93 protein-coding genes and 4 tRNA genes are annotated in these 115343 nt (G+C 64.7%); 24 read left to right on the top strand and 73 right to left on the bottom strand.

Annotated elements, in window-relative coordinates:
- Nucleotides 1–50: 50 nt before the first annotated feature.
- Nucleotides 51–1160, top strand: coding sequence for a PA0069 family radical SAM protein (locus AC3WQY_RS01415; protein ID WP_492705176.1), 1110 nt, complete (start codon nucleotides 51–53; stop codon nucleotides 1158–1160).
- A gap of 308 nt (nucleotides 1161–1468) precedes the next feature.
- Here AC3WQY_RS01415 and AC3WQY_RS01410 read toward each other — a convergent pair whose 3' ends face one another.
- From AC3WQY_RS01410 to ppsA, 12 genes are all read right to left on the bottom strand, one after another.
- Nucleotides 1469–1975 carry a hypothetical protein gene (locus tag AC3WQY_RS01410; protein ID WP_492705174.1) on the bottom strand — a complete coding sequence of 169 codons (507 nt, stop codon included), beginning with the start codon at nucleotides 1973–1975 and terminating at the stop codon, nucleotides 1469–1471.
- The gene (locus AC3WQY_RS01405; RefSeq protein WP_492705172.1) at nucleotides 1972–4158 is read right to left on the bottom strand and encodes a hypothetical protein; all 2187 of its coding nucleotides are present in this window, start codon (nucleotides 4156–4158) and stop codon (nucleotides 1972–1974) included. The genes AC3WQY_RS01410 and AC3WQY_RS01405 overlap by 4 nt, the downstream gene beginning before the upstream one ends.
- Nucleotides 4155–5909 carry a hypothetical protein gene (locus tag AC3WQY_RS01400; RefSeq protein WP_492705170.1) on the bottom strand — a complete coding sequence of 585 codons (1755 nt, stop codon included), beginning with the start codon at nucleotides 5907–5909 and terminating at the stop codon, nucleotides 4155–4157. Before AC3WQY_RS01400 ends, AC3WQY_RS01405 begins: the two co-directional genes overlap by 4 nt.
- 101 nt (nucleotides 5910–6010) lie before the next feature.
- Nucleotides 6011–7330 carry a tyrosine-type recombinase/integrase gene (locus tag AC3WQY_RS01395; RefSeq protein WP_492705168.1) on the bottom strand — a complete coding sequence of 440 codons (1320 nt, stop codon included), beginning with the start codon at nucleotides 7328–7330 and terminating at the stop codon, nucleotides 6011–6013.
- A gap of 237 nt (nucleotides 7331–7567) precedes the next feature.
- Nucleotides 7568–7831 carry a hypothetical protein gene (locus AC3WQY_RS01390; RefSeq protein ID WP_492705166.1) on the bottom strand — a complete coding sequence of 88 codons (264 nt, stop codon included), beginning with the start codon at nucleotides 7829–7831 and terminating at the stop codon, nucleotides 7568–7570.
- Nucleotides 7832–7878: 47 nt separating this feature from the next.
- Nucleotides 7879–9300: a replicative DNA helicase gene (gene dnaB, locus AC3WQY_RS01385; protein ID WP_285232878.1), complete on the bottom strand. Its 1422-nt coding sequence runs from the start codon at nucleotides 9298–9300 to the stop codon at nucleotides 7879–7881.
- A 166-nt stretch (nucleotides 9301–9466) separates the two neighbouring features.
- On the bottom strand, nucleotides 9467–9919 hold the full coding sequence (gene rplI / locus AC3WQY_RS01380; RefSeq protein WP_285232879.1) for a 50S ribosomal protein L9: 453 nt from the start codon (nucleotides 9917–9919) through the stop codon (nucleotides 9467–9469).
- A gap of 13 nt (nucleotides 9920–9932) precedes the next feature.
- A complete protein-coding gene (gene rpsR, locus AC3WQY_RS01375) occupies nucleotides 9933–10223 on the bottom strand; it encodes a 30S ribosomal protein S18 (protein WP_285232880.1) in 291 nt (96 codons plus the stop codon).
- Nucleotides 10224–10234: 11 nt separating this feature from the next.
- The gene (priB, locus tag AC3WQY_RS01370; RefSeq protein WP_492705163.1) at nucleotides 10235–10567 is read right to left on the bottom strand and encodes a primosomal replication protein N; all 333 of its coding nucleotides are present in this window, start codon (nucleotides 10565–10567) and stop codon (nucleotides 10235–10237) included.
- Between the two features lie 42 nt (nucleotides 10568–10609).
- On the bottom strand, nucleotides 10610–10972 hold the full coding sequence (gene rpsF / locus AC3WQY_RS01365) for a 30S ribosomal protein S6 (protein WP_285235683.1): 363 nt from the start codon (nucleotides 10970–10972) through the stop codon (nucleotides 10610–10612).
- A gap of 168 nt (nucleotides 10973–11140) precedes the next feature.
- Nucleotides 11141–13222, bottom strand: a complete 2082-nt coding sequence (locus tag AC3WQY_RS01360; RefSeq protein ID WP_492705161.1) for a sodium:solute symporter family protein — start codon at nucleotides 13220–13222, stop codon at nucleotides 11141–11143.
- Between the two features lie 117 nt (nucleotides 13223–13339).
- Nucleotides 13340–15736 (bottom strand): phosphoenolpyruvate synthase, encoded by a 2397-nt coding sequence (gene ppsA / locus AC3WQY_RS01355; protein ID WP_285232883.1) that lies wholly within the window; start codon nucleotides 15734–15736, stop codon nucleotides 13340–13342.
- A 184-nt stretch (nucleotides 15737–15920) separates the two neighbouring features.
- On the opposite strand from ppsA, the gene ppsR reads away from it, so the two are divergent.
- A complete protein-coding gene (gene ppsR, locus AC3WQY_RS01350) occupies nucleotides 15921–16742 on the top strand; it encodes a posphoenolpyruvate synthetase regulatory kinase/phosphorylase PpsR (protein ID WP_285232884.1) in 822 nt (273 codons plus the stop codon).
- A 60-nt stretch (nucleotides 16743–16802) separates the two neighbouring features.
- Here the strand turns inward: ppsR and AC3WQY_RS01345 are convergent, their stop codons facing one another.
- The 16 genes from AC3WQY_RS01345 to rpsB form a co-directional block, all read right to left on the bottom strand.
- Nucleotides 16803–17597, bottom strand: a complete 795-nt coding sequence (locus AC3WQY_RS01345) for a TrmH family RNA methyltransferase (RefSeq protein ID WP_492705158.1) — start codon at nucleotides 17595–17597, stop codon at nucleotides 16803–16805.
- Nucleotides 17594–18223, bottom strand: coding sequence for a ribonuclease HII (gene rnhB, locus AC3WQY_RS01340; protein ID WP_285232886.1), 630 nt, complete (start codon nucleotides 18221–18223; stop codon nucleotides 17594–17596). Before rnhB ends, AC3WQY_RS01345 begins: the two co-directional genes overlap by 4 nt.
- The gene (gene lpxB / locus AC3WQY_RS01335) at nucleotides 18195–19340 is read right to left on the bottom strand and encodes a lipid-A-disaccharide synthase (protein WP_492705156.1); all 1146 of its coding nucleotides are present in this window, start codon (nucleotides 19338–19340) and stop codon (nucleotides 18195–18197) included. Before lpxB ends, rnhB begins: the two co-directional genes overlap by 29 nt.
- A 2-nt stretch (nucleotides 19341–19342) precedes the next feature.
- Nucleotides 19343–20134, bottom strand: a complete 792-nt coding sequence (gene lpxA, locus AC3WQY_RS01330; RefSeq protein ID WP_492705154.1) for an acyl-ACP--UDP-N-acetylglucosamine O-acyltransferase — start codon at nucleotides 20132–20134, stop codon at nucleotides 19343–19345.
- A 13-nt stretch (nucleotides 20135–20147) separates the two neighbouring features.
- Complete coding sequence (gene fabZ / locus AC3WQY_RS01325) at nucleotides 20148–20615, bottom strand: 3-hydroxyacyl-ACP dehydratase FabZ (RefSeq protein ID WP_285232890.1); 468 nt, start codon at nucleotides 20613–20615, stop codon at nucleotides 20148–20150.
- The gene (lpxD, locus tag AC3WQY_RS01320; protein ID WP_492705152.1) at nucleotides 20612–21670 is read right to left on the bottom strand and encodes a UDP-3-O-(3-hydroxymyristoyl)glucosamine N-acyltransferase; all 1059 of its coding nucleotides are present in this window, start codon (nucleotides 21668–21670) and stop codon (nucleotides 20612–20614) included. Before lpxD ends, fabZ begins: the two co-directional genes overlap by 4 nt.
- Before the next feature lie 4 nt (nucleotides 21671–21674).
- Nucleotides 21675–22184 (bottom strand): OmpH/Skp family outer membrane protein, encoded by a 510-nt coding sequence (locus tag AC3WQY_RS01315; RefSeq protein ID WP_492705150.1) that lies wholly within the window; start codon nucleotides 22182–22184, stop codon nucleotides 21675–21677.
- Complete coding sequence (gene bamA / locus AC3WQY_RS01310) at nucleotides 22184–24460, bottom strand: outer membrane protein assembly factor BamA (protein ID WP_285232893.1); 2277 nt, start codon at nucleotides 24458–24460, stop codon at nucleotides 22184–22186. The genes AC3WQY_RS01315 and bamA overlap by 1 nt, the downstream gene beginning before the upstream one ends.
- 42 nt (nucleotides 24461–24502) lie before the next feature.
- Nucleotides 24503–25873, bottom strand: coding sequence for an RIP metalloprotease RseP (gene rseP, locus AC3WQY_RS01305; protein ID WP_492705148.1), 1371 nt, complete (start codon nucleotides 25871–25873; stop codon nucleotides 24503–24505).
- Nucleotides 25870–27078 carry a 1-deoxy-D-xylulose-5-phosphate reductoisomerase gene (ispC, locus tag AC3WQY_RS01300; RefSeq protein ID WP_492705147.1) on the bottom strand — a complete coding sequence of 403 codons (1209 nt, stop codon included), beginning with the start codon at nucleotides 27076–27078 and terminating at the stop codon, nucleotides 25870–25872. Before ispC ends, rseP begins: the two co-directional genes overlap by 4 nt.
- The gene (locus tag AC3WQY_RS01295) at nucleotides 27075–27923 is read right to left on the bottom strand and encodes a phosphatidate cytidylyltransferase (protein ID WP_492705145.1); all 849 of its coding nucleotides are present in this window, start codon (nucleotides 27921–27923) and stop codon (nucleotides 27075–27077) included. Before AC3WQY_RS01295 ends, ispC begins: the two co-directional genes overlap by 4 nt.
- A 1-nt stretch (nucleotide 27924) precedes the next feature.
- Entirely contained in the window at nucleotides 27925–28602 is a 678-nt protein-coding gene (gene uppS / locus AC3WQY_RS01290) for a polyprenyl diphosphate synthase (RefSeq protein WP_492705379.1), read from the bottom strand.
- A 52-nt stretch (nucleotides 28603–28654) separates the two neighbouring features.
- On the bottom strand, nucleotides 28655–29215 hold the full coding sequence (gene frr / locus AC3WQY_RS01285) for a ribosome recycling factor (protein WP_285232898.1): 561 nt from the start codon (nucleotides 29213–29215) through the stop codon (nucleotides 28655–28657).
- Nucleotides 29216–29263: 48 nt separating this feature from the next.
- On the bottom strand, nucleotides 29264–29974 hold the full coding sequence (gene pyrH / locus AC3WQY_RS01280) for a UMP kinase (protein ID WP_285232899.1): 711 nt from the start codon (nucleotides 29972–29974) through the stop codon (nucleotides 29264–29266).
- Between the two features lie 105 nt (nucleotides 29975–30079).
- Nucleotides 30080–30976, bottom strand: coding sequence for a translation elongation factor Ts (gene tsf, locus AC3WQY_RS01275; protein WP_285232900.1), 897 nt, complete (start codon nucleotides 30974–30976; stop codon nucleotides 30080–30082).
- Between the two features lie 117 nt (nucleotides 30977–31093).
- Nucleotides 31094–31840: a 30S ribosomal protein S2 gene (rpsB, locus tag AC3WQY_RS01270; RefSeq protein ID WP_285232901.1), complete on the bottom strand. Its 747-nt coding sequence runs from the start codon at nucleotides 31838–31840 to the stop codon at nucleotides 31094–31096.
- A 182-nt stretch (nucleotides 31841–32022) separates the two neighbouring features.
- Between rpsB and AC3WQY_RS01265 the strand changes: the two genes are divergently transcribed.
- The 3 genes from AC3WQY_RS01265 to AC3WQY_RS01255 are packed head-to-tail and all read left to right on the top strand — an operon-like array spanning nucleotide 32023 to nucleotide 36194.
- Nucleotides 32023–33384: an amidase gene (locus tag AC3WQY_RS01265; protein ID WP_492705142.1), complete on the top strand. Its 1362-nt coding sequence runs from the start codon at nucleotides 32023–32025 to the stop codon at nucleotides 33382–33384.
- 1 nt (nucleotide 33385) lies between these two features.
- On the top strand, nucleotides 33386–34669 hold the full coding sequence (locus AC3WQY_RS01260) for an FAD-dependent oxidoreductase (protein WP_492705140.1): 1284 nt from the start codon (nucleotides 33386–33388) through the stop codon (nucleotides 34667–34669).
- A 10-nt stretch (nucleotides 34670–34679) separates the two neighbouring features.
- Nucleotides 34680–36194 carry an NAD(P)H-hydrate dehydratase gene (locus AC3WQY_RS01255; protein ID WP_492705138.1) on the top strand — a complete coding sequence of 505 codons (1515 nt, stop codon included), beginning with the start codon at nucleotides 34680–34682 and terminating at the stop codon, nucleotides 36192–36194.
- Here the strand turns inward: AC3WQY_RS01255 and rnr are convergent, their stop codons facing one another.
- The gene (rnr, locus tag AC3WQY_RS01250) at nucleotides 36195–38468 is read right to left on the bottom strand and encodes a ribonuclease R (RefSeq protein ID WP_285232905.1); all 2274 of its coding nucleotides are present in this window, start codon (nucleotides 38466–38468) and stop codon (nucleotides 36195–36197) included.
- A 118-nt stretch (nucleotides 38469–38586) separates the two neighbouring features.
- Between rnr and AC3WQY_RS01245 the strand changes: the two genes are divergently transcribed.
- Nucleotides 38587–38671: transfer RNA gene (locus AC3WQY_RS01245), tRNA-Leu, on the top strand.
- A gap of 195 nt (nucleotides 38672–38866) precedes the next feature.
- On the opposite strand, the gene AC3WQY_RS01240 is transcribed toward AC3WQY_RS01245, so the two are convergent.
- The 20 genes from AC3WQY_RS01240 to AC3WQY_RS01145 all read right to left on the bottom strand — a co-directional run bounded on the left by AC3WQY_RS01240 (nucleotide 38867) and on the right by AC3WQY_RS01145 (nucleotide 59596).
- A complete protein-coding gene (locus AC3WQY_RS01240) occupies nucleotides 38867–39388 on the bottom strand; it encodes a phosphoribosyltransferase (protein WP_285232906.1) in 522 nt (173 codons plus the stop codon).
- Between the two features lie 70 nt (nucleotides 39389–39458).
- The gene (locus AC3WQY_RS01235; protein WP_285232907.1) at nucleotides 39459–40796 is read right to left on the bottom strand and encodes an adenylosuccinate synthase; all 1338 of its coding nucleotides are present in this window, start codon (nucleotides 40794–40796) and stop codon (nucleotides 39459–39461) included.
- A gap of 54 nt (nucleotides 40797–40850) precedes the next feature.
- Entirely contained in the window at nucleotides 40851–42014 is a 1164-nt protein-coding gene (locus tag AC3WQY_RS01230; RefSeq protein WP_492705134.1) for an ATP phosphoribosyltransferase regulatory subunit, read from the bottom strand.
- 102 nt (nucleotides 42015–42116) lie between these two features.
- Complete coding sequence (locus tag AC3WQY_RS01225; RefSeq protein WP_285232909.1) at nucleotides 42117–42305, bottom strand: DUF2065 domain-containing protein; 189 nt, start codon at nucleotides 42303–42305, stop codon at nucleotides 42117–42119.
- A gap of 24 nt (nucleotides 42306–42329) precedes the next feature.
- Nucleotides 42330–43232 carry a protease modulator HflC gene (hflC, locus tag AC3WQY_RS01220; RefSeq protein ID WP_285232910.1) on the bottom strand — a complete coding sequence of 301 codons (903 nt, stop codon included), beginning with the start codon at nucleotides 43230–43232 and terminating at the stop codon, nucleotides 42330–42332.
- 18 nt (nucleotides 43233–43250) lie between these two features.
- Entirely contained in the window at nucleotides 43251–44546 is a 1296-nt protein-coding gene (gene hflK / locus AC3WQY_RS01215) for an FtsH protease activity modulator HflK (RefSeq protein WP_285232911.1), read from the bottom strand.
- Between the two features lie 2 nt (nucleotides 44547–44548).
- Nucleotides 44549–45844, bottom strand: coding sequence for a GTPase HflX (gene hflX, locus AC3WQY_RS01210; RefSeq protein ID WP_492705130.1), 1296 nt, complete (start codon nucleotides 45842–45844; stop codon nucleotides 44549–44551).
- A gap of 48 nt (nucleotides 45845–45892) precedes the next feature.
- Nucleotides 45893–46138: an RNA chaperone Hfq gene (gene hfq / locus AC3WQY_RS01205; protein WP_285232912.1), complete on the bottom strand. Its 246-nt coding sequence runs from the start codon at nucleotides 46136–46138 to the stop codon at nucleotides 45893–45895.
- 76 nt (nucleotides 46139–46214) lie between these two features.
- Nucleotides 46215–47552 carry a ribosome biogenesis GTPase Der gene (gene der / locus AC3WQY_RS01200; RefSeq protein ID WP_492705127.1) on the bottom strand — a complete coding sequence of 446 codons (1338 nt, stop codon included), beginning with the start codon at nucleotides 47550–47552 and terminating at the stop codon, nucleotides 46215–46217.
- 48 nt (nucleotides 47553–47600) lie between these two features.
- Nucleotides 47601–48737: an outer membrane protein assembly factor BamB gene (bamB, locus tag AC3WQY_RS01195; RefSeq protein WP_492705125.1), complete on the bottom strand. Its 1137-nt coding sequence runs from the start codon at nucleotides 48735–48737 to the stop codon at nucleotides 47601–47603.
- Complete coding sequence (locus AC3WQY_RS01190; RefSeq protein ID WP_285232915.1) at nucleotides 48734–49405, bottom strand: YfgM family protein; 672 nt, start codon at nucleotides 49403–49405, stop codon at nucleotides 48734–48736. Before AC3WQY_RS01190 ends, bamB begins: the two co-directional genes overlap by 4 nt.
- 54 nt (nucleotides 49406–49459) lie before the next feature.
- Entirely contained in the window at nucleotides 49460–50770 is a 1311-nt protein-coding gene (hisS, locus tag AC3WQY_RS01185; RefSeq protein ID WP_492705122.1) for a histidine--tRNA ligase, read from the bottom strand.
- 2 nt (nucleotides 50771–50772) lie between these two features.
- Nucleotides 50773–52056 (bottom strand): flavodoxin-dependent (E)-4-hydroxy-3-methylbut-2-enyl-diphosphate synthase, encoded by a 1284-nt coding sequence (ispG, locus tag AC3WQY_RS01180; RefSeq protein ID WP_492705120.1) that lies wholly within the window; start codon nucleotides 52054–52056, stop codon nucleotides 50773–50775.
- Between the two features lie 39 nt (nucleotides 52057–52095).
- Nucleotides 52096–53061: a RodZ domain-containing protein gene (locus AC3WQY_RS01175; RefSeq protein ID WP_492705118.1), complete on the bottom strand. Its 966-nt coding sequence runs from the start codon at nucleotides 53059–53061 to the stop codon at nucleotides 52096–52098.
- Nucleotides 53062–53071: 10 nt separating this feature from the next.
- A complete protein-coding gene (gene pilW / locus AC3WQY_RS01170) occupies nucleotides 53072–53893 on the bottom strand; it encodes a type IV pilus biogenesis/stability protein PilW (protein WP_285232919.1) in 822 nt (273 codons plus the stop codon).
- Between the two features lie 23 nt (nucleotides 53894–53916).
- The gene (gene rlmN / locus AC3WQY_RS01165) at nucleotides 53917–55038 is read right to left on the bottom strand and encodes a dual-specificity RNA methyltransferase RlmN (protein WP_285232920.1); all 1122 of its coding nucleotides are present in this window, start codon (nucleotides 55036–55038) and stop codon (nucleotides 53917–53919) included.
- Between the two features lie 64 nt (nucleotides 55039–55102).
- Nucleotides 55103–55528 (bottom strand): nucleoside-diphosphate kinase, encoded by a 426-nt coding sequence (gene ndk / locus AC3WQY_RS01160; RefSeq protein WP_285232921.1) that lies wholly within the window; start codon nucleotides 55526–55528, stop codon nucleotides 55103–55105.
- A gap of 103 nt (nucleotides 55529–55631) precedes the next feature.
- Complete coding sequence (locus AC3WQY_RS01155) at nucleotides 55632–57677, bottom strand: pseudouridine synthase (RefSeq protein WP_492705115.1); 2046 nt, start codon at nucleotides 57675–57677, stop codon at nucleotides 55632–55634.
- On the bottom strand, nucleotides 57674–58408 hold the full coding sequence (gene scpB / locus AC3WQY_RS01150; RefSeq protein ID WP_492705113.1) for an SMC-Scp complex subunit ScpB: 735 nt from the start codon (nucleotides 58406–58408) through the stop codon (nucleotides 57674–57676). Before scpB ends, AC3WQY_RS01155 begins: the two co-directional genes overlap by 4 nt.
- Before the next feature lie 246 nt (nucleotides 58409–58654).
- The gene (locus AC3WQY_RS01145; protein WP_492705111.1) at nucleotides 58655–59596 is read right to left on the bottom strand and encodes an RluA family pseudouridine synthase; all 942 of its coding nucleotides are present in this window, start codon (nucleotides 59594–59596) and stop codon (nucleotides 58655–58657) included.
- A 103-nt stretch (nucleotides 59597–59699) separates the two neighbouring features.
- Between AC3WQY_RS01145 and AC3WQY_RS01140 the strand changes: the two genes are divergently transcribed.
- Nucleotides 59700–60557 (top strand): outer membrane protein assembly factor BamD, encoded by an 858-nt coding sequence (locus AC3WQY_RS01140; protein WP_285232925.1) that lies wholly within the window; start codon nucleotides 59700–59702, stop codon nucleotides 60555–60557.
- 61 nt (nucleotides 60558–60618) lie between these two features.
- On the opposite strand, the gene yoaA is transcribed toward AC3WQY_RS01140, so the two are convergent.
- The gene (gene yoaA / locus AC3WQY_RS01135) at nucleotides 60619–62631 is read right to left on the bottom strand and encodes a DNA repair helicase YoaA (protein ID WP_483414194.1); all 2013 of its coding nucleotides are present in this window, start codon (nucleotides 62629–62631) and stop codon (nucleotides 60619–60621) included.
- Nucleotides 62632–62634: 3 nt separating this feature from the next.
- Nucleotides 62635–62838 carry a YdcH family protein gene (locus AC3WQY_RS01130; RefSeq protein WP_285232926.1) on the bottom strand — a complete coding sequence of 68 codons (204 nt, stop codon included), beginning with the start codon at nucleotides 62836–62838 and terminating at the stop codon, nucleotides 62635–62637.
- Between the two features lie 50 nt (nucleotides 62839–62888).
- Between AC3WQY_RS01130 and AC3WQY_RS01125 the strand changes: the two genes are divergently transcribed.
- Nucleotides 62889–63656, top strand: a complete 768-nt coding sequence (locus tag AC3WQY_RS01125; RefSeq protein ID WP_285232927.1) for a PP2C family protein-serine/threonine phosphatase — start codon at nucleotides 62889–62891, stop codon at nucleotides 63654–63656.
- Nucleotides 63657–63662: 6 nt separating this feature from the next.
- Here AC3WQY_RS01125 and AC3WQY_RS01120 read toward each other — a convergent pair whose 3' ends face one another.
- From AC3WQY_RS01120 to AC3WQY_RS01100, 5 genes are all read right to left on the bottom strand, one after another.
- Complete coding sequence (locus AC3WQY_RS01120; protein ID WP_492705107.1) at nucleotides 63663–64271, bottom strand: hypothetical protein; 609 nt, start codon at nucleotides 64269–64271, stop codon at nucleotides 63663–63665.
- Nucleotides 64268–65368 carry a cell division protein ZapE gene (gene zapE / locus AC3WQY_RS01115; RefSeq protein WP_285232929.1) on the bottom strand — a complete coding sequence of 367 codons (1101 nt, stop codon included), beginning with the start codon at nucleotides 65366–65368 and terminating at the stop codon, nucleotides 64268–64270. The genes AC3WQY_RS01120 and zapE overlap by 4 nt, the downstream gene beginning before the upstream one ends.
- A 70-nt stretch (nucleotides 65369–65438) precedes the next feature.
- On the bottom strand, nucleotides 65439–66860 hold the full coding sequence (gene lpdA, locus AC3WQY_RS01110; protein ID WP_285232930.1) for a dihydrolipoyl dehydrogenase: 1422 nt from the start codon (nucleotides 66858–66860) through the stop codon (nucleotides 65439–65441).
- A 19-nt stretch (nucleotides 66861–66879) separates the two neighbouring features.
- A complete protein-coding gene (odhB, locus tag AC3WQY_RS01105) occupies nucleotides 66880–68127 on the bottom strand; it encodes a 2-oxoglutarate dehydrogenase complex dihydrolipoyllysine-residue succinyltransferase (protein ID WP_285232931.1) in 1248 nt (415 codons plus the stop codon).
- Nucleotides 68128–68200: 73 nt separating this feature from the next.
- On the bottom strand, nucleotides 68201–71059 hold the full coding sequence (locus AC3WQY_RS01100) for a 2-oxoglutarate dehydrogenase E1 component (protein ID WP_492705104.1): 2859 nt from the start codon (nucleotides 71057–71059) through the stop codon (nucleotides 68201–68203).
- A gap of 327 nt (nucleotides 71060–71386) precedes the next feature.
- Between AC3WQY_RS01100 and AC3WQY_RS01095 the strand changes: the two genes are divergently transcribed.
- Genes AC3WQY_RS01095 through AC3WQY_RS01085 form a run of 3 tightly spaced genes read left to right on the top strand, consistent with a single transcriptional unit; the run spans nucleotide 71387 to nucleotide 74246 of the window.
- Nucleotides 71387–72229: an isopenicillin N synthase family dioxygenase gene (locus AC3WQY_RS01095; RefSeq protein ID WP_492705102.1), complete on the top strand. Its 843-nt coding sequence runs from the start codon at nucleotides 71387–71389 to the stop codon at nucleotides 72227–72229.
- 11 nt (nucleotides 72230–72240) lie between these two features.
- Nucleotides 72241–72609 (top strand): hypothetical protein, encoded by a 369-nt coding sequence (locus AC3WQY_RS01090; RefSeq protein WP_492705100.1) that lies wholly within the window; start codon nucleotides 72241–72243, stop codon nucleotides 72607–72609.
- A gap of 59 nt (nucleotides 72610–72668) precedes the next feature.
- Nucleotides 72669–74246 (top strand): ABC transporter substrate-binding protein, encoded by a 1578-nt coding sequence (locus AC3WQY_RS01085; protein ID WP_492705098.1) that lies wholly within the window; start codon nucleotides 72669–72671, stop codon nucleotides 74244–74246.
- Here the strand turns inward: AC3WQY_RS01085 and AC3WQY_RS01080 are convergent.
- From AC3WQY_RS01080 to AC3WQY_RS01065, 4 genes are all read right to left on the bottom strand, one after another.
- The gene (locus AC3WQY_RS01080) at nucleotides 74239–75192 is read right to left on the bottom strand and encodes an NAD(P)H-dependent flavin oxidoreductase (protein WP_285232935.1); all 954 of its coding nucleotides are present in this window, start codon (nucleotides 75190–75192) and stop codon (nucleotides 74239–74241) included. The genes AC3WQY_RS01085 and AC3WQY_RS01080 overlap by 8 nt on opposite strands.
- A 16-nt stretch (nucleotides 75193–75208) precedes the next feature.
- Complete coding sequence (locus AC3WQY_RS01075) at nucleotides 75209–76999, bottom strand: acyl-CoA dehydrogenase (protein WP_492705096.1); 1791 nt, start codon at nucleotides 76997–76999, stop codon at nucleotides 75209–75211.
- 76 nt (nucleotides 77000–77075) lie between these two features.
- Nucleotides 77076–78008, bottom strand: coding sequence for an electron transfer flavoprotein subunit alpha/FixB family protein (locus AC3WQY_RS01070; protein WP_492705094.1), 933 nt, complete (start codon nucleotides 78006–78008; stop codon nucleotides 77076–77078).
- A 1-nt stretch (nucleotide 78009) separates the two neighbouring features.
- A complete protein-coding gene (locus tag AC3WQY_RS01065) occupies nucleotides 78010–78759 on the bottom strand; it encodes an electron transfer flavoprotein subunit beta/FixA family protein (RefSeq protein ID WP_285232938.1) in 750 nt (249 codons plus the stop codon).
- A gap of 167 nt (nucleotides 78760–78926) precedes the next feature.
- On the opposite strand from AC3WQY_RS01065, the gene murI reads away from it, so the two are divergent.
- Nucleotides 78927–79727, top strand: a complete 801-nt coding sequence (murI, locus tag AC3WQY_RS01060) for a glutamate racemase (RefSeq protein ID WP_492705092.1) — start codon at nucleotides 78927–78929, stop codon at nucleotides 79725–79727.
- Nucleotides 79728–79735: 8 nt separating this feature from the next.
- Here murI and AC3WQY_RS01055 read toward each other — a convergent pair.
- Nucleotides 79736–79818: transfer RNA gene (locus tag AC3WQY_RS01055), tRNA-Leu, on the bottom strand.
- 189 nt (nucleotides 79819–80007) lie between these two features.
- Here AC3WQY_RS01055 and AC3WQY_RS01050 point away from each other — a divergent pair.
- Nucleotides 80008–81345 carry a tyrosine-type recombinase/integrase gene (locus AC3WQY_RS01050; RefSeq protein WP_492705090.1) on the top strand — a complete coding sequence of 446 codons (1338 nt, stop codon included), beginning with the start codon at nucleotides 80008–80010 and terminating at the stop codon, nucleotides 81343–81345.
- 180 nt (nucleotides 81346–81525) lie between these two features.
- Here the strand turns inward: AC3WQY_RS01050 and AC3WQY_RS01045 are convergent, their stop codons facing one another.
- Complete coding sequence (locus tag AC3WQY_RS01045) at nucleotides 81526–82209, bottom strand: hypothetical protein (protein WP_492705088.1); 684 nt, start codon at nucleotides 82207–82209, stop codon at nucleotides 81526–81528.
- Nucleotides 82210–82391: 182 nt separating this feature from the next.
- Between AC3WQY_RS01045 and AC3WQY_RS01040 the strand changes: the two genes are divergently transcribed.
- Nucleotides 82392–82976, top strand: a complete 585-nt coding sequence (locus AC3WQY_RS01040) for a hypothetical protein (protein ID WP_492705086.1) — start codon at nucleotides 82392–82394, stop codon at nucleotides 82974–82976.
- Nucleotides 82977–83072: 96 nt separating this feature from the next.
- Here the strand turns inward: AC3WQY_RS01040 and AC3WQY_RS01035 are convergent, their stop codons facing one another.
- On the bottom strand, nucleotides 83073–84281 hold the full coding sequence (locus tag AC3WQY_RS01035) for a hypothetical protein (protein WP_492705084.1): 1209 nt from the start codon (nucleotides 84279–84281) through the stop codon (nucleotides 83073–83075).
- The gene (locus tag AC3WQY_RS01030) at nucleotides 84274–85398 is read right to left on the bottom strand and encodes a hypothetical protein (RefSeq protein ID WP_492705082.1); all 1125 of its coding nucleotides are present in this window, start codon (nucleotides 85396–85398) and stop codon (nucleotides 84274–84276) included. Before AC3WQY_RS01030 ends, AC3WQY_RS01035 begins: the two co-directional genes overlap by 8 nt.
- 575 nt (nucleotides 85399–85973) lie before the next feature.
- Between AC3WQY_RS01030 and AC3WQY_RS01025 the strand changes: the two genes are divergently transcribed.
- Nucleotides 85974–86840: a hypothetical protein gene (locus tag AC3WQY_RS01025; RefSeq protein WP_492705080.1), complete on the top strand. Its 867-nt coding sequence runs from the start codon at nucleotides 85974–85976 to the stop codon at nucleotides 86838–86840.
- Nucleotides 86841–87094: 254 nt separating this feature from the next.
- On the opposite strand, the gene AC3WQY_RS01020 is transcribed toward AC3WQY_RS01025, so the two are convergent.
- The 7 genes from AC3WQY_RS01020 to AC3WQY_RS00990 all read right to left on the bottom strand — a co-directional run bounded on the left by AC3WQY_RS01020 (nucleotide 87095) and on the right by AC3WQY_RS00990 (nucleotide 92674).
- Nucleotides 87095–87493, bottom strand: a complete 399-nt coding sequence (locus tag AC3WQY_RS01020; RefSeq protein ID WP_492705078.1) for a hypothetical protein — start codon at nucleotides 87491–87493, stop codon at nucleotides 87095–87097.
- Between the two features lie 657 nt (nucleotides 87494–88150).
- A complete protein-coding gene (locus AC3WQY_RS01015; protein ID WP_492705076.1) occupies nucleotides 88151–88672 on the bottom strand; it encodes an aspartate carbamoyltransferase in 522 nt (173 codons plus the stop codon).
- A 29-nt stretch (nucleotides 88673–88701) separates the two neighbouring features.
- Nucleotides 88702–89982, bottom strand: a complete 1281-nt coding sequence (locus tag AC3WQY_RS01010) for an MFS transporter (protein ID WP_492705074.1) — start codon at nucleotides 89980–89982, stop codon at nucleotides 88702–88704.
- Between the two features lie 4 nt (nucleotides 89983–89986).
- Nucleotides 89987–90742: an MBL fold metallo-hydrolase gene (locus AC3WQY_RS01005; protein WP_492705073.1), complete on the bottom strand. Its 756-nt coding sequence runs from the start codon at nucleotides 90740–90742 to the stop codon at nucleotides 89987–89989.
- Between the two features lie 14 nt (nucleotides 90743–90756).
- Nucleotides 90757–91107, bottom strand: coding sequence for a DsrE/DsrF/TusD sulfur relay family protein (locus tag AC3WQY_RS01000; RefSeq protein WP_492705072.1), 351 nt, complete (start codon nucleotides 91105–91107; stop codon nucleotides 90757–90759).
- An 11-nt stretch (nucleotides 91108–91118) separates the two neighbouring features.
- On the bottom strand, nucleotides 91119–91772 hold the full coding sequence (locus tag AC3WQY_RS00995; RefSeq protein WP_492705071.1) for an ArsR/SmtB family transcription factor: 654 nt from the start codon (nucleotides 91770–91772) through the stop codon (nucleotides 91119–91121).
- A gap of 257 nt (nucleotides 91773–92029) precedes the next feature.
- Nucleotides 92030–92674 carry a hypothetical protein gene (locus AC3WQY_RS00990; RefSeq protein ID WP_492705070.1) on the bottom strand — a complete coding sequence of 215 codons (645 nt, stop codon included), beginning with the start codon at nucleotides 92672–92674 and terminating at the stop codon, nucleotides 92030–92032.
- A gap of 157 nt (nucleotides 92675–92831) precedes the next feature.
- Here AC3WQY_RS00990 and trfA point away from each other — a divergent pair, with 157 nt between their 5' ends.
- The 9 genes from trfA to AC3WQY_RS00945 all read left to right on the top strand — a co-directional run bounded on the left by trfA (nucleotide 92832) and on the right by AC3WQY_RS00945 (nucleotide 114880).
- Nucleotides 92832–94103 carry a plasmid replication initiator TrfA gene (gene trfA / locus AC3WQY_RS00985; protein WP_492705069.1) on the top strand — a complete coding sequence of 424 codons (1272 nt, stop codon included), beginning with the start codon at nucleotides 92832–92834 and terminating at the stop codon, nucleotides 94101–94103.
- Between the two features lie 536 nt (nucleotides 94104–94639).
- Nucleotides 94640–94831: a type II toxin-antitoxin system antitoxin gene (locus AC3WQY_RS00980; protein ID WP_492705067.1), complete on the top strand. Its 192-nt coding sequence runs from the start codon at nucleotides 94640–94642 to the stop codon at nucleotides 94829–94831.
- A gap of 12 nt (nucleotides 94832–94843) precedes the next feature.
- A complete protein-coding gene (locus AC3WQY_RS00975; RefSeq protein WP_492705065.1) occupies nucleotides 94844–100177 on the top strand; it encodes a DEAD/DEAH box helicase in 5334 nt (1777 codons plus the stop codon).
- A 6-nt stretch (nucleotides 100178–100183) separates the two neighbouring features.
- Nucleotides 100184–103036, top strand: a complete 2853-nt coding sequence (locus tag AC3WQY_RS00970; protein WP_492705063.1) for a DUF8741 domain-containing protein — start codon at nucleotides 100184–100186, stop codon at nucleotides 103034–103036.
- A gap of 4 nt (nucleotides 103037–103040) precedes the next feature.
- A complete protein-coding gene (locus tag AC3WQY_RS00965; RefSeq protein WP_492705061.1) occupies nucleotides 103041–108014 on the top strand; it encodes an Eco57I restriction-modification methylase domain-containing protein in 4974 nt (1657 codons plus the stop codon).
- Nucleotides 108015–108023: 9 nt separating this feature from the next.
- On the top strand, nucleotides 108024–110006 hold the full coding sequence (locus AC3WQY_RS00960; protein ID WP_492705059.1) for a hypothetical protein: 1983 nt from the start codon (nucleotides 108024–108026) through the stop codon (nucleotides 110004–110006).
- On the top strand, nucleotides 110003–110890 hold the full coding sequence (locus AC3WQY_RS00955) for a Hachiman antiphage defense system protein HamA (protein ID WP_492705057.1): 888 nt from the start codon (nucleotides 110003–110005) through the stop codon (nucleotides 110888–110890). Before AC3WQY_RS00960 ends, AC3WQY_RS00955 begins: the two co-directional genes overlap by 4 nt.
- Entirely contained in the window at nucleotides 110880–114017 is a 3138-nt protein-coding gene (locus tag AC3WQY_RS00950; protein ID WP_492705055.1) for a DEAD/DEAH box helicase, read from the top strand. The genes AC3WQY_RS00955 and AC3WQY_RS00950 overlap by 11 nt, the downstream gene beginning before the upstream one ends.
- A gap of 140 nt (nucleotides 114018–114157) precedes the next feature.
- Nucleotides 114158–114880, top strand: coding sequence for an HNH endonuclease (locus tag AC3WQY_RS00945; RefSeq protein ID WP_492705053.1), 723 nt, complete (start codon nucleotides 114158–114160; stop codon nucleotides 114878–114880).
- Nucleotides 114881–114915: 35 nt separating this feature from the next.
- Here AC3WQY_RS00945 and AC3WQY_RS00940 read toward each other — a convergent pair.
- Nucleotides 114916–115002 (bottom strand) — tRNA-Leu (locus AC3WQY_RS00940).
- A 259-nt stretch (nucleotides 115003–115261) separates the two neighbouring features.
- A tRNA-Gly gene (locus AC3WQY_RS00935) sits at nucleotides 115262–115337 on the bottom strand.
- Nucleotides 115338–115343: the final 6 nt, after the last annotated feature.

The following is a 115343-nucleotide window of genomic DNA, read 5'->3' as shown; positions in this document are numbered from 1 at the left end:
AGTCATCAAGCAATCGGTGCATAGGCGACATCGACCGATGTTGGACCAATATGGACGAAGAACTCATCCCCGAGGTGCCCGTCACCTTCCACAAAGGGAGAGGTGCAGGCAGCAACGCGAGGTCGCGTTTCGAGCATTGGACGCGAGAGGTCGACAACTCGCATCGACCTGAAGGATTAGACGAATCCGAAGATGAGCCTCTTCCAATCAGAACGGAAGTTTTCCATAGCCGCGCGAAGAAAGTCATCAGCAGGAACAACTCGCCGGACATCCCATTCGAGCAGTCCATCAACCCATTTCAGGGGTGCGAGCACGGTTGCGTTTACTGCTATGCCCGACCGACTCACGCATACGTTGGACTTTCCCCGGGCATCGACTTTGAGACCAAGGTCTTCGCCAAGATGAACGCCGCAGAGCTACTCGAGAAGGAACTCGATAGCTCGACCTATGAACCCGCGTTGATTGCGCTCGGCGCGAACACAGACCCGTACCAGCCCATCGAGCGCAAGCTGGAAATCACGCGCGCGATAGTTGAAGTTCTGACGCGGCGCCGTGTTCCGTTCAGTGTTACGACGAAGAATGCCCTTGTCACGCGAGACATCGACTTGCTCGCACCTGCCGCTGAAAGAGGTCTCTGCAGAGTCAATGTTTCACTTGCCACTCTAGAGCCGAGCCTTGCACGCATCATGGACCCAAGGGCAAGCAGTCCAGAGAGTCGTTTGAGAGCAATAGGGAAGATGTCGAGGGCAGGCATCCCGGTGTCTGTGTTTGCTTCACCGATGATTCCAACAATCAACGACGTGGAGCTGGAACGCATCCTGAAAGCCTCTGCAGAGGCTGGGGCGACCTACGCAAGCATGATTCTGTTGCGATTGCCGAGGGAGGTACTAGACCTCTTTGTACAGTGGCTAGAGGGCCACTTCCCGCTCCGCGCCAAGCACGTCATGAGCCTGATTTCCCAGGCTCGAGGTGGCAAAGACTACGACTCCAACTTCTTCACGCGCATGAAGGGGTCGGGACCTTACGCCCAACTGCTATCGCAAAGGTTTTCGCGCGCGTGCTCGAAATACGGTCTGAAGCGCTCCGCTACAGCACCTGTTGATACGAGCCAGTTCGTAAGGCCTTCGCGACTCGAAGACTCGCAGCAGTCGTTGTTCTAACGCTTCCCTGAGGCTGGCTACTGCCCCAAAGACTTCAGTCGCATTGCACCCGGCCGCCCCCTTCATATTTCAGGCACAAAGGGATTGCCGTAGGGCGCAACGCAAGGTCGACTCCACGGACATGCAAATCGACCATGGTTGGCAGCAGCAACCCATCCAATAGCATTATTTTGGTAACGAATACTCCACTAGGTGTATAGATTTCTAAAAGCAATTCCGGGCCTCGCGCTCTTTTAATAAAAGCATCGGCGTATCCCATCTTCAAAATCTAAGCTTCAAGAGCGCAAAGCCTAAAAGCGAAAATTTATCTACTCGCGTTGCCTGCCTGCAACAGAAATGACGCCCATGGGCAAAATATCAGCACCAGACATCATTTGTTCTGGTGTCGCGGAGCCCTTCTTGGGCGTCGCCTTTGCGGAACTTGCTGAGCTAACAACGCCCCCTAGCTTCAAGACGAGACCAGCGGTTTCCGCCACGTGATAATCAACCAGCCGCTGCAACCGACTGTTCTCCGACATTAAATACAAGCATCGGATTTCAAGATTATGGTCGGCAAGGACCTTCCACACGGTGACTATCAACGCCCGGGCACCTGGAAGTTCGCACTTCTCGCTGTTAATTAGATTCCGCGACAACTCGGCCTTCCGCGCGACCTCCGCAATAGTAATTTTCGGACCTTCGACAAGCTTCGCGCTTTCGGTGTAGCTCATCGCATCAACAAGCTTTCGAAGTTCGGCAGCCACCCGCTCCTCCCGCTCATCGCTGGGCGTAAACAGGTCGATGAGAGACTTCGCGTCGTCGAGAGGATTGCTCATATTCTTTCGATAGCCTTGACAATAATCTTGCTGGTTTCGAATCGGATAACTGCGACTCGATTTGTGGGGTCTTGCGCCGCAGCCTCGTAGCTTGCCATTCGATTCCGCCAATAAGGCAAATGGGCACTGTCAGCCGCGAAGCAACCGCAGCCGGTACACATTGAGACGTTTTGACTAATATAGTCAGGAGCCTGGAACCACCAAGACGCACCACCCGATGCTTCCCTGCATCTAGATTCCATCGGTCGGACTGATATCAAGCAATTGCCATGAGCTCCGAAGAAAATACGAATGCCGTGCGCTACCACAATGTCCGCAACTTTGGCACGAAGCACTTCAAGGTCCTTAATACCGGTCAAACCATGCTCCTTATAAAAGGCTTGTACCGCACTAGCAATGTTACCGAAGTAAGAACGGCCATCCGCACCAGCGACAAAATAGTTGATAGTCGCCTGAAGCCGCATATTCTCAACGTCAGACTTTTGACGCTGCAAGGGCTCGAAGTAGCCACGAAATAGAATTACCTTATTAAGATGACCATAATGACTGGTCAGAGCCTCCGCGGCAGACTCCCGGGCTTGAAGGATATATTCGGCAAAAGTTTTCCTACCTTGATGTCCGCGAATACACTGACCTCGCGATGTGCGGTAACGGCGAAGGTCGTTGCCATGCACATCGAAATCGGGAAGGTTTGACAAGTCCACCCAGCACCGTACAAAGCGACGGATACCTCGCTGCAAAGTCGGGCCCTTGGCGGCCACAACCCCATCTGCGTCTCGTGGCATGCTATGAGGATTCGAGAAATGCAAGAAAAGCGGGTTTCCTTTTGCCTCCGCGTATAGCGGGGACCAAATGGTATGCAGGTGCGCAAGTGCCTGCGCACAAATAGGCAACTTTTTGGAGCCTCGAGGCACCGCACCTATTACCCAGTCCCTCGGGAACGGTGTTCGGTTGTCCTTATATATTTGCCCCTCGAAGAAAAATAAGTCGAAGAGTCCATCGGGAGTTTCCCGTTTATGGATGCACGATGGCAGCCCCTTATTCTTCAGGCGTTCGGCAGTTGCGGAGCACACCTCCGAAATTCGCAGGCCGACGAGATATTGGAGGGCTAGTACGCACGCATCACGGAACATCAGCGCAGAAAGCCTGACCCGGTGCGCGTCAGGGACGTCCTGCCACTGGGCATCGCCTCGTTCTCCCCAAGGTATTTTGCTCAGGCTCCCGTTGTCAAAGCCCGCCGCGCAGATTTCCTTGATTGCTTTGCGTTTCAGCCGCATGTCTCCGTGCGCGCATGCTGCGTGATAGCTCTGGTGGGCAGCGGCAAGTATGGGCCCCTTGTTCTCAATCCAATCGACCACGGTATTCAGCAGTGGGATTGCCACGAACTCTGGGAGTGCTGGAATGCGGTTAATGACGTGAGGAACAACCTTCGCCGTTACTTCGCCGTAAGTTTGGTCGCCAAATGGTCGACGATGAAAGGTCCTAATCCGCCGGCTTTCCAATAATGACCGCTGAGCGTGCAGAAAATACAGTGTGCGGACGCGATTGCTCAGCTGACCGTAGGTGTAACCATCGTCTTCTGCAGCCTCTTCGGACAGTTCTGAATTTTGACCAGACTCCACTCCATCAACATCTTCTTCGCTTAAGTACTCATCGTCCCCTGATTCCCCTGTGGTTAATGAATCCGTCGTTTGCTCCTCGGTATGAAAGCCCCAGCCGTAGCCCTCTGCTTCGTACCCTGGATAGAAAGCCTGTCTGTCGGTAAGAATATCCTGCAGAGCGGATAGATAGTCATCCTGCACAGCAGGAGTCAATTCAGAAAAACACGACCGGCGCGTCCAGACCATCCAACGGAACAGCTCTCGATTGCCCACCATGATTGGGCCCAAGGAATGAACGTGCAGCGATTTTCCGAAGAGTTCATTAGTAACCATCCCCCAAGTCATGGTCTTGAAACCCTCCAGCAGTGAAATATGCTGAACGTCGGTGGAAAAACTTCCATCGGGGAGTGAAAAGCACCAATCGAGAATGATGTCTCTACTAGCAGGATTTGGAGAACGGAATCGCCAGCGCTTGTTGCCCCAGAACGAATACGTCCGGTCTGCTAAGTCAATAGGATTTGACTCGTCGAAATTCTCGGGGACAAAAGCCTCTACAGCATTTGCTTTCAGTTGCATATTCATTCCAGTATTCCAATCGGCGGAAGATGCATCTTCTCGGCTTCAACCCAAATGTCGTCGCCATATAAGAGCAGCCATTTCTTTACCACTGCCTCAACATTGAAATAGACACCGTTCCAACGCTCAATTGACAAATACACCTTCGCTTTCTGCAACTCGTCGCGAAGCTGAAGCATCCTTGCCAGGGAATAAGGTAAGCGCAGATTTGGCGACCCATGAGGGCATCCTGGACAGCGACCAAACGCCACACACAGTTCGTCCTTCCGCTGCCCTGGAATAGGTGAGTCCATCGGGTCAACACAAATGCATCCAGGAGTCGCCGCACCTCGGTCCTCGTCCTTCGGCGCACGTCTATGAGTGGACTTTCCACCAGTGCGCGCCTCGCGAATCCTCCCGTTCTGCAGTAGCCCAATCGTGTACTGCCCACGCACCTTCATGAGGTCGCTCTGATAGTGGAGGCGCGCAACCACCTCGGACTTTCCGCCCTTCAAAGCAAGCATCTCTCGAATATCGTCGTCGGAGATTTGCCAGCCAAAGTCAATAGAAGTTTGGCGCAGCTCCGAAACTGTGAACAGGGGTAATCCATTGCGCGACGCGAATTCTTTAAGATGGTGACTCCATGTCGAGTCAGAAGAATTCCCAACGTCCTCCGCCGTATTAAACGGTTTGATTTCTCCATCCTTAGTCGGAAAAATGAACAGATGGTCCTTGAAAGGTCCTGCTTGCTTTCTAATCATTGACGTCCATTCGGACATCAATTTAACAATTGAACTGGGCGACGCTGGGTCCGTGGCATCAACGGCGAAGCTCCTGCTATATGGCCCCGCGCGATTCTTGTCAAAACGGAGTGCCATCCTTGCGGTCTTGAGCAAGTCAAAGCTTTCAATATTCTTGATTTTGAGCGCCCTCAATGGTTCAGTGTTTGCGTGCGCATATATGTAGAGCAACAACAATGGCGGAATCAATGCTTCCGCCGTGGGCTGGAAATACAACGAAACATTGCGCCATCCCCCGTGCTTTCCGGAAATTGCATCGGATAGGGTTTTGTCGAATTTCTGGATTTCAGCAAAGAGCGGCATGCCACTCTTTCCAAACTTCAGGTGTAAGGCCCAAATTACAGCCCCCAATGTCGGCCACCTCTTGCTCCCTTTTGCTCCGTCGAGAGGAAGCATCGGGGCTCCTGACAATAGTTCATTCGCATATGCACGCTTGCGGCTGAGTTCAATAAATTCAGACCTGGCCGCGATTAGCACCTTCAAAAGGAAGGAGAGCCCAAGCGCTTGCGTCGTTTTTGTTGCCTTTTCTGCACCCGAGTACGCATTAGGGAATGCATCAAAATCAGGCAATTTGCTCTTTTGTGCTGCGCCATTTGAAATGGCCGCGAGCAAACTAGGGACAATGTGATAATACTTTCTGGCAGTATTGGGGTGATATGGCGAATCGCCCACATTTGGGGTGGTATCGAGCCAACGTCGAAATTGCTCGCCCAAATCGACCGGCCACTTTTCAAGAGGAAGCTTATCCAGTCCCTTGGTCACTGCAAATTTGATAATCCCACTAGCCAGCTTTGTATAGACCGTACCGAACGCCCTTTTGGTGTGACATGAGTTGCACAAGCCAACGAATCCATCGGAGAGCGCATCCTTGGCAACAAATCCAGCCACTAGCATTTCAAAGTTTCCGAGTGCCTTAAGAAAGTATTCCTTTAAATGTTGCTTTCCTTTAAACGCACGAAAGCGCGCATCCAAAATCACGTTCGCACGAGGGCTCGCAATTTGCTTTCGTTCGGCATCCGTCAGTTGCGCATAGCGCGTCGCCTTCGGATTCCGATAATCCCGGCTAGACCTATATCCAGTCATTGAATTCGAGCCTCCGCGCTGCCAACCCTGGCCATTGCATTCAGGCTCGAAACGAACTTGTCGCTGACGTAGGATTCAAACGTTCTACAACACTGCAGATACGTCTTAATGGTTGTCAGAACATCTTCATGACCGAGCTGGTCCGCAATCCCCTTCCATGGCTCTTCGATTCCGGCGCTACGCATCGCGTAATATGCCCAAACTGCAAATGTGTGCCGAAGGTCGTGAAAGCTGAATCGAGCCATTTCCGACATTTCCACGCGGCACTTTGTCCAATCACCATTCGTTGGATGAGTTTTTCGCACAGCGATAACCAATCCAGCGTTCATACAAGCTTTGGTGAATCTCCGTTGGACGTTTCTCCGACTGACTGGCCTACCCTCGCTAGTTGCTCCACTCTGGTTAACGAGTAGGTATCCATGTTCGGACTGCCCCTTCATCACCGATGCCCGCTCCTTTTGCATGTAGGCAAGAATCTTCGATACCAGTACTCCATGAAAATGCAGCAGCTTTGTTCTACCGCCCTTTCGTTTCACGTGCATTGGGTACATTTCCAGTGGATGAATCGTCGCACCAATGAATTTCTGAAACTGCATCACCTTGAGACCCACCACCTCGAATAGTCGCAAACCGGACTGATGCGATATATAGGTGGCCAAGCGAAATACAGATGTCGCAGTGCCCTTCTCGCAATCAAAAACCTCGGAATCCGTGCCGAGTTGCGCATACAGGGAATCCATTTCCGCTCGTTGCAATACCCTCGGAATGCGTACATTTTCAGCCGCATCACCTCTCACTTCCACCGGCTTGCTTTCACGCCTGCGCTTCTGATTCTCCGTGTACACCTTTTCAATGGCCCTAGGCAGGAAAAGACTCCCAGGGGGTAGCGCTTCCATCTCAATCGACAAATTTCGTGAGGCCCATTTGTACAACCCCAATATTGGCACCAACCTACGAGTGACAGTTCCCTCACTGTATGGCTCCCTTCTTACCGGAGAAACATTTCCTTCCATAATTCCCACGTAGTCGTCTAGATTCTCCCAAGTCGCAGCCAACCAATCGAGATTAACTTCACGACAAAATCGCACGTAGTCGAGGATGTCATCACTATAGGAACCCACTGTATTAACCACATATCGTCCACTCTTCGACAAATAGCAATCAGCCAGAAATAACAAAGCCGGCTGAAATACCTTTCCTGATAACCTATCGTAAATAATTGGAAAGTCTTCAGGAATGAATCCGTAAGTTGTTTTCGTCGCCTTTCCTTTAATCCATTCTGGAAATTCGACAGACCCTTGTTCAAGCTCACTCATTTTCGTGTCACCCACCTTGTGAACTTTTATACATCTCGACATGTGATGGATGCAACAGCACGAACAACCTACGTTTAGCTTTTAGGTCTGAATCAGTATTTGTTTTATTACATGCTGTAAAAAGAAAAAGAGACCGCATGGGTCTCTTTTTGTACAGCTCAGCGCAGACCCAGTTCTAGGTCTTGTGGTTGCAGGAACCAGTGGCACTAGGAGCTCCGTCTAATGCAGATATCTCCGTCACATAACATGCTCGCAACCGCGGTAGGGGTTGATCGAGAGGTCGAAGCTGATGTCGGGCGACTGGTTGCTCGAGATGATGCTCTTGGCATGCTCCTCGATGATCTGCGTGCTGGGCGGCAGCTGCTCTTCGGCGGCCTCCTGCTCAAGCGTGCCCCAGCCGTCGTCAAAGCATTCACGGGCCTGGCGCTCAAAGCGATGCGCGATGGCCCAGTCGCTGCCGCGCCCCTTGAGGGGAATGGGAGGCTTGATGGTGGAAGGCATACTGTATTTTCATACAGTATTCCATTCATTGCCAGCGCCAGGGCTATTCAGTACTCGTCGCCGCCGCCGCTGTAGCCGGGTGCCAGGTTCTCGAACTTGGTGTGCATGCGCTGGAAGGCCAGCTTCACCGTGCCCACCGGGCCGTTACGCTGCTTGGCGATGATGATCTCGGCCACGCCCGGCTCCTTGCACTCGTCCTTGGTGTAGTACTCGTCGCGGTAGATGAACATGATGATGTCGGCATCCTGCTCGATGGCGCCGGATTCGCGCAGGTCGGACATCATGGGGCGCTTGTCGGGCCGCGTTTCCACCGAACGGTTGAGCTGCGAGAGCGCGATCACCGGGCATTGCAGCTCCTTGGCCAGGGCCTTGAGTCCGCGCGAGATTTCGCCGATCACGGTGGCACGGTTTTCCTCGTTGCCACCGTTGCCGCTCATCAGCTGCAAATAGTCGATCACGATCAGGCCCAGCTTGCCGCAGATGCGGGCCTGGCGGCGCGCACGCGCGCGCACCTCGCTGGGCGAGAGGCCGGGGCTCTCGTCGATGAAGATGCTGGACTTGCCGAGCTTGTCCACCGCCTCGGAGAGCCGGCTCCATTCATCATCGGCCAGGCGGCCGGTGCGCAGATGGCCCTGGTCGATGCGGCCGATCGAGCCCACCATACGCAGTGCCAGCTGGGCCGCGCCCATTTCCATCGAGTAGATGACCACCGGCAGGCCTTCGTTGATGGCCACGTTCTCGGCGATATTGACGGCGAACGCCGTCTTGCCCATCGAGGGGCGCGCCGCCAGCACGATCAGGTCGCCGGGCTGCAGGCCGGCGGTCATGCGGTCCAGGTCGAAGAAGCCGGTGCGCACGCCGGTCACGTCCTCGGCGCCGTTCTCGGCCAGTTCGTTGACGCGATCGATCAGCTGCACCACCAGGTTGTCCATGCTCTGGAAGCCCTGGCGGCTGCGCGAGCCCTCTTCGCCGATGCGGAAGATCTTACCCTCGGCCTCGTCGAGGATCTGGGTCACCGCGCGGCCCTGCGGCGCGAGCGCCGCGGTGGCGATCTCGTCGCTGGCGCTGACCAGCTTGCGCAGGATGGCGCGCTCGCGCACGATCTCGGCATAACGGCGCAGGTTCGCGGCACTTGGCACGCTCTGTGCCAGATCGTTGAGGTATTTGAGGCCGCCGCAATCGGCCGCCTTGCCCAGCGAGGTCAGCTCCTCGAACACCGTCACCACGTCGGCGGGCTTGCCGGCGTTGATGAGCTTGCCCACCGCGGCAAAGATCTGCTTGTGCTCGAAGCGGTAGAAATCGCTGTCGGACAGCAGATCGCCGGCCCGATCCCAGGCGCTGTTGTCGATCAGCAGGCCGCCCAGCACGCTTTGCTCGGCTTCCACCGAGTGCGGCGGCACGCGCAGGCGCGACACCTCGTCATCGCTGCGATCGGGGGATCCGGGATTGGGGGAAATGATCGCTGACATGGTCTCGAGTTCCAAACGCCGCTGTGGACAAGTCTGTGGAGAATCTGTTCAGGGCCTGGGGGTGGAGCTGTATAACTCGTCCCCCAGAAGGCAAAAAAGCCGAGGGCTTGGCAGCCTCCGGCTTTTTCTGATTGCAGCCCTTCGGGGCCGCAAACACTATCGGTACTTACTCGACGTCGGCGACGACCTGAACGGAGATCTCTACCACCACATCGGTGTGTGCAGCCACGCTCACGGCGAACTCGCCCACGGCCTTCAGCGGACCATTCGGCAGACGGATCTGCGACTTGGCCACGGCGAAGCCCATCTTGGTCAGGCCTTCGGCGATGTCGGCGTTGGTCACCGAACCGAACAGACGGCCGTCCACGCCAGCCTTCTGGCTGATGCGCACGGTCTTGCCGGACAGGCTGTCGCCCAGGGCTTGAGCGGCGGCCAGCTTTTCAGCGGCAGCCTTCTCGAGCTCGGCGCGCTTGGCTTCGAATTCCTTGATCGCGGCGGCCGTGGCACGGCGTGCCTGGCGGGTCGGGATCAGGAAGTTGCGTGCGTAGCCGTCCTTGACCTTGACGACGTCGCCCAGGTTGCCGAGGTTCGCGACCTTTTCAAGCAGGATGATTTGCATGTTGGGTTACTCCTCAGACCTTGTGCTGGTCGCTGTAGGGCAGCATGGCCAGGAAACGGGCGCGCTTGATGGCAACCGTCAGCTGACGCTGGAAGAAGGCGCGCGTGCCGGTCAGGCGAGCGGGCGTGATCTTGCCGTTTTCGCTGATGAAATCGCGCAGCGTGTCGATGTCCTTGTAGTCGATCTGCTCGACACCGGTGACGGTGAAGCGGCAGAAACGCTTGCGGCGGAACAGCAGCGACTGTTGATTGCGCTTGGGCTTGCGGTCCTTGGAGAACCGACCTTTACCACGTGCTGGGGGCATAGTGTGACCTCTTAACTTTTCAATCCGGATACAGATTCAGGTGCGCGAGTTGCTACCTCTTGCGCTGTCAGTTCGGTGATGTGGAAGATGATTCCACGACCGTTGCGTTGGGCTGCCAGAAAGCCGCCGAAGCGGGCATGTCCACCAACACCAAGCGCCTGAACGCGTTTGGCCGTCTCTCCGATTGCCACCGTCTTGAGCTCCATGGAGACCTTGCGGGGGCCGCCTGCTTCTTGCACCGTGGAATCATGCTTGAGCACGATGTCCAGGGCCGGCAATCCGGCGGGCGTGTATCTGAGTAGACCGAGTTCCTGTATCTGCGCGAGCAATAGAAGCTGATTCACAGCCGTACGCGCTTCACAAGAACACTCGCTTGATCACCCAACTTAGGCAGTAGCTTCCTGAGGAGCCTTGCGAGCTTCCTCACGCTCCACAGCCTTCATCATCACGGAAGGCGTGGTCTCGGCCTTGGGCTTGACCACCGTCAGGTGGCGCAGCACGGCGTCGTTGAAGCGGAAGCCGGTCTCGAGCTCAGCCAGGACTTCCTTGCTGCACTCGATGTTCAGGCACAGGTAGTGAGCCTTGGCCAGCTTCTGGATCAGGTAAGCCAGTTGACGGCGGCCCCAATCTTCAACACGGTGGACCACACCACCGCCAGCGGTGATCAGGCCCTTGTAGCGCTCCAGCATGGCCGGAACTTGTTCGCTTTGATCCGGATGGATCAGCAGAACGATCTCATAGTGACGCATAAACACTCCTTGTGGATTCCAGCCCAGGATGATTCCTGCACTGTGGAAGCCGGACCCCAGCGTCAAACTCATGGGTACGGCAAGGGAAAGCCCGCGATTGTAGCGCGAAATGCCGGAAGGCCCAAATGGGCGCTGACTGGCGTGCCGCTCAGCGCGGTTCAGCGCGTTTCAACGCGGATCTGGCGCACGCAAACGGGCCAACAGGGCCCTCGCCGACGCCGGTGGTGCGGGCGTCAGCAGGCTCACCAGCACCAGGGCTACCGTGCCCGCCGGTATGCCGAACAGGCCGGCCGAGATCGGATGGATGCCCCACCACAACTCGACGGCGCCGGGAATGCCCAGGCTGCGCCGCAGGCCCGGATCGGCGCTGACCATGTAGTAGGCGCACACCGCCAGCCCGGTCAGCATGCCGGCCAGCGCGCCCTGCTTGTTGGCCCGCTGCCAGAAGATGCCCAGCACCAGCACCGGCACAAAGGTCGAGCCGGCGAGCGAGAACGCCGCCGAGACCAGCAGCACGATATCGGCCGGCCGCTGCGCCGCCACCGCGGCCGCGCTCAACGCCGTGGCCAGCAGCAGCGCCTTGGACAGCGTGACACGGCGGGTGCTGCTGGCGCCGGGGTTGACGATGCGGTAATAGATGTCGTGCGAGAGCGAGGCCGAGATCGTCAGCAGCAGGCCATCTGCGGTCGATAGCGCCGCGGCCAGGCCACCCGCCGCCACCATGCCCGAGACCACATAGGGCAGCCCGGCCAGCTCGGGCGCCAGCAGCATGATGATGTCGCTGCCCAGGTGCAGCTCGCCCAGTTGCAGGATGCCGTCGCCGTTCACGTCGTTGATCGACAGCAGGCCCGCGTCCACCCGCATCCACTGCCCCACCCAGGCGGGCAGATCGGCGATGGGCGTGCCCACCAGGCCGTTGAAGACCTCGAACTTGAGCATCACCGCCAGCGCCGGCGCGGTGATGTAGAGCAGGCCGATGAAACCCAGCGACCAGGCCACCGAGGCGCGCGCCTCGCCCACCGAGGGCGTGGTGTAGTAGCGCACCAGGATGTGCGGCAGGCCCGCCGTGCCGAGCATCAGGCAGAACACCAGGGCCAGGAAGTTGCGGCGCGAGACGTCGAAGCTTTCCTGCTGGCCGGCGTCGCCCTCCGGGTCGCCCGCAAACGGCTGGGTATGGGCCGGCATGCCCGAGAGCGGCCGCGCGCGTTGCTCGTCCTGGGCCTTGGCGCGGCGCCACTGGCTTTCGGCCTCGGCCACCGTCTTGGGCAGGGCCGCGCGGCGCTTTTCGGCAGCCTGGATCTCGGCCAGCGGCGCATCGCCGGCCTTGAGCTTGGCGATATGACGCGACGCCTGGGTGCGCTCCGCCGCCAAGGCGGTGGGCACGTCCTGCAGTTTCTGCCCGTACTCGATGGCGCGCTGGGCATAGAACTGCCGCACCTGCAACTCGGCCGGGTCCTTGATCAACTCCTGCTCGCGCGCGCTGATCTTCTGCACCTGGTAGCCGTACACGGCCTGCGGCACCGGCACGCCGGTCTGCTTGATCGAGAGCCACACCACCGGCACCAGGTAGGCGGCAATCAGGATGATGTATTGCGCCACCTGGGTCCAGGTGACGGCGCGCATGCCGCCCAGAAAAGAGCACACCAGCACCCCGCCCAGACCAACGAACACGCCGATCTCGAAAGTCAGGCCGGTGAGCCGGGTGGTGATCAGGCCGATGCCATAGATCTGCGCCACCACATAGATGAAGGAGATCAGGATGGCGGCCAGTGCGCCCAGCAGGCGCAGCGTCTGGCTGTCATAGCGTTCGGCCAGGAAATCGGGGATGGTGAAGCGGCCGAAGCGGCGCAGATAGGGCGTCAGCAGCAGGGCCACCAGGCAGAAGCCGCCGGTCCAGCCCAGCACGAAGGCCAGCCCGCCATAGCCGGCCAGATACAGGGTGCCCGCCAGGCCGATGAAGGAGGCGGCGCTCATCCAGTCGGCGCCGGCGGCCATGCCGTTGTAGAAGGCCGGCACGCGGCGGCCGGCCACGTAGTACTCGTCGGGGTCGGTGGTGCGCGTGAAGATGCCGATGCCGGCATACACGCCCACCGTCACGGCCAGGAAGCAAAAGCCTATCCAGGTCTTGGGCATGCCCCAATGCTCGAGCACGGCCAGCACCAGCACCAGCATGCAGAAGCCCAGGGTGTAGGCGCCATAGATGCGCCCGAGCCTGCGCTTGAATGCTGCCGCCATGTCCACGATTGCCATGCGGCGATGATGCTTGAGGCCCGCCCCGCCGCGCATCCCCGACTACCCGCATCACGCCACAGTTCGCGCACAAAAAAAGGCGGCCCGCGGGCCGCCTTCTTGCCGGGCAGGCAGTACTCAGCGCTTGGCCAGGCGCTGCCAGGTCTCGATCACCGTGTCGGGGTTGAGCGAGATCGAGACGATGCCTTCCGAGGCCAGCCAGTCGGCGAAGTCCGGATGGTCGCTGGGGCCCTGGCCGCAGATGCCGATGTACTTGCCGGTGGCGCGGCAGGCGGTGATGGCGCGCGAGATCAGCGCCTTGACGGCCGAGTCACGCTCGTCGAAATCGCCCGCCAGCTGCTCCAGGCCGGAGTCGCGGTCCAGGCCCAGGGTCAGCTGGGTCAGGTCATTGGAGCCGATCGACATGCCGTCGAAATGCTCCAGGAAGGCCTCGGCCAGGATGGCGTTGCTGGGCACCTCGCACATCATGATGACGCGCAGGCCATCCACGCCGCGCTTGAGGCCACGCTCGGCCAGCATGTCCACCACGCGCTCGGCCTGGCGCACCGTGCGCACGAATGGCACCATGATCTCGATGTTCGAGAGCCCCATGTCGTTGCGCACGCGCTTGAGCGCCTCGCACTCCATCGCGAAGGCATCCGAGAACTCGCCGCTGATGTAGCGCGAGGCACCGCGGAAGCCCAGCATCGGGTTCTCTTCGTCCGGCTCGTAACGCGAACCGCCGATCAGCTTGCGGTACTCGTTGCTCTTGAAGTCGGAGAGCCGCACGATCACCGGGCGCGGGAAGAAGGCCGCGGCGATGGTGGCGATGCCCTCGGCCAGCTTGTCCACATAGAAGGCACGCGGCGAGGCGTGGCCGCGCGCCACCGACTCGACGGCCTTCTTCAGGTCGGCGTCGATGTTGGGATAGTCGAGGATGGCCTTGGGGTGGACGCCGATGTTGTTGTTGATGATGAACTCGAGGCGGGCCAGGCCCACGCCGGCGCTGGGCATCTGCGCAAAGTTGAAGGCCAGCTGCGGGTTGCCGACGTTCATCATGATCTTGATCGGGCAGTACGGCAGCTCGCCGCGATGCACCTCGCTGATCTCGGTCTCGAGCAGGCCGTCGTAGATGTAGCCGGTGTCGCCCTCGGAGCAGGCGACCGTCACCAGCTGACCGTCCTTGAGCTTCTCGGTCGCATCACCGCAGCCCACCACCGCCGGAATGCCCAGCTCGCGCGCGATGATGGCGGCGTGGCAGGTGCGGCCACCGCGGTTGGTGACGATGGCCGAGGCGCGCTTCATCACCGGCTCCCAGTTCGGGTCGGTCATGTCGGTCACCAGGACGTCGCCCGGCTGCACGCGCTCCATCTCGGCGATGTTGTGCACCAATCGCACCGGGCCGGTGCCGATCTTCTGGCCGATGGCACGGCCCTCGGCCAGCACCGCGCTGTGGCCCTTGAGCTTGTAGCGATGCTCGACCTGGCCCTCGGCCTGGCTCTTCACCGTCTCGGGGCGGGCCTGCAGGATGTAGAGCTTGCCGTCCACGCCATCGCGGCCCCACTCGATGTCCATCGGGCGCTGGTAATGCTGCTCGATGATCATGGCGTACTGCGCCAGTTCCACCACCTCGGCATCGGCCAGCGAGTAGCGGTTGCGCTGCTCGGGGGCGGTATCCACCGTCTTCACCAGCTTGCCGCTGGCGGCCTTCTCTTCCGGCGTAGCGAACTCCATGCGGATCAGCTTGGAGCCCAGGTTGCGGCGGATGATGGGCAGCTTGCCGCGCTGCAGCGCGGGCTTGTGCACATAGAACTCGTCGGGGTTGACGGCACCCTGCACCACCGTCTCGCCCAGGCCGTAGCTGGAGGTGATGAAGACCACGTCCTTGAAGCCCGACTCGGTGTCGATGGTGAACATCACGCCGGCCGAACCAAGGTCGGAGCGCACCATGCGCTGCACACCGGCGGACAGGGCCACGTCGGCATGGGCGAAGCCCTTGTGCACGCGGTAGCTGATGGCGCGGTCGTTGTAGAGGGAGGCGAACACCTCCTTCATCTTGTGCAGCACCTCTTCGATGCCCACCACGTTCAGGAAGGTCTCCTGCTGGCCGGCGAAGGAGGCGTCGGGCAGGTCTTCCGCGGTGGCGGACGAGCGCACGGCAAAGGACACGCCGGGGTTGTCGGCGGTCAGCTTGGCAAAGGAGCTGCGGATCTGTGCTTCCAGATCGGCCGGAAAGGGCTGCGCCTCCAGCCAGCCGCGGATCTCCGCGCCGGCCTCGGCCAGCGCGCGCACGTCGTCGGTATTGAGCGTGGCCAAGCGCGCCTCGATGCGCTTGTCCAGGCCCTCATGCTTGAGGAACTCGCGGAAGGCATGGGCCGTGGTGGCAAAGCCGCCGGGCACACGCACGCCCGAGGCGGCCAGTTGCGAGATCATTTCGCCGAGGCTGGCGTTCTTGCCGCCAACGACCTCGACGTCGCTCATTCTCAGATTCTCAAAGGGAACGACCAGGGCGGTCGCATCAAAGCGAGAAGACATGGGGAAACTCCGTGATGTTGTGAAACCGGGGCTCCCGCGCACGCACCCACCCCACCATTTCTGGATTCTTCTAGGAGGTAGAGGGGGTTCATGAGGCCGTGCATCGCTCAAGCGGGATATTGCGGCCGATTCTACGGTGATGTGCTTCTATGATGGAAACCCGCACATCAAAGCCCCCAGCGCCATGCCCAATCGCACCGTGTACTTTGTCTCGGACGGCACCGGGATCACTGCCGAGACCTTCGGCAACTCCATCCTGGCCCAGTTCCCCGGCAAGCCCCGCCATGTGCGCCGCCCCTTTGTCGACAGCGCCGAGAAGGCGCACCAGGTGGTGCGCGAGATCAACAACCTGGGTGAGCAGGAGGGCCAGCGCGCCATCGTGTTCGCCACCCTGGTGAACCGCGAGGTGCTGCAGATCGTGCGCGAGCATTGCAAGGGCCTGGTGATGGACATGTTCAACACCTTCATCGAGCCCTTGGAAGAGGAGTTCCAGGTAAAGTCCAACCACCGCGTCGGGCGCTTCTCCGACGTGGCGCGCAGCCAGGAGTACCACGACCGCATCGAGGCGATCAACTTCTCGCTGGCGCATGACGATGGCCAGTCCGCCAAGAACCTGGAATCGGCCGACGTGATCCTGGTGGGCGTGTCGCGCAGCGGCAAGACGCCGACCTCGCTCTACCTGGCCATGCAGCATGGCATCAAGGCGGCCAACTACCCGCTCATCCCCGAGGACTTCGAGCGCAACAAGATCCCCTCGATGCTAGAGCCGCACAAGAAAAAGTGCTTCGGCCTCACCATCGACCCCGAGCGCCTCTCGCAGATCCGCAACGAGCGCCGCCCCGGCAGCAAGTATGCCGATCTGATGAACTGCCGCTACGAGATCAACGAAGCGGAAGCGATGATGAAGCGCAATGGCATCTCCTGGCTCTCGTCCACGCACAAGTCGATCGAGGAGATCGCCACCACCATCCTGCGGGACATCCGCCCGGACCGCTTGATCTACTGAGCCCGGGCAAAGATGAGCCCTCTGCGGGCTCATCGCCGCCGGGCGAAGGATGGCGGCTTGCTAGCCGCCAGGCTGAGTGAGTCGCTGGCGTGCCGATTCGTAGAGGCAGATCGCCGCGGCACTGCCCACATTGAGCGACTCCTCGCCGCCCGGCTGCGGAATGCCCACGGTCAGCGCACAGCGCTGCATCAGCGCCGGCTGAACGCCCTGCCCTTCGTGGCCCATCACCCAGGCGCAGGGCTCGGGCAGGCGCAGCTGGTGCAGTTGCTGCTGCGCATGCGAGCTGGTGGCCACCAGGGGCACGCCCAGCCGATCCAGATCCTCGGGCAGCAGCCCCTCGACCAGGCGCAGGCCGAAATGCGCGCCCATGCCGGCACGCAGCACCTTGGGCGACCACAGCGCGGCCGTGCCCTTGAGCGCGAGGATCTGCTTGAAGCCCAGCGCACCGGCATTGCGCAGGATGGTGCCGACGTTGCCGGCATCCTGCAGCCGGTCCAGCACCACCGAATCCAGCCCAGGGGTCAGGTCTTGCCCTGCCTGGTAAGGCACTTCGAAGCCGATGCGCGCCGGCGACTCCAGCCCGCTGATGGTCTTGAACAAGGCCTCGGGCACCACCAGCACGCGCGGCGCGGCGTCGGCCAGATCGCGCAGCGGCGCCTCGGCGTAGGCGCTTTCGGTGACCACGGCGAGGCTGAGCGGGTAGGCGCGCGCCAGCGCGGCGCGGGCCAGGTGATCGCCCTCCAGCCAGATGCTGCCCAGCTTGCGGTAGGCGTTGGCGTCCGAGGCCAGCTTGCGCAGACGCTGCAGTACCGGGTTGTCGCGCGAGGTGATGTGGAGAACGTTGGGGCTCGTCATTTCGTCAAAACCTCGCGCACCGGCGCAAAACTCGTGCGATGCCAGGCCGTGGCGCCATGCTCGCGCAGCGCGGCCATGTGGTCGGCGGTGGGATAGCCCTTGTGGGTGGCAAAGCCGTACTCGGGATGCTGCTCGTGCATCAGCACGCAGAGGCGGTCGCGGTGCACCTTGGCCAGGATCGAGGCGGCCGAGATCGCCTTGACCTTGGCATCGCCCTTGACGATCGCCTCGGCCGGAATCTTCAGCACCGGCAGGCGGTTGCCATCCACCAGCACCTTGGCCGGCTTGAGGCGCAGGCCCTCCACCGCGCGGCGCATCGCCAGCATGGTGGCCTGCAGGATGTTGAGCTCATCGATCTCGGCCACGCTGGCCTCGGCGATGCAGCAGCACAAAGCCTTGGCGCGGATCTCGTCGAACAGGCGCTCGCGCTTCTTCTCGGTCAGCACCTTGGAGTCGGCCAGGCCGGCAATCGGCTGCTGGTCGTCCAGGATCACCGCGGCGGCCACCACCGGCCCGGCCAGCGGGCCGCGGCCGGCCTCGTCCACGCCAGCCATCAGGCCAGGCACGTCCCAGACCAGCCCCAGCTGGGTCGGCAGCTCAGGCGCCGAGGACTTGCGCGATCGCATCGCTGGCCACCCGCGCCGTATCGCGGCGCAACAGCAGGTGTTGTTCGTGAAAGCGCGCCTGCACGCGTGCATAGCGCTCGGCATCGTCGAGCCAGGCCAGGCCTTCGCGCGCCAGCGCCTTGGGCGTGCATTCCTCCTGCAGCAGCTCGGGCACCAGGAATTCGCGCGCCAGCACATTGGGCAGGCTGACCCAGGGCAGGTAGTTCTTGCCGCGCATGCGCCAGGCGTTCAGCGCGTGCATGCGGTAGGCCACCACCATCGGGCGCTTGAACAGCGCCGCCTCCAGCGTCGCGGTGCCGCTGGCCACCAGGGTGATGTCGCAGGCCGCCAGGGCCTCGTGCGAGCGGCCGTCCAGCAACGTCAGGTTCAGGCCCTGGCCGAGGCGGTCCACCATGGGCTGCAGCAGCTCGCGCAGGCCCGGCGCCACCGGCAGGATGAATTTCAGCTCGGGCCGCGCCTGGCGCATCAGCTGGGCCGCATGCAGCATCGGCTCGGCGATATAGCCGATCTCGCTGCGGCGGCTGCCGGGCAGCAGCGCCACCACGGTGTCGCCCTCGGCCAGGCCCATGGCCGAGCGGGCCTCGGCCCGGGGCGGCTGCAACGCGATCGCATCGGCCAGCGGATGGCCGACATAGGTGGCGGCCACGCCGGCCTTGTGCAGGATCTCGGGCTCGAAGGGGAACAGGCACAGCACATGGTCCGCCGCCTTGGCGATCTTGTGCACGCGCTCGCCGCGCCAGGCCCAGATCGAGGGGCAGACGAAATGGATGGTCTTGATGCCGGCCTCGCGCAGCCGCGTTTCCAGGCCGAAATTGAAGTCGGGCGCATCCACGCCGATGAAGGCGCGCGGCCGCTCGGCCAGCAGGCGATTGCCCAGCTGGCGGCGGATGCTCAGCAACTCGCGGATATTCAGCAGCGCATCGACATAGCCGAAGATGGACAGCTTGCTGGACGGCCACCAGGCCTCGAAGCCCTGGGCCTGCATGCGCGGCCCGCCGATGCCCTGGGTGCGCAGCGCGGGCCAGCGCTGGCGCAGGCCCTGGATCAGCAAGCTGGCCAGCAGGTCGCCGGAAGCCTCGCCGGCCACCAGCCCGAGGCGCGGCGCTTGTTCAGACATCGCTAGCGCACCAGGCCGCGTGTGGAGCCGGCAATGAAGTCCAGCATCAGCTGCACATCGGCCACTGAATCGCCACCCTGCTCGGCCAGCAGCGCCTGGATTTGTGCGCTCGATTGCTCCAGCGTCAGGCTGCTGCGAAAGATCAGCTTGTGCAGCTGCCGTATCACCGCGATGCGCTCATTGCTGAAGCCGCGCCGGCGCAGGCCGGTGAGATTCACCGCGCGCACCGCCAGCGGGTTGCCGTCCACCGTCATATAGGGCGCCACATCCTGGGCCACATGACCCTGGAAGCCGATCATCGCGTGCGCGCCGATCTTGACGTACTGATGCACGCCCGTCAGGCCACCGATGGTGGCCCAGTCGCCCACGCGCACATGGCCCGCCAGGGTGGCGTTGTTGGCCAGCACGCAATGGCTGCCCAGTTGCACGTCATGGGCCAGGTGCACATAGGCCATGATCCAGTTGTCGGAGCCGACCCGGGTGACGCCCTCTTCCTTGAAGGTGCCAGTGTTGAAGGTGCAGAACTCGCGCACCGTGTTGCGGTCGCCGATCACCAGCTCGGTCACCTCGCCGCCATGGCTCATGTCCTGCGGCATCGCGCCGATCGAGCTGAACTGGTAGAAGTGATTGTCGCGGCCGATGCGGGTGCGGCCCTCGATGACGCAATGCGGGCCCACGCGGGTACCGGCAGCTATCGAGACCTCGGGCCCGATCAGCGCGTAGGCGCCAACTTCCACGTCCTCGGCCAGCTGGGCCTTGGGATCAACAATGGCGGTGGGATGGATGCGAGCCATATGCGCCCGGACCTCAGTCTTCGATACGGCGCATGGTGCACATCAGTTCGGCCTCGCAGGCCAGCTCGTCGCCCACAAAGGCCTTGCCGGTGAACTTGAACAGCGAGGCCTTGGCGCGCTCCAGCGTGACCTCGAACACCAGCTGATCGCCGGGCTCCACCGGGCGCTTGAAACGTGCGCCGTCGATGCCCGCGAAATAGCAGATGGTCTTGTCGTCGATCTGGCGGTCCAGGCTCACCACCGCCAGCAGCGTCGCCACCTGGGCCATCGCCTCGAGCTGCAGCACCCCCGGCATCACCGGACGCACCGGGAAATGCCCCGGGAAGAAGGGCTCGTTGATGGTGACGTTCTTGATCGCGCGGATGCGCTTGCCCTTCTCCACCTCCAGCACCCGGTCCACCAACAGGAAGGGGAAGCGATGCGGCAGCATCTTGATGATCTGGTGGATGTCGAAGCCGGTGTTGTCGGTATTGCTGGTCATGATTTTTTCTCGAGTGCGCGCAAGCGATCGCGCATGGCGTGCAACTGCCTGAGCGTTGCAGCGTTCTTTTCCCAGTTCGCATTCTCGTCCATCGGGAACACGCCGGTGTACTGGCCCGGCTTGCTGATGGAACGCGAGACAAAAGTGCAGGCCGACACGAACACGTGGTCGACAATGGTGATGTGGCCAACGATATTGGCCGAGCCGCCGATCATGCAGTGCTTGCCGATGCGCGTGCTGCCGGCCACGCCAGAGCAAGCCGCCATGGCCGTATGCGCACCGATGTGCACGTTGTGGGCGATCTGGATCAGGTTGTCGAGCTTGACGCCGTCCTCGATCACCGTGTTGCCCAGCGCGCCGCGATCGATGCAGGTCTGCGCGCCGATCTCCACGTCGTTGCCGATCACCGCCGCGCCCAGCTGCTCGATCTTCTCCCACTGGCCCTGGTTGGGCGCGAAGCCGAAGCCGTCGGCGCCGATCACGGCGCCGCTATGGATGATGCAGCGCGCGCCGATGCTGCAGCCGTGGCAGACCGTCACATGCGGCGCCAGCCGGGTGCCCGCGCCCACGCTGGCAGCACGCTCGACCACGCAGTGCGGCCCGATCACCGCGCCGGCACCGATCACCGCGCCCGCCTCGATGACCGCAAACGGGCCGACGCTGACGCCCTCACCCAGCCGCGCCGAGGGGTCGACAAAGGCGCTGGGGTGGATGCTCGCGACGCTGCCGCTGCGGCCGCGCGCGGCCCACCACTGCGTCAGGCGGGCAAAGTACAGATAGGGGTCGGGCGTGACCAGCGTGGCAGCGCCCGCCGCTGGTGCCGAACGTGCGACCGCGGCCTCGGCCATCGCCGGGGCCACGATCACGCAGCCCGCCTGGGTACTGGCCAGTTGCGCCGCGTAGCGCGGATTGGCGAGGAAGGCGATGGACTCGGCGTCGGCGTCTTCCAGCGTGGCGATGCGGGCTATGCGCGTCGCCGCAAGCGATTCGGCCGCACCAAGAAGATCGCCGCCCAAGGCGGCGATCAGTTCGGGCAGCGTGAGGACTGCGGCCACCGATTTACTTCTGCGCGTTGAGCGCGTCGATCACCTTCTTGGTGATGTCCACGCGGGCGCTGGCGTGCAGGGCGTCTTGCACGATCAGGTCGTATTTCTCGGCGTCGAAGATCTGCTTGATGACGCGGTTGGCGCGTTCCACCACCGCACCCAGCTCTTCGTTCTTGCGCTGGGTCAGGTCTTCCTGCCACTCGCGGCGCTTGCGCTGCAGGTCGCGGTCGGCTTCCACCAGATCGCGCTGACGGCGATTGCGCTCGGCCTCGGCCAGGGTCGGGGCGTCCTTCTCAAGCTTCTCGGCGGCACCGCGCAGCTTGTTCTCGGCGTCCTTCAGATCCTTCTCGCGCTTGCCGAACTCGGTTTCCAGCTTCAGCTGGGCGGCCTTGGCCAGATTGGCTTCCTTGAGCACGCGCTCGCTATTGATGTAGCCGATCTTCAGGTCTTGCGCTTGCAGGCCGAAGGCCGACAGCGACATCAGGGCGGCCGCGGCCACCGTCTTCAACAGCTTGCTGTTCATCAGAATGCAGTCCCGATCTGGAATTGGAATTTCTCGATTCTATCTGTGGGTTTCTTGCGCAATGGCACGCCATAGCTCAAACGCAGCGGGCCCATGGGGGAGAGCCAGCTGATACCCACACCTGCCGAGGAGCGCACGCTGGCCAAATCCAGCTTCTCATGCGATCCCCAAACGTTACCCGCGTCCATGAATGCGAACAAGCGGAAACTCTTGTCATTGCCCGAACCCGGCACCGGCACATAGAACTCGGCGTTCAGGTTGAACTTGCGATTGCCACCGGTGTAGGAGCCGGTCACGTCGACCGGGCCCAACGAGCCGGGCTCGAACACGCGCACCGAACCCAGGCCACCGCCGTAGAAGTTCTTGAAGATGGGATAGGGTCGGCCACCCAGACCGCCGCCCCAGCCCAGCTCGCCGTTGATGCCCAGCGAGAACTTGTGCGTCAGGTTGAAGTACTGCTGATGCTGCAGATTGGCGCGCCAGAAATGCGAGTCGCCCAGGGCGCTGAGCTCGACGTTGACGCGCTGGTAGCGACCCGCCGTGGGCGAGATCACGCTGTCGCGGCTGTCGTTGGCCCAACCGATGGTGAAGGGCACGGCCGTGCTGCTGGGGCCGAACTGGTTGCGGAACAGGAAGTAGTTGTTCGGCAGACCAGCCGAAGCCGTGATGCGCGTGAGTTCGTAGCCGATGCCGAAGAACACGGTGTCCAGCTCGGAGAAGGGCACGCCGAACTTCACCGAGCCGCCGTACGAGGCCAGCTCGTATTCCTCACCCAGGGTGTTGAGCGGCTTGGTGGTGCGGTAGAACATGTCGAAGGCGCGCGACACGCCATCCACCGTGAAATAGGGGTCGACGGTGGAGACCACCAGGGCGCGGCCGGTCTTGGCGGTATTGACCTCCAGCGCCAGGTAGTTGCCCGAACCGAACACATTCTCCTGGCGGATCGAGCCGGTCAGCGAAAGCTTCTGCGCGCTGGAATAGCCCGCACCGACCATGATGTTGCCGGTGGGCTTCTCGGTCAGCGTGAGCGTCACGTCCACCTGGTCGGGCGAGCCCGGCACCTCGGTGGTGTCGACGTTGACGTCCTTGAAATAGCCCAGGCGCTCGACGCGGTCGCGCGAATTCTTGATGCGCTGGCCGTCGTACCAGGACGACTCGAACTGGCGGAACTCGCGGCGGATGACTTCGTCACGCGTGCGCGTGTTGCCCGAGATGATGACGCGGCGCACATAGACGCGGCGCTGCGGCTCGGCGCTGAAGGTCACCACCACCTGGCCGGTGGCGCGGTCGATCTCGGGCCGGCTCTCGACGCGCGCAAAGGCATAGCCGAAGGTGCCGTACAGATCCTGGAAGGCGCGCGTGGTCTGGGCCACCGCTTCACCGCGGTAGGCCTCACCGGGCTTGAGCGCGATCAGGCGCTTGAACTCTTCCTCGCGGCCCAGGAAGTCGCCCTCGATCTTGACGGCGCTGACGGTATAGGGCTGGCCTTCGCTGACGGTGATGGCCACGCCGATGCTCTGCTTGTCGGGCGAGATCGTCACCTGGGTGGACTCGACCGCAAACTCCAGATAGCCGCGATTCAGGTAGTAGGAGCGCAGCGTCTCGAGGTCGGCGTTGAGCTTGGTGCGCGAGTAGCGGTCGGTCTTGGTGTACCAGGTCAGCCAACCCGAGGTGGTCTGCTCCAGCAGGCCCAGCAGCGTGCTCTCGGAGAACACCTTGCTGCCCTGGATGCGGATCTCGCCGATCTTGGCAGGCTCGCCCTCGGCCACCGTGAAGGCGACGTTGACGCGGTTGCGCTCCAGCGGCGTGATGGTGGTGGTGACCTCGGCGCCGTACAGGCTGCGCGTCAGGTACTGGCGCTTGAGCTCCTGCTCGGCGCGGTCGGCCAGGGCCTTGTCGAAGGGTTTGCCCTCGCCGATACCCACGTCCTTGAGCGACTTGGAGAGCGCCTCGGTATCGAACTCCTTCAGACCGACGAAGCTCACGTTGGCGATGATGGGGCGCTCTTCGATGACGACGACGACCGAGCTGCCATCGATATTGATGCGCACGTCCTTGAACAGGCCGGTGGCGAACAGCGCGCGCAGGGCGGCGGCACCCTTGTCGTCGTTGTAGTTGTCGCCGATGCGAAAGGGCAGGCTGGCGAACACGGTACCGGGGTCGGTACGCTGCAGGCCCTCGACGCGGATGTCCTTCAGCACGAAAGGATCAACGGCCCAGGCAGCACCCGATTGCAGCGTGGCGGCCAGCGCCAGGGACAACAAAGAGGGGCGCATAGGCGAACGCTTAGACAGAGATAGGGACATGCGTTGGAAGCTTCAATGCAGACCCAGCAAGCGGGTCACGTCGTTGGAAAGGGCCAGAGTCATCATCAGCAGCATCACGAACACGCCCACGCGTTGGAGCTGCGCTAGCCACCACTCGGAGACGGGGCGGCCGCTCAAACCCTCGAAAAGATAATACATCAGGTGTCCGCCATCGAGCATCGGCAGCGGCAGCAGGTTCAGCACGCCGAGGCTCACGCTCACCAGCGCGAGAAAGCTCAGGAAGGGCGTGATGCCCAGCTGCGCCGACTGCCCCGCATAGTCGGCAATCGTCAGCGGCCCGCTGAGGTTCTTCAGCGAGGCCTCGCCGATCAGCATGCGGCCCAGCGTCGTGAGCGTCATGCTGGCGACCTCCCAGGTGCGCTCGGCGCCCTTCATCAAGCCTTCAGCAAAGCCATAGCTGACCTTCACGAACTGCGGCGCGGCGCCCACCATGGCCTCGATGCGGCCGATGGTCTTGCCGGCGTCGTCCGCCAGGCGCGGCGTGACCTCGATGCTGAGCAGCTCGCCGGCGCGGCGCAGCTGCCACTGCATGGTGCGCGGCCGGCCATCCTGCACGGCCGCACGGATGCGCTCGCGCAGGCTGGCGGCATCCAGCACCGGCACGCCATCGACGCTCAGCACCTGGTCGCCCTGGCGCAGGCCGGCGGCGGCACCGGCACCGCTGGGCACCAGCGCGCCCAGCACCGGCTCGCTATAGGCGCCGCCCAGGCCCAGCTTGCGCAGCAGCGCGGCGTCGAGATCGCGGCCCTCCAGCGCATCGGTGTCCAGCAGCACGGCGCGGCGGCCGTGGCCGTCCTTGTCGCTCAGATTCAGGTACAGCTTGGCGCGTGCGCCCACCGCCTGCGTGAGCTGCCAGCGCAGCTCGGGCAGCGAGCGCAGCTCCTGCCAATCCTGGCCGTCGCGCGACACCGCCTGCACCCAGTCGCCCGCACGCATGCCGGCGCGCTCGGCCAGGCTGCCCGCCAGCGGCGCGCCCAGCACGGCCTTGGGCTCGTCCTGGCCGATCCAGTTCACCGCCGCCAGCAGCAGCACCGCCAGCAGCAGATTCGCGATCGGGCCGGCGGCCACGATGGCGGTGCGCTGCAGCAGCGGCCGGTTGTTGAAGGCCTGGGCGCGCTCCTCCGGCGCCACCGGCCCTTCGCGCTCGTCCAGCATGCGCACATAGCCGCCCAGGGGCAAGGCGCTGAGCGTGAACTCGGTGGCCTCGGGATGCTTGCGGTAGCGCCAGATGACGCGACCGAAGCCGACCGAGAAGCGCAGCACCTTGACGCCGCAGGCGCGCGCCACGCGGTAATGGCCGTACTCGTGCACCACGATCAGCACGCCCAGCGTGAGCACAAAGGCCAGCAGGGAGGTGATCATGATGCGCGCAAGGCCTTGATCAGGCCCTGGGCATGGCGGCGCGCGCGCGCGTCCAGCGCCAGCAGGCCGGCCACGCTGGCGCATTCATCGGCGGCGGGCAGCAGCTGCGCCAGCGCTTCGGCGTTCACGCGGTGGATATGGTCGAAGCGCAGGCCGCCGTCGAGGAAGGCCGCCACCGCCTCTTCGTTCGCAGCATTCAGCACGGCCGTCGAACCCTCGCGCGCGCGCAGCGCGGCCCAGGACAGGTGCAGGCCCGGGAAGCGGCGTGCGTCGGCCTCCTCGAAGCTCAGGCCCGGCGTGCTGAGCAGATCGAGCCGGCTGGCACCCGACTCGACGCGCTCGGGGAAGGCGAGCCCATAGGCGATCGGCACGCGCATGTCCGGCGTGCCCAGCTGGGCCAGCACCGAGTTGTCGCGACACACCACCATCGAATGGATGATGCTTTGCGGATGGATGATGACCTTGATCTGCTCGGGCGTCAGGTTGAACAGCCAGCGCGCCTCGATCACCTCGAGCGCCTTGTTCATCATGGTGGCCGAGTCGACCGAGATCTTGCGGCCCATCACCCAGTTCGGGTGTGCGCAGGCCTGCTCCGGCGTGACTTCGGCCAGGGTGCCGGGCTCACGGGTGCGGAACGGGCCGCCCGAGGCGGTCAGCACGATGTGATCGATGCGCTGGTGCCAGGTCTTGCGGTCCTCGGGCAGGCATTGAAAGATCGCCGAATGCTCGGAATCGATCGGCAGCAGCGTGGCACCGCCCTGCTCCACCGCCTGCATGAAGAGCGCGCCGCCCACCACGATGGCCTCCTTGTTGGCCAGCAGCAGGCGCTTGCCGGCGCGGGCGGCGGCCAGGCAGGGTGCCAGCCCGGCGGCGCCGACGATGGCCGCCATCACCGCATCCACCTCGGGGTGGGCAGCGATCTCGCTCAAGGCATCGGGCCCGTCCAGCACCTCGGTGCGCGCGCCCTGCTCGCGCAGCTTGCCGCGCAGTTCGGCGGCCAGGGCCTGGTCGGGCAGCACGGCATAGCGCGGCCGGTGCTGCAGGCATTGCGCCAGCAGTGCATCGACCCGGCTCATCGCGCTGAGGGCAAACACCTCGTAGCGCTCCGGATGACGCACCAGCACATCCAGGGTGTTGACGCCGATCGAGCCGGTGGAACCCAGCACGCTGACGCGTTGCCGGCGGTTCATGGAGGGTGCGCTCATATCAGCTTGGGAAGGGAACTCAGGGCCAGGGCCAGGGGGAACACGGGCAACAAGGCATCGACGCGATCGAGCACGCCGCCATGGCCGGGCAGCAGTTGGCTGCTGTCCTTGGCACCGACCGCGCGCTTGATGAGGGACTCGAACAGATCTCCCACCACGCTCATGGCCGCGAGGAAGAACAGCGCCAGCAGCGATACCGGGCCCAGGCCATGCGCCAGCAGGCTGAACAGGCTCGGCGCATCGACGTGGAAACGCGCGTCGATCACATGCACCCAGATCACGCCCAGCAGCAGCACGCCCAGCATGCCGCTCCACACGCCCTCCCAGCTCTTGCCGGGGCTGATGGCGGGCGCCAGCTTGCGGCGGCCGAAGGCCTTGCCGCCGAAGTAGGCGGCGATGTCGGCCATCCACACCAGGCAGAAGATCGACAACAGAAAGTTGATGCCCTGGGCCTTGGCCTGTGCCATCGCCAGCCAGGCCGCCCACAGCGCCAGGCCGCCCAGCACCAGGCGCAGCGCGCGCGAGACCTTGGGCCAGGCCGCCGGGCCGCCGCGCAGGGCCAGCGTGCCGCCCAGCACCCAGATGCCACCCGCCAGCCACCAGCACCAGCTGGGCGGCGCCTGCAGCTGCAGCGCCCACAGCGTGGCACCGCAAGCCGCGGCGATGACGGCACCGAAGCCCCAGGCGCCGGCACCCGGCAGGCCGTTCAGCCGCGCCCACTCCCAGGCGGCCGCGCCGATCATCGCCAGGGTCAGCAGGGCAAAGGGCCAGGGCGACGCGGCGAACAGCGCCGGCAGCAGGATGGCCAGCAGGACGATGGCGGTGATGACACGCTGTTTCAGCACTTCAGGCCTCTTGGGGTGAGAGCTTGACCCCACCGAAGCGCCGGTCGCGCTCGCGGAAGGCCTGGATGGCGGCGTCGAGCTGGGCTTCGCCAAACTCGGGCCAGAGGCAGTCGGAGAACACGAACTCGGTGTAGGCCACCTGCCAGAGCATGAAGTTGCTGATGCGCACCTCGCCGCCGGTGCGGATGAAGAGATCCGGGTCCGGCGCATAGCTCATCGCCATGAACTCCGACAGCTTGGCCTCGGTGATCTGCTCGGCCGGCACGCCCGCCTTGATGGCCGCCTTGGCGGCCTGCACGATGTCCCAGCGGCCGCCGTAGTTGAAGGCCACATTGAGCGTCAGCTTGGTGTTGTGGCGGGTCGCGTTCTCGGCCTCGTTCCAGGCATTGCGCAGCTTCTCGGAGACCGCCTCGCGGTCGCCGACGATGCGGATGCGCACGCCCATCGAGCCCATGCGCGCCAGGTAGCGCGACACCGCCGCCAGCACCAGCCCCATCAGGCCCGAGACCTCGTCGCTGGGGCGCTTCCAGTTCTCGCTGGAGAAGGCAAACACCGTCAGGTATTCGATCTCGCGATCGATGCAGGCCTGCACGATCTTCACCAGCGCATCCACGCCCTGCTTGTGACCGAAGAAGCGCGGCAGAAAGCGCTTCTTGGCCCAGCGCCCATTGCCATCCATGACGATGGCGACATGGCGGGGAACCGCCTTGCTTTCGCTAGTCACGGGCTGGTCAGACGGCGAGGATCTCGGCTTCCTTGCCCGAGGTCAGCTTGTCGATCTCGACGATCACGCGATCGGTGAGCTTCTGCACCTCGTCGAGGCTGCGGCGCTCGTCGTCCTCGCCGATCTCCTTGTCCTTCAGCAGCTTCTTGGCCTGCTCGTTGGCGTCGCGGCGCAGATTGCGCACCGCCACCTTGGCATCCTCGCCGGCATTGCGCACCACCTTGGTCAGGTCGCGACGGCGCTCTTCGGACAGCGGGGGCATCGGCACGCGGATCAGGTCGCCCTGCGATGCGGGGTTCAGGCCCAGATCGGACTCGCGAATCGCCTTCTCGATCTTGGCGCCCATGCCTTTTTCCCAGGGCTGCACGCTGATGGTGCGGGCGTCCAGCAGGCTCACATTGGCCACCTGCGAAATCGGCACCATCGAGCCGTAGTAGTCCACATGCACCTGGTCCAGGATGCCCGGGTGGGCACGGCCGGTGCGAATCTTGTGCAACTCGTTCTTGAAGGCCTCGACGGACTTGGCCATCTTGGCTTCGGCGTTCTTCTTGATGTCTGCAATGCTCATGATCTCAACCTCAGTAAAGCCCAGTGCCATCTCAACGGCTTGCGCCGCTCAGACGTGCACCAGCGTGCCCTCATCCTCGCCCATCACCACGCGCTTGAGCGCGCCCGGCTTGAAGATGCTGAAGACCTTGATGGGCAGCTTCTGGTCGCGGCAGAGTGCGAACGCGGTCGCGTCCAGCACCTGCAGATTCTTGGTGATGGCCTCGTCGAAGCTGATGCGCGCATAGCGCGTCGCGGACGGGTCCTTCTTGGGATCGGCGGTGTAAACGCCGTCCACCTTGGTGGCTTTCAGCACGATCTCGGCACCGATCTCGGCGCCGCGCAAGGCGGCGGCGGTATCGGTGGTGAAGAAGGGGTTGCCGGTACCGGCGGCGAACACGACGATCTTGCCCTCTTCGAGGTACTGCAAGGCCTTGGGGCGCACATAGGGCTCGACCACCTGCTCGATGGCGATGGCCGACATCACGCGCGCCGTCATGCCTTCCTGGCGCATCGTGTCGGCCAGGGCCAGCGAATTCATCACGGTGGCCAGCATGCCCATGTAGTCGGCGGTGGCGCGGTCCATGCCCACCGAACCGCCGGCCACGCCGCGGAAGATATTGCCACCGCCGATCACGACGGCCACTTCCACACCCAGCTTGGTGACCTCCTGGATCTCACGCACCATGCGCACGATGGTGGCGCGGTTGATGCCATAGGCGTCGTCGCCCATCAGGGCCTCGCCGGAGAGTTTGAGCAGGATGCGTTTGTGCGCGGGCATTCGTACCTCGTCTAAGCGTTGGGGTTGCCGCGTGTCCAGGCCTCGTGAACCCAGCCGCAGGCACAAGTGTAAAGGGCGCCTAGTGGCGCCCTTTTCTGGGGAGGCTTACTGCCCCTTGGCAGCAGCCACCTGGGCGGCCACTTCGGCCGCGAAGTCGTCCACCTTCTTCTCAATGCCTTCGCCCACCACATACAGGGTGAAGCTCTTCACATTGGTGGCCTTCTCCTTGAGCATGGCAGCCACGGTCTGCTTGCCGTCGGCGGCCTTCACGAAGACCTGGTCCAGCAGCGAGACTTCCTTCAGGAACTTCTGCACCGAGCCCTCGACCATCTTGGCGACGATCTCGGCGGGCTTGCCGGACTCGGCAGCCTTCTCGGCAGCGATCTTGCGCTCCTTCTCCACCAACTCGGCCGGCACATCGGCCGACGACAGGGCAGCCGGCTTCATCGCGGCGACGTGCATGGCGACGTCCTTGGCGGCGACATCGTCACCCTCGAACTCGACCATCACGCCGATGCGGGTGCCGTGCAGATAGGAGGCCAGCTTGTTGCCGGCGGCATAGCGCTGGAAGCGGCGGATCGTCATGTTCTCGCCGATCTTGCCGATCAGGCCCTTGCGCACGTCTTCCACCGTCGGGCCGAAGCCTTCTTGCGACAGCGGCAGCGCCGACAGGGCGGCCACATCGGCGGGCGCCTCGGTAGCGATCAGGCCGGCGATGGCGTTAACGAAGGCCAGGAAGGCGTCGTTCTTCGACACGAAGTCGGTTTCGCAGTTCACTTCCACCAATGCGCCGGTCGCGCCCACCACGGCCGAGGCGACCACGCCTTCGGCGGTCACGCGCGAAGCGGCCTTGCCGGCCTTGTTGCCCAGCTTGACGCGCAGGATCTCCTCTGCGCGGCCCAGGTCACCCTCGGCTTCGGTCAGGGCCTTCTTGCACTCCATCATGGGTGCATCGGTACGGGCGCGCAGTTCGGCGACCATGCTTGCGGTAATAGCAGCCATCATCAATCTCCATCGAGCGCAGGGTAGGCAAGACCTGACCCCACGATTAAACCAATTCAGTACCCGGCTTGCGAAAAAGGGGCTGAATCAGCCCCTTTGCCTGGGTGCGATTGCGCTTTAGGCGCCTTCGCTGACTTCCACGAACTCGTCACCGGCGGGTGCCACGGCTTGCAGCACTTCGTTGGTGGCATTGGCGCGGCCTTCCAGCACGGCGTCGGCGACGGCGCGGGCGTACAGCGCCACGGCCTTGGCCGAGTCATCGTTGCCGGGGATCACGTAGTCGATGCCTTCGGGCGAGTGGTTGGTATCGACGATACCGATCACGGGGATGCCCAGCTTCTTGGCTTCGGCCACGGCGATCTTGTGGTAACCCACGTCGATCACGAACATGGCGTCAGGCAGGGCAGCCATGTCTTGGATGCCGCCGATGTTCTTTTCCAGCTTGGCCAGATCGCGTTGGAACAGCAGGGCTTCCTTCTTGATGGCGGGCTGGGTGCCGGCATCAACCTGGGCTTGCATGTCCTTCAGGTTCTTCAGCGAACCCTTGACGGTCTTGAAGTTGGTCATCATGCCGCCGAGCCAGCGCTGGTCGACGTAGGGCATGCCGGCGCGCTGGGCTTCCAGGGCGATCACTTCGCGTGCTTGACGCTTGGTGCCGATCATCAGGATGGTGCCGCGCTTGGCCGACAGCTGGCGCACGAACTTCATTGCTTCCTCGAACGCGGGCAGCGTCTTCTCGAGGTTGATGATGTGAATCTTGTTGCGATGGCCGTAGATATACGGGGCCATCTTGGGGTTCCAGAAGCGGGTTTGGTGACCAAAGTGGACGCCGGCTTCCAGCATCTCGCGCATCGTAACGGACATGTAAATACTCCGAAGGTTGGTTCTAAAATCCGGCTCGAATCGTTGCCCGGTGCGCCCTCAACTGAGAGCCTGACCGAAGCAGCGACACCTTTCGAATGCCGGGTTTGCGATTAGTTTTGCTGAACTGACGCACCGAAAAATTCGAGCGCCATCCGGCAAAACCCAAAGAGTATACACGATCCATGCCCCTGGACCTAAGCGGCGCCCTGCAGCGCCTGCGCGATGGCCGCAGCACCTCCCTCGAATTGATGCGCGAGAGCCTGGCGGCAGCGCGTTCCGACGCCTGCCAGCAGGTGTTTGTGCGCGAGTTCTTCGACACCGCCCTGGCGAGTGCCGAGGCCGCCGACCTGCTGCGCCGCAGCGGCCAGCCGGGCAACCCGCTGCAAGGCCTGGCGATCAGCGTCAAGGACCTGTTCGACGTGGCCGGCCAGCCCACCAGCGGCGGCTCGGCGTCGCTGCTGGATGCACCTATTGCGGCCGCGGATGCCGCCTGCGTGGCGCGGCTGCGCCGGGCCGGTGCAGCCTTCATCGGCCACAGCAACCTGAGCGAATTCGCTTTTTCCGGCGTGGGCATCAACCCCCACCATGGCACGCCCCTGAACCCGGTGACGCGCGCCCTCGACGGCAAGGCGCGCGTCCCTGGCGGCTCGACCTCGGGCGGCGCCGTCAGCGTGGCCTGCGGCGCGGCCTGGGCGGCGCTGGGCTCGGACACCGGCGGCTCGATCCGCATCCCCGCCGCCCTGCAAGGCCTGGTCGGTTTCAAGAACACCGCACGCCTCACGCCCAACGAGGGCTGCATGCCGCTCTCGACCAGCCTGGACACCAGCTGTGCCATCACGCGCTCGGTGCGCGACGCAGCCCTGCTGCACGAGCTGCTGTCGGGCCAGGTCTTGCCTCAGGCCGCCCGCCCGCTCGCGCGCTGGCGCCTGGGCGTGGTGCGCGAGCTGATGCAGGACGCGCTGGAACCGGCGGTGGCGCGCGCCTTCGAGCGCGCCCTGCAACGCCTGCGCGCAGCCGGAGCACAGATCGAGGAGCTGAGCCTGGCGCCGCTGCAGGAGCTGCCGGCCTTGCAGGCCCAGGGCGGCTTGCCGGCCGCCGAGAGCTGGGCCTGGCATCGCCAGCGCCTGCAGACGCGCGAGGCCGCGTACGACCCGCGCGTCGCGCTGCGCATCAAGCGTGGCGCGGCCATCTCGGCCGCCGACTACATCGATCTGCTGCAGGCGCGCAGGCGTTGGATCGCTGCGATGCAGGCCGCGCTGCAGGGCGTCGACGCCCTGCTCAGCCCGACCGTGCCGATGACCGCGCCGGAACTGGCGCCCTTGCTGGCCAGCGACGACGCGTTCTTCGCAACCAACGCCCTGCTACTGCGCAATACCTCGGTGGTGAATCTGCTCGATGGCTGCGCGCTGAGCCTGCCTTGCCACGAGGCCGGCGAGCTGCCGGTGGGTCTGATGCTGTGGAACAGCGCCCTGCGCGACGCCGATCTGCTGGCCATTGCCGCGCAGATCGAGCCCCTGGTATCGCCCTCGATCGGAGGGCATTGAGATGCGCATTGCCATCATCGGCGCCGGCATTGTCGGCGTCACCAGTGCCTACGAGCTGGCCGCGCAAGGCCATGAAGTCACCGTGTTCGAGCGCCATGGCAGCGTGGCCTCCGACGCCAGCTTTGCCCATGGCGGCCTGCTGCACCCGGGCTGGCCAAGCGCGCTGCAAGCCACAGGCAGCAAGCTGGCCCAGCCGGCCTGGCACTGGTCGGCCTGGCGCGCGCGCAGGCACAAGGCCCATGCCGAGCACCAGCTGCAGGCGCAGCGCCTGGCCTTGCTGAGCCAGGCCCGCTTGCAGCATTGGCGCCAGGAGCTGCGGTTGGACTATGAGCGCGCCGACGGCGTGCTGCTGCTGCTGCGCACGGCCCGCGAGCTGAAGGCGACGCAGGCCGATGCCCCGGCGCTGGAGGCCCTGGGCATCAAGCACGAATGGCTGGACGGGTCGCAATGCCTGCGCGTCGAGCCGGGGCTGTGCCCCGATACCGCGCTGCAGGGCGGCCTGTATCTGCCGCAGGCCGAGGTCGGCAACGGCCGGCAGTTTGCGCATCTGCTGAAGGCCGAGGCGCAGCGCCTGGGCGTGCGCTTTCGCTTCCACACCACGGTGCGCCGCATCGACGCCGGCGGCGCGCCCGGCCTGCTGCACGAGTACACGCCGCCCGCCCAGGGCACGAGCGCGATCGCGCGCGCCGACGAAGCCCGCGCCGACAGCGGCCCCGACACCGTGCCGATGCCCATGGAGCCGCAGCAGGAGCGCTTTGATGCCATCGTGGTGTGCGCCGCCATGGGTGCCGACGCGCTGCTGCGGCCGCTGGGGCTGAAGCTGCCGATGGCCACCCTGCACGGCCATTCCATCACCGCCTCGCTGCGCCAGTTCGAGGCCCATCCCGACCTCGGGCCGCGCGCCGGCCTGCTGGATCTGGCGCAGCGCACCAGCCTGAGCCGGCAGGGCCTGCGTGTGCGCGTGGCCGGCGCGATGGCGATGGGCGCAGCCCCGGCGCGGGCGCCGGCCAACGCCATGGCCGATCTGCACAAGGTCTTGCACGACTGGTTCCCCGGCGCCGCCCACCTGGCCTCGGTGCAGGCCTGGAGCGGCAGCGTCCCGCTGCTGCCGGATGGCCTGCCCCTGCTGGGCGAAAGCGGCCAGGCCGGCATCTGGCTCAACCTCGGCCATGGCACCAGCGGCTGGACCCTGGCCTGCGGCAGTGCGCAGGCCCTGGCCGAGCGCATCGCCGGGCGCGCCGCGCCCACGGAAATCAGCGGCCTGGGCCTGCTCAGGCTCGGCTAGAGTCGGCACCATGATCAAGGTCCTGCCCGCCAGCACGGCATTGGCACTGCACGGCCAAGCCAGCTGCCGCGCGCTGGAGGCCGCCGCGCAGGCCGGGCTGCCGGCGCACCGCCTGATGGAGCGCGCCGGCCTGGCCGTGGCCAAACTGGCGCGGGCGGTCGCGCCGCTGGCGCGCAGCGTCTGGGTGCTTTGCGGCCCCGGCAACAACGGCGGCGACGGCCTGGTGGCCGGCCGCCTGCTCGCCGTCGCGGGGCTGCGGGTGCATCTGACCCTGCTCAACGAGGGCAAGCCCCTGCCCGCCGATGCCGCGGCCGCACTGCACGCCGCACAGGCGGCCGGGCTGGCGATACATGGCCAGTTGGCGGACGCTCCCGCCGCGCCGGACCTCGTCATCGATGCCTTGCTGGGCCTGGGGCTCAGCCGCGCGCCCAGCGCGCCGCTGGCCGAGGCCATCGCCCTCATCAACCGGCAGTCATGCCCGGTGCTGGCGGTGGACCTGCCCAGCGGCCTGCAGTCCGACAGCGGCGCGCTCGCCGGCGCCGAGGCGGTGCGCGCGCAGCACACGCTGGCGCTGCTGAGCCTGAAGCCCGGCCTGTTCACCGCCCAGGGCCGCGCCCACGCGGGCGAGATCTGGTTCGATGATCTGGGCGCCACACCAACCCAGGCCGCGGATGCCTGGCTGAACTCCAGCGCGGACCTGCGCGACTGGCAGACGCCCGGCTCGCACAGCAGCCACAAGGGCAGCCAGGGCGATCTGCTGGTGATAGGCGGCCAGCCAGGCATGCGCGGCGCCGCCTGGCTGGCCGGCAGCGCCGGCTTGGGCGCGGGCGCCGGCCGGGTCTATGTCTGCCTGCTGGAAGACAGCGAGAAAGAAGCCCCCTGGCCGCCACGCCCCGAGCTGATGCGCTGGCCCGAGGCGCGTCTGGCCTCGCCCGAACACTGGCAAGACCTGACCCTGGTGTGCGGCTGCGGTGGCGGCGCGGCCGTGCGCGGCGTGCTGCCCGCCCTGCTGGCGCGTGCCACCCGCCTGGTGCTGGATGCCGACGCGCTCAACGCCATCGCCGCCGATCCATCCTTGCAAGCCCTGCTGCGCCTGCGCGCGGCGCAGGGCCTGGCCAGCATCCTGACCCCGCACCCGCTGGAGGCCGCACGGCTGCTTGGCCGCAGCGCGGCCGAGGTACAGGCCGATCGGCTCGGTGCCGCCACCGCGCTCGGCGAGCAGTTGCAGTGCACCGTGATCCTGAAGGGCTCGGGCAGCATCATCGCCAGCCCGGGCGAGTTACCCGCCGTCAACAGCAGCGGCAATGCCGCGCTGGCCACGCCCGGCAGCGGCGACGTGCTGGCCGGCTGGCTGGGGGGGCTGTGGGCGCGCCGCCCTCAAGCGCAAACACCGGCACATGCACAGGCACTCGCGCGCAGCGCCGCCTACTGGCATGGCGCGGCCGCCCAGGGCCTGCATGGCCCCTTGCGCGCCGCCGACCTGATCGAGCGCATGCATGCCCTGCATGCGCCCGGCCCCGCCTGATCAGCGCCGCTTGCTGCGCGGCCGCGGCTCGGCCGCGCCACGCGCCGTCTTGCGCGCCGCCTTGATCGGATGCGCCGGTGCCGCGCCCTTGCCGCCGGCACCGCCGCGAGCCGCCGGCTTGCCGCCCTTGCGTTCGGCCTTCAGCTCGCGATCGCTGCGCTTGACCTGTTCCAGCGCCTCGACCGCCGTGACCGGCGCAGCCACAGCCGCCGCATGGCCATGCTTGTCGCGCTGGGCGCGCGCCACGATGCGCGCTTCCTCGCTGTCGCGCACGAGACGGAAGTCGATCTTGCGGCCATCCAGGTCAACGCGGCTGACCTGCACCTGCACGCGCGCGCCGGTGGCGTAGCGGATGCCGGTGCGCTCGCCGCGCAGCTCCTGCCGCACCTCGTCAAAGCGGAAATACTCGCCGCCCAGCTCGGTGATGTGGATCAGGCCCTCCACATAGAGCGCCTCGAGCTGCACGAACAGGCCGAAGCTCGTCACCGCACTGACCGTGCCGGCGAACTCCTCGCCCAGATGCTCGCGCATATAACGGCACTTGAGCCAGGCCTCGACGTCGCGCGAGGCTTCGTCGGCACGCCGCTCGTTGGCGCTGCAATGCGCACCCGCGACTTCCCAGCGCTCCAACTCGGTGGAGGCCAGCGCCGGATCCAGGGGCTTGGCGCGCCCCGGCCGCTTGGGCGGCATCGGCACCTTCATCTTGCTGGCATCCAGCAAGTAGCGCTTGCCCATCAACATGGCCTTGATGACGCGATGCACCAGCAGATCGGGATAACGCCGAATCGGGCTGGTGAAGTGCGTGTAGGCCGCATAGGCCAGGCCGAAGTGGCCGGCATTGGCCGAAGTGTAGTTGGCCTGCTGCATCGAGCGCAGCAGCATGCTGTGGATCTGGGTCGAGTCGGGCCTGTCCTTGGTGGCCTGGGCAATCGCCTGGTACTCGCCGGGCGTAGGGTCATCGCTCAGGCCCAGCCCCAGCCCCAGCGCACGCAGATAGGCCTGCAAGGCCATGCGCTTCTCGGGCGTGGGGCCCTCGTGCACGCGGAACAGGGCATGGTGCTTGGCATCGGTGATGAAATCCGCGGCGCAGACGTTGGCGGCCAGCATGGCCTCCTCGATCAGGCGATGCGCCTCGTTGCGCACGCGCGGCATGATCTTCTCGATACGGCCGTTGTCATCGCAGACGATCTGCGTCTCCACCGTGTCGAAGTCCACCGCGCCGCGCTTCTGGCGATCCGACAGCAGCGCGCGGTAGACCTCGTGCAGATGCAGCAGATGCGGCACCAGTTCGCTGCGCTTGGCCGCTTCGGGGCCATGCGTGTTGCCCAGCACCGCCGCCACTTCCGTGTAGGTCAGGCGTGCCTGCGAGCAGATCACCGCGGGATAGAACTGGTAGGCGTGGGTGGCGCCCTCCTCGGTGATCAGCATGTCGCAGACCATGGCCAGGCGATCCTGCTGCGGATTCAGCGAGCACAGGCCATTGGAGAGCTTCTCCGGCAGCATCGGGATGACGCGGCGCGGGAAGTAGACCGAGGTGGCGCGCTCGTAGGCGTCCAGGTCCAGCGGCTCGCCGGGCTTGACGTAATGGCTGACGTCGGCGATCGCCACCAGCAGGCGCCAACCCTTGAAGGCGCTCTTGCCGCGACCCTGCTTGTGCGGCTCGCAATAGACCGCATCGTCGAAGTCGCGCGCATCCTCGCCGTCGATGGTGACCAGGGCCACGTCGCGCAGGTCGATGCGCTGCTTGAGGTCGGCAGCGCGCAGGCGATCCGGCAGCTTGCCGGCCTGGGTGAGCGTCTCGGCGCTGAAGGCATGCGGCACCTCGTATTTGCGCACCGCGATCTCGATCTCCATGCCGGGGTCGTCGATCTCGCCCAGCACCTCGACCACGCGCCCCACCGGCTGCGAATACAGCGAGGGCGGTTCGGTCAGCTCAACCGAGACGATCTGGCCCGCCGCCGCATTGGCGATCGCGTTCTTGGGGATCAGGATGTCCTGGCCAAAGCGCTTGTCTTCCGGCGCCACCAGCCAGATGCCGCTCTCCAGCAGCAGGCGGCCGATGATGGGTTTCTTCTTGCGCTCGAGGATTTCCAGCACGCGCCCCTCGGGGCGGCCGCGCTTGTCAAAGCGCACCACACGCACGCGCAACCGGTCGCCATGCATCACCGCGTGCATTTCCTGCTGGGACAGGTAGATGTCGGTCTGACCCTCGTCCGGAATCAGGAAACCGTGGCCGTCACGATGACCTTGCAGCGTGCCCTCGACCTCGCTCAACAGCGCGCCCTGGCTCGGGCTTGCGGACTTGAAATTTTTGATGATAGAATCCTTCTCTTTCCTGAAACGCCGGAACCTAGAACGACTTCAACAGTCACTTCAAAGTTCTCTGGACCTTGCCCAGGTGGCGGAATTGGTAGACGCACTAGTTTCAGGTACTAGCGGGTAACTCCGTGGAGGTTCGAGTCCTCTCCTGGGCACCACGATTCACATGGATCGTCGGGTTGTAAGTTGGAAGATCGAATGGCTGCATGTTGCAAAGCATGTGGCCATTTTGCTTTGTGGCGCGGGGAATTGCTGCACCCTCGCCCTCTTGCCGGCAACGAAACTGGCGATGAAACAACAAAACCAGCGCAACGGCTGGTTTTGTTGTTGGGGCCATGTGCTGCGCCAGGGGCTCAGACCACGAATTTCTTGGCCAGCGCGTCCGGGCGCATATCGTCGTATTCCTCGAAGGGCTGGTGGATCCAGGGGCTGGTATCCAGCATCTCGACGTAATAGTCGGGCGTGTAGCTGGACACGCCTTTGGTCCAGATCACCGCCGAGCGCAGCTCGCTGATCGAGGGCATGCCGCGCAGGCGCTCGACCACGGCCTTCAGCGTCACGCCCGAATCGGCCAGATCATCGACCAGCAGCACACGGCCGGCCAGTTCGCCCTTGGGCATGGTGATGTACTTGGCGATGTCCAGGCGGCCCTGGATGGTGCCGGCCTCGGCGCGGTAGGAGCTGGTGGACATGATGCCCAGCGGCTTGTCGAACACGCGCGAGAGCACGTCGCCGGGGCGCATGCCGCCACGCGCCAGGCACAGGATCTGGTCGAACTGCCAGCCCGAGGCATGCACCTTGAGCGCCAGGCGCTCGATCAGCATGTGGTATTCGTCCCAGGACACGTACAGGTGCTTGCCGTCGTCGGTCAACATAGAAAAGGTCTCCTGCTTGGATTCTTGATGATGCTGTGCGGGGTCAGGTCTTGCTCAAACTGGCAGGCCCTCAGGCCTTGTAGGGATGGCGCAAGAGGATGGTGTGCTCGCGGTCGGGGCCGGTGGACACCATGTCGATGGGCGCACCGATCACCGCCTGCACGCGCTCCAGATAGCGGCGCGCGTTCAGCGGCAGCTTGTCCCACTCGGTCACGCCGAAGGTCGACTCGGTCCAGCCCGGGAAGGTCTCATAGACCGGCTGGCAGGCCGCGATCTCGTCGCCGTCCAGCGGCAGGATGTCGAGCGTGCGGCCGTCGAGCTCGTAGCCCACGCACATCTTGATCTCGGCCAGGCCATCGAGCACGTCGAGCTTGGTCAGGCACAGGCCGGTGATGCCGTTGATGATGATGGAACGCTTCAGCGCGGCCGCATCCAGCCAGCCGCAGCGGCGCGCGCGGCCGGTCACGGTGCCCTTCTCCTGGCCCACGGTGCTGAGGTGATAACCCACCGTGCCTTCCTTCTCCCACTCCAGCTCGGTCGGGAACGGGCCCGAACCCACGCGCGTGGTGTAGGCCTTGGTGATGCCCAGCATGTAGTGCAGCATCTGCGGGCCCACGCCGGCGCCGGCGGCGGCATTGCCGGCCACGCAGTTGCTGGAGGTCACGTAGGGGTAGGTGCCGTGGTCGATGTCCAGCAGCGTGCCCTGGGCGCCCTCGAACAGGATGTTGGCGCCGGCCAGGTGGGCCTTGTGCAGCATATAGCCCACGTCGGCCATCATGGGCTTGAGCACCTCGGCCATCTTCATGGCCTGGTCGTAGATGGGCTGGAATTCCAGCGCCTTGCCGTTCAGGTAACCGGTCAGGGCGAAGTTGTGCAGCTCCAGCAATTCCTTGAGCTTCTTGGCGAAACGCTCGGGATGCTTGAGGTCCTGCACGCGCAGGGCACGGCGCGCCACCTTGTCCTCATAGGCCGGGCCGATGCCCTTGCCGGTGGTGCCGATCTTGCCGCTGCCGCTGCTCTCGCGCAGTGCCTCGCGCGCCTTGTCCACTTCCACATGGAAGGGCAGGATCAGCGGGCAGGACTCACTGATGTAGAGGCGCGAGCGCACTTCCACGCCGGCCTTCTCCAGGCGCTCGATCTCGGACAGCAGATGGGTGGGATCCACCACCACGCCATTGCCGATATAGCAGGCCACGCCGTCGCGCATGATGCCCGAGGGGATCAGCTGCAGCGCCGTCTTCACGCCCTTGATGACCAGCGTATGGCCGGCATTGTGGCCGCCCTGGAAACGCACCACGCCGTCGGCGTGATCGGTCATCCAGTCCACCACCTTACCCTTGCCCTCGTCGCCCCACTGGGTGCCCACGACGACCACGTTGCGGCCACGCGCGATTTCACTGCTGCTCATTTTCTTGCTCGTCCAATGCTGTGTTGTTACCGGCGGAGGGGCTGGATCAGGCGATCACAGCGCGCGCACCACCCACTGACCGTCAACGCTGACCAGTTCGCGGTCGCAATCGAATTCGTCATTCTCGTGTTCGTGCCCCGGCAGCACGCAGACCACCGTGGCGCCCTCGGCGCGCAGGCGGCGGATCGCCGCACGCAGGCCGGCATCCTCACCCCAGGGGGCGCGCACCGCGGCGCTGAGCGCCGTCTCGGGGCACAGGCCCACCAGGGTCTTGAGGTCCAGGCTGAAGCCCACCGCCGGGCGGCGGCGGCCAAACACCGCGCCCACTTCGTCGTAGCGGCCGCCGCGCAGCACCGCATGACTGCAGCCTGGCACATAGAGCGCAAAGCGCATGCCGCTGTAATAGGCGTAGCCGGTCAGATCGGAAAGATCGAAGCCCAGGTGCAGCTCGGGATGGGTCTGGCGCACATGGCTGGACAGCCACTCCAGATCGCCCAGCGCCGCGCTGATGAGCGGATGCGCGGGCAATTGGGCGCGCGCCTGTGCCAGCACCTCGACGCCGCCATACAGCGACAGCAGGGTCTGCAGGCCCGCCGCCACCGGCGCGGGCAGGTCCGAGCTCAGCGCCTTGAGCGCGGCCGCATCCTTGCTCGCCAGCGCCGTCACCACGGCGTCCAGCAGATCGGCGGAAAGCTTCACATCGCCCAGCACGCCGCGCACCAGGCGCGCGTCGCCCAGATCCAGGGTCACCTCGCGCAGGCCGGCGCGCTGCAGCGCATCGATCGCCAGTTCCTGCACCTCCAGATCGGCCTCCAGGCCGGCATGGCCGTAGATCTCGACGCCGAATTGCAGCGGCTCGCGCGTCGCATGCAGGCCATCGGGCCGGGTGTGCACCACCGGGCCGCAGTAGCACAGGCGTGTCACGCCGGCACGGTTGAGCAGATGCGCATCGATGCGCGCCACCTGCGGCGTGGTGTCGGCGCGCAGACCCAGGCTGCGACCCGAGAGCTGGTCGACGAGCTTGAAGGTCTTGAGATCCAGTTCGCGACCGGTGCCGGATAGCAGCGACTCCAGATGCTCCAGCAGCGGGGGCATCACCAGTTCGCAACCGTAGGTCCGCGCCATGTCCAGCAATTCGCGGCGCAACTCTTCGATGCGGCGGGCTTGGGACGGCAGGACGTCAGCAATGTGCTCGGGCAGCAGCCAAGCTGAGGACATGGACGTATTGGGGGGGATTAAAAACGGCATTGTACCGGCAGGCCACGGCCTGCCCGGCAATAGCCCGCCATCGCGGTCTGCGATGGCGCCACAACAACAGGCTCAGCTGTAGAGCACGTAGAGCAGCAGCAGGCCCATCAGCATGCTGGAGAGCCCGACGAAGCGGATCTGCCCGTCGGTCATCGCCAGCACGCGCAGGAACACCTGCCGCCACAGCGTCGGATTGAGAAACGGCAGCAGGCCTTCGATCACCAGCATCAGCGCCAAGGCGCCCAGCAGCAGATCCGACATGGGCTGGAAGCGGCTGCGGCTGGCTTACTTGCGCGGCGGCGTGGCAGCGGCGGCTCCACCCGGCCCGCCGTTGCGCATGGCCTTGAAGAACTCGCTGCTCGGATCCACCACCATCACGTCCGACTTGTTGCGGAAGCTCGAGCGGTAGGCTTCCAGCGAGCGATAGAACTGTGCGAACTGCGGGTCGCGGCCGAAGGCTTCGGCATACAGGGCCGAGGCCTTGGCATCGCCCTCGCCCTTGATCTTCTGCGCGTCGCGATAGGCCTCGGCCACGATCACTTCGCGCTGGCGGTCGGCGTCGGCGCGGATCTTCTCGCCATCGGCACCACCGGTGGAGCGCAGTTCATTGGCCACGCGGGCGCGCTCCGACTTCATGCGGTTGTAGACCGACTCGGTGATGTTGGCCGAGAAGTCCACGCGCTTGACGCGCACATCGACGATCTCGATGCCGAACTGCTTGGCCTCGTCGGAGAGCCGCTTCTGCACGTCGTTCATGACCTTCTCGCGCTCGGTGGCGAGCACCGCGCGCACGGTGCGCTTGGTCACTTCCTCGTTGAGCGCCGCCTGCACGATGGGGCTGAGGCGGTTCTCCAGATTGCGCATGTCGGCGCCGCTGTTGCGGATGAACTGACGCGGATCGGAAACGCGCCACTTCACCAGCCAGTCGATCACCAGGCTCTTCTTCTCGGCGGTGAAGATGGGGCGCGACTCGGGGCTGTCCAGGGTCTGCATGCGGCGATCCAGGAACACCACGTTCTGGAAGGGCGGCGGCAGCTTCCACTTCAGGCCCGGTTCGGTGACCACTTCCTTGATTTCGCCCAGGGCGTAGATGACGGCGAACTGGCGCTGGTCCACGATGAAGAGCGTGGAGCTCAGCAACAGAAAGGCGACGAGCGCGCCGGCAACGATGGAGGCAATGCGGTTCATGTTCTTGTTTCCTCCCGATCAACGACCGTCGCGGTCACGGCTGCGCAGGCCATCGCGCGAGCGCACATCGCTGGTCTGTGCGGGTGCACTGCCATCGGTAATCGGCGCCGGCAGCGGCGTGCTGCTCGTCACCGTGCCGCCGGACTGCTGGATCAGCTTGTCGAGCGGCAGATAAAGCAGGTTGGAACCCGAGCGGCTGTCCACCATCACCTTGCTGACGTTGGAATAGACCTGCTGCATGGTGTCGATGTAGATGCGGTCACGCGTCACCGCCGGGGCCTTCTGGTACTCGGCCAGCACGCTCTTGAAGCGCTGCGCGTCGCCCTCGGCCTGCGCCACCACGCGCGCCTTGTAGCCCTCGGCCTGCTCGCGCAACTTGGCGGCCTCGCCCTGCGCCTTGGGGATCACGTCGTTGGCGTAGGCCTCGCCCTCGTTCTTCAGGCGCTCGCGGTCGGCGCCGGCCTTGAAGGCATCGTCGAAGGCCGATTGCACCTGCTCGGGGGCCTGCACGTTCTGCACGTTTACATTCACCACCAGGATGCCGGCCTTGAGGCGGTCCAGCTGGGTCTGCACCGACTTCACCAGGTCGGCGGCGATGGCGTCGCGCTGCTCGTACAGCACCGAATCCATATTGCTCTTGCCGACGATCTCGCGCACCGCCGATTCGGCCGCCTGCACCACCGCCTCGTCGGGGCGGAAGTTCTCGAACAGGTACTCGCGCGCATCCTTGAGGCGGTACTGCACGGTGAAGCGGATGTCGACGATGTTCTCGTCCTGCGTCAGCATCGACGAGTCGCGCAGGCCGGTGGCCTGCACCACCGCATTGCGCCCCACCTCCACCGAACGAAGCTGCGTCACCGGCACCACCTCGTTGGCCTGGAAGGGGTAAGGCAGGCGGTACTGGATGCCGGCATCCACCGTCTTGCTGTACTTGCCGAAGGAGGTGATCACCGCCTGCTGGCCTTCCTGCACGATGAACACGCCACTGGCCAGCCAGCCCAGCGCCACCACGCCGGCAATCAGGCCCATGCCGATGCCGGCGCTCTTGATGTCGGGCTGGAAGTTGTTGTTGCCGCCACCGCCGTTATCGGGGCCGCTGCCCTTGCCGCCGCGGCCGCCGAACATGCCCGAGAGCTTGCGGTTGAAATCGCGCCAGAGCTCATCCAGGTCCGGCGGGCCGTCGTTGCGGCCATTGTTCAGATGGCGCCCGGCGCGCCAGCCGGCCGGCGTCAGCAGCCGCGCCAGCAGGGCACGCGCCGCCTGTGCCGTCGCGGTGAAGGGCGTCTTGGAGCGCGCGCTCGCGGAGTGATTCATGCTCATGCCTGTGTAGGGAATGCGGCCGAGTCGTCATTCTCGGGCCAAATGGAGGGGTCTCCGGACGGCAAACCTTGCTCATCTGGGGCCGCGGCCGGCGAGTTCAAGTCCGCCGGGGTCACATCTTGCCCCGCCGGGAGCTCGGCCATACTGCTCATCGCGGCCACGATCTGCTGGCGCAGCACATCCAGGCCCTCGCCGGTCAGGGCGCTGACGAAGACACGCGAGACGCGTTCGCCGCCGTCACGCTCGATCCAGTCCTGCGGGCTGCGCGGGCGCTGGTTGTCCTCGAGCTTGTCGAGCTTGTTGTAGACCAGGATCTGCGGAATGTCGCCGGCGCCAATCTCGGCCAGCACGCGCTCCACCTCCACCATCTGCTCATCCAGCACCGGCGAGGCGGCATCCACCACATGCAGCAACAGGTCGGCATCCGCCGCCTCCTGCAGCGTGGCCTGGAAGGCCTCCACCAGCTTGTGCGGCAGGTCGCGGATGAAGCCCACGGTATCGGACAGCGAGACGCTGGCGCCGGCGGCCTCGAGGTAGAGCGAGCGCGTGGTGGTGTCCAGCGTCGCGAACAGCTGGTCGGCCGCATAGGTGCGGGCCTTCACCAGCGCATTGAAGAGCGTGGACTTGCCGGCATTGGTATAGCCCACCAGCGAGACCTTGAACACGCCGTTGCGGCTGCGCGCGCGGCGCTGCGTGCTGCGCTGGCGCTGCACCTTCTTGAGCCGTTCCTTGATGGTCTTGATGCGCTCGTCGATCATGCGGCGATCAAGCTCGATCTGCGCCTCGCCCGGGCCACCGCGCATGCCGATGCCGCCGCTCTGGCGCTCCAGGTGGCTCCAGCGCCGCACCAGGCGCGTGGCCAGGTATTGCAGGCGCGCCAGCTCCACCTGCAGCTTGCCCTCGTGGCTCTTGGCACGGGCGGCGAAGATCTCCAGGATCAGCGCGGTGCGGTCGGCCACCGGCACGCCCAGCACGCGTTCCAGGTTGCGCTGCTGGGCCGGCGAGATCGCCTGGTCGAACAGCACGGTATGGGCCTGGTGGGCGTCCACCAGCAGCTTGATCTCGTCGGCCTTGCCGGAGCCGACGAACAGCGCGGCATCGGGCGCCTGGCGGCGCGCCACCACGCGCGCAACGGCGGTATCGCCGGCGGATTCAGCCAGCAGGGCCAGCTCGTCCAGGGTGGGGTCGAAGGCGCCGGCGTGATGGCCGCTACGGCCGAAATCAACGCCCACAAGAATGGCGCGCGCCCCCGCGAGGGGCGGCGGCGACTGCGGAGATGTGGAAGAACTCAAGGTGTTGAGTGATCGCGCTCACGCCTTGTGGGCGCGAGACTAGCGGCCTCAGGTAGTGGCTTCGGGGCTGTCGCTGGCGTGGAAGTTCACGGCACGGCCGGGCACCACGGTGGAGATGGCGTGCTTGTAGACCATTTGCGTCACGGTATTGCGCAGCAGCACCACGTACTGGTCAAAGGACTCGATATGCCCTTGCAGCTTGATGCCGTTGACCAGGTAGATGGACACCGGCACATGCTCCTTGCGCAGCAGGTTCAGGAAGGGATCTTGCAGGAGTTGTCCTTTGTTGCTCACGATATGCTCCGTGTTGTGAGAGAGGGTTGGAGAGCCGCCACCTTAACACAGGCGCGGGTTTCCCCGCGCTTGCGGCTCAGCTGTCTTTTTCGTCAAACGGATTCTTGGACGAGCGCAGCTCGATCTTCAGCGGCGTGCCGGTGAGCTTGTAATGGGCGCGGATGCGCCCTTCCAGGTAGCGCTTGTAGACCTCGGTGACATGGTCCAGCGAATTGCCGTGGATCACCACGATGGGCGGGTTCATGCCGCCCTGGTGCGCATAGCGCATCTTGGGCCTGAAATGGCCCACCTTCTTCGGCGTCTGATGCTGCACCGCCTCCTGCACCAGGCGGGTCAGCACCGGCGTGGTCATCTTCTTGTAGGCCGAGGCATAGGCGTCGGCCATGGCGTTCCACAGCGGGGCCAGGCCTTGCCGCTTGAGCGCCGAGATATGCAGGATGGTGGCGAACTTCAGGAAGCCCAGGCGCGTCTCGATCGAGCGCATCAGGGTCTCGCGCTGGTAGCTGTCCACCGCATCCCATTTGTTGATGGCCACCACCACGGCGCGGCCGCTGTCGAGGATGTAGCCGGCGATGTGCGCGTCCTGGTCGGTCACGCCCTGGGTGGCGTCGATCAGCAGCAGCACCACATTGGCGTCGGCAATCGCCTGCAGGGTCTTGACCACCGAGAACTTCTCGATCGCCTCGAACACCTTGCCCTTGCGGCGCAGGCCGGCGGTGTCGATGAGCTGGAACTTCTGGCCGTTGCGCTCGAAGGGCACGCTGATGGCATCGCGCGTGGTGCCCGGCATGTCGAAGGCCACCAGGCGCTCCTCGCCCAGCCAGGTGTTGATGAGGGTGCTCTTGCCCACATTCGGGCGGCCCGCCACGGCGATGCGGATGGTGGTCTCGTCCTCGGGGCCGGCACCGAACTCCTCGGCGCCATCGAAGCCCTCCAGCACCGCGTCCAGCAGGCTGCGGATGCCCTGGCCATGGGCGGCCGAGATCGGGTGCGGCTCGCCCAGGCCGAGCTCATGGAACTCGGCCAGCAGGGGCGAGTCGCTCATGCCCTCGGCCTTGTTGACGGCCAGGAAGATGCGCTTGTTGGCCTGGCGCAGATAACGCGCGATGTCCTGGTCCTGCCCGGACAGGCCGGTGCGGACATCCACCACGAACACCACCGCATCCGCCTCGGCCACGGCCTGGCGGGTCTGCTTGGCCATCTCCTTGACGATGCCGGTGGTGCTGTCGGGCTCGAAGCCGCCCGTGTCGATGCAGATGAACTCGCGGTCACCCAGGCGGCCATCGCCATAGTGCCGGTCGCGCGTGAGGCCGGCAAAGTCGGCCACGATGGCGTCCCGGCTCTTGGTGAGCCGGTTGAAGAGGGTGGACTTGCCCACATTGGGGCGGCCCACCAGGGCGATCACGGGTTTCATCTTGTTCTTCTTTTCAGCTAAGGGTACTGCTCAAGCGCTGACGGACGCTCACTCGGGCCGGAAGGCAAACAAGCCGCCGTTGCGCGTGGCCACCAGCAGCGTGGTGCCGGCCAGCACCGGCGCGCCGACGATGGGCGAACCATCGGTGGGCAGGCGCAGCTGGGTCTTGCCGGTCTCGCGCGAGATGAAGTGCAGCTGGCCTTCAAAGTCGCCGAACACGATCGTCGGCCCCTGCACCAGCGGGGTACTGAGCTTGCGGTTAAGGAACTGCTCGGCCGTCCACTGCACGTCGCCGTTACGGGTGTTCCAGGCGGTGATACGGTCCGAGGCATCGGCCGCCACCACCAGCTGGGCGTCGCCGCCCACGCCCTGGCTGCCGCCGACATTGCGGCTCCACAGCGTGGTGCCGCGGTCGGCATTGATGCAGGCCACGGCCGACTGGAAGGCGCGCGCGCAAATCAGCTCGCCGGTACGCACCGCGGGCGCGATCAGGTCGGCCAGGCGTTCCACCTCATTGGTGCCGCGCGGATTGGCCACGCTGGCCTCCCATTGCAGCGAGCCCTTGAGCGGGTCCACGCCGGCCATGCGGGCGCCCTGCCCCACCACCAGGGTGTCCTTGTAGCTGGTGATGACACCGGCCTGCGCCAGCGTCAAGGCGTCGCCGGGGCGGCGCAGCTCCCACAGGCGGCGGCCGTCCAGCGCGTCGAAGGCGTGCACCACGCGGTCCACCGTCAGCACGAAGACGCGCTCGCCCGCCACCAGCGGGGCGGTCGTCACCGGGGTCTTGAGCGCCTTGCGCCACAACACCTTGCCGGCATCCAGCAGCACCACCTCGTTGCCACGCGTCACCACCGCGGCAAAGCGGCCATCGCTGCCAACCCCGGCGCTGAGGCGCTCGCCCACTTCGGCACGCCACAGCAGCTGGCCGCTGCTGGCCTGCAAGGCCATCACCGCGCCGTCGGAACCGGCGACGAAGAATTGCTCGTTACGCGCCGTGATGGCGAGCGGGAACTGCACGCTGCCCACGCTGCTGGCCCAGACCTGGCGGCCGGCAATCTGCGGCGTGACGGTTTCCAGCGCGGCCGGCTTGGGCGCGTTGGAGGAACTGAAGATCGAGCAGCCACCCAGCAGGGCGAGGCTCAACACGGCGGCCAGGGGCGCGGCACGGCGGAATCGAATCATCATTGCGCCACCTTCTTGTCGGCATCGTCGGCCACGGCGACGCCGAGGCTGGCCAGCTTCACCTCCACCAGGCGGCGGTAGTCCAGGGTCTTGTCCAGCGCGGCATAGGCCTTCTGGAACTCGGCCTTGGCGACCTCAGGCTTGCCCTGCAGCAAGGCCAGATCGCCACGGCGGTCCGCCACCAGGGCGGCGAAATCGACCGACTTCACCGCGTCCAGGGTCTTGGCGGCTTCGTCGTACTGCTTGGCGTCCAGCTGCAGACCGGCCAGGCGCAGGCGCGCCAGATCGCGGTATTCATCGGCATTCGCGTTCGCGGCCGTCCATTCCAGGCTGGCACGGGCGTTGTCGGCCTGGCCCTTGTCGGCTTGCAACTTGGCGGCCAGCAGGGCGGCCTGGGCGGCATAGGTGGTGCGCGGGTGGCGGTCCTTCAGATCGGCGAACACGCGCGTCACCTTGTCCACCTCGCCGGCCTGGGCGGCGCGATCCAGTTCGTCGTACATGGCCGCGGCCTTGACGGCCTGGTCACGCTGCCACCAGCCCCAGCCGACCCAGCCGGCATAGGCGGCCAGTGCCAGGGTCAGCACCCAGGTGATGAGATTGCCGTAGCTGTTCCAGAACGCCTTCAGCTGGTCCAGCTGTTCCTGTTCTTCCAGATCGAGATGAGACGCCATGTGGAATCGTTCTATTGCAAGAGAGAGGGAAAGAAAGGGAAAACCGAGCCGCGATTATGCGTTGCGCAGCTCATGCGCCCAGCTCGTCACATCGGCGAGCGGGCGGGTGACTTGCTGGGCCTGGGCATCGCGCAGCGGCTTGATCGCCACCAGGCCCTGGGCCAGCTCGTCTTCGCCGAAGATCAGGGCCACGCGCGCGCCGCTGCCATCGGCCTTCTTGAACTGCGACTTCATGCTGCTCTGGCCGGGGTGCATCACCACCGCCACGCCGGCGGCACGCAGCGCCTCCAGCGCCACCATCACCTGCGCCAGGCCCTGCGTCGAGGGCACGATGGCGTAGGCATCGGGCACCGGCGCGTCCGGCGCCACGCCCACCTCCTCCAGCAGCAACAGCATGCGCTCGAAGCCCATGCCGAAACCCACTGCCGGCGCGGGCTTGCCGCCCAGCTGTTCGATCAGCCCGTCGTAGCGGCCGCCGCCGCACACCGTGCCCTGCGAACCCAGTTTGTCGGTGACCCACTCGAACACGGTGAGGTTGTAATAGTCCAGGCCGCGCACCAGGCGCGGGTTGATGCGGTAGGCCACGCCTGCCGCATCGAGGATGGCGCGCACGCCCATGAAATGCGCCAGCGAGGCCTCGCCCAGGAAGTCCAGCAACTTGGGCGCGGCGTTGGCCATCTCCTGCAGGGCCGGGTTCTTGGTGTCCAGCACGCGCAGCGGGTTGGTGTAGAGGCGGCGCTGGCTGTCCTCGTCGAGCAGCTCCTTGTGCTGTTCCAGATGGGCGATCAGCGCCTCGCGGTGCGCGCGGCGCTCGGCCACCTCGCCCAGGCAGTTCAGCTCGAGCGTGAAATGCTCGCCGTCCACCAGGCCCAGCTCGCGCAGCAGCCGGCTGCCCATCAGGATCACCTCGGCGTCGACATCCGGGCCGGCAAAGCCCAGCGCCTCGACACCCATCTGGTGGAACTGGCGGTAGCGCCCCTTCTGCGGCTTCTCGCGGCGGAACATCGGGCCGAAGTAATAGAGGCGGCGGCCCGAGTCGCGCAGGAAGGAATGCTCGGTCATGGCGCGCACCACGCCCGCCGTCATCTCGGGGCGCAGCGCCAGATGCTCGGCCTGGCCATGCTTGTCCGCCCGGTCCTCGAAGGCGTACATCTCCTTCTCGACGATGTCGGTGACCTCGCCGATGCCGCGCACGAACAGCGCGGTCGGCTCGACGATGGGGGTGCGCACATTCTGGTAGCCATAGCGCTGCAGCACGCTGCGCATCTTGGCCTCTAGCCATTCCCAACGCGCCGATTCCGGCGGCAGGATGTCGTTCATGCCCTTGACGGCCTGCAAGGGCTGCAACTTCTTTTGCTCAGTCATTCTCAAACGGCGACGCCGAAGCGCTTCTCAATGTAGTTCTCGACCAGGGCGTGAAACTCGCTGGCGATGTTCTCGCCGCGCAGGGTCAGGGCCTTCTGGCCATCGATGAAGACGGGGGCGGCGGGCGCCTCGCCGGTGCCGGGCAGGCTGATGCCGATGTCGGCATGCTTGCTCTCGCCCGGGCCGTTGACGATGCAGCCCATCACCGCCACCTTCATGTTCTCGACGCCCGGGTACTTGCTGCGCCAGACCGGCATCTGCTCGCGCAGATAGTCGTCGATCTGCTTGGCCAGCTCCTGGAAGGTGGTGCTGGTGGTGCGGCCGCAACCGGGGCAGGCCGTCACGCTGGGATTGAAGGCGCGCAGCCCCAGCGACTGCAGGATCTCCAGCGCCACCACCACCTCCTGGGTGCGGGCCTCGCCGGGCTGCGGCGTGAGCGAGACGCGGATGGTGTCGCCAATGCCTTCCTGCAGCAGGATGGAGAGCGCCGTGGCCGAGGCCACCGTGCCCTTGGTGCCCATGCCGGCCTCGGTCAGACCCAGGTGCAGGGCGTAGTCGCAGCGCGCGCTGAGCGCACGGTAGACCGAAATCAGGTCCTGCACGCCGCTGACCTTGCAGCTGATGATGATGTTGTCAGGGTTCATGCCCAGCTCGCGGGCATAGTCGGCCGAGGACAGCGCCGACTGGATCAGCGCCTGGTACATCACCTGCTGGCCATCCCAGGGCTCGGCACGCTGTGCGTTCTCGTCCATCATCTGGGCCAGCAGCTCCTGGTCCAGGCTGCCCCAGTTGACGCCGATGCGCACCACCTTGTCGTAGCGGATGGCGGCCTCGATCATCTGCGCGAACTGGCGGTCGCGCTTGTCGCCCTTGCCCACATTGCCGGGGTTGATGCGGTATTTGGAGAGGGCCTGGGCCATCTCGGGATACTCGGTCAGCAGCCGATGGCCGTTGTAGTGGAAGTCGCCCACCAGGGGCACATCGATGCCCATGCGGTCCAGCTGGGCGCGGATATGCGGCACCGCCTCGGCGGCCTCGGGCGTGTTGACGGTGATGCGCACAAGCTCCGAGCCCGCCACCGCCAGCTCCTTGATCTGGATGGCGGTGCCGATCACGTCCACCGTGTCGGTATTGGTCATGGACTGCACGCGCACCGGCGCATCGCCACCTATGGTCACCACGCGCGCACCCCAGCGCACGCTGGCCTGGCGGGTCAAACGGCGACCCGGGCGCGCGGCGGCAATGGCCACGGCAGCGGGATTCAGGGGCTTCTGCTCATCACTCATCGTCGGTCGGGCCGCGGGCCCTGCTCTCTTCGTCCAGATTCAGTTCAGCTCGAAGCGCGCCACGTTGTCGCGCGCCTGCGCCAGCAGGTCCACCGGCTTGCCCTTGTAGCTCAGCTCGGTGCCGGCCACGTTGCCGATGCGCAGCTTCAGCGGCAGCTGGCCGCCCAGCTCGGCCTGTTCACCGGCGCGCAACACGCGCGACAGCAAGACCTGACCCTTGGCATCCACCACCTCGACCCAGGAGTCGGCACGGGTGTGGATGTGCAGGGGCGTGGCGGCAGCGGCAGCCGCATCGGCCACCATCACCGGAGCCGGCACGGCCTGCGCCAGCGGCGCGGGGGCGGCGCCCTGCTCCGCGGGCACCGAAGCGTTCGGCACCGCCAGTGGCTGTGCGGCCTCTTGCAGCACCGGCGCCGGCGCCGGCTCGGGCTGGCCGGGCAGGCTCGCCGCGGGGCCGGCCGTGGGGCTGGTCGCGGCGTTCGTTGCGGTGTTCGTCGTCGTGCTCGATACCGCGGTTTCGGCCCGCTCGGTCAGCGCCGTCAGCCAGGCACCGGGCACCAGGTAGACCAGGGCCGCCGCCAACAGCAGCCCGACCGTACCCAGCACCACCGGCCGCTTGAGCAGGTCCAGCGACAGGCCCTCCTCGCGCACCGAGCGGTCGCGGAAGGGCTGATTCAGGCCGCGCGTGACGCGCTCGAGCCCCGGCTCGTTGCCCTTGGGCAGCAGGGCCAGCACGGGCGCCGCATCCGTCTTGAGCGCACGGCACATCGCCGTGGCCAGGGCGCGGGCAAAGGTGGCGTCGGGCAGGTCCTGGAGGCGATCCGCTTCCAGCGCCTCCAGCTTGGCCTGCGGCACCTTGAGCATCGCGGCCAGCGCGGCGATGTGCAGCCCGCGGGCACGGCGCGCGGCCTGCAGGGCGGCGCCCGCGGTGAGCGGCGCACCAGCCACGCTAGGCACGGCAGGCGCAGACACCGGCGGGGCCTCGTCGGTCACCATGGAAGTCATGCGATGTCCCTCATTCATCGTATCGACCGCTGTTCAGGGCCGCGACCTCGGCCGACTGCGGATAGCGTCGGCGCAGTTGCTGGCCCAGATCCTCCACGCTCGCGGTATTGCCGAGGCGGCGTTCCACGCGCAGCTCCAGCCAGAGGCTGGAGGCGTTGATCTGTTCGGCCTGGGCGTTGACGCGCCGCACATAGAAGCGCGCGCGGTCCAGCTGGCCCAGGCGCAGCAGCACCTCGGCCAGGTTCACCGACACCGCCGGATTGGCGGGCTCGAGCTCGAAGGCCTTGGCGAGGCTGCGTTCGGCATCGTTGAGCTGGCCGGCGCGCGCCTCGCACACGCCGCGCGCCAGCAGGGTGCGGCTCGGGAAACGGTACTGCGGCTGGGCCAGGGCGGCCTCAAACTGCGCGCTGGCGGCCTGCCAGCGCTCGCGCTGGCACAGGAACCAGCCGTAGTTGTGCGCCGTGTCGGCATCCTTGGGCGCCAGGCTGAGGGCCCTCTTGAAGCCCTCTTCGGCCAGCTCGGGCTCGCCCATGGCGGCAAAGATCAGGCTGCGTAGATTGATGGCCTCGGTCATGCCGGGCTTGGCCTGCAGGGCCAGCTTGACCTCGTCCAGCGCGGTGCTGTACTGGCCGCGCGAGAAATAGCCACCGGCCAGCTCCAGGCGCACGTTGGCGCGCCGGTCGGCATCGGTCTGGTCGCTTTCCGTGCGCGGCTCCTGGCCGTTGTTGCCGGCCACGCCGGCACAGCCGCCCAAGGCGGCCAGTGCGGCCAGGGCCAGGCCCGCCAGCAAGGGCGTGACGCCGGAAGAGATGCGCTGCATCGAAGAGGCCATGTGCTTACCGTCTGAGTGGTGGACTAGGAGGACTTGCCAGCACCATTCTTGACCACAACCGGCGCGCGCACCATGCGTACATGCGCGCGGGTGCGATCCTGCACCTCGCCGGCCAACTGGCCGCAGGCGGCATCGATATCGTCACCGCGCGTCTTGCGCACGGTGGTGACGATGCCGGCCTTGATCAGCACCTCGGCAAAAGCCATCACGCGCTCGCGCGGCGAACGCTTCAGCCCCGAGGCCGGGAAGGGGTTGAAGGGAATCAGGTTGATCTTGCACGAGACATGGCCGCGCAGCAGCTTGACCAGCTCCTGCGCCTGCTCGGGCGTGTCGTTCACACCATCGAGCATGCAGTACTCGAAGGTGATGAAGTCGCGCGGCGCCTTGTCCAGATAGCGGTTGCAGGCGTCCAGCAACTCGGCGATCGGGTATTTCTTGTTGAGCGGCACGAGCTGGTCGCGCAGTGCATCGGTGGGCGCATGCAGCGACACCGCCAGCGCCACCGGGCAATCCTCGCGCAGGCGGTCGATCATCGGCACCACGCCCGAGGTGGAGACGGTGACGCGGCGGCGCGAGAGGCCGTAGCCATGGTCGTCCAGCATCACGCGCAGGGCCGGCACCAGGGCGCCGTAGTTCTGCAGCGGCTCGCCCATGCCCATCATCACCACATTGGAGATGACACGCTCCTGGGTATTCAGGCGCTTGCGCAGGCTGTGCTCGGCATACCAGAGCTGGGCGACGATTTCGGAGGTCTCGAGATTGCGGCTGAAACCCTGGTGGCCGGTGGAGCAGAAGCGGCATCCCACGGCGCAACCCGCCTGGCTGGATACGCACAGCGTGCCACGGTCGTCCTCGGGAATGAACACCGCCTCGACGGCATTGCCCTGCCCCACGTCGAACAGCCACTTGACCGTGCCGTCGGCGGAGAGGTGCTCGGAGATCACCGGCAGCGCCGTGATATGCGCCCGGCCGGCCAGCTTGTCGCGCAGCGACTTGGCCAGATCGGACATCTGCGCAAAGTCAGATGCCCCTTTTTGATGGATCCAGCGAAACAGCTGGGTGGCGCGAAAGCGCTTTTCCCCCAGCTGCTCGCAGTACGCAGCCAAGCCTTCGAGATCGAATCCAAGCAGGTTGACCGCGTCCATGTGTGTGCCCCTTCTCGTCAATGCTGGCCTCTTGAGGCCAGCGCGACAAGAGGCGATTCGCCGATCAGCGGCTGTAAACGTTCATGCCGGGGAAGAAGAATGCAATCTCCACGGCGGCGGTTTCAGCGGCGTCCGAGCCGTGCACGGCGTTGGCGTCGATGCTGTCGGCGAAATCGGCACGGATGGTGCCCTTCTCGGCCTTCTTCGGGTCGGTGGCGCCCATCAGGTCACGGTGCTTCAGGATGGCGTTCTCGCCTTCCAGCGCCTGGATCATGACGGGACCGGAGATCATGAAGTTGACCAGGTCGTTGAAGAAGGGGCGTGCCTTGTGCACGGCGTAGAAGGCCTCGGCCTCGCCACGCGAGAGGTGGGCCATCTTGGCGGCCACGATCTTCAGGCCAGCGCCTTCGAAGCGGCTGTAGATCTGACCGATGACATTCTTGGCCACGGCATCAGGCTTGATGATGGAAAGGGTGCGTTCGATAGCCATGGTTTTTCTCCTGAAATCTGAGGCTTGGCAAAGCCTTGCATTGTACTGTGTGAAGTTGCGGGCCTGATGTCAGCCTGACGCAGGCCCGTCAACGGATGCTTGTTCAGCGATGGCGACCGCCACCGCCCGAGCGACCGCCGCCGCTACCGGAACGGCCGCCACCGCCGCCGCCACCACCACCGCGGCGTCCGCCACGGCCGTGGAAGGCATCGGCGCCGATATAGCCCACCGAGGTCTGCATCGGGTCGGGCTGGCGCGGGCCGTCGCCGGCCTTGCCCGGGCCCTTGCCGCCGCGCGGCTCGCCACCGCCACCACCACCACGGGGGCCGCTGCCGCCATGGCCGAAGCCCTGCGGGAAACCGCGCGACTTGCCGGCGAAGCGCCGGTCGAAGGTCTGCTCGAGCGGGTTGACGTTGCGCGGGATGAAGTCGTCGTCCTGGTCGTCGCGGTCGGCACCGCTGTCGCGGTTGTCGACATAGCGTTCCTCGCGCGGCGCGCGCTCCGGGCGCTCCGGCCGGTCCGGCCGATCGCCAGGACGCTCGGGCCGGTCCGGGCGGCTGGGGCGTGGCCCCACGCCGGCATGGCGGCCGTCGGCGCGGCGGTTGTTGTTACCGCGCTGCTGCTTGTCATTGCGATCGTTGCCGCGCTGCGGACCGCGCTCGCCGCGCTCGGCACCACGCTCGCCACGTTCACCGCGCTCGCCGCGGTTCTCGCGCACATGGCCAGCCAGGCCGCGGATCACGCGCACATCGTTGTCGTCCAGTTCCACCCAGACGCCGCGCTTGAGGCCGCGCGGCAGCACCACGGTGCCGTAGCGGATGCGGATCAGGCGGCTCACCGCCAGGCCCACGGCGTCGAAGAGCTTGCGCACCTCGCGGTTGCGGCCCTCGGTGATGATGACGCGGTACCAGTGGTTGGCACCCTCGCCGCCGCCATCCTCGATGCTCTTGAAACTGGCGGCCTGGCCGTCGATCTCCACGCCGCTGAGCAGCTTGGCGCGTTGCTCGTCGGTCAGCGTGCCCAGCACGCGCACCGCGTACTCGCGCTCCACGCCGAAGCGCGGGTGCATCAGCTGGTTGGCCAGCTCACCCGAGTTGGTGAACAGCAGCAGGCCTTCGGTATTCAGATCCAGGCGCCCCACCGATTGCCACTTGCCCTGGTAGAGCTTGGGCAGACGGCGGAACACCGTCGGGCGACCCTCGGGGTCGTTGTGGGTGACCACCTCACCGGCGGGCTTGTGATAGGCAATGATGCGCGGCGCCGGCGGCGAGATGCGCACCTTGATCGGCTTGCCGGCCACGCTGACGCGGTCACCGAAGGAGATGCGCTGACCGATGTGAGCGACCTCGTCGTTCACCGTGATTTTGCCCTCGGCAATCATGTCCTCGATGTCGCGGCGCGAGCCGACGCCGGCCTGCGCCAGCACCTTCTGCAGCTTGGGCGCATCGGGTTCGGGTGCGAGCACGCGCTTGGTGTCCTGCACCTCTTCCTCGATCTCCTCGACCGGCGCGTTCTCGTCGTACTCGCCGGCCAGCACCTGGGCAAAGCGCTCGCCCACCTCGGCCAGCACCTGCTCGGGGGCCGCCTCGGCCTGGACGCGCGGGGCGTCGGCACGCGGTGCGCCCTCGTCCGCCTCGCCGCCACGGCCGCGACGATTGCGGCGGCGGTTGCGCCCCTGGCGCTGCTCGCCATCCTGGGCGTCTTGACCTTCCTCACCAGCCCCAGCACCCTCAACGCCCTCGGCGGCCGACTCGGCAGGCACGGGCTCGGCCGGTGCCAAGTCCAACTGCACCGGCGCGGCGACGGTGGGCTGCACCGCCACCTCGGCGGCCGGCGCTTCGGCGGCGGCCGTCTTGCGCGGAGCGCGGCGCTTGGGCGCCTCGGCAGGCGAGGCCTCGGTCACCGGCTCGGCCAGCGGCTCAAGCGCCGGAGCGAGGGCCGGTTCGTCGGTCAGCACATCGGCCTTCTTGGCGGCCGTCTTGCGCGGCGCGCGTGGCTTCACCGGCTTGGCTTCGGCCTCGGCGGCCACAGCGGCCGCCTCGGCACCCTCAACCGGCTTGGCGCGGGCCGGTGCGCGCTTGCGCTTGGGCGCCTCGGCTGCCTCGGGAACGCCGCCTTCGGGCTTGGGATCGGTGTCGTTGGAATTCATGCGTCGCTTTGCACCTTGTCGGTGGCCTCAGACTCGGGAGCCGGCGGGGCCGGTTCGGATGCGGGCTCATGCCCGGCAGCTAGCTCGGGCACAGGCACGCCTGGGGATTCTTCGGCGGCAGCGGCGACCTGAGGGTCGGCCGCGCCGGGTTCTTGTACTGTCTCTTCGTCCAGCAAGGAGGCCTGCGCCACCTGCGCCAGGGCCTCGGCCTGGTCGCTGCCGGTCAATTCCAGCGCCGGCAGTTGTTCCAGGCTGGCCAGACCGAGGTCATCCAGGAACTGCGTCGTCGTTGCATACAGGGCCGGCCGGCCGGGCGCTTCCCGGTGGCCGATCACTTCAATCCAGCTGCGGTCTTCCAGCTGCTTGATGATCTCGGTCGAGACCACCACGCCGCGGATGTCCTCGATGTCGCCACGCGTCACCGGTTGCCGGTAGGCAATGATGGCCAGGGTCTCCATCACGGCCCGCGAGTAACGGCGCGGCTTTTCCGGATTCAGCCGGTCCAGGTACTCGCGCAGCTCGGGTCGGCTCTGGAAACGCCATCCCGAGGCCACCGTCACCAACTCCACGCCACGCCCGTCCCAATCTCGGCACAACTCGTCCAGCAGCGTGCGCAGACTGTCCGCGCCGATCTCATCGGCAAACAGGACACGCATCTCGCGCAAGGTCAGCGGTTGCTGCGCGCAGATGAGTGCAGTCTCGAGGACGCGTTTTGCATCCTGTGTATTCATCGACTGTTATGCCTGTCCCGACCTTGAGGTCGAGCGTTGTCACGGTCTATCGCCATTTGCGGGGCGTCGGATAGTCAGTGGGGCCGGTCAGGGCCTGCGATGCTGGGGCTGAGCGTGCGCCCTCACGGACGCATGACGACTCAGATACTGCCCGGCTGTTCGGCGCCACCGGGTCACTAGAGCCCCCGGTGCTGGCGCACGCAGCGTCAACGATGGCGCGATTGTAGCCTTGTTGCGGGCGGACGGTCAGAACTCCGGTGCGGGCAAGCCGGCAAGAGCCCAGGCGGATGCCAAATCCTGTGGCAATTGCGCATCAAAGCGCAGGGCCTCGCCACTGATCGGATGGGCAAAGCTCAGCCGTGCCGCATGCAGGGCCTGGCGCTTCATGCCCAAGGCGGGCGCGCCGCCGTAGAGGGCGTCGGCCACCAGCGGAAAGCCCCGCGAGGCCAGATGCACGCGGATCTGGTGGGTGCGCCCGCTGTGCAGGACGCAATGCAGGGCCGAGATGCCTTCGGACCAGCCGAGGCAGAACACGTCGGTGCGCGAGGGCTTGCCGCTGGCCACCACGGCCATCTTCACGCGCGAGACCGGGTCGCGCGCCAGCGGAGCCTCGATCACCAGGCTCTCGGGCACCCGCCCCGCGGCCAGCGCCAGGTACTCCCGATGCACCTCGCGCGCCGCAATCATGCGCGACAGCGCCGTCACCGCCGCCAGCGTCTTGCCCACAACCATCAGGCCCGAGGTGTCCTTGTCCAGGCGATGCACGATGCCGGCACGCGGCAGCGCCGCGGCCGGAGCGTGATGCGCCAGCAGCCCGTTCATGATGGTGCCCGACCAATTGCCGGCAGCCGGGTGCACCACCACGCCCGCGGGCTTGTTGAGCACCAGCACATGCTCGTCCTCGAACACCACCTGCAGGTCCATGGGCTCGGCACGGAAGGCCTTGCTTTCCTCGGTGGGCTGCAGGCTCACCAGCACCTGCTGGCCGGCGCGCAGCTTCTGCGCGGCCGAGGTGGCCTGCACGCCATTCACGCTGACGCAGGCGCGCTCGATCAGGCCCTGCAGATGGTTGCGCGAGAACTCCGGCGCCAGCTGCACGAGGAATTTGTCGAGGCGCTGCAGGTGCCAGCCCTCGTCCACCTGCGCGACGCGCGTCTCCACCTCGACGTCGGCCTCAACCGCATCCATTTCGTCCAGGCCTGAGCCTTCATCTACAGGCAAGGCCTGAACCATATAATCGCCGCTCCGTATTCAGCTGAAGGTGGCGCCCATGCGCCAACCTGTGGGGACCATGATCGAAAACTGGGTGAAGAAGCGTCACGCGACGCCGGTGTCTGCTGGCCCCAAGGGACGCCGAAGCGCTGCTCTACTGGCCGCCGTGCTGGCCCTTGGCCTGGCGGCCTGCTCCTCGTCTCCCAAGGACGATCCCAATTCCCAGGCCAGCCTGGACAAATTGTACGCAGAGGCCAAGGAAGATATTGCCGGCGGCAGCTACGAGCGCGCCATCAAGTCGCTGGAGCGCATCGAAGGCCGTGCCGCTGGCACCCTGATGGCACAGCAGGCCCAGCTCGATCTGGCCTGGGCCTACTACAAGAGCGGCGAGCGCGCCCAAGCCGTCAGCACGCTGGATCGCTTCATCAAGCTCAACCCCTCCAGCCCGGCGATGGACTACGCGCTCTACATGAAGGGCGTGGTCAACTTCAACGAAGACCTGGGCCTGTTCGGCCGCATCGCGCGCCAGGACGTCACCGAGCGCGACCAGCAGGCCTCGCGCGACGCCCTGCAGGCCTTCCGCCAGGTGGTGGACCAATTCCCGGAGTCCCGGTACGCCGAGGATGCGCGGGTGCGCGTGGACTTCATCACCAACAGCCTGGCCGACTACGAAGTGCATGTGGCGCGCTACTACTTCAAGCGCGGCGCCTATGTGGCGGCGGCCAACCGTGCCCAGCAGGCGATGCAGGAATTCCAGTACGCCCCGGCGGTGGAGGAAGCGCTCTACATCCTGACGCAGAGCTACGACAGGCTGGGCCTGGCGCCGCTGCGCGACGATGCCGCGCGCGTGCTCAAGGCCAACTTCCCCAACAGCGCCTATCTGGCGGGCGGCCTGGAGGCGCGCGCCAAGAACAAGGCGTGGTGGCAGTTCTGGTAAGCAGGGCCTGCATGCATGGCCCTTGGGCCGGCAACAAGCGCGTGCGGGTCACGCGCTTTTTTTATGCTTCGTCGCGCTGCTCGGCCAGCTGCCGCAACCAGGCCATCGCCTCGGCCTCCTCGGCCAGCTGGCCCATCGGCGGCAAGGCCGCGCGCAGGCGCCGGCCGTAGTTCATGCCCGCCATGCGCGGGTCGCAGACCACCAGCAGGCCGCGATCGCTCTCGGTGCGTATCAGGCGTCCGCCGCCCTGCTTGAGCGCGATCGCCGCTTCGGCGATGAAGTACTCGGCAAAGGCATTGCGGCCCGCCTGCTCCAGGCGCTGCACGCGCGCCTCCACCAGCGGATCGCTAGGCGGGGGAAAGGGCAGCTTGTCGATCAGCACGCATTGCAGATCGTCGCCCGGCACGTCGATGCCCTCCCAGAAACTCGCCGAGCCCACCAGCACGGCGCGCGGGTCGGCCTGGAACTGCTGCAGCAGCAGGCGCTTGGGCGCCGCCCCCTGCACCAGCACGGCGATGCCGTCGCCGCCCTCCTCGAAGCTCTGGCGCAAGGCATCGCCAATCGTCTGCAGTGCGCGCAAGGTGGTGGTGAGCACGAAGCAGCGCCCGCCCAGCGCACGCGCGCAGCGCGCCGCCAGCGCAGCAACCTCCTGCGCATGATCGGGCTCCGAGGGCTTGGGAAAGCGGCGCGGGATGTAGAGGCGCGCATGCTCGGGGTAATTGAAGGGGCTGCCCACGCGCAGCACGGTGGCGTCGTCCAGGCCCGCCGGCTCGGTGAACCAGCTCAAGCGCTCGTCATCGCCCAGGGTGGCCGAGGTGAAGACCCAGGCCTTGGGGGCCGCCTGCAACTGCTCCTGCATGGCCGCGCGAATGTCCAGCGGCGACTCGACCAGGCGCGCCTGGTGCGTGCTCAGATCGATCCAGCGCACCTCGCCGGGCGCGGGCTCGGCCGAGAACAGGCGCGCCAGTTCGCCGAACTGCTGGGCCCGCTCCTGCAAGCGCTTGAAGTCGGGCGACAGCTCCACCACGCTGGCCAGCGCCTCCAGCACCTCGTCCGCCGCGCAGGCCAGCTCAGCCAGGGCGGAGGCAAAGCCGGGCCGGCCGGCACGGTCCTGCCAACGCAGCTTGAGCAGGCCGCGCACCTCGCGCATCGGCCCGGCGCAGGCCAGGCGCAGCTCGCGCGCGGCGCGCTCCAGCGTGGCCTGCAAGGCCTGCCAGTCCTGCAGGCCACGCGCCTGCGCCAGCCCCAGGCCCAGCAGATCGCGCGCAAAGTCGATCAGCTGCGAGGTGCCCAGATTGGTGCCGAGAAACTGCACGCCGGCCTCGGCCAGCTGGTGCGCCTCGTCGAAGATCGCAATGTCGACGCTGGGCAGCAGCTCGGCGACGCCGGTATCACGCAGCGTCATGTCGGCGAAGAAGAGATGGTGGTTCACCACCACCACGTCGGCCTCCATGGCCTCGCGCCGCGCCTTCACGACAAAGCAGGCACGGAACTCCGGGCACTCGCTGCCCAGGCAGTTGTCGCGCGTGGAGCTGACGATGGGGATCACCGGCGAGCGCTCGTCCAGCCCGTCCAGCTCGGCAAAGTCGCCGCTGCGCGTCTGCTGCGCCCAGCGCTCGATGCGCGCCAGCGCCAGCACGGCACGGCGATCGGGCAGCTCGGCGCTGACGCGCGCATGGTTCATGCGGTGCAGGCACAGATAGCTGCCTCGCCCCTTCAGCAAGGCCATGCGCACCGGCACGCCCAGGGCGTCGCACAGGCGCGGCAGGTCGCGCAGAAAGAGCTGATCCTGCAGGCTCTTGGTGGCGGTGCTGATGAGGGCCCGGCCACCCGAGAGCAGGGCCGGCACCAGATAGGCAAAGGTCTTGCCCACGCCCGTGCCCGCCTCCACCACCAGGGTTTCGCGGCGCGCCACGGCGCGCGCCACCGCCTGCGCCATCGCCAGCTGCGGCGCGCGTGGCGCATAGCCGGGGTCAGATCTTGCCAGCGGGCCGCCGGTATCGAAGGCGGCCGCCACCCATTGCTCCAGTTCGGAGGGGGCAAGTTCGGCGGTGAGTTCGGTGTGTGAGTTCAAGCGCTATGCCGGCTCATCGGGATCGCAGGCGATCTCCAGTCGGGTGATCTGGTCTCGCAAGGCCAGGCGGCGCTTTTTCAGGCGGCGCAATTGCAGCTCGTCCAGCGGCAGGGTCTGCGCCACGGCGTCGATCAGGCCATCCAGATCGGCGTGCTCGATGCGCAATTCAATCAGGCGGCGCGACAGAGAGTGAAGTTCTTCATCCATGGGCCGACCGTGCGACGCTTTGAGCATTGATTCGGGATTATAGTTTTCGGATGAGCCGCACTCCCCCTGGCTTTCGCCTGAACGCTGCGACCGGCATCCACCGCGGTGACCGCCTCTATCAACAAGATCAGGTCGAGATCATCAGCCACGGCCGCAGCAGCGGCTGCCTGCTGGCCGTGCTTGCCGACGGCATGGGCGGCAAGAGCGGTGGCCGCAAGGCCGCCGACCAGGTGGTGCTGACGGCCGAGCAGCTGTTCGAGCGCTTTGTTCCCGAGGAAGAGGATGCCGCCGAGCTGCTGCGCCAGATCGCCTCGGAAGCGCATCTGATGATCAAGCTGACCGCCATCTCGGCCGAGGAAGAGCCGCACAGCACGCTGGCGGCCTACCTGATCTGCCCGGACCGGCGCTGCTACTGGCTGCACACCGGCGACTCGCGCATCTACCATTTCCGCGGCCCGAACATGCTCAAGCGCAGCATGGACCAGTCCTATGTGCAGCGCCTGCTGGACGAGGGGCAGATCACCGAGGCCGAGGCGGCCGTGCACCCGCAGTCCAATCTGCTGACCGGCTGCCTGGGCACCGTCACCGATCCCGTGCCCACCGAGGATTTCATCGAGCGCCTGGAAGTGGGCGACAGCCTGATCTCCTGCAGCGACGGCCTCTGGCACTACTTCAACCCGCGCGAGCTTGGCACCGTGCTGCACAGCCTGCCGCCGCGCGAAGCCGCCGAGCTGCTGATCAGCAAGGCCCGCCAGCGCGCGCGTGGCGGTGGCGACAACCTCTCGCTCGCCATCGTGCGGGTGGAAGCGCTGGGCTGAGGCGGCTCAGCGCCCGGTCGCGCTGGCCGGCATGGGCGGCAGCGCCGCAATCGCCGACGCGGCCGGCACCGGCAAGGGCGCACCCGAGGCCTTTTTCGCGGCGCGCTCGGCCACGCGCTTCTGCACCAGGGCCTGGTGGTCGCGCAGGCGCTGCTGTCTCAGCATGGCCTGCTCGCGCTGCTGTTGCGCCGCCTGCTCGGCCTGCGCATCGCGGGCCTTGAGCTGGCGCGCGTGCGTTTCCGGATTGGCGCGGGTGGGGCGCGGCGCCGAGGCCGGCGCCGAGGCAGGCTCGCTCTGGAAGCCCAACACCGCCTCGGTGCGTTTGCGCCCCTCCTCCGCGGCCGCCTCCTGCTGCTTGAGCAGGACGCGCTCGCGCTGCTCCTGCGCCTGCTGGGCGCGCGCGGCCGCGGCCTCGCGCCGCTCGCGCTCCAGCAAGGGCTGCAGGGCCTGCTGGCGCCGCTGGCGCGCCGCGTCGCGGCAGGCCGTCACCGCAAAGCGCTCGGCACAGGCCTTCAGCTCGCCCTGGTATCTGGCCTCGATGGCCTCACGACCGAGCTCGCCCTGGCTCCAGGCCAGGGACGGCAAGCACAGCAGGGCCAGCAACGCGCGCTTCATGTCAGCGAAGTATCCACCTCGCGCCGCTCCAGCGAGAGGTATTCCTGCGACTGCATTTCCTGCAGGCGCGAGATGGTGCGCGGGAACTCGTGCGCCAGCGGACCCTCGGTATAGAGCTGCTCCGGCGGCACGGCGGCCGAGATGATGAGCTTGCAGCGGCGGTCGTAGAGCACGTCCACCAGCCAGGTGAAGCGGCGTGCCTCGCTGGCCAGGCGCGGTGGCATCTCGGGCACATTGGCCAGGATCACGGTGTGGAACTGCGTCGCCAGCTCCAGGTAGTCGTTCTGCGAGCGCGGTCCGCCGCACAGCGTGCGGAAGTCGAACCACACCACGCCGCCGGCGCGCCGCACCGCGCGCAACTCGCGGTGCTCGATGTGCAGCAGCGGATCCTCGTCGCGCGCCTCGGCCAGCGATTCGAAGGCGCGGTTCAGCGCCGCGTCAGCCGACTCGTCGAGCGGGCAGTGGTAGAGCTCCACAAGCTCCAGCGAGCGCCGACGGTAGTCGGTGCCGTTGTCGACATTGATGACCTCCAGCTTCTCCTTCAGCAGCGCGATCGCGGGCAGGATGCGGTCGCGGTGCAGGCCGTTGGGATAGAGGCCGTCGGGATGGAAGTTGGAGGTGGTGACGATGGAGACGCGGTGCTTGAACATCGAGTCCAGCAGGCGGTGCAGAATCATCGCGTCGGTGACGTCGGCCACGTGGAACTCGTCGAAGCAGATCAGGCGGAAGCGCTTGGCGATGCGCTTGCCCAGCTCCTCCAGCGGATCGGCGATGCCCTTCAGATCCTGCAGCTCGCGGTGCACCTCGCGCATGAACTCGTGGAAGTGCAGGCGGGTCTTGCGCGTCAGCGGCACGGCCTGGAAGAAGCAATCCATCAAGAAGCTCTTGCCCCGCCCCACCCCGCCGTACATATAGACGCCGCGCGGCAGCGGCGGCCGCACCAGCAGCTTGGTGACGGCATTGCCGCGGCGCGCCTTGTAGTCGGCCCATTCGTCCTGGCAACGCTGCAGCGCCGCCACCGCGCGCAGCTGCGCCGGGTCGGCGCTGTAGCCGCGCTCGCTCAGAGTCTGCTTGTAAAGCTCGGTGACCGAGGTCATTCAGATTCCCAATGAAAAGGGGCGACCCGCGCCGCCCCCTTTTTCTTTCTTCTCTTGCTTCACGCAGGCATCAGAAGTTGAGCGTGCGCTTGTCGATGGCGAGTGCCGCTTCCTTAGTCGCCTCGCTCAGGCTCGGGTGCGCATGGCAGATGCGTGCGATGTCCTCGGCCGAAGCCTTGAACTCCATCGCCACCACGGCTTCCGAGATCAGCTCGGAGGCGAAGGGGCCGATGATGTGCACGCCCAGGATCTCGTCGGTCTTGGCATCGGCCAGGAACTTGACGAAGCCTTGCGTATCGCCCAGCGCGCGCGCACGGCCATTGGCCAGGAAGGGGAACTGGCCAGCCTTGTAGGCCACGCCGTCCGCCTTCAGCTGCTGCTCGGTGCGGCCCACCCAGGCGATCTCGGGGCTGGTGTAGATGACCCAGGGGATGGTGTTGAAGTTGACATGGCCATGCTGGCCGGCGATGCGCTCGGCCACCGCCACGCCTTCTTCCTCGGCCTTGTGCGCCAGCATCGGGCCACGCACCACGTCGCCGACCGCCCAGACATTCGGCAGGTTGGTCTTGCACTCGTCGTCCACCACGATGGCGCCGCGCTCGTCCAGCTTCAGGCCCACGGCCTCGGGGTTCAGGCCGATGGTGTTGGGCACGCGGCCGATCGAGACGATCAGCTTGTCCACCGCCAGGCTCTGCTCGGCGCCCTTGGCGTCGGTGTAGGCCACCGTCACACCGTCCTTGGCCGTCTTGACCTCGGTGATCTTCACGCCCAGCTCGATCTTCAGGCCCTGCTTCTTGAACAGCTTGGCGGCCTCCTTGGCCACGGACTCGTCGACCGCGCCGAGGAAGGTCGGCAGACCCTCCAGCACGGTGACTTCCGCACCCAGGCGGCGCCACACCGAACCCATTTCCAGGCCGATCACGCCGGAGCCGATCACGCCCAGCTTCTTGGGCACGGCCGGGATGCGCAGCGCGCCGTCGTTGGAGAGGATGTTCTCCTCATCGAACGGAGCGCCGGGCAACTGACGCGCATTCGAGCCGGTAGCCAGGATCACATGCTTGGCAAGAATCACTTCCTCGCCGGCCTTGACCTCATAGAGGCCATCCTTGGCCGCCACGAAGGAGCCACGGCCGTGGAAGAACGTGACCTTGTTCTTCTTGAACAGGTAAAGGATGCCGTCGTTGTTCTGCTTCACGACGGTGTCCTTGCGGCCGATCATTTTGGCGATGTCGATGCGCACGTTGTCCGCCGCGATGCCGTGGTCGGCAAAGTGATGGTTGGCGTGCTCGAAATGCTCGCTGGACTGCAGCAGCGCCTTGGAGGGGATGCAGCCGACATTGGTGCAGGTGCCGCCGGGTGCCGGACCGCCCTTGTCGTTCTTCCACTCGTCGATGCAGGCCGCATTGAAGCCCAGCTGGGCGGCGCGGATGGCGGCGATGTAGCCGCCGGGGCCGCCGCCGATGACGACGACGTCGAATTGCTTGGTGCTCATGTCTGTGCGCGTCCTTGGCTTAGATGTCGAACAGCAGACGGGCCGGATCTTCCAGCGCTTCCTTCATGGTCACCAGACCCAGCACGGCCTCGCGGCCGTCGATGATGCGGTGGTCATAGGACATGGCCAGATAGTTGATCGGGCGCACCACCACTTGGCCGTTCTCGACCACGGCGCGGTCCTTGGTGGCGTGCACGCCCAGGATGGCCGACTGAGGCGGGTTGATGATGGGGGTCGACAGCATGGAACCGAAGGTGCCGCCGTTGGAGATCGAGAAGGTGCCGCCGGTCAGGTCGTCCAGCGAGATCTTGCCTTCCTTGGCCTTCTGGCCGAACTCGGCAATCTTCTTCTCGATGTCGGCAAAGCTGAGCTGGTCGGCATTGCGGATGATGGGCACCACCAGGCCGCGCGGCGAGCCGACGGCGATGCCGATGTCGAAGTAGCCGTGGTAGACGATGTCATTGCCGTCCACCGAGGCGTTCAGCACCGGGTACTTCTTCAGCGCGGCCACGGCGGCCTTGACGAAGAAGCTCATGAAGCCCAGCTTGACGCCATGCTCCTTCTCGAACTTCTCCTGGAACTTCTTGCGCATCTCCATCACCGGCGCCATGTTCACTTCGTTGAACGTAGTGAGGATGGCGTTGGTGGATTGCGACTGCAGCAGACGCTCGGCCACGCGGGCGCGCAGACGCGTCATCGGCACGCGCTGTTCGGGGCGGTCGCCCAGGTTCTGCGCGATCGGTGCAGCGACCGAAGGCAGCGGCTTGGCGACGGCGGGCGCGGCGGCCACGGCCACCGGAGCAGCCACTGCGGCCGGCTTGGCCGACGCGGCCAGGGCATCGCCCTTGGTCACGCGGCCATCCTTGCCGGAGCCGGCGACGTCGGTGGCTGCCAGGCCCTTCTCGGCCAGGATCTTGGCGGCGGCGGGCATGGCCACATCACCCTTGGAGGCAGCCGTAGCGGCCACGGGAGCGGCTGCAGCAGCAGCCGGCACGGCAGCGGGTGCTGCCACGGCGCCGGCCTTGCCTTCGCTGTCGATGCGGGCAATGACTTCCTCGCTGACGACGCTGGAGCCGTCGGCCTTGACGATCTCGGCCATCACGCCGGCCGAGGGTGCGGGCACTTCCAGCACCACCTTGTCGGTTTCGATCTCAACCAGGATTTCGTCGATGGCGACGGCCTCGCCGGGCTTCTTCTTCCAGTTCAGCAGCGTGCCTTCGGCCACGGATTCAGACAGCTGGGGGACTTTGACTTCTACGATTGCCATGATGGTTCTTTCGATTCTGTGCAGCATCAGACGCGGCGCCCCGGCCGTCCGGCCATGGGGCGCGTGCGTTCACTTACTTGGTCAGGATGAAGCCCTTGAGCTTGCCGAAGGCCTGGTCCAGCAGCGCCTTCTGCTGCTCCTGGTGCAGGTGGGCATAGCCCACGGCCGGTGAGGCCGAGGCGGGGCGGCCGGCGTAGCCGAGCTTCTGGCCATCCACCATGTTTTCGTGCACATAGTGCTGCACGAAGAACCAGGAGCCCTGGTTCTGCGGCTCGTCCTGGCACCACACGATCTCGCTCACGCCGGGGTACTTCTTCATCTCGGCGGCGAAGGCCTTGTGCGGGAAGGGATAGAGCTGCTCGACGCGGATGATGGCCACGTCGCTGGCCTTCTTCTCGGCACGCGCCTTCACCAGGTCGTAATAGACCTTGCCCGAGCAGGCGATCACGCGCTTGACCTTGTCCGCGGCAATCGTGGCATCGCGCTCACCGATCACGGTCTTGAACTCACCCTTGGTGAATTCGGACAGCGGCGAGGTAGCGTCCTTGTTACGCAGCAGCGACTTGGGCGTCATGATGATGAGCGGCTTGCGGAACATGCGCAGCTGCTGGCGACGCAGCAGGTGGAAGATCTGCGAGGCCGAGGTCGGCTGCACCACCTGCATATTGTTGTCGGCAGCCAGCTGCATGAAGCGCTCCAGGCGCGCCGAGCTGTGCTCGGGGCCCTGGCCCTCGTAGCCGTGCGGCAGCATCAGGGTCAGGCCGTTGGAGCGGCCCCACTTCACTTCGCCGGAGGCGATGAACTGGTCGATCACCACCTGCGCGCCGTTGACGAAGTCGCCGAACTGGGCTTCCCAGATCGTCAGCGTCACCGGATCGGCCGAGGCGTAGCCGTACTCGAAGCCCAGCACGGCCTCTTCCGACAGCAGCGAGTCGATCACGACGAAGGGCGCCTGGCCCTCGGCCACGTTCTGCAGCGGCACATAGGTGCCGATGTCCCACTTCTCGCGGTTCTGGTCGTGCAGCACGGCATGGCGGTGCACGAAGGTGCCGCGGCCGCAGTCCTCGCCCGACAGGCGCACCGGATAGCCCGAGGCCACCAGCGAGGCGAAGGCCATGTGCTCGCCCATGCCCCAGTCCACATTGATCTCGCCACGGCCCATCGCGGCGCGGTCGGCGATGACCTTCTCCACCAGCGGGTGGACCTTGAAGGTGTTGGGGACGGTGGTGATCTTCTCGGCCAGGCGCTTGAACTCGGCCACCGGCAGCGCGGTGTCGCAAGAGTCGGTCCACTTCTTGCCGAGGTAGGGCGACCAGTCGGTGGCGTACTTGCTCTTGAAGTTGGTCAGCACCGGATCGATGGTGTGACGGCCCTCGTCCATGGCGGCGCGGAAGGCCTTGGACATATTGTCCGGGCCATCGGCGGGCAGCACGCCCTGGGCGATCAGCTTGTCGCCATAGAGCTTGCGGGTGCCGGGATGCTGGGCGATCTTCTTGTACATCAGCGGCTGGGTCAGCGCCGGCGTGTCCTGCTCGTTGTGGCCCAGCTTGCGGAAGCAGATGATGTCGACCACCACGTCCTTCTTGAACTGCTGGCGGTATTCCAGCGCCAGCTGGGTGCACAGCACCACGGCTTCCGGATCATCGCCATTCACGTGCAGCACCGGCGCCTCGATCATCTTGACGACGTCGGAGCAGTACAGCGTCGAACGGGTGTCGCGCGGGTCGCTGGTGGTGAAGCCGATCTGGTTGTTGATGACCAGATGCACCGTGCCGCCGGTGTAGTAGCCGCGGGTCTGGGCCAGCGCCAGCGTTTCCATCACCACGCCCTGGCCGGCAAAGGCGGCGTCGCCGTGCACCAGCACGGGCAGCACTTGCGCGCCTTCCTTGTCACCGCGACGGTCCATGCGGGCCTTCACCGAACCTTCGACCACCGGATTCACGATTTCCAGGTGCGAGGGGTTGAAGGCGAGCGAGAGGTGCACCGGGCCGCCGGGGCTGGTGACGTCGCTGGAAAAGCCCTGGTGGTACTTGACGTCGCCGGCGGGCAGATCTTCGGGGGCCTTGTGCTCGAACTCGGCGAACAGGTCCTTGGGCATCTTGCCCAGCGTGTTCACCAGCACGTTCAGGCGGCCGCGGTGGGCCATGCCGATGACGATCTCCTGCACGCCCTTTTCGCCGCCGCGCTGCACCAGCTCGTCCATCGAGGCGATGAAGCTCTCGCCACCTTCCAGCGAGAAACGCTTCTGGCCCACGTACTTGGTGTGGAGGTAGCGCTCCAGGCCTTCGGCCGCGGTCAGGCGATCGAGGATGTGCTTCTTCTTCTCGGGCGTGAAGCTGGGCTTGGAGCGGATCGATTCCAGCCGCTCCTGCCACCAGCGCTTCTCGGCCGGATCGGTGATGTGCATGTACTCGGCACCGACCGAGCCGCAATAGGTCTCGCGCAAGGCCTGCACGATCTCGCGCAGGGTCATGCTCTCGGCCTTGGAGAAATAGGTGTTCGTGGCGCTGAACGAGATGTCCATATCGGACTCGGTCAGGTCGTAGAACGAGGGTTCCAGCTCCGGGATGCGCGGGCGCTCGGTGCGCTGCAGCGGATCCAGGTCGGCCCAGCGCGAGCCCAGGAAGCGGTAGGCGGCAATCAGCGACTGCACATGCACCTGCTTGCGGGCCACAGCGAGGTCGCTGCCGGAGGCCTTGTTGCCGAAGGCATTGGCCTTGGCACGCTGGGCAAAGGATTCGATCACGGGCGCATGGGCCACGTCGCGTGCGTCGCTGCCATCGGTGGCAGGCACATGCTGGAGGGCGTCGAAGTAGGCGCGCCAGTTGTCAGGCACGGAGCCCGGGTTGTCGAGGTAGGCCTCGTACATCTCTTCGACGTAGGGCGCATTGCCCCCGAACAGGTACGAATTCGACCTGTATTGCTGCATCATTTCGCTCACCTTTCACCCCGGTATCCAGGACGTTGGCTGGTTAACAAACCTTCCGCGACACGGCTCGACCGGTTGGCGGATTGCGACCCGCCTTCACTGTTGCCAGAAAAGGGGACGGGAAGGACCTCAAGTCTCAAGGGTCGGACTGTAGCACTCCTGTCATACCCGACCAAAGCACAAATTGGCAGACCGGCCAAGCTGTCGGGTATCCGCACTTTCCCGCAGCCGGCCCGCCATTGGGCTCAAATTTCTTACGCGTTGGTAAACTTCCGCCCGCGCCAGCCCCGCGATTGAATGGCTGCGCGACGGGACAGATCAGGAGATCCCATGCAAGTTCGAGTCGTCGATTACCGTGCCGCGGATGCGGCCGAGCAATTCACCCGCTCCCTGCACGAAACCGGCTTCGGTGTGCTGGTCAACCACCCGATACCGCAGGCCCTGGTGGAGAAGATCTACGCCGACTGGCTAGCCTTCTTCAACGGCGAGGACAAGCATGGCTTCGCGTTCTCCAAGGAGACCCAGGACGGCTACTTCTCCACCGCCATCTCCGAGACCGCCAAGGGCGCGACGCAGAAGGACATCAAGGAGTACTTCCACATCTATCCCTGGGGTCGCATTCCCGAGCGCCTGCGCGCCGACGCGATGCGTTACTACGAGGTGGCGAACGGCCTGGCGGCCGAGCTGCTGTCCTGGGTCGAGCGCCACACGCCGCCGGAGATCGCCAAGAGCTACAGCGAGCCGCTCTCCAACATGATCAAGGACAGCACCCACACCCTGCTGCGCGTGCTGCGCTACCCGCCCCTCACCGGCCAGGAGCCCGCCGGCTCGCTGCGCGCCGCGGCCCATGGCGACATCAATCTGCTGACCATCCTGCCGGCCGCCAACGAACCCGGCCTGCAGGTGCAGGACATGAACGGCAACTGGGTGGACGTGCCCTGCGATTTCGGCATGCTCATCATCAACATCGGCGACATGCTGCAGGAGGCCTCGCAGGGCTATTACCCCTCCACCCAGCATCGCGTGGTCAACCCCACGGGCGAAGGCGCCACCAAGAGCCGTGTCTCGCTGCCGCTGTTCCTGCACCCGCGCAACGACGTGGTGCTGTCGGAGCGCTACACCGCGCACAGCTATCTGGAGGAGCGGCTGCGCGAGTTGGGCGTCAAGACCTGACCCCAAGCAGCATGGGCGGCGTGCAGCATCGCATCATCCATATCGAGGCCGCCGCGCCGCCCAAGCCGGCGCTGGGTGAACCCTGCAACGGCTGCGGCATCTGCTGCCTGGCCGAGCCCTGCCCCGTGGGCGTGCTGGTGAGCCGGCGCCGCCACGGGGCCTGCAAGGCGCTGCAATGGTCCGCTGCGCTCAAGCAATACCGCTGCGGCATGCTGGAAGCCCCGCTCGTGCAGCTGGGCCTGGCCCGGTTTCCGGGCGGACGCCCGCGCCGCCTGCTCGAGCGCGGCCTGCGCGCCTGGTGCCGCCGCATGATCGCCGCCGGCATCGGCTGCGACGCCGAGATCGAGCCCGCGGGGCCCGAGCACCCGGGCAAGCCATAGGTAGGCGGCCAGCGGCCCGCCGCTAGCATGGGTCGCACCGCCACCCCGGAGCAACCCACATGATTAGCAAGCCCCTCAGACTCGCGGCCCTGTCCCTGGCCCTGAGCTGGGCCACGCTCAGCCCCGCCGCCAGCCTGCGCTGGGCCGCGCAGAACGACATCCTCACGCTGGACCCGCATTCGCAGAACCATGCCACCACCCTGGCCGTGCTGATGCATGCCTACGAGGGTCTGACGCGCTACAACGCCAACCATGAGGTGGAACCGGCACTGGCCACCAAGTGGAGCTACATCTCGCCCACCCAGGTGCGCTTCGAGCTGCGCCGCGGCGTCAAGTTCCATGACGGCACGCCGTTCACGGCCGATGACGTGGTGTTCACCTTCGGCCGCATCCGCCAGCCCCAGGGCACCATGCAGATCTACGTGGCCGGCATCAAGGAGATCAGGAAGGTCGACGACTACACCGTGGACCTGATGCTCGAAGGCCCCAACCCCATCCTGCTGCGCAACATCGTCGACTTCCGCATCATGAGCAAGGCCTGGGCCGAGAAGAACAAGTCCACCAATGTGCAGGACTACAAGGCCAAGGAAGACAACTACGCCTCGCGCAATGTGATGGGCACGGGGCCTTACAAGATCACGGCCTGGCAGCCGGATCAGAAGATCAGCATGCTGGCCAACCCCGACTGGTGGGACGCCAAGCGCGCCAGCAACATCACCGAGCTGAGCTACCTGCCCATCAAGTCCGACCCCACCCGCGTGGCCGCCCTGCTGTCGGGGGATGTGGACCTGCTCACCGACCTGCCGACGCAGGACGTGGCACGACTCAAGGCCGACCCCAAGCTCAAGGTCGTCGAGGGGCCCGAGGTGCGCACCATCTTCCTGGCCATGGACCAGGGCAGCGATGAGCTCAAGGGCTCGAACATCAAGGGCAAGAACCCCTTCAAGGACAAGCGCGTGCGCGAGGCGCTGAGCCTGGCGGTGGACCGCGAGGCGATCAAGCGCGCCACCATGCGCGGGCTGTCGATTCCGGCCGGCATCATGGTGGCGCCGGGCGTGAACGGCAACACGCCGGATATCGACGTGCCGCTCAAGCACGATGTCGAGCGCGCCAAGAAGCTGCTGGCCGAGGCCGGCTATGGCTCAGGCATGGAGCTGCAACTGAACTGCCCCAACAACCGCTACGTCAACGATGAGGAGATCTGCCAGGCGGTGGCGGCGATGTGGGCGCGCGTGGGCGTGAAGGCGAATCTGCTGGCGGCCCCGATGGCCCAGCACAGCCTGACGTTCCAGCGCTTCGAGGCGCCGCTCTACATGCTGGGCTGGGGCGTGGCGACCTATGACGCGCAGTTCACGCTGCAGGCCATCGCGCACACCAAGACCACGGGCGCCGACGGCAACTTCAACTTCGCCAAGCTCAGCGACGCCAAGCTGGACCAGCTGATCGACGCGATGAAGACCGAGACCGACGTGCCCAAACGCAACGCCATGATCCGCGAGGCCTTGCTGCGCGTGCGCGACGAGCATTTCTTCATCCCCCTGCACCACCAGATGCGCCCCTGGGCGATGAAGGCGAACGTCGAGACCCTGCACCGGTCGGACGACCGGCCAGAGGCTCGCTTCACCAATATCAAATAGCCAGGCGCTGGCGGGCCGCCTGGTACTCCCTGCCCAGGCGCTCCACCAGCACGCGGGCCGGCACCACCTCGTTGATCGCGCCGATGCCCTGGCCGCAACCCCAGATGTCCTTCCAGGCTTTCTTGGCATCACCGCCGAAGTTCATCTTGCTGGGGTCCGACTCCGGCAAGGCATCTGGGTCCATGCCGGCATTGACGATGGAGCCGCGCAGATAGTTGCCGTGCACGCCGGTGAAGAGGTTGCTGTAGACGATGTCGTCGCTGCTGCTCTGCACGATCATCTGCTTGTAGGCCTCGGCCGCGCGCGCCTCCTCGGTGGCGATGAAGGCCGAGCCGATGTAGGCGAAGTCGGCGCCCATGGCCTGGGCGGCCAGCACCGCATCGCCACTCGCGATGGAGCCCGAGAGCGCCACCGGGCCGTCGAACCAGGCACGGATTTCCTGGATCAGGGCGAAGGGGCTCTTCACCCCCGCATGGCCGCCGGCACCGGCCGCCACCGCGATCAGGCCATCGGCGCCCTTCTCGATCGCCTTCTTGGCGAACTTGTTGTTGATGATGTCGTGCAGCACCACGCCACCCCAGGCATGCACGGCCGCATTGACGTCCTCGCGCGCACCCAGCGAGGTGATGATGATGGGCACCTTGTACTTGGCGCACAGCGCCATGTCGTGCTCCAGCCGGTCATTGCTCTTGTGCACGATCTGGTTGATCGCAAAGGGCGCGGCCGGCTTGTCGGGATTGGCCTTGTTGTAGGCCGCCAGCTCGGTGGTGATCTCGTTGAGCCACTCGTCCAGCACTTCGGCCGGGCGCGCGTTCAGGGCGGGCATCGACCCCACCACACCGGCCTTGCACTGCGCGATCACCAGCTTGGGGTTGCTGATGATGAAGAGCGGCGAACCGATGATGGGCAGGGGCAGGTTTTGCAGCACGGGAGGCAACACGCTCATGTCTTGGCGCCTCCGCTCAGAACGAGTCCAGTGCCAGCGCGGTGACGCTGTCGGCGCCCTCCACGATGGCATCGCGCAGGCCGCCGGCACGCGTGAGAATGTGCTCGGCATAGAAGCGCGCGGTGGCGATCTTGGCCGTCATGAAGGCGCTGTCCTCGCCAGCAGCGAGCTTGTCTTCGGCCACCATGAGCGCACGCGCCAGCTGCCAGCCGGCCACCACATTGCCCGCCAGCATCAGATAGGGCACCGAGCCGGCGAAGGCCGCATTCATGCTGGCCTTGCCCTGGCCGGCGATGAATTCGGCCGAGGCCACCAGCGCCTCGCGCCCCTGTGCCAGGCGCTTGCACATCGCCGCGGCCGCGGCGCTCGAGCGCTTGGCCAGTTCGGCCTCGGTGGCGGCGATTTGCGCGGCCACCGCCTTGACCATCTGCCCGCCATCGCGCAGGGTCTTGCGACCCACCAGATCGTTCGCCTGGATGGCGGTGGTGCCCTCGTAGATGGTGAGGATCTTGGCATCGCGGTAGTACTGGGCCGCGCCGGTCTCCTCGATGAAACCCATGCCGCCATGCACCTGCACGCCCAGGTCGGTGACCTCCAGGCTCATCTCGGTGCTGTAGCCCTTCACCAGCGGCACCATGAACTCGTAGAAGGCCTGGTTCTGCTTGCGCGTCTCGGCGTCCGGATGGTGGTGCGCGGCATCGTAGGCGGCTGCGGCCACCAGGCTCATCGCACGGCAGCCCTCGGTGAGCGAGCGCATCGTCATCAGCATGCGGCGCACGTCGGGGTGGTGGATGATGGCGGCACTGCCGGCCACCGAACCGTCCACCGGGCGCGACTGCACGCGGTCGCGCGCATAGCTCACCGCCTTCTGGTAGGCCCGCTCGGCCACCGCGATGCCCTGCACGCCGACGCCGAAGCGGGCCGCGTTCATCATGATGAACATGTACTCGAGGCCGCGGTTCTCCTGGCCCACCAGATAGCCGATGGCGCCGCCATGGTCGCCAAACTGCAGCACCGCGGTGGGGCTGGCCTTGATGCCCATCTTGTGCTCGATGGAGACGCAGTGCGCGTCATTGCGCGCGCCCAGCGAGCCGTCGGCGTTCACCATGAACTTGGGCACGATGAAGAGGCTGATGCCCTTCACACCCTCGGGCGCGCCCTGCACGCGGGCCAGCACCAGATGCACGATGTTCTCGGACATATCGTGCTCGCCATAGGTGATGAAGATCTTGGTGCCGAAGATCTTGTAGCTGCCATCGGGCTGCGGCTCGGCGCGCGTGCGCACCAGCGCAAGATCTGACCCCGCCTGCGGCTCGGTCAGATTCATGGTGCCGGTCCAGCTGCCATCGATCAGCTTGGGGATGTAGGTGGCGCGCTGTTCGTCGCTGCCTGCCGTCAGCAAGGCCTCGATGGCGCCATCGGTCAGCAGCGGGCAGAGCGCAAAGCTCATGTTCGCGCTGTTGATCATTTCGCCGCAGGCCGCGCCAATCGTCTTGGGCAGGCCCTGGCCGCCGAACTCGGGCGGGTGCTGCAGGCCCTGCCAGCCGCCCTCGGCGAACTGCTTGAAGGCCTCCTTGAAGCCGGGCGTGGTGAACACCTGGCCGTCCTTCCAGTAGCTGGGGTTCTTGTCGCCTTCGAAGTTCAGCGGGGCGATCACGTCCTCGTTGAGTTTGGCGCATTCTTCCAGCACCGCCTGGGCGGTATCGATACCGTAGTCGGCGAACTGGGGAATGGCGGTGAGGGACTCCAGGCCGGCCAGCTCCTTCATGTTGAAGAGCATGTCCTTGACGGGGGCGCGGTAAGTCATTGTCTTGTCTCCAGAGAAACGAAGGGCGCCGCGACCGTGAAGTCGGGCGCCCTGCAGGCTGATCAATAGGCGGGAATCAGAGCGCGGCGACGAGTTCGGGCACGGCCGTGAACAGGTCGGCCTCGAGCCCATAGTCGGCCACCGAGAAGATCGGTGCCTCGGCATCCTTGTTGATCGCGACGATCACCTTGGAGTCCTTCATGCCGGCCAGATGCTGGATCGCGCCGCTGATGCCGCAGGCGATGTAGAGCTGGGGCGCGACGATCTTGCCGGTCTGGCCGACTTGCCAGTCGTTGGGCGCATAGCCGGCATCCACTGCGGCGCGCGAGGCGCCCAGGGCGGCACCCAGCTTGTCGGCCAAGGGGGTCAGCACTTCATTGAACTTGTCGCTGGAACCCAGGGCACGGCCGCCGGAGACGATGATCTTGGCGGCGGTCAGCTCGGGGCGATCGCTCTTGGTGACCTCGCGGCCGACGAACGTGCTCTTGCCGCTGTCGGCGGCAGCGGCAACCGTTTCGACGGCGGCGCTGCCACCGCTGGCGGCGGCGGCGTCAAAGCCGGTGGTGCGCACCGTCAGCACCTTGATGGCGTCAGCGGATTGCACGGTGGCGATGGCGTTGCCGGCGTAGATCGGGCGCTCGAAGGTGTCGGCGCTGATGACCTTGGTCACGTCGCTGAGTTGCGCCACGTCCAGCAAGGCAGCGACGCGCGGCGCCACGTTCTTGCCCGAGGCGGTGGCGGGGAACAGGATGTGGCTGTGGCCGGCAGCCACGGCCAGCACTTGCGCGGCCAGGTTCTCGGCCAGGCCATCGGCCAGATGCGCGGCGTCGGCGTGCAGCACCTTGGCGACGCCCGCGATCTGCGCGGCAGCGGCGGCGGCGGAGGCGGCGTTGTGGCCGGCCACCAGCACATGCACCTCGGCGCCCGTGGCCAGCGCGGCGGTCACGGTGTTGAGCGTGGCGCCCTTGATGTGGGCGTTGTCGTGTTCAGCAATTACCAGAGCAGTCATCTCAGATCACCTTCGCTTCATTCTTCAACTTGTTCACCAGGGTCGCCACATCCGGCACCTTGATGCCGGCGCTGCGCTTGGGCGGCTCTTCGACCTTGAGGGTCTTGATGCGCGGCGCCACGTCCACACCCAGATCGGCGGGCTTGACCACGTCGAGCTGCTTCTTCTTGGCCTTCATGATGTTGGGCAGCGTGACATAACGCGGCTCGTTCAGGCGCAGGTCGCTGGTCACCACGGCCGGCAGCGTCAGGCTCACCGTTTCCAGGCCGCCGTCCACCTCGCGGGTCACGGCCACCTTGCCGTCGGCCACTTCCACCTTGGAGGCGAAGGTGCCCTGGGGCATGCCGGTCAGCGCGGCCAGCATCTGGCCGGTCTGGTTGCAGTCGTCATCGATGGCCTGTTTGCCCAGGATCACCAGCTGGGGCTGCTCCTTGTCGACCAGGGCCTTGAGGATCTTGGCCACTGCCAGGGGCTGCAGCTCGGCATCGGTCTCGACCAGGATGGCGCGATCGGCGCCGATGGCCATCGCGGTGCGCAGGGTTTCCTGGCATTGGGTGACACCGCAGGAGACGGCGATCACCTCGGTGACCACGCCCTTTTCCTTCAGGCGCACGGCCTCTTCGACGGCAATTTCGTCAAAGGGGTTCATGGACATCTTGACGTTGGCGATATCCACGCCGGTGCCGTCGCTCTTGACGCGCACCTTGACGTTGTAGTCGACGACTCGTTTGACGGGAACCAATACCTTCATCTCAGCACTCCAAGGCGAATTGACGTTAACGTTAATCAGGATTCTACGGGGGTCTGAGCGTCCGCCCGAGTCATCCAGATGTCTGAGCCGCAAATAAAACGAACGATCGTGCTATTTTAGAGACGAGTTCAGCCCTTGCGTGGCTTCGTTTTAGACTGCGCCCCCTGATGAGCAAAACCAACACGCCCTTCATCGGCGTCTTTGATTCGGGCCTCGGCGGCCTTACCGTGCTGAAGGCCGTGCATGCCGCCCTGCCGGGCGTGGCGCTGCGCTATGTGGCCGACTCGGGCTACGCGCCCTATGGCGGGCGCGGCGCCGACTACATCATCGACCGCAGCTTGGCCGTGGCCGGACACTTGCTGAGCCTGGGCGCGCAGATGCTGGTGGTGGCGTGCAACACCGCCACCGTACACGCCGTGGAGGCCCTGCGCGCGCGCTGGCCGCAGATACCCATCGTCGCCATCGAGCCCGGCATCAAACCCGCCGTTGCGGCCACGACCAACGGCCGGGTGGGCGTGCTGGCCACGGTCGCAACCCTGGCCAGCGGCCGCTACCAGGCCTTGTTGCAGAGCCATGCCGGCGAGGTACTGGTGTTCAGCCAGCCCTGCCCCGGGCTTGTCGACCAGATCGAGACGGGACAACTGGAGCGCCCGGAACTGCTCGCTCTGATCGAACGCTATTGCGCACCGCTGCGCGAGGCCCGGGTGGACACGGTCTTGCTGGGCTGCACGCACTATCCCTTTGTGCAGCCCGCGATCCAGGCCGCGCTGGGGCCGCAGGTCAGACTGCTGAACATCGAAGCGGCCGTGGCCAAGCAGGCCAAGCGTCTATGGGACGGTGCCAGCCTGCCCAGCGGCAGCGCCGAACCTGACATCGCACTCAGCACCACCGGCGAGCTCGCACCCTTGCAGCGCCTGGGGCGTCTGGCCCTCGGTGGAGACTTCCCAGCGCAACGCGCGAGCATCTGAGCCAAGCATGGTGCCCAGGACGGGAATCGAACCCGTACGCCCCTCACGAGGCGGCGGATTTTAAGTCCGCTGCGTTAGAGCTCCGCCTGGCCCCGAAAATGCGCTAACTACGCGCTGCCAAAGATGATTTTCCCTGGGAACGGACTGTACCGCATCTTGTTCGTGAACTGTGCCACGAACCACTTTCCATAAAAAATGCGGGAAAATTGCGGGAAATTTAAAGCCCGCTCGGAACGAAGCACGCATGCCAGCCCGCCGCCCGAACAAACCCTGGTCAACGATGACACAAGTCTGGCCGCTTCTCAAGAAGACCGGACCGCACATTGACCCTGGGATGCCCAACTTCGGCATCCGTGTCTCCCCCAAAAGCAAGTGTGTCTGGTGGTGCCGGTACAGCGAGAGCGTGGGCGGCGCACGCAAAGAGGCCTCGAAGACGTTGGGACGGGTGCAGCCTGAGGGTGGTGTTCTTGCTGATGGCGTACGCATCCTTGACCTAGACCAGGCGCACGAAGCAGCCCGGGAGTGGCTTGCCGAACAGAAAGACCCCATCTACGCCGCACAGAAAGCAGCAGAACGTGCGGCAGCCAAGGCAAAGCCGCTGACGCTTGAAGAGGGCTTCGAGGAGTTCCTGCGCATGCGCCGCACCAAACGCGGGGGGCCGCTGGCTAGCCGCACGGTAGAAAGCTATCGCAAGACATTCAACACGCACTTGATGGCCGCTGCGGATTGGCCGCTTTTGAGCACGTCGGTCCAAAAATGGACGGGATTGCTATCAAGCATTGCCGGCAAGTCGAAATCACGAGCGATGGAAGCCATGGCCATCGTGTCGGGCATATATAACTACTACGACGGCCTGGAACTGCCGGGCCTGACGCGCAATCCCATCGAAAAGGTGCGGAAGCAGCGCTTGTTCCAACCGCCGCCCAAACGCACCAAACATGCGAGAGCAGTTGAACTGCAGCGGCTGATGACAAACATCTATGCGCTGCGTGACCCTGCGAGCCGGGATTTGCTGCTGGCGTACACACTCGGGGGCTTGCGAAAGAGCGCTGGCATGCGTCTGCGGCGGAGCATCCTTGACCTCGAGGAGGGCATCATCCACGTACCAGCGGGTGAACCTGGCTGGAAGGGCTGGCACGGCCGCTACCCGCTCAACTCCCAGCTGTTCGGCATTCTCAAGGCGCGTGCTGCGTCACTGCCAGAGGAACAGGATTGGCTGTTTCCGCCTAGGCATGGCAAGCAGGAACACCGGGTGGACGTCCGTGGCAGTCTGGAGAATGCGTCGGAGGGACTGGATGAGGTTCTCATATCGCACGACTTGCGTCGCACGTTTGGCACCGTCTGCGACATCGTCTACCCCGGCCACCTTGTCATCGCTGGCGCATTGTTGACCCACAAATGGGCCATCCCGGAGCGTCCTGAAATCGGTATCACGGTGGGCTACCAGCAGCGCGCTATCGAAGAACTGCGGCACGCAAGCGAGACAGTCTGCAATGCCATCCTGGAGATTGCAGGGATGCTGCCCATGACCGATGCCACTGCCGCAGCACTCAAGTACCGTGGCATCGACCCGGAGAAGCTTCAACTGGATGACATGCCCGACGACGACGACGAGTGATTTTCGGCGCCGGTACAACCCCACCTATCTGCACGGCGGCCGCCCGCACCAACACCAAAATCCGGCGCAGGTGGGCCAGAAGCGCAGGAATGACGGCACCCTCAAGCACAGTTGAGGTCAAGCCCCGAGAGTTCTTCTCTCACCCGCCGCCAATTGGAAAGCCCCCGAAGGGGCTTGGAATTAGTGTTGAGCGAAATGCGCATCCTTCCGTCGACCCGCTGACCGGTTCGACCACTGGCGCCCGCTGAGCTTCGCGGCCTCCCGCCGCAACCCCTCATCGGTTGCCTTGAATCCTTCAAGGGTCCCTTTCTGGGCGACGGCCATGCATGTCTTCGTGACATCGCGCAGGATGCTCTCGACCTCGCGGGCGTCGTCCAATGCGGCGCCATCTGACTTGGACCACATCTCGGTGAACTGGTCGGCGGCGAACCTGGCGTCTTCACCCCGCTTACCTTGCTCGCGCCGTAGCTGAACCACCGCGTGAGCACATTCGGCTGCTTCGGGGTCCATGCCGAGCGCGACGGCCAGCCGGACATAAAGCCCCGCCCAATCTCCGTCCCGTACGTCGAGCACCTGGTCGTAGACCACAGCGCAGGCCGCCGCCACGGGCTGCACCTCCCGCACGGACTTAAACATCTCCTGCACCTTGCGCATCAGCCGTTCTCGGACCAAGCCATTGCGGCTGCGACGAACCGTGGCCGGTGTGAACAACTGCTCGTAGGCAGAGGTCATCAATGCCACCTGGTCCCGCGTCAGCCCGCAGTCGAGCTTGTGAAGCAAGCGAGCCATATCTGTCGTGGAGAACAGTTCGAGCGCGCCCTTGGTCGCATTTGGCGAAAAACGCCCGTCAGTTCCTATTGCCATGTCTTTCCTCTTCTGAAGTGGTTTCCTTGAATCTGCACGGAGTTCCGTGCGGCATCTTGTGTAGGTAACGACAAGGCAAGGACCTCAAGGCCGCCCAGACGTTTCAACGTTGAAATCGCACCGCTCATGGCTGTTCTCGCGTCGTGGCCACGCGTGCGCTGAAGGGGTCCCCGGGGGCAGAGATGTTTAAAGCCCACTACCTAGACCAAGTGGACGCCATCGGCGTCAGCCCCAAGGGCTTCAACAACGAAAGGAACGATGAAATGGAACACCAACCGCACGTAACAGCCGCAAGTCAACAGCACGGCGTTGAATGCCCAAGCGCATCCAACGAGTCGGAAGGGTTTTCACCTGCGCCCTCGGAGCAATCGCTACCGCGCAGCATGGCGCAGTGCAGTCAACGCGTCCTGGGGCCGAGCACAAAAGTCGCCGCTCGGCGTTACTCTGAACTGGTAGACGCCGAACTTGCGAACCTTGCTGGCTATTTGACCGAGCGAGAACTGCGGACCATTCTCAGCACAACGCCATCGCCCACATGGAATTGGCAAGTTGGCATGACCTTGGCGGGTGCAGTGGCCGACACCTACGGCATCGACAGTCTGGACGACGACGCTCCGATGAGCGGGCTGGTACGAAAGCTCGCCAAGCTGACGCTGACGCAGAACTTGGCCTTGGTGGATATCTGCGAGGGATTCTGGAAATACAGCGCCCGGCAACCGCAGTCCCTGCAAGAATTTGCCGCCGATTGTGGGCTAACGCTCGCATAGCGATGCGTGCCGGCAGGGCTTCGCCGTCCTGGCCGCGCCATTTTCAACGTTGAAATCTTGCTGCCGCAGTGCCCTGGCCGGCTGGCCCCAACTAGGTCAGAGCCCCAGCCGCCGCTCCCGCGTGGCGATGGATGCGACGGACTCCATTCGTATTCCGGTCAAGCGGTGCTCCGCATCCTGCGTCAGCTCGACGAGCCACACCCGCTCGCCCAGCCGTTCGAGGTCAAAGTCAGGCGTGAGTCTGGCATGCTTCTGAAGCATGGCCTGCACGTCGGCCCGCGCCCGCCAGTGCTCATAAGCATCGAGCAACTTGGCGCGCAGGTCGGTGTGGGGATGGTTGCGCGTGACCAGAGCGACCTTCATGACCAGGCCGCGCTCAAGTGTGGCGTCGAGCATCCGGCCCAGATAGAACACGGCGTTGAACGATTTGGCCTGAGTGACGCTGTCTTTCTTGCTGGCCTCGATTTCAACCCACTCGATGTCACCAAACACATGCGGCGGCCGCGACTTGGGGTGGTGGCCGGTAGCCTCCAGATACCGGCTCCGTTCGGGCTGCTCGTCCAATAGAAGCGCATCAGGCCTGCGCGTGAAATGCCTGCGCTCGACCTGTGCGCCGGTGATGCCCGCCCGCCGAAGCTCGTCGGGCGACAGACTGAGCTCGCCCGACATCGCCCTGAGTTGCTCCTGCACCGTGGCCAACTTGGTGCCCGCATCGGCCGGCACCGGCTGCCTGGCCAGCCCGGAGCGGATAGCGTACTCACCCCAGACCCGCAGCGAAGGCTGCATGAGGCGGCGCGCGATGATGTACTGCTGCTCAAGCAGCCGGTGTTGGTCCTGCACGGAGCCGACGTGACTCATGTTGTCGATGTTCTGCCGCCCGCGGACTCGATACCCAGCATCGAGAACGTATCGCGCACCGGTGCGCGTGAGCCAGTAATAGCGGCCGGCCAGATGGTCGGAGGTCGTACGCGCGACGGTGTCCACTGCCAGCAACTTCCGTTCAACCAGTCGTTGCAACCGGCGCCGGGTGGCATGCACCGCGCTGTTACTCGTCACCAGCCCCTGGCCGTTGCTGGCCGGGTACACGACGGCGAACTCGTCGGCATAGCCTTGCGTCCCAGCGACCGGGTCCAGCCGGCCGCGAAAGAAGAGCGCAAGCTCGGACTCGCGCATTGAGCCCAGTACCCCTACTGCCTGCAGCAGCGCGAGGTCGGCGGCGCAGTCATCATCGAAGAGCCAGGGCTGAACGAGTTCAAGAAGTTCCCGGGCATTCGGCATGAGCGGCGACAGCATGTGGTCAAGCACGATGGCGCTCCATCAACGCGCGCAGCTGTGCCGCATGGGCCTTGAGCGAGACGAAGAACGCGACCAGCTTCTCCACTTTGTAGTGCCCGTCAGTAGTCCAAAAGAGCTCCTTCTCGGATGCTTTCACGATGGCACGCGCCAGGCGGGTGTCGGTCAACGCAAGACTTTCCTCGGCTGGCATGCGACGGCCTATCACCTCAATGTTGATGGAGCGACCGAGCAGCAGCGAGGCCGCCTTGGCGAGCTGGCGGTAGTGGGCGACGCTGGCTGCATTCGACGAGCCGGGCCGGTCGGCCGCGTAGGTGTAGGTCACTCGGCCATCCGCATCGACGGCGCACCAGAGGTTGGCAAGGCAAGTCAGCACAGCGCGCTCTAGCGGGTCCATATTCCGTCGGCGATTGACGTCGGCCGCCAGCGCTGCGGGGCCGACGAAGGTCAAGTCCGGGTTGGCCCGGTGCAGCGTAAGGCAGTGTTCGAACACCAACGCGCGCTTGGTCATGTCGCTGGCCGTGGTCAGCGACTTCGAAGTGTCCGGCAGCGAGAGGTCGAAGTTCAGCTTCATGTACCTCAGCCCTGCCGCGTTGAGGTAGTAGTAGAAGCAGTTGCCCACCCGCTTTCTGCCGAGCGTGGGCGTTACCGGTCGATGACCTTCGGTGGCCAGACGCTGCGCGCGGCTTCCGGCACGAGCTTGCGCGCATAGCCGCAGGGTCAGGGCCTGGGCTTGACGGTGTCGAGCCCCCGTCGTGGCGAGCTTCCTGAAGACCCATTCGCCCAGCTGCCGGGTGCTCATCAGCCCGAAATGTCCCACGGCAAAGGTGGCAGCCCACTCGTAGTCCTGCGCCCTGTCCCAGGTCGAGATGCCCTTGGCGCGGAATTTCGCAAGCGGTGCTGCAGAAGCTACTTTGCACTTGCGCGGCGTGGCAGCGTGCAACCGCGCGCTGCGATTTTCTGTAGTTGCATCGTCGTCCGGTGTGCGATTGCTCGGCGACACTGATTCAGTCGCAACATCAGTGTTTGCAACCGGATTCACGTGGTCGGCCGCTACCGCGGCCTCTGGCTCGGGCTGCTGGGTTTGGGCCCGCTGGGGCCGCGCTGTGTTTAAAGTTTTTTTGGTCATCTGGTCTCCGAAAGCACTCGCTTTCGGACGTATAGGCACTGCGAGTGCACCGTCGATGGCCACACGCGTGCTTGGTTCCGCCGGAACCCGCGACACGCCTATGGGGACGACCCGGCCGGGGAGTCAGCGCTCCGCGCTACCAGCCCCGACCGCCTCATTCACGTCCCGCGAACTCGGCGGTCGGCACTGCCGCCGGGTCGTCCCCATGGAGCCGGGCTAACCGCCCAGCTCCGTCGGTCCGGCTCGCCGCCGGCCTGGCACGCTTCCGCGGCCACCCCTCCGGGGCTCTGGCAAACGCTTCGAGAAGGGCCGCGCTGGTCGCCCCGTGCTTCCGCAAGCGGCGACAGAGCCGTCTTGGCGTCCGCCAATTCGGCATCGCCGGCAGTTCATCTCTCTGAACGCCAGCGGATGGCAAAGGGGCCCGAGGTCGATACCCCGGCCACACCTGCAAGGCGCATCAGGCTGCAGTACCGCGCCGCCGTGGAAGCAACCGCCACGTCGCCCCTCGGGCATCGACGCGATGGATAAAACGGCAGTTGCTATACGAAGTCATTGCAACCAACCCGAACGAATCAATGACTTCCACGAAGACAAGCACCAACGCTTCTACGAATGCCCGCAAGCCTCTGCACATTGAGGTACATCAGCGCTTGCAGCCGGGCGTCGGACCAGGACCCATTCATGTGGTCAAGAAAATGCTCCACGACGTCAAGGTAGGTTCGACGGTCAAGAAAGTTCGAGTGCCTGTGTATCTCGACCACACGCTGCCGGCCGGGACCGGCACATTGACAGCCAGCGACAGGCAGGCCTTTTCGAGGGAGGGCCTGTCCGCCCAGGAAATCGCCCAGGTCGAGGCCAAGCTGCCGGAGAAGAAGCTGAAGAGCGATGCCCATCAAGCGGCGTTTGACGAAGCAAGGCCGGCGCGGCTTCGGGAGAAGCTCGCTGACCGCCTCATCGCCGAGTTCAAGGCGGACCCAGCGCTAGCAGCGGCAGTGATGGCCGGGCTCGGCATCCAACGGCAGCCTGGTGAGGCTTCGGCGGCGCAGGCCGCTGCCACAGAACCGGTGCTGTCGTTGAGCAAGAAGGTCTCCAATCTGCTTGCGCTCATAGATGACGTCAAGCGCGATGTCGCTGCGCACAAAGCAGCGGCGAGGGCCAACAAGCGTTTTGATAAAGACAAGCTTGCAAAGATATTGAACACGGTCGGCGAGCTCGATTGGAAGATGTGTTGGTTCGCCATGAGCGACCTGGTTGACGAGTTCGTCGCAACGCCTTTCGCTCGCCCCAAGATTTGGGCCAGCGACATTGAGTTGCTGAGCCAAGCTGTCGCTCGTGGATACAAGGCAAGGAAGCGAGAGGCTGGGGGGGAGGAGCCTCCGGCGGAGACATTCCTAATGTCTTTTCAATCGACCAGCAAGGCGCAGATTTCGGAGGGGGCCTAGGCCTGCCCCGGTTTTCCCCACTGCAGCCAGAAATTACGGATTTAACGCACCGTAATCCGGCCTCGCGTGGGTCACTGCCCTGCGGGCACTTCGCGAGCGGACAAATCACCCAAAACCGCTGCTAAGTCATTGTCCCAGTTGGTTTTCCATCATGTACGCGCAAATTTGCGCGTACATGATGGAAAGTGTTTTGCGACAACAACTTAGATGCAATTTCGGCCGACACAGGCGCGGCCCAGCCGTCAAGCAGTTGCTCAACCGCTTGAACGCTCAAAATCGTCGTCGTTCCCGACATTTGGCATGTTCGCCAGGGCTTGGACCGAGGCGAAGCGCTTCAACTGCGGAGCACCCTGCATGCCTACACGTAGGTACTTCATCGCGATGAGATTCTTGGCGTCGCCACTGAGAAATGCTTCTCTTCGCAGCTGGCTATCTATCCGCGCATCAATCCAAACTGTGCGAACGACTGGCGGATGCCCGCTGGCAGTAGGCGCGACGTTTTCGACGCAATCGCCGGGCGAGCGCATTCCCGCGACGAGCCAACGTCGAAAGAGCTCAAAGCGGAAGCGGTAGCCCTCGTCACAGGCGCAAATGGCGTCGTCGAGGTCCCTGTCAACATAGAACGTCCGCAGGACCAAATTACCGGCAACCAAGCTGGACTCCCCGTTGAAACGGCCTGTGTACGTGACACCTCGGGTGTCGGTCAAGCTGCGGGCAATGTCCGACGAGCACACTCAGTTCGGTGACAAATACAAGGTGTAAACCTCCACGGCGCCAGTGCCCCGCAGGCGGAACTCAAACGCAAAGCCTTCCGGACGCTACTAAGTCGTTGCCTCCATTAACTTTCCACCAATCACGCGTAAATTCGCGCGTGATTGGTGGAAATTGGGCGCATCAGAAAACGTTGGTCACGGTCGTCCAGCATGCCGGTGGGCAACCCGCGCAAACAGGAACGACCTGTACCGTCGCTACATCCTGGTGGGCATTCGTGTCGAAGCGCAAAGCAAGAAGCTTCTGCGGGCCGAGCCGAACATGACACGCCGCATCGAGTGTCCGGCGACCGCTGTCTAAACTTGCAGGCCACAAATTCGTCCGCGCCTTGCAGCATTGCGATGGAATGCTGAATTTTGGGCGAAGTATCTGGCACATGTTGCTCGCCGCACAAACTCGGCGCAGCTTTGCTTCGGGCACCGGGACTCTCGGACGATGCCGGCCAAGCATTTCGTGTGGCGTTAACCGCTTTACCGGTGATGCAGCCAGGATTGCTCGCGCAAAACGACGTGTGGTCGTCCTTGGCAAGGGCTTGGAAGCTACTGCTTCATCATTGCGTCGTGGTCGTGATGGTGCTGATGCCCGGCCATCGCATCGGTGCCATGGTCGGCCAGTTGTGCGTCAAACCAGCGGTGCAATGCGGTAACCAGCTTTGGGTCAGAGGTGCGGTAAGTCAGCTCCGCGCCGGCGGCCACTTCCTTGTAGTCGATGGCAACCTGTCCCGGCTTCGCCGCCTTGAGGTCCGCAAGTCCTGGCATCTCGGTGCCATGGATATGGGTCGGGCCCGAGAAGTCGCCCTTCAGGAACTGGGACTGAATTTGACGCAGGTGCTCACGTACGAGCTTGACCTGCCGTGTGTCCGATGCGCTCCGGGCGACCACCCGCTGGATTCCGCCATCGGCGGTCTTCGTGAAGATGTGGGTCGTCGCCTTGAGGCTGAAAGGCATCACATCGGCGCCGAGCTTGGCAACTTCGGCTTGACGCTGGGCGTCCGCCGAGTAGGCCACTGGTGTGAGCAATGCGAGTGCAACAAGTACCAGGCTTACGGGGGCAGCTTTCATATCTGTGCTCCAGAGGGGTGGAAGGGCCGTCAAGCCGCAGGATTGAGTCGAGGATGGGTCTCCTCACCCCAGACATAGAGCGCAGCCCCAGACAGCAGCATGGCCACTGCCACGAACCAGAATGCGCTCTCCAGTCGTCCGCCGAGAGCTGCAGCAGCGCCAAGGCCCAGCGCACCGATGCCGTAGCCGAGGTCACGCCAGAAGCGATAGATGCCAATGGCCGAAGCGCGCCAACTCGGATGGGCGATATCCGCGACCGCAGCGCTGAGGTTTGGATAGAGCATGGCCATTCCGAGACCGGAGATGGCCGCCGCGACGCTCCACCACGCCGCCCCTTCGCCCAACGGCATCAGGGCTACGCCGGCGCCGCAAATCCACATTCCCCACGAATTGAGCAGATGTCGGCCAAGTCGGTCCGACAGCTTCCCCGTGAAGAACTGCGCTGCTCCCCATGTAAAGCCGTAGACGCCCACAATCCAGCCAATGCCTGGCAGGCTCGTGCCGCGCTGATGCAGGTACACAGGCCAGAAGGCCCATACCAACGCATCGACGAATTTCTCGACCAGCCCGGCCTGGCACAGCGCCGCCATACGGCGGTCGCGCCAACTCATGAGGGCGAACATCTCGCCGGTCGAAGGTTGAGTGCCAACGTTCGTCGGATAGCGAGGCCTCAGGGCTTGGGCCGTGGAACTGGCATGACGTTTGACCTCATCCTGAGCCCAGGGGAGCGATTCAATGATGGACAGCCATGCCAGCAGAGTCGCCAGCCCGATGATGACAGCACCGAACCAGAGCAAGCCTTGGCGAGGGCCTAGCGTCGAAGCCAGGTAGCCGGTCATGACGCCTGCCAACGCCACGCCAACGTAACCGGAGAACTCGTTCAGACCGATGACCAGCCCTCGCTGGTCCGCGCGAGTGAAGTCGAGTTTGGCCGTCTGCGTCATCGACCACGTCAGGCCCTGATTGATGCCGAGCAGGACCGTGGCGAACACCACCCATGACCAGTTTGGCGCGAAGTAAACGAGCGGCGGGATGGGCAGTGCGACCAGCCATCCCAGCAGCAGAACACGCTTGCGACCCATCCGTTCGGCCATGCGTCCGGCGATGAAGTTCATCGCGCCCTTGACAAAGCCGAAGGCCACGACGAAAGCTACCAGAAGCATGAACGAGCCACGCGGCACACCGAACTCGGATTCGGCCAGTGCAGGCACGACGTTGCGCATCATTCCGAGGGTCATGCCAACGAACAGCACCTGCAGCAGCTGCTGCAGGAACTGAACAAAGTTGACGCGGATGCCGAAGTGCCTCATCGACTCATGTCCTCACGGCAACCGGCGCCAGGCCGCGAAGATTGGCTTCGACGATGCGCGCCATGTCGGCGGGCTGCGGCGGAATGTCGGCCGTCAACGTGTCGACGAAGGCATCCTTCGACATCGACAGCATCGCGTTGAACCGCCTTTCAAAGCCTATGGTGGACGCAGGCTTGCCTGACAGGCCTGCACCACAGGAGCTTCCTGCCTGGTGACCGGGGTAGATTTCGAGCTCGCCAGGAAGGGTCAACAGCCGAGTCTGCAGCGAGTCGTACAGCTGTTCGGACATCTCACGCTCTCGCCCGGCGAGGTCGGGGCGGCCGACGGCACCGACGAACAACGTGTCCCCGGTGACGACGAACCAGGGTTCGTCACCGCGGCGCAGGTCCCGCACCAACAAACACACGCTGTCCGGCGTGTGTCCGGGCGTGTGGACGACGTCCACCAGCACGTTGCCCGCCTCCAGGCGCTGGCCGTCGCGCAGCGGCGAGAAGTCGAAGCTCACCCGCCCCTGGTTGCTCTCGTGAAGGTAGTACGGCGCGCCAACCCGCTGTGCCAGTTCCGGGCCGCCCGAGTAATGGTCCGCATGAACGTGCGTGTCGATGACGTGAACGATTTGGGCGCCAGCTCGTTGCGCTTCCTCGACGAACCAGTCCTCATCGCCTGCCACGACATCGACAGCAATGGCCATCTGCTTGCCGGCACAGCCAAACAGGTAAGAGAGCGTGGCGTTGGAGGCCGGGCGCTGACGGAAGAACATGGCAATCTCCTGCTTCAGAACACCAGGACCTTGTCGGCCCATGCTGTCCATTGGGTGAGTTCGTCGAGGGTGCTTCGGTGCGCTCCCGCAATGAGGTCGTCCACCGAGATGCCGCGGGCATCCATGCATGTGCCACAGACGCCAACCGCGCCGTTGTGGTTCACAACGGAGCCAAGCATCACTTCGAGGTTGTAGAAGCCACTTGGCACCTTTTGCTTGTTGTGCGCAGCGGCCGCAGCGTCGCCGATGAGGAACACCTTGACCTCATCGCCGTCCTTCTTGGCCAAGGCACCGGCTAGGCGCGCTCCGTTGTATGTGCGCTCACTGCCATAGGGGGCGTCATTGAGAATGAGTAGCGTCTTCACATTGCCCTCCTTCAGCCGGCGACCGGAAGACCCCGCGCGCGCCACTCAGCGACGCCGTCGGTCAAGTGGAACGCTTGGTAGCCCTTCTTTCGGAGCAGTTCGACCGCGTCCTTGGCCATCAGGCAGAAGGGGCCGCGGCAGTAGGCAACCACTGGGACATCCATGGGCAGCTCGGCCAGACGCTTCTTGAGCTCGTCGACGGGCAGCGAGCGGGCGTGCGGCAGGTGGGCAACCGCGAACTCTTCCGGAGGGCGTACGTCGATAACGACAACCTCACCGGCTGCAGCACGGCGCAAGATGTCCGCGCGGTCGACCCCCTGAAGTTCATCTCCATGCTCAGCTAGGGAAGTCAACGCCAACTGAAGCTCGACCAAGCGCTCCTCGGCTTCGGTCCTCAGGGTCACCCAGAGGTCGGCCACACTGGTGCTGGCCAAGCGATAGAGGACGTACTTGCCCTCCTTGCGCGTATCAACCAGCCGGGCCAATCGGAGTTCTTTCAGGTGCGCACTGGCGAGCTTGACGCTGATTTCCGCCTGAGCGGCCAGCATCTCGACGGTCTTCTCGTTCTGGCACAGGAGCTCGATGAGTTCGAGCCGCTTCGGACTGGCGACTGCCTTGCCGATTCGCGCTACCTGCTCATAGAGATGGTTTTTGACTTCTCTCATACGTACAATCTAACGTTTATTGGATTGTATGGCAATCATTTTGCCTTCGTGTCGATAGACAACCTAACGCGATGAGTCTCGTAATTGCACAAGGCGCAGTGACTTGTGGACGCTGTCGCATGTGCAATATCCGAAGGTGCAGCCGAGGTTGCGTGAGCGATGTCGCGTGGGCGTGTCCGAAATGAAAAAAAGGGCACGCCGAAGCGCACCCCTCTTGAATTTTCCCCAGTGGCAGGACTGTGCCGATGGTCGCTCGTTCAGTGTAAGCGCCGCCTTACCACGGTCACGTCGGCCGACGTACCCCCTTCAACTTCTTCCTTGAGGTCTCGGGACACCAGTACCGTCATGGCCTCCTGCACCGCGACGCCTGGAACCAGCGACCGCACGCCGTTGAGCGGCTGCAGCACACGGCCGAGGTCGAGCAGCCCGCGGTGGTCACATGAATGGCCGTCTGCCTCTTTCATCAGCCTCTTCAGCAATGCTGGCGCGCGCACTCCGCCCGGTAGGTCCACGATGGTGACCTTCTGGGAGTCATCGTTGTCGAGCCAGAGACGGAGGCGACCGCGCGTGGAGCAGTCGGACAGGTACTTCTGTACGCCCTCGTCGGCAAGTGGCATGACCAATCGCATCTGAGCAGTTCCGGCCTGCACGACAAGCAGTGCAATTCGGCTAGTGCCGTCATGCGCCTCAAGCACATCGAGTTGCTGCTTCATGCGCGCCTCCGCCGTGCCCGGGGCGGCGAACGCATCGGCGATGCCTGACGGTGTCCAAATGGACAAGCAATAGCCCGCCAGGTCGATTCCTTCAGTCGCGATGCCTGCATCCCTGCAAATGGATTCGGGGTCGAGCACGCTGCCGATGCGCAGCGCTGTGCTGGGGTCAATTTCGTCGAATGTGGACATAGGTTTCTAAAAATGGCCTTGGAACTACGTGTAGCGACGATGGGCGGTGGACCTGTAAAGCGCTTCTAACGACATACGGGCGCCAGCCTTTGACAGGCGCCTGCTGCCGAATAAACCTTCTGCGCTAGACGGAGGGTCATCAACTGCAGGACCAGTCATGTCGTCAAAGGTCTTGACGAGACCCGTCATAGAGCTCATCCCTGCCGAGGCCATCGTCGGCCCCGGCGCCACAGCGCATCCCTTTGAGGTGGCCTGCAACGCCACCGCGTGTCCAGTCACGGCATCGGACGCTGCCGCTGTTGTCCCTCAACGGCGGCGAATGGGCCTATCCAAGAGTCGGCTCAGCGTCCTACAAGAAGGACTGGCGGCGCCGGTGCAGACCCCGCAGAACTCTGGCGGTCCGGCCATGGCGGCAGGCTCGCGGCCGTCAGAGGCATTCCCCACAACGCGTTTGCTCGACCCGAGTCATGACCAGGAGCGCGACCTGCGGTTGCCCAGGGAAATGGAGATTGATGGACAGCAGCGGCACCTCAAGGGCCTGGAATTCGAGCTGTGCTCAAGGGAGGGGGACGCCAACGAGGTTTTGCAGGGAATTCAGCAAATTACATCGCAGCTGAAATTGATGAAGGCGGCGTTTGACAGGGACTTCATCCCCAAGCATTCACAGTTCCAGCTCATCAGTCCGAGCAAATTCTTCTGCGGGAGGCTCTTTCACGTAAGAAATCGCGCAGCACCGCGAGCGCCACATCTGGAGTTCCTTCTCGATGCGAAGGCCCCCAACGGGCCGCGCTATGTCGGGCCGGAACTGCGTCAAAGTGATGGGCTGGTCTTCATGGCGCTGCTGAACCTGTGCCGCGACTACCGCGTTGGCAAGCAAGCTTGTTTTGACGTGGCCAGCATGACCAATGCGCTATGGGGCGCGTACAACGGCCGAGTGCGCATGCTCCTGAAGCAGACCATCCAGCGCCTGCAGCGCGCGACCATCGAATTCTCCGGATTCACAGTGCAGTTGGTTCAACGTTTCGAACACCCTCAGCAAGGCGAATGGTCCGTGGCGCTCGACCGGCAAATCGTGCAGCTCTTTCACGACCAGGGCAAAACCTGGCTGGACCTCCATCTCTGGAAGAGGCTTCCCGAGGGGCTGACCACCTGGCTCTATGGCTATGTGCGTAGCCAGACGACCCTTATTCCTTGGCGTATCGACGACTTGCGGGCGCGCTGCGGCTCCGAGGCGAATGACAAAACATTCCGGGAGATGCTGAGCAAGTCGCTAATGCATCTTGGCGAAGAGGGAATCATTGACAAGGGTTGGTCGCTCAAGGGCCAGTTGGTTCGCTGGCGCAAGCTCAAGCGGCCGGGAACCAGCGCGGAGCAAGCTGAGTCAGCCGGCGGTGATGACACGCAAACGCAGCTTGACTTTGTTGACTAACGAATCTGGCACGACGACGTCGCGCCACCGGGGCGGCCGCTGGCAGGCGCCGCTGGCAAGAGCGCTTCAGAGCGGCGGACCGTCGAAACGACTTCCTGCTTTTTCCCAATAGTTCCATGACGGTTGACCGGCAAATCAGCACTTTGTTCCCGCAGATTCCCGCAATTTCCCATTTGCCGAACGAAAAACCACGCACAACCTTTCCCGCTGTTTCCTGCTTCCCATGACGGTTGACCGGCGTCAACGGGCCGCTAGCCCGCATGGATACTGGGTTCTTGGCGGTCCGTCTCCTAAGTTCTTTGGCAAAAGCCTTTCGGGCCACACAGCCAGCTTCCGAACATCTGGCGTCCCATCTCCACTAACAGTTTCGCGACCGCAGTAGCGTTGAACAACGGCGACCAGAACGCTGACATTGGGTGAACGCCTTCCTCGTGGTGTACACCGGCCGGAAGCAGCGGTCTCTCTCGGGAATTCCTTGAGGCGCCGCTTTGCATCTGCGTTACATTGCTGGCGGGCATAGCGCCAGGAGAACTTGAATGGAGCGCAGAACCGAAACACTCAACCTGCGGGTGACGTCGGAACTCAAGGAACTTGTTCGACTGGCAGCCGACCGAGAACACAGGAGCATCAGCAATCTCATTGAAGTTCTGGTCCGTGACTACTGCTCTAAGAACGACGTAAAGGTCGATTCCAACGCAGCCAAGGCATCGAAAAAGAGTGCCGGCTAAGGGAGGAACAAGGTGGACGTATTTCAGTTTCGCGAGCATCTCGTTGGCGAGTACGAGCAGTTCACGCGCAGTTTTACGCGCATCCGGTCCGATGACATCCGGGCCTTCGTCGACCGCGAGTACGACAGTCAGCGTTATTGGCCCGAGCCACTCATCCAAATCAACCCGAACTACCGGTCGGGTGGCACGGTCGATGAGCTTGTCCAAGCAGGGCAACTGAGTCCGGAGTGTTCCGACATCTTCCGTCTGAGCAAGTCGGCCAGCTCGGCTGGCGTGACGCTGCCACTGCACAAGCACCAGGCGGAGGCCATCAGCCTGGCTTTGGCAGGCGAAAGCTACGTCCTAACCACCGGCACAGGCTCCGGCAAGTCGCTCAGCTACTTCATCCCCGTCGTAGACGCCTGCCTCAAGGCGAAGAGAGCCGACCCGACGCCGCGCACGCGTGCCATCGTCATCTATCCGATGAACGCGCTGGCCAATTCACAGCTTGAGGAGCTCAAGAAGTTTCTGGGCTCGGACCCCGCAACACGAGCCGTCAGCTTTGGTCGATACACCGGCCAGGAATCGGACGAGGAGCGTCAGGCCATGGCCGCGACGCCGCCAGACATCCTGCTGACCAACTTCATGATGCTCGAACTGCTAATGACCCGGCAGAACGACATCGACAAGGCAGTGATGCGCAACGCCAAGGGCCTTCGCTTCCTGGTCCTCGACGAGCTGCACACTTATCGCGGCCGCCAGGGTGCGGATGTCGCGCTGCTGGTGCGGCGAGTTCGCGAGGCGCTTTCCGACAAACTCATTTGCATCGGCACCTCGGCCACCATGGCCTCCGAGGGCACGCAGATGGAGCGCAATGCTGTCGTCGCCAACGTGGCTCGGCGCTTGTTCGGCACGCCCATCGCCGACCGAAACGTCATCACCGAGACGCTGCGTCGCACAACGCCCGAAAGCCAGACGCTCGAGACAGTCCAGAGTCAGCTCGGCCCGGCTATCCGCGCCGGCGTACCGATGGACCTGGGCTTCGAGGAGATGGCGGCTCATCCGATGTCGGTCTGGGTGGAGCTAACTCTGGGGCTGACCTACGAGAACGACAAGCCTCGCCGCGCCCGTCCGCGCACCCTGGCAGATGCATCACAGCTGCTGCACGAATCGTCCGGCGAATCCGTCGAGAGCTGCCTGGCCTATTTGCAGAAGTTCATGCTGCGCGCCTACGCGGTCACCGACGGCGCCGGCAAGAGCCTGTTCGCGTTCAAGTTGCACCAATTCATCGCCGGCGGCGGCAAGGTCTACACGACCCTGGAGACGCCCGGGCGACGGGCCATCACGCTGGACGGCCAGCAGTTTGTCTCTGGCGATGACGACCGCCAACGGCGGTACTACCACGTTCACTTCTGCCGCGACTGCGGCCAGGAGTACATACCTGTCTGGGACACCGATGGCCCTGAGGGCCGAGGTTTTGACGTTCGCAGCATCGACGAGCGGCAGCACGACGATGAGGCCGTCAAGTTCGGCTTCTTGATGCCCGACGGCAGTGGCTTGTGGGAGCCAGATGTTCTGGAACGCTACCCGGAGACGTGGCTTGAAGAGCGAGCCGATGGCGAGTGGCGCATCAAGTCGGGCCAGCGCAAGTTCATGCCGCAAGCTGTCATGGTCCGCCCTGACGGGGTCACGACGACTGACAAGGGACTGCCAGCTTGGTTCATCCCCGGCGCCTTCCGCTTTTGTCTGGCATGCGGGGTTTCGCACACCTCGTCCGGTAAGGACGCGCTGCGACTGACTTCGCTGTCTGGCGAGGGTCGGAGCTCAGCCACGACGATGCTCACGCTGTCGGCGCTGCGCTACCTGTACGAGCAGGACCAGCAGCTTTCCGCCGAAGCAAAGAAGGTCCTGGGCTTCTCCGACAACCGACAGGACGCTGCACTTCAGGCCGGCCATTTCAACGACTTCCTGCAGGTGCTGCTGACCCGTGCTGCCCTGCTGTCTGCCGTGCAAAAGGGGGGCGGCCAGGCGCTGTCAGAGCGCGAGGTTGCCAACGCGGTCTTTGAAGCACTTGGCTTCCACCGTGATGACCCGGCAGTGCGTGCCGAATACATGCAGCAGCCGGAGGTCAAGGGCAACACGCGCCGCCAGGTGCAGGAGGCCATGCGCGGCATCCTGGGTTACCGAACATACTTCGACCTTCGCCGCGGTTGGCGTTTCAACAACCCCAACCTCGAACAGCTGGGCCTGGTTCGCATTGGCTACCAGGATATCGACGACCTCGCGGCCGACGCGGCAGAGTGGTCCGAAGCACCCCAGGTTCTGCAGTCCGCGACTGCAGGTGAGCGCGCTGTGGTGCTACGCGCGTTGTTCGAGTTCATGCGGCAAGGGCTCTGCATCGCCACGCGCTACCTCGACCGCACCGAGCTCGAGCAGCTGCGCACGCAGAGCTACGCCAACCTCCGTGAGCCCTGGGGCTTCACCGAGGACGAACGGCCTGTACCCGCGCGTTGGTTCGTCACTTCGCGTCCACGCGAAGAAACCGACCGCCGCGGTCGTCGGTTGCAGCTGGAAGACTTCCTCGTCATCGGTTCCAGCCGCTCTCGCCTGGGCAAGCTGCTGCGCCAAGGCAGCACCTGGGGCGGTGGTAACCCGTACTACAAGCACATCAATGACCAGACCTACCCGGATGTCATCGCAGCATTGCTCAAGGCTGCCGAGTCCTATGGGCTGGTCAAGCGCGAAGAGACCGATGTAGGTCTCACCGGCTGGCAGCTCAACGGCACCGCGCTGCTATGGGAAGCTGGCTCAGGTCAGAGCCAGCGCCAGGCCGAAGACAACGAGTTCTTCCGCGCCCTGTACCGGAACATTGCTGGATTGCTGGCCAGCCCCATCCACCAGCTCTTCGACTTCGAAGCGCGAGAGCACACGGCCCAGGTCGAGCAGGATGACCGGCTGGAGCGCGAAGCCCGCTTCCGCTACACGGATAAAGACCGCGACGAGTGGCGCAAAAGGAATGGCACGGAGCTCGAATGGCTGCCGGTGCTGTTCTGCTCGCCGACCATGGAGCTGGGCGTCGACATCTCTTCGCTCAACACGGTCTACATGCGAAACGTGCCGCCCACGCCGGCCAACTACGCGCAACGCAGCGGCCGTGCCGGACGTGCCGGCCAGCCGGCCCTGGTCATCACTTACTGTGCGTCGCAAAGCCCGCACGACCAGTACTACTTCCGCGACCCAGTGCGCATGGTTCATGGCCAAGTCAACGCGCCGACGCTGGACCTGGCCAACCTGGAGCTGGTCAAGAGCCACATGCATGCCATCTGGCTCGCGGAAACGGGCAAGCGCCTAGGCAATAGCGTGCGCGACCTGCTCGACATGAACGAGCCCGAGAAGCTGCCGGTGACCGAGGACATGGCGGCCGACCTCGACAAGGCCGAAGCCAAGAAGCGAGCCCATCAGCGCGGCCTCAAGGTACTGGGCATGCTGTCCAGCGAGCTCACGACCAAGAACGCCCCTTGGTACACCGACCATTGGGCAGAGTCCGTCTTCAAGCGGGCCTACAACGAGTTCGACGGCGCACTACAGCGTTGGCGCGACCTGTACCGCGCCACGGCCCAGGCCATCGAGCTGAACTTCAAAATCGAGAACAACCCCGCCGCCAGTGAACGCGAGCGCCGCGAGGCCCAGCAACGTCATAACGAGGCCCGCAAACAGCGCGACCTGCTGCTGGCCGGTGACAGCGCCTTTAACTCGGACTTCTATACCTACCGCTACCTAGCAAGCCAAGGCTTCCTGCCGGGCTACAACTTCCCTCGGCTTCCGTTACTGGCTTACCTGCCCGCCCGACGAGGCTCCATCGGTCGCGAGAGCTTCCTGTCGCGGCCCCGCTTCCTCGCTTTGGGCGAGTTCGGCCCGTACAGCCTCATCTACCACGAGGGCAGTCAGTACCGCGTCACCAAGGCGCTGCTGACCATCACGGGCCAGGACCAGGTGAGCGAAGGCGCGAAACTGCCCACCGAGGTTGCCCGCCTCTGCCCTGCCTGCGGCTATGGCCATTTCAGGTCCCAGCGCGATGCCGACCGTTGCGTGTCCTGCGGCGCCTCGTTGTCGGGAGCTCAAGAGGTCAAGAACCTCTACCGAATCGAGAACGTCTCGACCAAGCGGGCCGAGCGCATCACGGCGAACGAAGAAGAGCGTGTACGCCAGGGCTACGAGATGCAGACCACGCTGCAGTTCGCCGAGGCCGAAGGCAAGCTGCAGATGGTCACCACGGTGGTCGAGGACGACCAGGGACCGTTGCTGGAGATGCAGTACGGTCCTGCCGCCACCGTCTGGCGCATGAACTTCGGCTGGCGTCGCCGCAAGGAAAAGTCCATCCAGGGCTTCATGATGAACCCTGTCACCGGCCACTGGGTCGGCGGTGTGGACGATGGCAATGGAGAGGCGGAGCCAGAAGGCGAAGCGCCGCCTGATAAGACGCCGCCACAGCGCATCGTTCCCTACGTTGAAGACCGGCGGAACATCCTCATCGTTCGTCCGCACCACCGTCTGGGTGTGCTTGAGGCCGAAACCCTGACCACGCTGCAGTACGCACTGAAGCGCGGCATCGAAGCGGTTTATCAGCTCGAGGAAAGCGAGCTGATGGCCGAGCCGCTTCCGACGCGCGACAACCGCCAGTCCATCCTGCTGTTCGAGGCAGCCGAGGGCGGCGCCGGCGTGCTGACCCGCCTGGCCACCGAACCCGAAGCGGTGTCTGCTGTCGCCGCCAAGGCTCTGGAGGTCTTGCACTTCCAGCAACCGCCCGCCGGACAGGCCTGGTCCCGCAAGACGCTGACCGAAGAGCTCGACCACGATGGCAAACCGCTGTGCGAAGCCGGGTGTTACCGCTGCCTGCTGTCGTACTACAACCAGCCCGACCACACTCTCATCGACCGCAAGGACAAGGACGCCGGCGGATTACTGCTGGACATTCTCTGCCGCTTGACGACGGCCCAGGCTCACCAGGGTACTCAAGGCCGCGCGCCGCAGGAGCACGACTCCGAGCTCGCACGCACCGCCGGCAGCACGCTGGAGCAAGCCTGGCTGGACCACGTCAACGAGCATGGCTACCGAAAGCCGGACCGCGGTCAGCATACGGTTCCCGGCGGCAATGCATGCGCTGACTTTTTTTACGATGACCTGAACCTTGCCGTCTTCATCGACGGGCCGCACCACGAAACCGAAACCCAGCGAGCCAAGGATTCGGCCATCGACCGCGTCCTCGATGAGCTGGGCTATCTGGTGGTGCGCTTCCCCAAAGAGCAAGCTCGCTGGCCAGACATCTTCAAGAACAACGCCGACCTCTTTGGTCCTGGCAAGCCCTGATTCGCTATGAATGCTCCAACGCCGGAATTCCTTCCGGGCAGCCTGGTTGCTGCGCGCGGCCGTGAATGGATAGTCCTTCCGGAATCCGACCAGCAAACCCTGCGCCTGCGCCCCTTGGGTGGTGGCGAGCGTGACGAGACGCTCATCTATTTGCCCTTGGAGCGCCAGCCCGTCCAGCCTGCCACCTTCCCCTGGCCCAGCGTGACCCAGGCGCGCAACCACTCAGCCAGCCAGCTGCTGCTGGACGCTCTGCAGCTCAAGCTGCGCAGCGGTGCCGGCCCCTTCCGCAGCTTCGGCAACATCGCCGTGGAGCCGCGCGCCTACCAGCTGGTGCCGCTGCTGATGGCGTTGAAGCTGCCCACGGTGCGCCTGCTGATTGCCGACGACGTCGGTATCGGCAAGACCATCGAAGGGGCACTCATCGCCCGGGAACTGCTCGACCGCGGTGAAGTCCAGCGATTGGCGGTTCTGTGTCCGCCGCATCTGTGCGAGCAGTGGCAGCGCGAGCTGGCCGAGCGCTTTCACATACCTGCCGTAGTGGTGCGTTCCAACAGCGCCGACCGCCTAGAGCGCGACTTGCCGCCCGGTACGTCGGTCTTCCACGCCCACCCCTACACGGTGGTGAGCCTGGACTACATCAAGTCCGAACGCCGCCGCGAGGCGTTCCAGCGCTTCTGCCCCGAGTTCGTCATCGTCGATGAGGCCCACACCTGTACCCAGGCCGGCCAGGGGCGCCAACAGCGCCACCAACTGCTCAAAGGCTTGGCAGCCGATGCGACGCGTCATCTGGTCCTGTTGACCGCGACTCCGCACAGTGGCGATGAAGAGGCATTTTTCAACTTGCTGGGTCTGCTCGACCCTGACTTCACGCAACTGAAGGACTTGCCTGCTGGTCAGCGCACCGACCTGCGCGAAGAACTCTCGCGCCACTTCGTCCAGCGCCGCCGTCCTGACATCGCCGAGTGGCAAGACACCTCGATGTTCCCGGACCGCAAGTCAGCGGAAATCACCTACAAGCTCACCGGCGCCTGGGGCCAGCTCTTCAATGACGTGATGACCTATGCCCGCGAGCTGGTCGAGCGCTCCGAAGGCCAGGGCCTGCGCGAGCAGCGCATGAACTGGTGGGCGGCCCTCGCGCTGCTGCGCTGCATCTCGTCTTCCCCGGCCGCAGCGGTCAACGCGTTGCGCACCCGCTTGCAGGGTTCTCTTGGTGAAACGGGGCAGACCGAAGCTACGTCGCTCGAAGAGTTTGAGGCCCAGGCCACCGACCGAGTGCTCGACGGCACGGACGATGCCCTGTCGACTGACGACATCGAGCCAGGCGCCAGAACCGAGGACAGCCAGCGCCTGGAGGCCCTGATGGCCAGTGCTGCGGCTCTGGCCGGTCAGCAGAACGACCCCAAACTTGCCAAGCTGCAGGAGCACGTTGCTCTGCTCTTGAAGGAAGGCTTTCAGCCCGTCGTCTTCTGCCGCTACATCGCTACAGCGCATTACCTGGCCGCTGCTCTGCAGGACAAGTTCAAGTCCGCCACCGTCAAGGCAGTGACCGGCGAACTCACTCCCGACGAGCGTGAAGCTGCTGTCGAGCAACTGGGCGAGGGCGAGGTCCGCATCCTCGTCGCTACTGACTGCCTGTCCGAAGGTATCAACCTGCAAGGCCTGTTCACAGCGGTCATCCACTACGACCTCAGCTGGAATCCGACCCGTCACGAGCAGCGCGAAGGACGCGTGGACCGCTTCGGGCAGAAGGCACGGGAAGTGCGCAGCACCATGCTGTACGGCGAGGACAACCCCGTCGACGGCGCGGTGCTGCAGGTCATCCTGCGGAAGGCCGAGAGCATCCGGAAGGAGCTGGGCGTGCTAGTGCCGATGCCCGACAACGAGGGCAAGCTCACGCAGGCGTTGATGAACGCAGTGCTGCTACGCAAAGGCCACTTGAACGCCCAATCGCAGCTGGACCTGTTTGGTGAACCTGCCAAGGACATCGACCTCGCCTGGCAAAGTGCCAAAGAGAAGGCCAAGCAAAACCGCAGCATCTTTGCCCAGCGCCGCTTGAAGCCCGAAGACGTGCTGCCTGAGTGGCGCAAGTCTGCCGCCGTGCTGGGTGGCGAAGCCGAAGTCGAGCGCTTTGTCAGCCGCGCCGTGGCCCAACTCGGTGCGCCGCTGCAACCAGTGAAGCAGCACTTCAAGCTTCTGACCGAACACCTACCGGCCACAGTACGTGAGCGCCTGGCCGCCGAAGGCCTGGCGAATACCTTGCGCATCGACTTCCACCAACCCGCTGCCCAGGGTGCAACCTTCGTTCACCGTACGCACCCGCTGGTGTCCGTCCTGGCCGATACGTTGCTCGAACAGGCACTGGACGATGCAAGCGTTGCGTCCGATGACGCCGCCGTCGCCCGCGCAGGCGCCGCCTTCGTGCAAGGCGTTCCGCTCAAGACCACCGTGCTGCTGCTGCGCATCCGACATCAGCTCACCGTTACCCATGGCAGCCAGACCCGCCTGCTGATGTGCGAGGAAGCCGTCGCCGTGGCCGCCAGTGGCTCTGAGCCCTTTGCCGAACTAGACCTTGATTTGACTCGCCAGCTGCTGGGCGCTGAAGCCACTCGCAACATGCCGCTACCGCTGCGCGACCGTCAACTGCAGACAGCCCTCGACGCCCTGCCCGGCTGGCAGCCCCAGTTGGAAGCCTTGGCTAAGGCCCGAGCTCAGGCGCTGCTGGCCGACCACCGCCGCGTGCGCGAAGCCGCGGAAGGTCGCGGCAGCTACCAGGCCACCGCCAGCCTGCCTGTTGATGTGATGGGCCTGTACGTGCTGCTGCCGGATGCCGGGGCTGCCAACAACGCTATGGGAGCCTGAGACCATGGCCAAGAAGCCTCTCCACCAGCTCGCCTACCGCGCCATACGCATCGAAGGCGGCCTCATCCCCGCCGAGGAGCTGACGCGCCTGACCCTGCTGGCTGACGCCAAGGGTAGTGAACAGACGGAAGCGCAGTACCGCATCGCCAAGGGCCTGAAGCTGCGGGACGAAATCGCCCGTGACTTCAAGATTGCGCTGAACCTCTGGCAGGACTTCCAATCGCTGCGCAAGCGCCAGGACGTGCAGGCCCACGACGTCACCGTGCGTGAATGGCTGTTGCCGCTTCTGCGTGATGTGCTGCACTTCCATGACGCTGCACGCTGCCCGGCAATTCAACATGCTGGCCATCAGTACGCCATCGGGCATGCGGGCACCGGCGGACGGGTGCCGTTGGTTTTCGCCGGCTTCGACCAGCCGCTGGACAGCGCCGCCGAGCGCTTCGGCGAGACCAACCCCGACACCGGCAAGACACGCCGCCGCAGCCCATTCATGCTGGCGCAGGAGGCGCTGAACGCCAGCGATGCGTCGCTGTGGGCCATCGTCAGCAACGGCCTGACGCTGCGCATCCTGCGTGACAACGCCAGCCTCACGCGCCCGGCCTACATTGAGGTCGACCTTGAGGCGCTGTTCACTGAGGAACTGCTGGCTGATTTCAGCGCCTTCTGGCTGCTGGCCCATGCCTCACGCTTCGGCGCCGCCGAGACGCCGCCCACCAATTGCCCCTGGGAGCGTTGGCGCGCCGCAGGTCAGCAAGCAGGCGTCACAGTGCGCGGCAAACTGCGCTACCAGGTGGCCGAGGCACTGCGGGCCCTAGGCACCGGCTTCCTCTCGCACCCGGCGAACGGCGCCCTGCGCGCCGCACTGCAGAGCACCCAGGATGGCTACGACCGCCAAGCCTTCTTCGAAGAGCTGCTGCGCATGGTCTATCGCTTCATCTTCCTGGCCACTGTGGAAGACCGCCGAGACCGCGGCACCGGCGAGCGCCTGGTCTTCGCCCCCGACGCCAGCGACGAGGCCAAGGCCCGCTACCTGGCGGGCTACTCGCTCACCTGGCTGCGCGACCGCGCTGTACGCCGCAGCCAGAACGACCGCCATGCCGACCTTTGGCAGGCGCTGACCATCACATTCGGCTCGCTGGCCGGTGGGCAACCAGCCCTGGGCCTGCCAGCCCTGGGCGGCCTGTTCGATGCCGACCAGTGTCCGCGCCTGGACGCCGCTCAGCTGGACAACCGCCACCTGCTGGCCGCCGTATTCCAGCTTGGCTGGTTCCGCGCCGACGGTGGCCTGTCGCGCGTCAACTACCGAGACATGGGCCCCGAGGAGCTGGGCAGCGTCTACGAGAGCCTGCTGGAGCTGGTGCCCGACCTGCAGGGCTTGGCATCGCCAGCCACGGCGCGCTTGGCCTTCGTCGGCGACGACGAGAGCGATGCCAGCACCAAGGGCAACACCCGCAAGCTCACCGGCAGCTACTACACGCCCGACAGCCTGGTGCAGGAGCTTATCAAGAGCGCGCTGGAGCCCGTCATCGCGCAGACGGTGAAGGCCAACCCCGAGCGCCCGGTGGAGGCGCTGCTCGGGCTCACCGTGTGCGACCCTGCATGCGGCAGCGGTCACTTCCTGCTGTCCGCCGGGCGGCGATTGGCCGACGAGGTGGCGCTGCATCGGGCGGCGGCCGAGCGCGAAGGCGGCGCTCCTACGCCCTCCGACTACCGCCACGCGCTGCGCGACGTGGTGAGCCACTGCCTCTATGGTGTGGACAAGAATCCCATGGCCATCCAGTTGGCCAAGACGGCACTGTGGCTGGAGGCCTACTCGCCCGACCGGCCACTGAGCTTTGTGGACCACCATCTGCGCGTGGGCGATGCGCTGCTGGGGGTGCTGGACCCCAAGGTGCTGGAAGACGGTATTCCCGATGAGGCCTACACCGCGCTCTCGGGAGACGACAAGGCCGTGGCCAGCGCCCTGAAGAAGCAGAACAAGGCCGACCTGAAGAGCTGGCGCCAGATTGCCGGCGGCGACCTGCTGACCCAGGCCGGCCTGGCTGCGCAGGCTGTCAGCGTCGAGACCCTGGACGACGACACGCCTGACCACCTAGCCGCCAAACGCCAAGCCTGGGCCACTGCACAGGCCGAAGCGCAGCGCAGCCCTTTCGCCCGGTTGGCCGACACCTACGTGGCCGCGTTCCTGGCGCCCAAGCTAGCCGGTGCTGGCGAGACGGTGCCACTGTCGGGATACCTGTGGGGCGTGCTGAGCGGTCAGGCACCCAAGGCCGAGGTGGAACATGCCGCCCAGGACCTGTGCCGACAGCACGGCGTATTCCACTGGTGGCTGGCCTTCCCGCAGGTGGCGGCGGCCGGCGGCTTCAGCGTCATGCTGGGCAACCCGCCGTGGGAGCGCATCAAGCTGCAGGAGGAAGAGTTCTTCGCCACGCGCAGCCCGCTGGTGGCGATGGCCAAGAACAAGGCCGAGCGCACTCAGCGCATTGAGTGGTTGCGCGAGGGCGTGCTTCTGCACCGCGTGAATCCCGACCTGGAGCGCGCCGAGGGTCTAACGCCCCCCAACCGTGCCGAGATGGCGCTGCACGCCAGCTTCATCGCCACGCGTCGGGGTGCAGAAGCTGCCAGCCTCTATGCCCATGACAGCCGACGCTTCCCACTCACTGGCGTCGGCGACGTCAACACCTATGCGCTTTTTGCCGAAACCTTTCTGCAATGCACCGCACCAGACGGGCGAGCGGGCTTCATCGTGCCGACAGGCATAGCCACTGATGATTCGACAAAGCATTACTTCGATGCCATCTCGCAGGGCCGCTTGGTTAGCCTGTTGGACCTGCGTACTGGGCCTGGGCTGTTCTCCGAAATCGGGCATCAGCGATTCAAGTTCTGCCTCCTAACCTTGGGTTCCGCGCCATCGGCGGACTTTGCGTTCTTCGCTTTGCAGGTGGACGAACTGGCTGACCACCGCCGTCACTTCCAGCTGACGCCGGACGAATTCGCCCTCATAAACCCGAATACCCGCACTTGCCCTGTGTTCCGTAGCGAACGTGACGCTGAACTCACCAAGAAGCTCTACCGCGCAGCGCCCGTGCTCATCGCCGAGAGGGTGACCGATGACGACGGCAAGTTGTTGCGACCTGAGGTGAACCCCTGGGGCATCTCGTTTCAGCGCATGCTGGACATGTCTAACGACAGCGGTCTGTTCATGGACAAGCCTGCCGCTGCAGGCCAGTCCTTACGCCTGCCGCTGTACGAGGCGAAGATGATTCACCAGTTCGACCACCGTTGGGCGACCTATGTGGACGCCACCAACGGCGCTATGGGCGAAGTGGAAACTACCGACGTGGGCGATACACAGAAGGCCGACCCCACCTGCGCCGTGCGCCCTCGCTACTGGGTCGACGAGCGCGAGGTGCTCGCCCGCATCGCGCGCGTGCCCACGCGAGTGGCGCGTACTTGGCTAGGACTACACGTCGCGCGAGATGCAGGCGACGCAACCGCCCTTGATGCCGCGCTGGTCGACCTGCTGCTGGCACTGGCCCAGTGGGTAGCCGGCGAGATATTCCACCGCACTGCGGGGCCGGCGCCTGCCGCAGACGGCTGGACACCGACACAAGCCCATCCCCACATCGCTCCCACCGAACTGCAACTCAAGTCGGGCTTCCCGCGCCTGAACGACATGCTTCGCAGCGAGGGTCTGACGACCAAGAAGGCCCTGGCCGACATCCCAAAGTGGGCAACGCAGAACCAGGACGCTCGACTGACAGACGACGAGTTGGCGGCTCTGGCTGGCGCGCTACCAACGGTTTCGCTGGCTGAGGTGCTGCAGTCGCTACTTGACCGCTGGATGGACATCCGCAGTCCGCGCTGGTTGATGGGTTGGCGGGACATCTGTCGCAGCACCGACGAGCGCACAGTGATTGCATCGGTAGTGCCGCGGGCCGGTGTGGGCAACAAGATGCCGCTGTTCTTCGTGAGCGGCGGCATCACAGCTGCTTCTACGGCCGCCCTTCTTGGCAGTCTGTCATCGTTGACACTGGATTTCGCCGCGCGTCAAAAGCTTGGAGGCACTACGTTGAACTACTTCTACCTGAAGCAGTTCCCGGTCATGCCTCCTGACCGCTACACCCCGGCCAACCTCGCATTCATCGTCCCCCGCGTCCTCGAACTCACCTACACGGCGCACGACCTGCAGGAATGGGGCCAGGACCTCGCCCTCTACGACCCGCGCCCTGCCGCCGAGCGGGGTCAGCCGTTCGGCTGGAACCCCGAGCGCCGAGCCCAACTGCGTGCGGAGCTCGATGCCTACTACGCCCGCCTCTACGGCCTCACCCGCGACGAGCTGCGTTACATCCTCGACCCCAAGGACGTGATGGGCGCGGACTACCCCAGTGAGACCTTCCGGGTACTGAAGGAAGGCGAGATTCGAGCCTACGGTGAGTACCGAACGCGCCGGTTGGTGCTGGAGGCGTGGGACCAGCAGGCGAGCATGTCGTCGGCAGTGCAGCAAGCGCCGGTTTCGTACTCCGGGCTCGGGATGATTCGAAATGCCGACGAAGGCAGGCTGGCCGGCTTGGTGGCGGCACTGGTCGCCGAGCGAACGGACGGCAGTTCGCTGACAGACATTCAGTCAGCGGTGGCTGCGTTCGCGGCGGCAGCGCACTACCTGCCCCCTGTCGACAGTGCGCGCTTCGACGCTCTGCGAGGTTCCCTCGGAATCGCGGACGTGGCGCCGCTCCTGAGTCGCGTCCTGCCTATCGTTCAGCGATTGACTGACGTTGGCGTCCTCGTGCGTTCAACCTGGGGCGGTGAGGCCTTCTACGCGCGCGGCGCCGACACGCCACCCGGCGATGTCATCCAGCTGCCGGAGCACACCGAGGCTGCTCGGTTGCTGTGGCTGGCCGAGAGCCGGCGCCTGGCGTCAGAGGTCGAGAAGACCGGGGCAACGAACGCAAGCCCCAAGGCCACAGGCACACAGTAAGAGGACGCCATGTCAACCTGGCTCAAGGCAAGTAAACCGGTCCGCACGCAGCCCAGGCTTTGGGTTGAAACGATGTGGCTGGTCGAATCCCGTGAGCCGTTGGTGCTGACGCGCACCATCAACTTTCACACCGGGCTGAACATCGTCTGGGCCAAGGAGTCCACATCGAACGACGCCTCGGGCTTGGCGAGCGCAGGCCACGGCGTGGGCAAGACTTCGCTGTGCCTGTTGCTGAGATACGTGCTGGGTGACGATGCGCCGGCCATCGCCACGCTGCGGAGCAAGGCGGCGGGCAGTTTTCCCAAGGGCGGAGTGGCGGCGAAGGTCCATGTGGATGGCACCGCCTGGCTGGTCTTCCGACCGTACGGCTTGTACAGCCACTCCCTGGCCGCTCAGTGCGATGCGTTGGACCAGTTGCTTGATGGCACCTCGCCGAATGACTTCGATGGCTACAGCCAAGCGCTGGAGCTGTTTTTCATCGGCCGACTTGCGGCCCGCTCCTTGCCAGGAACGAACCAGCCGCTCGAGTGGCGTCATCTGCTGGCCTGGTGCATCCGGGAACAACGAACTCGCTTCGACGGCTTCTACCACTGGCGCGAAGGCGAAGGCTTGGGCTTCAAGCGCTCACGGCGCGACCCACCGCTGCTGGTCGGCTCGGTGTTGGGTCTGGTGGACCAACAGTTGGACCAGTTGTTGCGTGAAATCGAGGCCAAGCAGAAGCAAGTTGACCAGGCCAAGGAGCGAATCCCAGAGCTTGAGCGAGCGCCGGCCTTCGCCTTGGCTCACGCAGACCGCCAGCTGCGTCTGCGAGTACGGGCGGAAGAGGACGAACCCGTCTTCGCGAGCACGGTCGGGGAATCAGTGGAATCTCGTGTTCAAGCAGCCCTGCAGGCCGCCGAGGAGGACGAGAAGCGATGGGAGCTCGAGGTAGTTCAGGCGGAGGATGCTCAGGCGGAAGAACAGGTGCGCCTGTACGAGCTGAATAAGGCCCGCGAACTGGCAAAGCTTGACACGGAAATCGCCAAGGCCCTTGTCGACGCCAAACGCGATGACTTCGAGCGGCTGAGCAAGGTCCGAGACCGGCTGGCTGGCCTGGAGGGGCGATGCGACCCCGGGAACGTCGAGTTCAGCGCGTGCGAGTACGTCCAGAAGAACAAGAGTGCCGTCAACATGGCCTGGTTCCAGGACGGTCGGCAGGCCCAGGCAGACGCCTCCTTGTTTGCTGCACGCCATCAGGCCAGCATGACTGCGTTCGACAAGACCGAGAAGGCGGTCGCAGACCAGCAGCAGCTAATCTCCAAGAAAAAGACCGAACTTCACCGGCTGCGCGTTCGCATCGCCACCAGCGAGAGCGCGCGGACGTTCTTGAAGCAATCCTGGGACGAGCTTCAGCTGAAGCACACCCAAAGAACCCAGGGCGGCGACACGACCGAGCTCGTCGAAGCGCGGAAGCAACTTCAGGGGTTCGAATCAGCGCTGGACTCTCTTCGAGCGGCCGAGGTCAGTCGGCGGTCTCAGCAGTCATCGAGAGTCGACGCCCTCAAGGCCCTGACGGCCACCGTATCGACCAGGCTCCTCGGTGCCGCCGGACACGCGCGATTCGTCCCAGGGCATGAGGTCCGCCCCTTCGAAGTGGCGCGTGGCGGCGAAGCCTACCAGGTCCTGGAGGTGCTACTCGGCGACATCGTCTGCTTGCTCGACTCAGCTACGTCGGACGCCAGCCATCATCCAGGTTTCCTGGTTCACGACTGCCCAAGAGAGGCCGACATGAGCGAGCTCCTGTATCGGGAGTTCTTCCTCGCCGCGGCCGAGGCTGCCGAGCAGCTAGGCAAAGGCAACGAAGTTCCATTTCAGTTCATCGTTACAACGACATCCGCGCCGCCTCTTGTTCTTCAGGGGGAGCAAGTTGTGGTGCTTGAACTGGAACCTGGCGTCGAAGAGAAGCTGCTCTTCCGTCGTGAACTGCAGCCCCTGCTCTCTGATTTTGAATGATGCACACAACTGAACCTTCGGGTGCCGACGAGTCTGAGGCGGCAGCGAAGAAGGCCGGCGCCTCAAACCGAGACGCCAAGCCCGCCTACCTTCAGCATCTCAAGCTTGCCGAGCCACTTACGCTGGATGGCGGAGAGCAGTGCGAGGTCTGGGACCTGGAGGTAGCTGCTGACGCAGCGTGCCTAAGTGAGTGGGCCGGCCGATTCCGCCAGACCTACTGCAGAGACAGTGACATCGACATCCTTCGCGCAGGCACCGGCAAGTCACGAGCCGAGTACCTGTTGGAGTTGGTCTTCCCGGACAAGAGCGCACCGCCAGGGCCAGGCGTCCGTTCAGGCGACTTTGCGGAGCTTCTAGTCTCCGACTATGTCGAGTTCATCCTCGGCTACTGGGTGCCGCGTGGCAAGTACGCCGAGAAGGGAAGCCGAAATGAGTCGGTCAAAGGCGTTGACATCGTCGGATTCAAATGTCCCGACGCGAGGCAGCCGAGACCGACCGACGAGATGTTGACCTTCGAGGCGAAAGCTCAACTCGGTGATGGCAAGTACAAGGGTCGGCTTCAGGACGCGGTAGACGACTCGGGCAAAGACTATCTGAGGGCAGGCGAGACCTTGGCCGCGATGAAGCGCCGCATGCACGTCTCTGGCGAGCGTGCGTCGATGCTGGTCGTGGAGCGATTTCAGAACGCCGTCGACCGACCCTATCGGCTTCTCTCAGGTGCGGCAGCAATTCTTTCCGGTGACGCGTTCGACGCCGATGGCATCAAGGGAACCGCCACCACCAAACACAACAACGCAGGCAACCTGAAGCTGATTGCAATCAAAGGCAAAGACCTGATGACACTGGCACACGCCTTGTACCAGCGAGCTGCTGATGAAGCCTGAATTCAACAGTCGTCGGTACTTCGGCATCACTCGGTCCAAGGGGAAGATGTACGAGCTAGGGCTGCCTGAAGAGTCGCACATCGCCGTGCCGGAAGGGGTAGACCCTGCCGCCCTGTTTCCACTGTCTATCGGGACACTGGTAGATGCGTCGGCAGCGCTCAATGACGCCGGAGACGTCCAGAGTGGATTGGCCGAGGACCTTTTGGACGACATCGGCTTTGCGGCGAGCTTCTTTGATGCCTACTTGAGCTCCCGGTTCGATACCGAGGTTTCGCGGGAGGTTACGCTGCTCGCATCTGCAAGCTACTTCTTGGGCCAGCGCCCGGGGAGCAGTCTGGTGCTTGCGCGGCGGCTACAGGCAGACGGTGCCAATGCGATTGAGCAGTTGACGGCCTGGGCATTGCAGGCTGACTGGCGTCAGCCGCCTGGCTTGGCGGCGCACTGGCTGACTGGGCTGCTTTACGAACTTTCCATCCGCCTGATGGGCCACTTCAACGACGGCATGCCACCCGAGCCAGTCGTCGAGTTGCTGAACGAGGTCCGTCGCTTGACCTACGCGAGCGGCACGTCACAGGAAGTCGTTCTCGCGGAGGTTGCATCCGCGGTGGTTAAGCTGCGCTTGGCAGGCTCAGCTTGGGCACTGATGCCCGGGTTCAGTGGCCTGGGTGGTGCGTCTTGGGCGGATGCAATCCGTCGTCCAGGCTTCCCCAAGGAGCTCTGGCCGTCCCAAAGGTTGCTTGGCAAGGCCGGACTCTTCGCTGGGAGGTCTGGCGTTGTTCAGATGCCGACAAGCGCGGGCAAGACGCGCTCGGTCGAAGTCATTCTCCGCAGCGCATTCCTGGCCGACCGGACGCGCGTCGCGGTACTCGTCGCACCGTTCCGCGCGCTGTGCCATGAGATTGCTGCTTCTCTCCGCCTCGCGTTCAAGGGCGAGGACGTCAAGGTCAACGAGCTTTCTGATGCTCTACAACTGGACTTTGTCGACCAGTTAGCAGAATTGCTTGGCCAGGCGTCTCCGACAACGCGCCACTTGATGGTGTTGACACCCGAGAAACTGCTGTATGTGCTCAGGCAAGAGCCGACCTTGGTTGAGCACATCGGCATGGTGGTCTACGACGAGGGGCACCAATTCGACACCGGACCACGCGGCATCACTTACGAACTGCTGCTGACAGAAATTAAAGCGCTGCTAAGTCCATCGGCGCAGACCGTACTCATCTCCGCGGTCATCAAGAACGCCATAGCGGTCGGCACGTGGCTCATCGGCGCCGAGCCCAACGTCGTCGACGGCACGGGCCTGTTGTCTACAGCCCGCTCGGTTGCGTTCGCGACATGGAGCGAGCGGCTCGGGCAGCTATTGTTCTTCGAGTCTGGCAGCTATGCTCGGCCAGACTACTTCGTTCCGCGAAGCATCGAGTCCCAGGAACTGGAGCTCCGAGGAAGGGAGCGAAATCCGCGCGTCTTCCCGGCAAAAGGGGACGACGCATGGAAGGACGTGTCCCTCTACCTGGGAATTCGGTTGGCGCCAAATGGTGCGGCGGCCATATTCTGTGGGCGGAAGGACACCGCCAGTGGATTGGCAGCGCGCGCAGTGGAGGTGTACGAGCGAGGGTTCAACTTGCCGCCCCCTGCAACAGCCTCAGACGTCAATGAGATTCAACGCCTGACGCATCTGGCCACGCAGCACTTCGGCGAGGACTCGATGGTGGCGAAGGCTGCTGCGCTCGGTGTGTTTGTTCACCACGGAACGACGCCCCAAGGACTGCGCCTGTCCATTGAGCATGCGATGCAGGGCGAGCTCATCAAGTTGGTGATTTGCACGTCGACGTTGGCTCAAGGCGTCAACTTGCCGATTCGGTACCTCATTGTGTCTGGGGTAAACCAAGGCGCTGAGCGCATCAAGACGCGGGACTTCCAGAATTTGATTGGCCGCGCCGGCCGTGCAGGCATGCATACTGAAGGACTCGTCCTCTTCGCGGACCCCAAGGTCATCGACAACCGTCAAACCGAACGGTGGCGCCTGGACGCGGCGGTCGGGCTGTTAAAGCCGGAAAACTCTGAGGAAACGTCGAGCTCGCTTCTCGAATTGCTGGCACCCATCTTTTCGCCTGATGGCAGGTACGCCCTGCCAGCCCCAATGGCCGACGTGCTGCAGGCCTATTTCAGACGTGGTGAGGAGTTACTCGCTTGGGCAACGGAGATGGCCGCCGCTCATCACCACCTTGGGTTCGACCAGCGGTTGCTGACGAGGGAGATTTCCAGGAGGCAAGCGCTACTTTCCGCCCTCGAAAGCTATCTGATGGCCAACCGTGGCGGCGAGAGCTTCGAAGCCGTGCTCCCCAGGGTGCGCGTCTTGGCCGCCTCGACGCTTGCCTACTCTCTAGCGGACGAGGCTACGAAGGCCTTGCTTGTGCATCTCTTTGAGTTGACCGCCGCATACATTGAGCAGTTGGTCCCCGAGCCTGCCCGACAGGCCGCATACGCGAAGACACTGCTGGGTGCGTTCGATTCGACGAAGGTGGAAGCCTGGGTTCTGGGGCATGCAGATGAATTGCGAGCTCTCGCGACAACCGATGAGTGGCTGCAAGCCATGTGGCCGCTTTTCAATGCTGTGGTTGACGAAAAGTTGCTAACGGGTATGGAACCCGCGGGCATCTCGATGCAGCTCGCGCAGGGATGGATGCGCGGGGATTCCTATCGGCAGCTAATTGATATGGCCACGGGTGCTGAGGCTTCAAAACCGTGGGGAGAAAACGGCCGGCGCAAGCTCACCGATGCTGATGTGCTTCAGTTCCTGGAGGGCTGCCTTGGTTTTGACTGTCCGCTGGTCGCTGCCGCCGTTGGTCAGTTCCTCTACGGGACGACGGGGCTCAATGGTGAGGAGGCTGTAGCGCTTAATGAGTTCCAAAAATCACTGGCGTACGGTCTGCCCAGCAAACTTTCAGTCTCGACCTACGAATCTGGTCTGGCTGACCGGCATATTGCCCAGGATGTCGCCATTGACATTTGGCTGGCCGGGTATGAAGGGACTTATTTCCGCGCCGCTCTGACTGAGTACCGCGAGGTGGTTGCCAACACACTGTCGGCCTATCCGTCTTACTTCGGCGTCGTGCTCAGAAGTCTCTGAGTCGTGGGGCTTGCCGCCTGTTTGTACCGTCTAGGGGAGAAAGTTCAGGATGACCGACTTACTGTTCAAAGAGGTTCAATATTCGCTGGGTCATCTCATCGGCGGTACCGGCCTCAGGCGCATCGGCCTTCCGCGAATTCATGAATCCGCTTGAACGTCTCCGCATCGAGAAGGCGGCCGCGGACTGCGGATTTGAGATGACGCCGTTGGACCGTGAAAGCGGGCTTGAGTTGCGGTCGGCCCACTTCCCCGAGGCGGTTGTAGTTCGCTCGGTCGGCGAGCTGCAATTTGAAGTTGCCGGACCGACCGAACTTGCACTTGACCCGGTTGCTCCGAATCGGCCAGTCAGCGCGCACGGCTACGAAGAACTCTACGAGCTGCTTCGTAAGGCAGCTTCGCGTGGCCGGACACTTCCAAACCGGATTGCTGATGCATTCCGACAGACGACGGCCGACATGCCCCGTGCCACCGAAGTGGACCGTCTCGTTGTGGCAAGAGTAGGTCAGGCCATGTTTCGCGCGGCCCTGCTGGATTACTGGCAAGGGCAATGCTGTGTCACAGGGCTGGACGTGCAGGAACTGCTCCGGGCTTCGCATATCAAGCCCTGGGCAAGTTGCGAGCAGGACGACGAGCGGCTCGACGTATTCAACGGGCTTCTCCTGGCGCCTCATCTGGACGCGCTATTCGACGCCGGCTGGATGACAGTCCGGCCTGACGGGGAAGTTGAGGTCTCCCCTGCCCTGCCCGAACATGCACGCGAGACGCTCGGCGTGAGTCACCCTCTCAAGGTTCTGCGAATCCGCACTGAGCATGCACCGTATCTCGCCTTTCACAGGAAGCACGTCTACCGACGCGGCCCGTGACGCCTTAGAGTCATTAACGAACAGCGCTCTCTTGCTGGTGCCCGGGACCGGACTCGAACCGGTACGCCCTTTCGAGCGGCGCATTTTAAGTGCGCTGTGTCTACCTATTTCACCACCCGGGCCGGGGTTCGCCATGTTGCCATGCCCGGGCATGGATAAAAAACGCGGGAAAACTGCGGGAAAATTTCCACGTTCCTCACATCTTCCTCAGGGCAGTTCTCCTGGGCAAATGTAGCAAATCTGGCAACCGAGGCGGCAAATTTTAAGTCCGCTGCGTCTACCAGTTTCACCACCCGGGCGGGCCTGCATTGCGCCGGATTATGACGGCGGCCTACGCAGCTGAAACGAAAAAGGGAAGCCGCTTGGCTTCCCTTTCGAACTTGGAGCGGGAGAAGAGTCTCGAACTCTCGACCTCAACCTTGGCAAGGTTGCGCTCTACCAACTGAGCTACTCCCGCAGTTGT

This window comes from Roseateles sp. FW301-B2 (assembly GCF_058788955.1).
The sequence above is the reverse complement of the archived record's forward strand: the minus strand, read 5'-3'. Positions and strand labels throughout refer to the sequence as shown.

Excerpts from the sequence above, each read along its gene's own strand:
- lpdA (WP_285232930.1), bottom strand. The coding sequence starts at position 66,860 with ATGAGCACCAAGCAATTCGACGTCGTCGTCATCGGCGGCGGCCCCGGC.
- AC3WQY_RS00965 (WP_492705061.1), top strand. The coding sequence starts at position 103,041 with ATGGCCAAGAAGCCTCTCCACCAGCTCGCCTACCGCGCCATACGCATC.
- scpB (WP_492705113.1), bottom strand. The coding sequence starts at position 58,408 with ATGAATACACAGGATGCAAAACGCGTCCTCGAGACTGCACTCATCTGC.
- AC3WQY_RS01255 (WP_492705138.1), top strand. The coding sequence starts at position 34,680 with ATGATCAAGGTCCTGCCCGCCAGCACGGCATTGGCACTGCACGGCCAA.
- ppsR (WP_285232884.1), top strand. The coding sequence starts at position 15,921 with ATGCCCAATCGCACCGTGTACTTTGTCTCGGACGGCACCGGGATCACT.
- ispC (WP_492705147.1), bottom strand. The coding sequence starts at position 27,078 with ATGAGCGCACCCTCCATGAACCGCCGGCAACGCGTCAGCGTGCTGGGT.
- AC3WQY_RS01225 (WP_285232909.1), bottom strand. The coding sequence starts at position 42,305 with ATGTCGGATCTGCTGCTGGGCGCCTTGGCGCTGATGCTGGTGATCGAA.
- ppsA (WP_285232883.1), bottom strand. The coding sequence starts at position 15,736 with ATGTCTTCTCGCTTTGATGCGACCGCCCTGGTCGTTCCCTTTGAGAAT.
- AC3WQY_RS00970 (WP_492705063.1), top strand. The coding sequence starts at position 100,184 with ATGAATGCTCCAACGCCGGAATTCCTTCCGGGCAGCCTGGTTGCTGCG.
- AC3WQY_RS00960 (WP_492705059.1), top strand. The coding sequence starts at position 108,024 with ATGTCAACCTGGCTCAAGGCAAGTAAACCGGTCCGCACGCAGCCCAGG.
- hisS (WP_492705122.1), bottom strand. The coding sequence starts at position 50,770 with ATGACTGAGCAAAAGAAGTTGCAGCCCTTGCAGGCCGTCAAGGGCATG.
- AC3WQY_RS01140 (WP_285232925.1), top strand. The coding sequence starts at position 59,700 with ATGATCGAAAACTGGGTGAAGAAGCGTCACGCGACGCCGGTGTCTGCT.
- ispG (WP_492705120.1), bottom strand. The coding sequence starts at position 52,056 with ATGAGTGATGAGCAGAAGCCCCTGAATCCCGCTGCCGTGGCCATTGCC.
- pyrH (WP_285232899.1), bottom strand. The coding sequence starts at position 29,974 with ATGCCCGCGCACAAACGCATCCTGCTCAAACTCTCCGGCGAGGCCCTG.
- fabZ (WP_285232890.1), bottom strand. The coding sequence starts at position 20,615 with ATGACCAGCAATACCGACAACACCGGCTTCGACATCCACCAGATCATC.
- der (WP_492705127.1), bottom strand. The coding sequence starts at position 47,552 with ATGAAACCCGTGATCGCCCTGGTGGGCCGCCCCAATGTGGGCAAGTCC.
- AC3WQY_RS01260 (WP_492705140.1), top strand. The coding sequence starts at position 33,386 with ATGCGCATTGCCATCATCGGCGCCGGCATTGTCGGCGTCACCAGTGCC.
- frr (WP_285232898.1), bottom strand. The coding sequence starts at position 29,215 with ATGAGCATTGCAGACATCAAGAAGAACGCCGAAGCCAAGATGGCCAAG.
- hflK (WP_285232911.1), bottom strand. The coding sequence starts at position 44,546 with ATGAATCACTCCGCGAGCGCGCGCTCCAAGACGCCCTTCACCGCGACG.
- AC3WQY_RS01390 (WP_492705166.1), bottom strand. The coding sequence starts at position 7,831 with ATGCCTTCCACCATCAAGCCTCCCATTCCCCTCAAGGGGCGCGGCAGC.
- AC3WQY_RS00945 (WP_492705053.1), top strand. The coding sequence starts at position 114,158 with ATGAATCCGCTTGAACGTCTCCGCATCGAGAAGGCGGCCGCGGACTGC.
- AC3WQY_RS01085 (WP_492705098.1), top strand. The coding sequence starts at position 72,669 with ATGATTAGCAAGCCCCTCAGACTCGCGGCCCTGTCCCTGGCCCTGAGC.
- AC3WQY_RS01175 (WP_492705118.1), bottom strand. The coding sequence starts at position 53,061 with ATGACTTCCATGGTGACCGACGAGGCCCCGCCGGTGTCTGCGCCTGCC.
- dnaB (WP_285232878.1), bottom strand. The coding sequence starts at position 9,300 with ATGTCAGCGATCATTTCCCCCAATCCCGGATCCCCCGATCGCAGCGAT.
- AC3WQY_RS01095 (WP_492705102.1), top strand. The coding sequence starts at position 71,387 with ATGCAAGTTCGAGTCGTCGATTACCGTGCCGCGGATGCGGCCGAGCAA.
- AC3WQY_RS01075 (WP_492705096.1), bottom strand. The coding sequence starts at position 76,999 with ATGACTTACCGCGCCCCCGTCAAGGACATGCTCTTCAACATGAAGGAG.
- AC3WQY_RS01235 (WP_285232907.1), bottom strand. The coding sequence starts at position 40,796 with ATGAGCAGCAGTGAAATCGCGCGTGGCCGCAACGTGGTCGTCGTGGGC.
- AC3WQY_RS01100 (WP_492705104.1), bottom strand. The coding sequence starts at position 71,059 with ATGATGCAGCAATACAGGTCGAATTCGTACCTGTTCGGGGGCAATGCG.
- AC3WQY_RS01120 (WP_492705107.1), bottom strand. The coding sequence starts at position 64,271 with ATGAAGCGCGCGTTGCTGGCCCTGCTGTGCTTGCCGTCCCTGGCCTGG.
- AC3WQY_RS01005 (WP_492705073.1), bottom strand. The coding sequence starts at position 90,742 with ATGTTCTTCCGTCAGCGCCCGGCCTCCAACGCCACGCTCTCTTACCTG.
- AC3WQY_RS01065 (WP_285232938.1), bottom strand. The coding sequence starts at position 78,759 with ATGAAGGTATTGGTTCCCGTCAAACGAGTCGTCGACTACAACGTCAAG.
- AC3WQY_RS01265 (WP_492705142.1), top strand. The coding sequence starts at position 32,023 with ATGCCCCTGGACCTAAGCGGCGCCCTGCAGCGCCTGCGCGATGGCCGC.
- trfA (WP_492705069.1), top strand. The coding sequence starts at position 92,832 with ATGTCGTCAAAGGTCTTGACGAGACCCGTCATAGAGCTCATCCCTGCC.
- rlmN (WP_285232920.1), bottom strand. The coding sequence starts at position 55,038 with ATGGACGCGGTCAACCTGCTTGGATTCGATCTCGAAGGCTTGGCTGCG.
- AC3WQY_RS01015 (WP_492705076.1), bottom strand. The coding sequence starts at position 88,672 with ATGAAAGCTGCCCCCGTAAGCCTGGTACTTGTTGCACTCGCATTGCTC.
- AC3WQY_RS01395 (WP_492705168.1), bottom strand. The coding sequence starts at position 7,330 with ATGAGTGAGCTTGAACAAGGGTCTGTCGAATTTCCAGAATGGATTAAA.
- hflC (WP_285232910.1), bottom strand. The coding sequence starts at position 43,232 with ATGAACCGCATTGCCTCCATCGTTGCCGGCGCGCTCGTCGCCTTTCTG.
- bamB (WP_492705125.1), bottom strand. The coding sequence starts at position 48,737 with ATGATGATTCGATTCCGCCGTGCCGCGCCCCTGGCCGCCGTGTTGAGC.
- AC3WQY_RS00955 (WP_492705057.1), top strand. The coding sequence starts at position 110,003 with ATGATGCACACAACTGAACCTTCGGGTGCCGACGAGTCTGAGGCGGCA.
- rpsR (WP_285232880.1), bottom strand. The coding sequence starts at position 10,223 with ATGCCCCCAGCACGTGGTAAAGGTCGGTTCTCCAAGGACCGCAAGCCC.
- AC3WQY_RS01410 (WP_492705174.1), bottom strand. The coding sequence starts at position 1,975 with ATGAGCAATCCTCTCGACGACGCGAAGTCTCTCATCGACCTGTTTACG.
- AC3WQY_RS01040 (WP_492705086.1), top strand. The coding sequence starts at position 82,392 with ATGTTTAAAGCCCACTACCTAGACCAAGTGGACGCCATCGGCGTCAGC.
- uppS (WP_492705379.1), bottom strand. The coding sequence starts at position 28,602 with ATGGATGGCAATGGGCGCTGGGCCAAGAAGCGCTTTCTGCCGCGCTTC.
- AC3WQY_RS01125 (WP_285232927.1), top strand. The coding sequence starts at position 62,889 with ATGAGCCGCACTCCCCCTGGCTTTCGCCTGAACGCTGCGACCGGCATC.
- AC3WQY_RS00980 (WP_492705067.1), top strand. The coding sequence starts at position 94,640 with ATGGAGCGCAGAACCGAAACACTCAACCTGCGGGTGACGTCGGAACTC.
- ndk (WP_285232921.1), bottom strand. The coding sequence starts at position 55,528 with ATGGCTATCGAACGCACCCTTTCCATCATCAAGCCTGATGCCGTGGCC.
- rpsB (WP_285232901.1), bottom strand. The coding sequence starts at position 31,840 with ATGTCCGTTACGATGCGCGAGATGCTGGAAGCCGGCGTCCACTTTGGT.
- rseP (WP_492705148.1), bottom strand. The coding sequence starts at position 25,873 with ATGATCACCTCCCTGCTGGCCTTTGTGCTCACGCTGGGCGTGCTGATC.
- lpxB (WP_492705156.1), bottom strand. The coding sequence starts at position 19,340 with ATGTCTGAACAAGCGCCGCGCCTCGGGCTGGTGGCCGGCGAGGCTTCC.
- AC3WQY_RS01405 (WP_492705172.1), bottom strand. The coding sequence starts at position 4,158 with ATGAATATGCAACTGAAAGCAAATGCTGTAGAGGCTTTTGTCCCCGAG.
- AC3WQY_RS00990 (WP_492705070.1), bottom strand. The coding sequence starts at position 92,674 with ATGTCCACATTCGACGAAATTGACCCCAGCACAGCGCTGCGCATCGGC.
- AC3WQY_RS01315 (WP_492705150.1), bottom strand. The coding sequence starts at position 22,184 with ATGAACAGCAAGCTGTTGAAGACGGTGGCCGCGGCCGCCCTGATGTCG.
- AC3WQY_RS00950 (WP_492705055.1), top strand. The coding sequence starts at position 110,880 with ATGAAGCCTGAATTCAACAGTCGTCGGTACTTCGGCATCACTCGGTCC.
- murI (WP_492705092.1), top strand. The coding sequence starts at position 78,927 with ATGAGCAAAACCAACACGCCCTTCATCGGCGTCTTTGATTCGGGCCTC.
- AC3WQY_RS01345 (WP_492705158.1), bottom strand. The coding sequence starts at position 17,597 with ATGACGAGCCCCAACGTTCTCCACATCACCTCGCGCGACAACCCGGTA.
- rpsF (WP_285235683.1), bottom strand. The coding sequence starts at position 10,972 with ATGCGTCACTATGAGATCGTTCTGCTGATCCATCCGGATCAAAGCGAA.
- AC3WQY_RS01190 (WP_285232915.1), bottom strand. The coding sequence starts at position 49,405 with ATGGCGTCTCATCTCGATCTGGAAGAACAGGAACAGCTGGACCAGCTG.
- AC3WQY_RS01050 (WP_492705090.1), top strand. The coding sequence starts at position 80,008 with ATGACACAAGTCTGGCCGCTTCTCAAGAAGACCGGACCGCACATTGAC.
- odhB (WP_285232931.1), bottom strand. The coding sequence starts at position 68,127 with ATGGCAATCGTAGAAGTCAAAGTCCCCCAGCTGTCTGAATCCGTGGCC.
- rnhB (WP_285232886.1), bottom strand. The coding sequence starts at position 18,223 with ATGCGATCGCGCAAGTCCTCGGCGCCTGAGCTGCCGACCCAGCTGGGG.
- pilW (WP_285232919.1), bottom strand. The coding sequence starts at position 53,893 with ATGGCCTCTTCGATGCAGCGCATCTCTTCCGGCGTCACGCCCTTGCTG.
- AC3WQY_RS01080 (WP_285232935.1), bottom strand. The coding sequence starts at position 75,192 with ATGAGCGTGTTGCCTCCCGTGCTGCAAAACCTGCCCCTGCCCATCATC.
- AC3WQY_RS01130 (WP_285232926.1), bottom strand. The coding sequence starts at position 62,838 with ATGGATGAAGAACTTCACTCTCTGTCGCGCCGCCTGATTGAATTGCGC.
- AC3WQY_RS01030 (WP_492705082.1), bottom strand. The coding sequence starts at position 85,398 with ATGACCAAAAAAACTTTAAACACAGCGCGGCCCCAGCGGGCCCAAACC.
- zapE (WP_285232929.1), bottom strand. The coding sequence starts at position 65,368 with ATGACCTCGGTCACCGAGCTTTACAAGCAGACTCTGAGCGAGCGCGGC.
- AC3WQY_RS01090 (WP_492705100.1), top strand. The coding sequence starts at position 72,241 with ATGGGCGGCGTGCAGCATCGCATCATCCATATCGAGGCCGCCGCGCCG.
- AC3WQY_RS01010 (WP_492705074.1), bottom strand. The coding sequence starts at position 89,982 with ATGAGGCACTTCGGCATCCGCGTCAACTTTGTTCAGTTCCTGCAGCAG.
- rplI (WP_285232879.1), bottom strand. The coding sequence starts at position 9,919 with ATGCAAATCATCCTGCTTGAAAAGGTCGCGAACCTCGGCAACCTGGGC.
- AC3WQY_RS01145 (WP_492705111.1), bottom strand. The coding sequence starts at position 59,596 with ATGGATGCGGTTGAGGCCGACGTCGAGGTGGAGACGCGCGTCGCGCAG.
- AC3WQY_RS01415 (WP_492705176.1), top strand. The coding sequence starts at position 51 with ATGGACGAAGAACTCATCCCCGAGGTGCCCGTCACCTTCCACAAAGGG.
- AC3WQY_RS01230 (WP_492705134.1), bottom strand. The coding sequence starts at position 42,014 with ATGTCCTCAGCTTGGCTGCTGCCCGAGCACATTGCTGACGTCCTGCCG.
- bamA (WP_285232893.1), bottom strand. The coding sequence starts at position 24,460 with ATGCGCCCCTCTTTGTTGTCCCTGGCGCTGGCCGCCACGCTGCAATCG.
- AC3WQY_RS01045 (WP_492705088.1), bottom strand. The coding sequence starts at position 82,209 with ATGGCAATAGGAACTGACGGGCGTTTTTCGCCAAATGCGACCAAGGGC.
- AC3WQY_RS01155 (WP_492705115.1), bottom strand. The coding sequence starts at position 57,677 with ATGAATTCCAACGACACCGATCCCAAGCCCGAAGGCGGCGTTCCCGAG.
- AC3WQY_RS01025 (WP_492705080.1), top strand. The coding sequence starts at position 85,974 with ATGACTTCCACGAAGACAAGCACCAACGCTTCTACGAATGCCCGCAAG.
- AC3WQY_RS01240 (WP_285232906.1), bottom strand. The coding sequence starts at position 39,388 with ATGTTGACCGACGACGGCAAGCACCTGTACGTGTCCTGGGACGAATAC.
- AC3WQY_RS01360 (WP_492705161.1), bottom strand. The coding sequence starts at position 13,222 with ATGGCAATCGTGGACATGGCGGCAGCATTCAAGCGCAGGCTCGGGCGC.
- tsf (WP_285232900.1), bottom strand. The coding sequence starts at position 30,976 with ATGGCTGCTATTACCGCAAGCATGGTCGCCGAACTGCGCGCCCGTACC.
- AC3WQY_RS01070 (WP_492705094.1), bottom strand. The coding sequence starts at position 78,008 with ATGACTGCTCTGGTAATTGCTGAACACGACAACGCCCACATCAAGGGC.
- lpxA (WP_492705154.1), bottom strand. The coding sequence starts at position 20,134 with ATGGCTCGCATCCATCCCACCGCCATTGTTGATCCCAAGGCCCAGCTG.
- AC3WQY_RS00995 (WP_492705071.1), bottom strand. The coding sequence starts at position 91,772 with ATGAGAGAAGTCAAAAACCATCTCTATGAGCAGGTAGCGCGAATCGGC.